The 115,343-nt window shown below is 49.9% G+C and carries 91 protein-coding genes (1 of these 91 only partly in view); 61 read left to right on the top strand and 30 right to left on the bottom strand.

Annotated features, from left to right (window positions below; all coding sequences use genetic code 11):
- The 6 genes from DEV76_RS01730 to DEV76_RS01705 form a co-directional block, all read left to right on the top strand.
- Window positions 1-375, top strand: partial view of a hypothetical protein gene (locus DEV76_RS01730; RefSeq protein ID WP_157962663.1) — the 3' portion only. Its footprint begins 204 nt before the window's first position; only the last 375 of its 579 coding nucleotides appear in the window; the start codon falls outside the window, past its left edge; its stop codon occupies window positions 373-375.
- 164 nt (window positions 376-539) lie between these two features.
- Window positions 540-2,192, top strand: a complete 1,653-nt coding sequence (locus tag DEV76_RS01725) for a DUF1800 domain-containing protein (RefSeq protein ID WP_109694475.1) — start codon at window positions 540-542, stop codon at window positions 2,190-2,192.
- A gap of 19 nt (window positions 2,193-2,211) precedes the next feature.
- Window positions 2,212-3,792: a DUF1501 domain-containing protein gene (locus DEV76_RS01720; protein ID WP_109694473.1), complete on the top strand. Its 1,581-nt coding sequence runs from the start codon at window positions 2,212-2,214 to the stop codon at window positions 3,790-3,792.
- Between the two features lie 60 nt (window positions 3,793-3,852).
- Window positions 3,853-4,188: a hypothetical protein gene (locus tag DEV76_RS25815; RefSeq protein ID WP_198651909.1), complete on the top strand. Its 336-nt coding sequence runs from the start codon at window positions 3,853-3,855 to the stop codon at window positions 4,186-4,188.
- Between the two features lie 73 nt (window positions 4,189-4,261).
- On the top strand, window positions 4,262-6,616 hold the full coding sequence (locus DEV76_RS01710) for a TonB-dependent receptor (protein ID WP_109694468.1): 2,355 nt from the start codon (window positions 4,262-4,264) through the stop codon (window positions 6,614-6,616).
- Between the two features lie 9 nt (window positions 6,617-6,625).
- Window positions 6,626-7,228, top strand: a complete 603-nt coding sequence (locus tag DEV76_RS01705; RefSeq protein ID WP_109694466.1) for a hypothetical protein — start codon at window positions 6,626-6,628, stop codon at window positions 7,226-7,228.
- Window positions 7,229-7,525: 297 nt separating this feature from the next.
- Here DEV76_RS01705 and DEV76_RS01700 read toward each other — a convergent pair whose 3' ends face one another.
- From DEV76_RS01700 to DEV76_RS01690, 3 genes are all read right to left on the bottom strand, one after another.
- A complete protein-coding gene (locus DEV76_RS01700; protein ID WP_109694464.1) occupies window positions 7,526-8,728 on the bottom strand; it encodes a YncE family protein in 1,203 nt (400 codons plus the stop codon).
- 327 nt (window positions 8,729-9,055) lie between these two features.
- On the bottom strand, window positions 9,056-9,493 hold the full coding sequence (locus tag DEV76_RS01695; protein ID WP_109694462.1) for a DUF983 domain-containing protein: 438 nt from the start codon (window positions 9,491-9,493) through the stop codon (window positions 9,056-9,058).
- Between the two features lie 50 nt (window positions 9,494-9,543).
- Window positions 9,544-11,340 carry an ABC transporter ATP-binding protein gene (locus DEV76_RS01690; protein WP_109694460.1) on the bottom strand — a complete coding sequence of 599 codons (1,797 nt, stop codon included), beginning with the start codon at window positions 11,338-11,340 and terminating at the stop codon, window positions 9,544-9,546.
- 213 nt (window positions 11,341-11,553) lie between these two features.
- Between DEV76_RS01690 and DEV76_RS01685 the strand changes: the two genes are divergently transcribed.
- Window positions 11,554-13,692: an elongation factor G gene (locus DEV76_RS01685; RefSeq protein ID WP_109694459.1), complete on the top strand. Its 2,139-nt coding sequence runs from the start codon at window positions 11,554-11,556 to the stop codon at window positions 13,690-13,692.
- Between the two features lie 55 nt (window positions 13,693-13,747).
- Here DEV76_RS01685 and DEV76_RS01680 read toward each other — a convergent pair whose 3' ends face one another.
- The 5 genes from DEV76_RS01680 to ubiE form a co-directional block, all read right to left on the bottom strand.
- Window positions 13,748-15,313, bottom strand: a complete 1,566-nt coding sequence (locus DEV76_RS01680) for a YifB family Mg chelatase-like AAA ATPase (protein ID WP_109694457.1) — start codon at window positions 15,311-15,313, stop codon at window positions 13,748-13,750.
- A 37-nt stretch (window positions 15,314-15,350) separates the two neighbouring features.
- Window positions 15,351-16,685 (bottom strand): MutS-related protein, encoded by a 1,335-nt coding sequence (locus DEV76_RS01675; RefSeq protein ID WP_109694455.1) that lies wholly within the window; start codon window positions 16,683-16,685, stop codon window positions 15,351-15,353.
- 126 nt (window positions 16,686-16,811) lie between these two features.
- Complete coding sequence (locus DEV76_RS01670; protein WP_109694454.1) at window positions 16,812-18,149, bottom strand: dihydroorotase; 1,338 nt, start codon at window positions 18,147-18,149, stop codon at window positions 16,812-16,814.
- Window positions 18,150-18,167: 18 nt separating this feature from the next.
- On the bottom strand, window positions 18,168-18,887 hold the full coding sequence (gene porT, locus DEV76_RS01665) for a type IX secretion/gliding motility protein PorT/SprT (RefSeq protein ID WP_109694452.1): 720 nt from the start codon (window positions 18,885-18,887) through the stop codon (window positions 18,168-18,170).
- Window positions 18,836-19,579 (bottom strand): bifunctional demethylmenaquinone methyltransferase/2-methoxy-6-polyprenyl-1,4-benzoquinol methylase UbiE, encoded by a 744-nt coding sequence (gene ubiE, locus DEV76_RS01660; protein ID WP_109694450.1) that lies wholly within the window; start codon window positions 19,577-19,579, stop codon window positions 18,836-18,838. Before ubiE ends, porT begins: the two co-directional genes overlap by 52 nt.
- 42 nt (window positions 19,580-19,621) lie before the next feature.
- Here ubiE and yihA point away from each other — a divergent pair, with 42 nt between their 5' ends.
- Window positions 19,622-20,230, top strand: a complete 609-nt coding sequence (gene yihA / locus DEV76_RS01655; protein WP_109694448.1) for a ribosome biogenesis GTP-binding protein YihA/YsxC — start codon at window positions 19,622-19,624, stop codon at window positions 20,228-20,230.
- Here the strand turns inward: yihA and DEV76_RS01650 are convergent.
- From DEV76_RS01650 to DEV76_RS01620, 8 genes are all read right to left on the bottom strand, one after another.
- A complete protein-coding gene (locus DEV76_RS01650; protein WP_109694446.1) occupies window positions 20,227-20,700 on the bottom strand; it encodes a ribonuclease H-like YkuK family protein in 474 nt (157 codons plus the stop codon). The two genes, yihA and DEV76_RS01650, sit on opposite strands and share 4 nt — an antisense overlap.
- A 181-nt stretch (window positions 20,701-20,881) precedes the next feature.
- A complete protein-coding gene (locus tag DEV76_RS01645; RefSeq protein WP_109694444.1) occupies window positions 20,882-21,250 on the bottom strand; it encodes a CoA-binding protein in 369 nt (122 codons plus the stop codon).
- A 69-nt stretch (window positions 21,251-21,319) separates the two neighbouring features.
- Window positions 21,320-21,880, bottom strand: a complete 561-nt coding sequence (locus DEV76_RS01640; protein WP_109694442.1) for a GNAT family N-acetyltransferase — start codon at window positions 21,878-21,880, stop codon at window positions 21,320-21,322.
- A 273-nt stretch (window positions 21,881-22,153) separates the two neighbouring features.
- Window positions 22,154-22,321: a hypothetical protein gene (locus DEV76_RS25810; protein WP_157962661.1), complete on the bottom strand. Its 168-nt coding sequence runs from the start codon at window positions 22,319-22,321 to the stop codon at window positions 22,154-22,156.
- A gap of 72 nt (window positions 22,322-22,393) precedes the next feature.
- Entirely contained in the window at window positions 22,394-22,900 is a 507-nt protein-coding gene (locus DEV76_RS01635; RefSeq protein ID WP_109694439.1) for a GbsR/MarR family transcriptional regulator, read from the bottom strand.
- Window positions 22,901-23,297: 397 nt separating this feature from the next.
- Window positions 23,298-24,950, bottom strand: a complete 1,653-nt coding sequence (locus DEV76_RS01630; RefSeq protein ID WP_109694436.1) for a pyruvate dehydrogenase complex dihydrolipoamide acetyltransferase — start codon at window positions 24,948-24,950, stop codon at window positions 23,298-23,300.
- A gap of 106 nt (window positions 24,951-25,056) precedes the next feature.
- Window positions 25,057-26,937, bottom strand: coding sequence for a DNA polymerase III subunit gamma/tau (locus DEV76_RS01625; protein ID WP_109694434.1), 1,881 nt, complete (start codon window positions 26,935-26,937; stop codon window positions 25,057-25,059).
- 99 nt (window positions 26,938-27,036) lie between these two features.
- A complete protein-coding gene (locus tag DEV76_RS01620; RefSeq protein WP_232826846.1) occupies window positions 27,037-28,209 on the bottom strand; it encodes a hypothetical protein in 1,173 nt (390 codons plus the stop codon).
- 278 nt (window positions 28,210-28,487) lie between these two features.
- On the opposite strand from DEV76_RS01620, the gene DEV76_RS01615 reads away from it, so the two are divergent.
- The 4 genes from DEV76_RS01615 (at window position 28,488) to DEV76_RS01600 (ending at window position 33,260) form a co-directional block, all read left to right on the top strand.
- A complete protein-coding gene (locus DEV76_RS01615; protein WP_109694432.1) occupies window positions 28,488-29,735 on the top strand; it encodes an efflux RND transporter periplasmic adaptor subunit in 1,248 nt (415 codons plus the stop codon).
- A gap of 20 nt (window positions 29,736-29,755) precedes the next feature.
- Complete coding sequence (locus DEV76_RS01610; RefSeq protein ID WP_109694430.1) at window positions 29,756-31,090, top strand: ABC transporter permease; 1,335 nt, start codon at window positions 29,756-29,758, stop codon at window positions 31,088-31,090.
- Between the two features lie 34 nt (window positions 31,091-31,124).
- A complete protein-coding gene (locus tag DEV76_RS01605; protein WP_109695347.1) occupies window positions 31,125-32,555 on the top strand; it encodes a TolC family protein in 1,431 nt (476 codons plus the stop codon).
- Window positions 32,556-32,648: 93 nt separating this feature from the next.
- Window positions 32,649-33,260, top strand: a complete 612-nt coding sequence (locus DEV76_RS01600) for a hypothetical protein (protein ID WP_109694428.1) — start codon at window positions 32,649-32,651, stop codon at window positions 33,258-33,260.
- A 70-nt stretch (window positions 33,261-33,330) separates the two neighbouring features.
- Here DEV76_RS01600 and DEV76_RS01595 read toward each other — a convergent pair whose 3' ends face one another.
- The gene (locus DEV76_RS01595) at window positions 33,331-34,569 is read right to left on the bottom strand and encodes an FN3 domain-containing metallophosphoesterase family protein (RefSeq protein WP_109694426.1); all 1,239 of its coding nucleotides are present in this window, start codon (window positions 34,567-34,569) and stop codon (window positions 33,331-33,333) included.
- Between the two features lie 219 nt (window positions 34,570-34,788).
- Between DEV76_RS01595 and atpD the strand changes: the two genes are divergently transcribed.
- Window positions 34,789-36,291 carry a F0F1 ATP synthase subunit beta gene (atpD, locus tag DEV76_RS01590; protein ID WP_109694424.1) on the top strand — a complete coding sequence of 501 codons (1,503 nt, stop codon included), beginning with the start codon at window positions 34,789-34,791 and terminating at the stop codon, window positions 36,289-36,291.
- A gap of 26 nt (window positions 36,292-36,317) precedes the next feature.
- Entirely contained in the window at window positions 36,318-36,569 is a 252-nt protein-coding gene (gene atpC / locus DEV76_RS01585) for an ATP synthase F1 subunit epsilon (RefSeq protein ID WP_109694422.1), read from the top strand.
- Between the two features lie 57 nt (window positions 36,570-36,626).
- On the opposite strand, the gene DEV76_RS01580 is transcribed toward atpC, so the two are convergent.
- Window positions 36,627-37,178 (bottom strand): YqgE/AlgH family protein, encoded by a 552-nt coding sequence (locus DEV76_RS01580; protein ID WP_109694420.1) that lies wholly within the window; start codon window positions 37,176-37,178, stop codon window positions 36,627-36,629.
- 180 nt (window positions 37,179-37,358) lie between these two features.
- On the opposite strand from DEV76_RS01580, the gene DEV76_RS01575 reads away from it, so the two are divergent.
- Window positions 37,359-37,910 carry an iron chaperone gene (locus tag DEV76_RS01575; protein WP_109694418.1) on the top strand — a complete coding sequence of 184 codons (552 nt, stop codon included), beginning with the start codon at window positions 37,359-37,361 and terminating at the stop codon, window positions 37,908-37,910.
- A 144-nt stretch (window positions 37,911-38,054) separates the two neighbouring features.
- Here the strand turns inward: DEV76_RS01575 and DEV76_RS01570 are convergent, their stop codons facing one another.
- Both DEV76_RS01570 and DEV76_RS01565 read right to left on the bottom strand, forming a co-directional pair.
- On the bottom strand, window positions 38,055-38,414 hold the full coding sequence (locus DEV76_RS01570) for a hypothetical protein (RefSeq protein WP_157962660.1): 360 nt from the start codon (window positions 38,412-38,414) through the stop codon (window positions 38,055-38,057).
- Window positions 38,415-38,501: 87 nt separating this feature from the next.
- Window positions 38,502-38,789 carry a hypothetical protein gene (locus DEV76_RS01565; RefSeq protein WP_157962659.1) on the bottom strand — a complete coding sequence of 96 codons (288 nt, stop codon included), beginning with the start codon at window positions 38,787-38,789 and terminating at the stop codon, window positions 38,502-38,504.
- 699 nt (window positions 38,790-39,488) lie between these two features.
- Here DEV76_RS01565 and DEV76_RS01560 point away from each other — a divergent pair.
- Genes DEV76_RS01560 through DEV76_RS01545 form a run of 4 tightly spaced genes read left to right on the top strand, consistent with a single transcriptional unit; the run spans window position 39,489 to window position 43,349 of the window.
- Window positions 39,489-40,856 (top strand): sensor histidine kinase, encoded by a 1,368-nt coding sequence (locus tag DEV76_RS01560; protein ID WP_109694412.1) that lies wholly within the window; start codon window positions 39,489-39,491, stop codon window positions 40,854-40,856.
- Between the two features lie 36 nt (window positions 40,857-40,892).
- Complete coding sequence (locus DEV76_RS01555; protein WP_109694410.1) at window positions 40,893-41,699, top strand: HesA/MoeB/ThiF family protein; 807 nt, start codon at window positions 40,893-40,895, stop codon at window positions 41,697-41,699.
- Between the two features lie 29 nt (window positions 41,700-41,728).
- Entirely contained in the window at window positions 41,729-42,508 is a 780-nt protein-coding gene (locus DEV76_RS01550; RefSeq protein WP_109694408.1) for an alpha/beta hydrolase, read from the top strand.
- 22 nt (window positions 42,509-42,530) lie between these two features.
- A complete protein-coding gene (locus tag DEV76_RS01545; protein WP_109694406.1) occupies window positions 42,531-43,349 on the top strand; it encodes an alpha/beta hydrolase in 819 nt (272 codons plus the stop codon).
- Between the two features lie 16 nt (window positions 43,350-43,365).
- Here the strand turns inward: DEV76_RS01545 and DEV76_RS01540 are convergent, their stop codons facing one another.
- The gene (locus DEV76_RS01540) at window positions 43,366-44,277 is read right to left on the bottom strand and encodes a S66 peptidase family protein (RefSeq protein WP_198651908.1); all 912 of its coding nucleotides are present in this window, start codon (window positions 44,275-44,277) and stop codon (window positions 43,366-43,368) included.
- A 109-nt stretch (window positions 44,278-44,386) separates the two neighbouring features.
- On the opposite strand from DEV76_RS01540, the gene metG reads away from it, so the two are divergent.
- The 7 genes from metG (at window position 44,387) to lpxB (ending at window position 52,966) form a co-directional block, all read left to right on the top strand.
- Complete coding sequence (gene metG / locus DEV76_RS01535; protein ID WP_109694404.1) at window positions 44,387-46,468, top strand: methionine--tRNA ligase; 2,082 nt, start codon at window positions 44,387-44,389, stop codon at window positions 46,466-46,468.
- Window positions 46,469-46,576: 108 nt separating this feature from the next.
- Window positions 46,577-48,976, top strand: coding sequence for a 3-hydroxyacyl-CoA dehydrogenase/enoyl-CoA hydratase family protein (locus DEV76_RS01530; RefSeq protein ID WP_109694402.1), 2,400 nt, complete (start codon window positions 46,577-46,579; stop codon window positions 48,974-48,976).
- 30 nt (window positions 48,977-49,006) lie between these two features.
- Complete coding sequence (locus DEV76_RS01525; RefSeq protein WP_232826844.1) at window positions 49,007-49,900, top strand: ABC transporter ATP-binding protein; 894 nt, start codon at window positions 49,007-49,009, stop codon at window positions 49,898-49,900.
- An 11-nt stretch (window positions 49,901-49,911) separates the two neighbouring features.
- Window positions 49,912-50,694 (top strand): ABC transporter permease, encoded by a 783-nt coding sequence (locus tag DEV76_RS01520; RefSeq protein ID WP_109694400.1) that lies wholly within the window; start codon window positions 49,912-49,914, stop codon window positions 50,692-50,694.
- 75 nt (window positions 50,695-50,769) lie between these two features.
- Window positions 50,770-51,540 (top strand): 5'/3'-nucleotidase SurE, encoded by a 771-nt coding sequence (gene surE, locus DEV76_RS01515; protein ID WP_109695341.1) that lies wholly within the window; start codon window positions 50,770-50,772, stop codon window positions 51,538-51,540.
- A 13-nt stretch (window positions 51,541-51,553) separates the two neighbouring features.
- Window positions 51,554-51,850 carry a hypothetical protein gene (locus tag DEV76_RS01510; RefSeq protein WP_157962658.1) on the top strand — a complete coding sequence of 99 codons (297 nt, stop codon included), beginning with the start codon at window positions 51,554-51,556 and terminating at the stop codon, window positions 51,848-51,850.
- A 9-nt stretch (window positions 51,851-51,859) separates the two neighbouring features.
- Window positions 51,860-52,966, top strand: a complete 1,107-nt coding sequence (gene lpxB / locus DEV76_RS01505; RefSeq protein WP_109694396.1) for a lipid-A-disaccharide synthase — start codon at window positions 51,860-51,862, stop codon at window positions 52,964-52,966.
- Here the strand turns inward: lpxB and DEV76_RS26065 are convergent.
- Window positions 52,953-53,120: a DUF6728 family protein gene (locus DEV76_RS26065; RefSeq protein ID WP_198651906.1), complete on the bottom strand. Its 168-nt coding sequence runs from the start codon at window positions 53,118-53,120 to the stop codon at window positions 52,953-52,955. The two genes, lpxB and DEV76_RS26065, sit on opposite strands and share 14 nt — an antisense overlap.
- 79 nt (window positions 53,121-53,199) lie before the next feature.
- On the opposite strand from DEV76_RS26065, the gene DEV76_RS01495 reads away from it, so the two are divergent.
- Together DEV76_RS01495 and DEV76_RS01490 are read left to right on the top strand one after the other, a co-directional pair.
- Window positions 53,200-55,746, top strand: coding sequence for a beta-mannosidase (locus DEV76_RS01495; RefSeq protein ID WP_109694392.1), 2,547 nt, complete (start codon window positions 53,200-53,202; stop codon window positions 55,744-55,746).
- A 16-nt stretch (window positions 55,747-55,762) separates the two neighbouring features.
- Window positions 55,763-57,184, top strand: coding sequence for an alpha-L-fucosidase (locus DEV76_RS01490; RefSeq protein WP_109694389.1), 1,422 nt, complete (start codon window positions 55,763-55,765; stop codon window positions 57,182-57,184).
- Between the two features lie 69 nt (window positions 57,185-57,253).
- On the opposite strand, the gene DEV76_RS01485 is transcribed toward DEV76_RS01490, so the two are convergent.
- Both DEV76_RS01485 and DEV76_RS01480 read right to left on the bottom strand, forming a co-directional pair.
- The gene (locus tag DEV76_RS01485; protein ID WP_109694387.1) at window positions 57,254-58,066 is read right to left on the bottom strand and encodes a hypothetical protein; all 813 of its coding nucleotides are present in this window, start codon (window positions 58,064-58,066) and stop codon (window positions 57,254-57,256) included.
- Window positions 58,067-58,119: 53 nt separating this feature from the next.
- Window positions 58,120-59,151 (bottom strand): LacI family DNA-binding transcriptional regulator, encoded by a 1,032-nt coding sequence (locus tag DEV76_RS01480; RefSeq protein ID WP_109694385.1) that lies wholly within the window; start codon window positions 59,149-59,151, stop codon window positions 58,120-58,122.
- A 63-nt stretch (window positions 59,152-59,214) separates the two neighbouring features.
- Between DEV76_RS01480 and DEV76_RS01475 the strand changes: the two genes are divergently transcribed.
- Complete coding sequence (locus tag DEV76_RS01475) at window positions 59,215-59,778, top strand: HPP family protein (protein WP_109694383.1); 564 nt, start codon at window positions 59,215-59,217, stop codon at window positions 59,776-59,778.
- A gap of 503 nt (window positions 59,779-60,281) precedes the next feature.
- Here DEV76_RS01475 and DEV76_RS01470 read toward each other — a convergent pair.
- Entirely contained in the window at window positions 60,282-62,843 is a 2,562-nt protein-coding gene (locus DEV76_RS01470; RefSeq protein ID WP_109694381.1) for a zinc-dependent metalloprotease, read from the bottom strand.
- Window positions 62,844-63,414: 571 nt separating this feature from the next.
- On the opposite strand from DEV76_RS01470, the gene DEV76_RS01465 reads away from it, so the two are divergent.
- From DEV76_RS01465 to mnmE, 5 genes are all read left to right on the top strand, one after another.
- Entirely contained in the window at window positions 63,415-64,269 is an 855-nt protein-coding gene (locus DEV76_RS01465) for a MotA/TolQ/ExbB proton channel family protein (RefSeq protein WP_109694379.1), read from the top strand.
- A 69-nt stretch (window positions 64,270-64,338) separates the two neighbouring features.
- Window positions 64,339-64,995, top strand: coding sequence for an ExbD/TolR family protein (locus DEV76_RS01460; RefSeq protein WP_109694377.1), 657 nt, complete (start codon window positions 64,339-64,341; stop codon window positions 64,993-64,995).
- Window positions 64,996-65,047: 52 nt separating this feature from the next.
- Window positions 65,048-65,638: an ExbD/TolR family protein gene (locus DEV76_RS01455; protein WP_109694375.1), complete on the top strand. Its 591-nt coding sequence runs from the start codon at window positions 65,048-65,050 to the stop codon at window positions 65,636-65,638.
- Between the two features lie 45 nt (window positions 65,639-65,683).
- The gene (locus tag DEV76_RS01450) at window positions 65,684-66,520 is read left to right on the top strand and encodes an energy transducer TonB (protein WP_109694373.1); all 837 of its coding nucleotides are present in this window, start codon (window positions 65,684-65,686) and stop codon (window positions 66,518-66,520) included.
- A gap of 115 nt (window positions 66,521-66,635) precedes the next feature.
- Window positions 66,636-68,018: a tRNA uridine-5-carboxymethylaminomethyl(34) synthesis GTPase MnmE gene (gene mnmE, locus DEV76_RS01445; RefSeq protein WP_109694371.1), complete on the top strand. Its 1,383-nt coding sequence runs from the start codon at window positions 66,636-66,638 to the stop codon at window positions 68,016-68,018.
- A 484-nt stretch (window positions 68,019-68,502) separates the two neighbouring features.
- Here the strand turns inward: mnmE and DEV76_RS01440 are convergent, their stop codons facing one another.
- Window positions 68,503-68,802 (bottom strand): helix-turn-helix domain-containing protein, encoded by a 300-nt coding sequence (locus DEV76_RS01440; protein WP_109694369.1) that lies wholly within the window; start codon window positions 68,800-68,802, stop codon window positions 68,503-68,505.
- 774 nt (window positions 68,803-69,576) lie between these two features.
- On the opposite strand from DEV76_RS01440, the gene DEV76_RS01435 reads away from it, so the two are divergent.
- The 4 genes from DEV76_RS01435 (at window position 69,577) to DEV76_RS01420 (ending at window position 75,422) form a co-directional block, all read left to right on the top strand.
- Entirely contained in the window at window positions 69,577-72,351 is a 2,775-nt protein-coding gene (locus DEV76_RS01435) for a hypothetical protein (RefSeq protein WP_109694367.1), read from the top strand.
- Window positions 72,352-72,730: 379 nt separating this feature from the next.
- The gene (locus DEV76_RS01430; protein WP_198651905.1) at window positions 72,731-73,963 is read left to right on the top strand and encodes a nucleotidyltransferase domain-containing protein; all 1,233 of its coding nucleotides are present in this window, start codon (window positions 72,731-72,733) and stop codon (window positions 73,961-73,963) included.
- Window positions 73,953-74,405, top strand: coding sequence for a hypothetical protein (locus DEV76_RS01425; protein WP_109694365.1), 453 nt, complete (start codon window positions 73,953-73,955; stop codon window positions 74,403-74,405). The genes DEV76_RS01430 and DEV76_RS01425 overlap by 11 nt, the downstream gene beginning before the upstream one ends.
- A 6-nt stretch (window positions 74,406-74,411) precedes the next feature.
- Window positions 74,412-75,422 carry a CBASS cGAMP-activated phospholipase gene (locus DEV76_RS01420; RefSeq protein WP_109694363.1) on the top strand — a complete coding sequence of 337 codons (1,011 nt, stop codon included), beginning with the start codon at window positions 74,412-74,414 and terminating at the stop codon, window positions 75,420-75,422.
- Window positions 75,423-75,715: 293 nt separating this feature from the next.
- Here DEV76_RS01420 and DEV76_RS01415 read toward each other — a convergent pair whose 3' ends face one another.
- Complete coding sequence (locus tag DEV76_RS01415) at window positions 75,716-77,224, bottom strand: hypothetical protein (RefSeq protein ID WP_109694361.1); 1,509 nt, start codon at window positions 77,222-77,224, stop codon at window positions 75,716-75,718.
- Between the two features lie 496 nt (window positions 77,225-77,720).
- Here DEV76_RS01415 and DEV76_RS01410 point away from each other — a divergent pair, with 496 nt between their 5' ends.
- The 6 genes from DEV76_RS01410 to DEV76_RS01385 all read left to right on the top strand — a co-directional run bounded on the left by DEV76_RS01410 (window position 77,721) and on the right by DEV76_RS01385 (window position 87,083).
- Entirely contained in the window at window positions 77,721-78,353 is a 633-nt protein-coding gene (locus DEV76_RS01410) for an RNA polymerase sigma factor (protein WP_109694359.1), read from the top strand.
- A 116-nt stretch (window positions 78,354-78,469) separates the two neighbouring features.
- Window positions 78,470-79,678, top strand: coding sequence for a FecR family protein (locus DEV76_RS01405; RefSeq protein WP_109694357.1), 1,209 nt, complete (start codon window positions 78,470-78,472; stop codon window positions 79,676-79,678).
- Between the two features lie 229 nt (window positions 79,679-79,907).
- Window positions 79,908-83,162, top strand: coding sequence for a TonB-dependent receptor (locus DEV76_RS01400; protein WP_198651904.1), 3,255 nt, complete (start codon window positions 79,908-79,910; stop codon window positions 83,160-83,162).
- 20 nt (window positions 83,163-83,182) lie between these two features.
- The gene (locus DEV76_RS01395; RefSeq protein WP_109694353.1) at window positions 83,183-84,820 is read left to right on the top strand and encodes a RagB/SusD family nutrient uptake outer membrane protein; all 1,638 of its coding nucleotides are present in this window, start codon (window positions 83,183-83,185) and stop codon (window positions 84,818-84,820) included.
- 102 nt (window positions 84,821-84,922) lie between these two features.
- Window positions 84,923-86,047 carry an aryl-sulfate sulfotransferase gene (locus DEV76_RS01390; protein ID WP_109694350.1) on the top strand — a complete coding sequence of 375 codons (1,125 nt, stop codon included), beginning with the start codon at window positions 84,923-84,925 and terminating at the stop codon, window positions 86,045-86,047.
- 28 nt (window positions 86,048-86,075) lie between these two features.
- Complete coding sequence (locus tag DEV76_RS01385) at window positions 86,076-87,083, top strand: c-type cytochrome (protein ID WP_109694348.1); 1,008 nt, start codon at window positions 86,076-86,078, stop codon at window positions 87,081-87,083.
- Window positions 87,084-87,145: 62 nt separating this feature from the next.
- Here the strand turns inward: DEV76_RS01385 and DEV76_RS01380 are convergent, their stop codons facing one another.
- Window positions 87,146-88,042, bottom strand: a complete 897-nt coding sequence (locus DEV76_RS01380) for an AraC family transcriptional regulator (protein ID WP_109694347.1) — start codon at window positions 88,040-88,042, stop codon at window positions 87,146-87,148.
- Window positions 88,043-88,236: 194 nt separating this feature from the next.
- Between DEV76_RS01380 and DEV76_RS01375 the strand changes: the two genes are divergently transcribed.
- The 8 genes from DEV76_RS01375 to DEV76_RS01340 all read left to right on the top strand — a co-directional run bounded on the left by DEV76_RS01375 (window position 88,237) and on the right by DEV76_RS01340 (window position 97,651).
- Window positions 88,237-89,121, top strand: a complete 885-nt coding sequence (locus DEV76_RS01375; RefSeq protein ID WP_109694345.1) for a sugar phosphate isomerase/epimerase family protein — start codon at window positions 88,237-88,239, stop codon at window positions 89,119-89,121.
- Between the two features lie 19 nt (window positions 89,122-89,140).
- On the top strand, window positions 89,141-90,307 hold the full coding sequence (locus DEV76_RS01370) for a mandelate racemase/muconate lactonizing enzyme family protein (RefSeq protein WP_109694343.1): 1,167 nt from the start codon (window positions 89,141-89,143) through the stop codon (window positions 90,305-90,307).
- A gap of 10 nt (window positions 90,308-90,317) precedes the next feature.
- Window positions 90,318-90,809 carry a VOC family protein gene (locus DEV76_RS01365; protein ID WP_109694341.1) on the top strand — a complete coding sequence of 164 codons (492 nt, stop codon included), beginning with the start codon at window positions 90,318-90,320 and terminating at the stop codon, window positions 90,807-90,809.
- On the top strand, window positions 90,806-91,756 hold the full coding sequence (locus DEV76_RS01360; RefSeq protein ID WP_109694339.1) for a 2-hydroxyacid dehydrogenase: 951 nt from the start codon (window positions 90,806-90,808) through the stop codon (window positions 91,754-91,756). Before DEV76_RS01365 ends, DEV76_RS01360 begins: the two co-directional genes overlap by 4 nt.
- 21 nt (window positions 91,757-91,777) lie before the next feature.
- Window positions 91,778-92,632 (top strand): ThuA domain-containing protein, encoded by an 855-nt coding sequence (locus tag DEV76_RS01355; protein WP_109694337.1) that lies wholly within the window; start codon window positions 91,778-91,780, stop codon window positions 92,630-92,632.
- 77 nt (window positions 92,633-92,709) lie between these two features.
- Window positions 92,710-95,859, top strand: coding sequence for a PVC-type heme-binding CxxCH protein (locus tag DEV76_RS01350; RefSeq protein WP_232826843.1), 3,150 nt, complete (start codon window positions 92,710-92,712; stop codon window positions 95,857-95,859).
- Window positions 95,860-95,890: 31 nt separating this feature from the next.
- Entirely contained in the window at window positions 95,891-97,111 is a 1,221-nt protein-coding gene (locus tag DEV76_RS01345; RefSeq protein WP_109694333.1) for an MFS transporter, read from the top strand.
- A gap of 135 nt (window positions 97,112-97,246) precedes the next feature.
- Window positions 97,247-97,651, top strand: a complete 405-nt coding sequence (locus DEV76_RS01340) for a hypothetical protein (RefSeq protein ID WP_157962656.1) — start codon at window positions 97,247-97,249, stop codon at window positions 97,649-97,651.
- Between the two features lie 115 nt (window positions 97,652-97,766).
- Here the strand turns inward: DEV76_RS01340 and DEV76_RS01335 are convergent, their stop codons facing one another.
- Together DEV76_RS01335 and DEV76_RS01330 are read right to left on the bottom strand one after the other, a co-directional pair.
- Complete coding sequence (locus DEV76_RS01335) at window positions 97,767-98,675, bottom strand: TlpA family protein disulfide reductase (RefSeq protein ID WP_157962655.1); 909 nt, start codon at window positions 98,673-98,675, stop codon at window positions 97,767-97,769.
- A gap of 99 nt (window positions 98,676-98,774) precedes the next feature.
- Window positions 98,775-100,034, bottom strand: a complete 1,260-nt coding sequence (locus tag DEV76_RS01330) for a thioredoxin family protein (protein ID WP_109694327.1) — start codon at window positions 100,032-100,034, stop codon at window positions 98,775-98,777.
- A 170-nt stretch (window positions 100,035-100,204) separates the two neighbouring features.
- On the opposite strand from DEV76_RS01330, the gene DEV76_RS01325 reads away from it, so the two are divergent.
- From DEV76_RS01325 to DEV76_RS01285, 9 genes are all read left to right on the top strand, one after another.
- On the top strand, window positions 100,205-102,274 hold the full coding sequence (locus DEV76_RS01325; RefSeq protein ID WP_109694324.1) for a S41 family peptidase: 2,070 nt from the start codon (window positions 100,205-100,207) through the stop codon (window positions 102,272-102,274).
- Window positions 102,275-102,343: 69 nt separating this feature from the next.
- Complete coding sequence (locus DEV76_RS01320; RefSeq protein ID WP_109694322.1) at window positions 102,344-102,892, top strand: RNA polymerase sigma-70 factor; 549 nt, start codon at window positions 102,344-102,346, stop codon at window positions 102,890-102,892.
- Between the two features lie 51 nt (window positions 102,893-102,943).
- Window positions 102,944-104,089: a FecR family protein gene (locus DEV76_RS01315; RefSeq protein WP_109694316.1), complete on the top strand. Its 1,146-nt coding sequence runs from the start codon at window positions 102,944-102,946 to the stop codon at window positions 104,087-104,089.
- Between the two features lie 87 nt (window positions 104,090-104,176).
- Window positions 104,177-107,770: a SusC/RagA family TonB-linked outer membrane protein gene (locus DEV76_RS01310; RefSeq protein WP_109694314.1), complete on the top strand. Its 3,594-nt coding sequence runs from the start codon at window positions 104,177-104,179 to the stop codon at window positions 107,768-107,770.
- Window positions 107,771-107,789: 19 nt separating this feature from the next.
- The gene (locus DEV76_RS01305) at window positions 107,790-109,253 is read left to right on the top strand and encodes a RagB/SusD family nutrient uptake outer membrane protein (protein WP_198651903.1); all 1,464 of its coding nucleotides are present in this window, start codon (window positions 107,790-107,792) and stop codon (window positions 109,251-109,253) included.
- A gap of 15 nt (window positions 109,254-109,268) precedes the next feature.
- Window positions 109,269-110,123, top strand: coding sequence for a hypothetical protein (locus tag DEV76_RS01300; RefSeq protein WP_109694311.1), 855 nt, complete (start codon window positions 109,269-109,271; stop codon window positions 110,121-110,123).
- Between the two features lie 68 nt (window positions 110,124-110,191).
- Window positions 110,192-111,607, top strand: a complete 1,416-nt coding sequence (locus tag DEV76_RS01295; RefSeq protein WP_157962654.1) for a TlpA family protein disulfide reductase — start codon at window positions 110,192-110,194, stop codon at window positions 111,605-111,607.
- Window positions 111,608-111,645: 38 nt separating this feature from the next.
- On the top strand, window positions 111,646-114,162 hold the full coding sequence (locus tag DEV76_RS01290; protein ID WP_109694306.1) for a M1 family aminopeptidase: 2,517 nt from the start codon (window positions 111,646-111,648) through the stop codon (window positions 114,160-114,162).
- A gap of 10 nt (window positions 114,163-114,172) precedes the next feature.
- Window positions 114,173-115,282, top strand: coding sequence for a redoxin domain-containing protein (locus tag DEV76_RS01285; protein WP_109694304.1), 1,110 nt, complete (start codon window positions 114,173-114,175; stop codon window positions 115,280-115,282).
- Window positions 115,283-115,343: the final 61 nt, after the last annotated feature.

Genomic DNA, 115,343 nt, shown 5'->3' with positions numbered 1-115,343 from the left:
CATCAGGCCGGCCAGATAGAATCTATCACTATCTGTATGCCTCTCCGGGATTGGGTTTCAGCACAAGGGCAACATTGGGTAAGTCTTCCTTTACTGGAAATTGAAAACCACATTCAGTATGGTAGCGATGCAATGGAAATATTGCGCTGCCGCATAGCCTGGTTATGTGAATCCGCAGAACAACAGGGACCTGGGATTGAGCGTGTATTGCAACGAATAGGCTGGCTCACGGTGCAGCGTAATACGGAGTATTTATTCATGGAATTTCCTGTCAGTCATAACGAGCATATGCTGGAGTTAGAAGTAATCCCCACAGATCCGTTGATCATACGGATGCATTCCCCTATTAAGAAGCGGGCGTATAAGTATGTATAGATTAGCACTTATTGCCTAAAATGGGCACCACGCAACGCAATAAACATATAAAATAATACAAATGAATTAAACTTTTTGTTAATTTGGATGCGGAATAGGCCTTTAGAGGAAGCTCCCTGAAGGCCGCAACGTAAAATTTGACCGCATATTTAACCGTATCCCCGATGGACCGCAGATCGTTCCTCACACTCAACTCCTCCCGCAAAGCCGCTCCTGTAAAAGCTGCCCGGACCTTCACCGGTATAGCCCCCTATACCGGAACCTGGGGCACCGCGCAGGTAGTGCATTTGCTGAAGCGTGCCATGTTTGGCGCCGCCCCGGCAGACGTGAAGCATTTTGCTGCCATGAGCATGAACCAGGCAGTAGATGCCCTCCTCGTGCCCATCGCAACCATGCCCGCGCCACCCGTTAACAGCTACCAGACAGGAGGCTATATAGATCCCACCGGCGTTACACCCGGCGCTCCATGGGTAACCGCTCCGGAAGGAGATGAAGATCTCAACGACGCACGCAGATATAGCTATAAAGCCTGGTGGACGGGCATCATGCTCAACCAGTCGCGCTCCATCCATGAAAAGATGGTCCTCTTCTGGCACAACCACTTCGCCACCGAAACGCAAACCATCGAGGATGCACGCTTTATGTACGCCCACAACGTCATGCTGCGTACACATGCATTGGGGAACTTTAAAGCCCTCACCAAAGCGGTCACCATCGATCCCGGTATGCTCGTTTACCTCAACGGGTACCTCAACGAAAAAACATCGGCAGATGAGAACTATGCCCGCGAACTGTTAGAACTCTTCACCTGCGGTAAAGGCCCCGAATCCCTCTACCAGGAAGAAGATGTGCGCGCCGCGGCTCATGTGCTCACCGGTTATAAAGTCGATAAAACGAACATCACCAGCTACTTCGACCCCACCAAGCACGATATCGAGAACAAACAGTTCTCCAGCTGGTTCTCTAACAAGAAGATCACCGGTAAAACCGGTATGGCAGGCGCTACGGAGCTGGATGATATGCTCAACATCATCTTCGTTCAGCAGGAAGTAGCGAAGTTCATCTGCCGCAAACTCTACCAGTTCTTCATCTACTACGATATTGATTCCGCAGCAGAAGCGGAAGTGATCACGCCGCTGGCAGATATTTTCCGCGCAGCCAATTACGACATCCGCCCCGTGCTGGCAGCGCTTTTCAAAAGCGAGCATTTCTACGATCCCCTGAATATGTCGTGCCTCATTAAAAGCCCGGTAGATTACACAGTGGGTATGTGCCGTGAGTTTGGTGTAAAGTTCGCTCCCGCTTCAGATTACATGAATGCATATGCGCAATGGCGCTCGCTGCAGGCTGCCGCCGGTAACCAGCAGCAGAATATAGGAGATCCGCCCGGTGTTTCCGGATGGGACGCATATTACCTGGCCCCCCAGTTCCACGAGCTTTGGATCAATACCGATACACTGCCTAAAAGGAACTTCCTCGCCGATCAGCTGATCACTACGGGGTACGTCTCTATGGGGCAAACACTCCGTATCGATCCGCTGGTATTTACTCAGCAACTGCCCGATCCCGCTAATCCGGTACTGCTTATCAACGATGCACTGGCCATCCTCTACCGCATGGATCTGTCAGACGCTATGAAGGCTTACCTCAAAAACGATATCCTCCTCAAGGGGCAACAACAGGATTATTACTGGACGCAGGTGTGGAATCTCTATATCTCCGACCCGTCAGACGCTATGAACAAAGCACTGGTTGTAGACATGCTGAAAGCCCTTTATAAAACCATCATGAACCTGTCAGAATATCACCTGGCCTGATCACGTTGAAAACCTAATTATGAAACGCAGAGATTTCCTCCGATATACCGCTCCGGCATCTATCCTGCCTACTTTTATCAACGGCTTTTCCATCAAGGCCTTTGCAGCGTCGCCTTTCCTTGCCGCCCTGGAGAAAACCGCACTCGACAATGATCACGTCCTGGTAATGATCCAGCTCAATGGTGGTAATGACGGGTTGAACATGGTGATCCCACTCGATCAATACAGCAAGTACCAGTCTGCCCGCTCCAATATCGCTATCCCTGAAGGGCGCGTGCTGAAGCTGGCCGGGCAAACGAAAACCGGTCTTCACCCTGCCATGACAGGCGTGAAGCAGCTGTACGACGAAGGACATGTGTCCATCATTCAATCGGTAGGTTATCCTTCCCCTAACTTTTCACACTTCCGCGCTACTGATATCTGGCTCACCGGCTCCGATGCCAATGTGGTGCTGGAAACAGGCTGGGGTGGGCGCTTCCTCGATACAGAATATGCAGGTTACCCGCAGGGTTATCCCAACGCGGAAATGCCTGATCCCCCTGCAATCCAAATCGGCTCCATCGTATCGCCCTCTTTTGTAGGCGCCGGAGGCAGCATGGGTATGGCTGTAACCAGTCCCACAGATTTCTACAACCTCCTCGAGAATATCGAAGAAAATACGCCGAACACCAAAGCCGGCAAAGAACTGAAATACATCCGCCAGATACAGAAGCAAACCAACCGTTATGCAGATGTAATTAAAGCGGCAGCAGCGAAGGTTACCAGCCAGGGCCCTTACCCTGCCAACAACCACCTGGCGGCACAACTGAAGATTGTGGCGCGCCTTGTAGCAGGAGGGCTTAAAACCCGTCTCTACATGGTGAGCATCGGCGGCTTCGATACCCACGCCAATCAGACCAATAGTGGCGATACTACCACGGGAGATCACGCGCATCTGCTCGGCAATGTGTCTTCCGCCATTAAAGCCTTTATGGACGACCTTACCATGCAAAAGAAATCGCAGCGCGTGGTGGGTATGACCTTCTCCGAATTCGGCAGAAGGATCAAGTCTAACGGCAGTATGGGAACAGACCATGGTAACTCCGCACCCATGATCATTTTCGGGGATTATGTAAACCAGCAGGTGCTGGGGAATAACCCAACCATGCCGGATGCCGCTTCGCCGGTAGATAATGTGCCGATGCAATACGACTTCCGTTCGGTATACGCCTCGCTGCTGGAACAGTGGTTCTGCGTGAAGTCTGCCGACCTGAATAAGATCATGCTGAACAACTACCAGAGCCTCCCGCTCGTTAACGGACTGGCCTGCAGCGTGGTAACCGGCATCCCCGGTGTAGGGGATAACGAAACCCTCATCTCCAACTATCCCAATCCTTTCACTACCAAAACGGTGCTGACGTATAAAACCCGTGGCGGGCATACCATGATCCAGGTGTTTGACACCATGGGGCGCTTGGTAGGCAAACCGGTAGACCGGCAGCATGCCGCCGGTACTTACACCCATCAGTTCGACGGGGAACATTTGCCAACGGGCACCTATTACGTCCGCTTCCAGAATGGAGCCGCCCAGCAGGTGCGCACCATGATGAAGATCCGATAGCGTGCAACTAAGTTGCAAATCCCGGAAATTGGTTATCTTTGCCCGTAATTAACCGGTGCAGTGAAACAACGTTTGCAACAAATAAGCGTCTTTTTGCTCCTGGGCGTCTTCAGTATCTACCTGGCGCCCCGGGAATATCTGCATCACTTTACCGGCCACGAGGATACGATAGACGAGCCTGTTTGTGCTGACGATTACGCCCACGGTCCTGCTATTTCCTCCGTTCACCAGCATTGCGACTGGCTGCATACTGCCATGGAGCTTTACCTCCCTGAGCATAGCGTGCGCCTGGCAGCAGTGCCTTTCATATTCGCGGAGCTGCCCCCTGTGCAGCCCGTTCCCGTTCCGGCATCCCCCGTGCCTTATTGCTCTCTCCGCGCGCCTCCGGTAGCATAACCCCATCCATCCCCCCAGCAAATCATTGATCACCGGCAGTATGCCCATACTGCCCCGGAAGTAATGTAACCAGATGAGACATTTGAGATTACGCACCCTGCTGTGCGGCCTCCTCGCATTGGCGTGGGCAGCCCCGGCAGCGGCGCAGTGTACCATCCGCATCGGCGGCGTGGTGACAGATAGTGAAACGAAGCTACCGCTGGCCGCGGCCACCATCGTACTGAAGGAAACAGGCCAAACCGTAAAGAGCGACGAAAAAGGAAATTATCATATAGACGGGCTTTGTCCTGGTAACTATACCCTGCATGTAAGCCACATTGGCTGCTTGCCGGTAGAGCTTGCCTGGCAGGTGAGTGGCGACGAGCGCCGCAACATAGCCCTGCCGCATAGCATTACCCAGTTGCAGGAAGTAGCAGTAACCGGCCATGCCGCCAAGGAAGTAACTACCGCGGCAGTGGAATCGCTCAGCGGCCGCGATCTGGACAGAACGCGGGGTCTCAACCTCGGCGAAGCCCTCAAACGGGTAAATGGTGTTACCGCCATGACTACCGGACCAAACGTGGCTAAGCCCGTTATTAACGGCCTGCACAGCAACCGGGTTATCATCCTCAATAACGGTATCCGCCAGGAAGGCCAGCAATGGGGTTCTGAGCACGCACCGGAAGTAGATCCGTTCCTCGCCAATAAAATGGTAGTAGTGAAAGGCGCCGGTGCCCTCCGTTATGGAGGCGATGCCATTGGCGGTGTAGTACTCGTGGAGCCACGCGCCCTGCCCGTTAAACCAGGTCTGGCGGGAGAGGTGAACCTCGCAGGTTTCTCTAACAACCGCCTTGGTGCCGTAAGCGCCATAATCGAACAGCAGGTGCCTGCCATCCCGGGCCTCAGCTGGCGGCTGCAGGGTACGCTCCGCAAAGGAGGTAATACCCGCACACCGGATTACTGGCTGGATAACACAGGAGTGGAAGAATACAACTTCTCCGCAGCCGCCGGTTATAAACGGAAGAACTATGGACTCGAATTGTTCTATTCCCAGTTCAATACCAACCTCGCGGTTTTTGAAGGTTCGCATATCGGTAACAGCACCGACCTCGATCAGGTGATCCAGCAGGGGAAGCCACTGCCGGAATATACAGAAGGGTTCAGTTACAAGATCCAGCGGCCGTCGCAGCACATCGAGCACGAGCTGTTTAAAATAAAGGCTTTCGTGAATACGGGCAATGCAGGTAAGCTGAACCTCGTGTTAGCACGGCAGTTCAATTACCGCGAAGAGCTGGATCATAATTCAGTACTGGCCGTTAACCGTATGGCGCTGAACCTTACCACCTGGAGCGGCGAACTGCTCTGGGATCACCGCTCCTGGAAAGGCCTCCGCGGTACTATCGGTGCCAGTGGCATGTACCAGGAAAACAGTTACAAGCACCGCCTCTTTATCCCCAATTATCAGCTCCGCCAATACGGATTGTTCTGGTCGGAGAAGTGGGAAAGCAGGGATAATAAATGGTTGCTGGAAGGCGGTGTGCGGTACGATAACAAAGCATATTCCAACATCAGCGACAATCCGGGCAATCTCCACTTTCCCGGTAGCGATAACAGCAGCTTCTCCGGATCACTGGGTGCGCAGTTCCGTATTACCGATAACTTCCACGCATCGCTCAATGCAGCGCGCGCCTGGAGGGCACCCGGTGTAAACGAACTCTACGCCCACGGCCTCCACCATGGTACGGCAATTATGGAGCAGGGAGATCCGAACCTGTTGCCCGAAGCGGCCAATAAGTTTAACCTGGCACTGCACTACGATCTCGGTGAAAAACTGGAAGCGGATGTGAACCTGTATTACAATCGTTTTTCCAACTTCATATTCCTGCAACCTACAGACAGCAATGTGGTATCTGCCCGCGGCTCCTTTCCATGGATGTATTACCGCCAGGCGGATGCTACTACCAAAGGCTTCGATGCACAGTTGCGCTACCGCTTTCTTCCTAAGTGGCAGCTCACTACCAAAGCATCAGTATTGCGTGCGTGGAATGAAAGTATTAACGACTGGCTGATCAACATGCCGTCTGACCGTTTCGAGCATGAGCTTAGTTTCTTCCCCGGTAATTTGAAAGGGCTGAAAGAAAACTACATCGCCCTCAGCCTGCAGAACGTAACGAAGCAAACACGCATCCCGGTAGATCCTGCTAATCCGAAAGATCCCAGCGGGCAAGACCGTATCCCGCCTCCCGATGCTTACAACCTCGTAAGCCTGGAAGCCGGCAGTACCGTGCATTTCGGCAGGCAGCCACTGTCTGTGATTATCGGTGCATCTAATCTTCTCAACACCCGCTACCGCGATTACATGAACCTCTTCAGGTATTATGCAGACGAGCCGGGAACCAACGTTTATCTTAAACTCAAACTGCCGCTGCAATTCGGCAAAAAATCCTAACACATCAACATGAAAAATATGATCACTTTCCATAAGTCCATCGCTTTCTTCGCCGCCGCCGCGGTACTTACTTTTTCTGCCTGCAAAAAGGAAAAGAATGAGCCCGATGATGATGCGCACGAACATGAAAATGAAGAAATCACTACCGTGAAGCTCACCTTTACCAACGCAGTTACACCGGCAGAAAAAGTAATTGCTACGTGGAAAGATATGGATGGCGCCGGCGGAGCGGTTCCCCAGATATCAAACATTGTACTGAAAGCAAATACCGCATACCTGCTCTCTACTGAACTGTTAGATGAACACAAGAACCCTGCGGATAATATCACGAACGAAATTCAGGAAGAAGGTGATGAGCACCGCGTGTTCCACCTGTTTTTTGCAAATGCCGATGCACCAGTGAAAGACTCGCTGACCACAGCCGCTACCGTAACGGCATTGGATAAGGATTCGAAGAACCTGCCTATAGGGTTACAGGTACATATGGCTACTAAAGGAGCATTCAAAGGTTACTTCCGCATGGTGGTACGCCACCAGGTAACGGGTAAAGACGGTACCTATGCTCCCGGCAGTACTGATGCGCAAACCGAATTCCCGATAGAGATTAAATAAAGATAGTCCTGACAGGCGAAAGAAGAAGGGCCGTTTCACTTTGGTGAGACGGCCCTTTCTGTTAAAATTGTATTGGTTAAGGTGGTTCCATCCTTCATCCACCCTTCATCGATCCTTCATCCATCCTTCATCCAGCTCCAGCAATGGTAAGGGTTTGATATAGGTTGGATGAAGGTTGGATGAAGGATGGTAGTTAAGTGTATTGATAATGAGTTAATTGTGTAACGCCCTTGTACGTAAGGGGTGTAACTGGTTTGATAGGAAATTAACTCTCTTCAGAACACTTGCAGAATGATGCTAATGATCCCCGGCTTCGAGGCCTTCCTGATCCCCGGCTACCAGTACTTTGAAAGGCTTACCGCCAACAGGGATGCTGGCAGTTTCCGTTAGTGCAGGGAGGCTCAGCATGCGGATGGCGCCCGTGGCCTGATCGGTAATATATACCGCCCTGCGGGACACTGCGAAGTAGGGCTTCTGCACCGCCGTAGCTCCGGTAGGGATAGCGGGGGCTACTTTACCTTCTTTCTTCAGCTGGGTGGTAACTGCATCAAAGATCTTCAGGGTACCATCCGTCAGCAGCACATACAGGTTCTTCCCTTCTTCATCGAGCATGTACTGATGAATGTTGTTATTGTTCTTCAATACCTCGGTGATCTGCCTGGTTACAGGATCGATCTTGAACAGTCCAAGTGCTACGTACCCGAAGAAGTGCGGGAGGGCTTTGTTGCCCAGTACGGTACCTATCCAGGCATCGCCGAAGGTGGCAGGATAGGGCACGAGGAACTGATCGCCGGTTTGAGAAACGATAAGGATACCGTCTTTACTTCCGAAAGCTGCCAGCTTGCCGTTGCCCGCATCGCCATGGATGCCCTGTGTGGCAATTTTCGTTTCATGCAGCGTTTTGCCAAAGCGGTCGATGATCTTCACTTTCTCGGGCAGGGTACCGGTCACGGTGCCGTCTTTCTGCGTTACCGCAATGGTATGATCATCAAAGATGACCATGGCACCGTGGTGGGGCTGGGCTACAGGAAGCACCTTTCCCGGCCCGTTTTCGAGCTCACTGTCTTTGAACAGGCTCAGTGTGCCTGTACCATCATTGAAGATGGCGTTGAGGCCCGCATGGGCATAAAAATGGGTAGGGCCGGCTTCGGTGAATGTAAAAGACGACATTTCCGCGTCATGCACGTGCAGGTGCCCGCCATGCTTCTCCACGCCCGTGTTGAAGAATTGAACCGTGTTGGCAGCACGGCTGATGATGGTACCGAATTGCCCCGTGCTGGTAGTGTACATGGAGGGCTGTGCGGCTTTCACAGGAAATACGGCAGACTGCTTCTTCAGCGGGTCTACTACTGAAATACGCGCCTGGTCTACATCGCTCACAATGAGGCGAAGGTAAGCGGCTTCCGTTTTGACAGGCTCAGGGTTCGCGGGCTTGTCGTCTTTCCGGCAGGCTGCCAGGAATAAACCGGCGAAAACTGCCGGTAACAGGATCTTTTTCATGTGCGGGTAGGTTTAATGTGCAACGAAGTTGCAAAACTACATAAATGCAGCTTAGTTGCAAATAATATCTTCCTTTTATTGGAATAGTGGATTGGCCTGATAAGCAAGCCGCGCTGGGGGCCGGTTACATGAAGGTGGCAGGAGAAAAAACAGGGAAGGAATGAAAATGAAAAGATATATTTGAAAACGGATGAATTTCCATCCGTCTTACACTGCAAATAACGTCATTTACCATACTAAAGATGATCTGACATACTGCTCAGATTTTGGATGAAAAGCAAAAAAGGGCCGTTTTCACGGCCCTTCTGTATTATGGGAATAATCTGATTAATGGGAATGATCATGCGCCGCGGGTGCATCCGGGAGCTGGGCGGTATCTTCATCGTAGTACACGAAGAAGTAGAGGTAGATAACGCGGGATATGCGCATAAGCCAGGGCTGCAGGGCAATAAGGATAATGCCGTTCACACCGAGCCACCAGAAGATGCTGTCATCTTTCCAGCTCATACCGAAAAAGAACCAGTACCACACCAGGTTGAAAACGGACAGGGCCACACCGAGGGCGTAACTCACGTACCCTGTACCAAACCAGAAACCGGTTTCCAGTTCGTACTTCTGCTGGCACACCGGGCATTTTTCGTACATGTCGAATATCTTCGAAAAACGTAACTGGAAAGGGTTTTTGTTTCGGAACATATCCCCACGCCGGCAATGCGGGCATTTCATTTTCAGGATACTGAGGAAGTAATTCGGTTTATTGCTCATGGTGGCGCAAAAATACAATTAATATCCGGCTGTACCGATGACGGTGGTCATCATGCAGGCTGGGCTTCCGTAGTTTTCCTTTCTCCGATCTGCTGGCGCCACATGGCATAATACAATCCTTTCTCTTCGAGCAGTGCATGGTGCCCGCCGGTTTCCACGATCCTGCCTTTTTCGAGCACGTAGATACGGTCGGCATGCATAATAGTAGAGAGGCGGTGAGCGATCATTACTGTGATATGCTCTTTGCTGGATGTTACGTTACGTACCGTTTGCGTGATCTCTTCTTCGGTAATGGAATCCAGCGCAGACGTTGCTTCGTCGAATACGAGCAGCCTCGGCTGGCGCAGCAGGGCCCTGGCAATAGAGAGGCGTTGCTTCTCCCCGCCTGAAATCTTAATACCGCCTTCACCAATCACCGTATCAATCCCCTTCTCGGCACGTGCCAGCAGGTTGTATGCGGATGCGCGTTGCAGGGCATTCATCATTTCTTCTTCCGTAGCCCTGGGGTTCACGAACTGCAGGTTCTCCCGGATGGTACCGGAAAACAGTTGCGTGTCCTGCGTAACAAAGCCCAGCTGGTGGCGCAGTTCTTCAATATCAATGGCATTGGAATCGATCCCGTTGTAGTTGATATGCCCTTCGCCGGGTTTATACAATCCTACCAGCAGCTTCACCAGCGTGGTTTTACCACTGCCGGAAGGGCCCACGAATGCGATGGTCTCACCCGTTTTTACCGTGAAGTTGATATCGTCGAGCGCTTTGTTTTTAGCAGTAATATGCTGGAAGCCCACATGGCGGAACGACAGTTCGTTTACCAGCGATAAGCGGGGAGGTGAAGCCGGGGTTACCTCTACCGGTGTGTTCAGTATCCGCTGGAAGTTCTCCAGAGACACCTGTGCCTCACGGTACGCCAGGATGATGTTGCCCAGCTCCTGCAGTGGTCCGAAGAGGAAGAAGGAATAAAGCTGCAGGGAGAAAAGCTGGCCGATAGACACCTGGTCGCCATACAGCAGGTACAGCAGCAAAAAGAGGATAGACGAGCGGAGGAGGTTCACGAAGGTACCCTGTACAAAGGCAATGCTGCGGACGCGCTTCACTTTGCTGAGCTCCAGCAGCAGGATCTTCATGGTGTTGGCATTGAGCCGGCGTATTTCCTGGTTGGTGAGGCCGAGGCTTTTCACCAGTTCAATGTTGCGGAGCGATTCCGTAGTGGCGCCTGCCAGCACGGTAGTTTCTTTCACAATGGTTTTCTGGATCGACTTGATGCGTTTGCTCAGCACATTCATGAGCCAGCCCAGCAGTATGGAGCCGCCGAAGTATACGAATACAAGTGACCAGTGTACTCGGAAAGCGAATATCATCACGAACACCACGCCTACGAGGGTGGTAAACAGGATGTTGATGAACTGGGAAATGAATTTCTCTGTATCCAGCCTTACCTTCTGCAGCACGGCCAGGGTTTCTCCTGAGCGCTGGTCTTCAAACTGCTGGTAAGGCAGCCGCAGAGAGTGGCGCAGCCCGTCTGTATACATTTGCGCCCCCAGGCGCTGGGTGATGGCGCTTACGAAATAATCCTGAAATGCCTTTGCGATCCGGGAGATCATGGCTACGCCGATGGAGGCCAGCAACAGCAGCATAACCCCGTAGAGGTATTCGTTTCCGGAACGGGGAACGGGAACGGCTGCATCTTTGGGAGTGAAAGTAGTGGGGTGGCTGGCAAACCGGTCAACGATCTCCCCGAAGATCCAGGGATCGAGGAGGGAGAAGACCTGGTTCACCGTAGCAAGGCCCAACGCGGCCACAACCAGCCATTTATAGTTTTTAAGGTATTGCAATAGTAATTTCATGGGGCAAAGGTACTGGAAATTGCTGCCCTAACGGTGTTGCGACACCGATTTTAAACTGTACTTATCACGGTATTTACCCTAAAAATTGCGTAATTTAATATCCGGCCGGGTCGGTCATCCACAAGCATGTTATGAGCCTCGCAATCTGATCCATTTCTCCCAGAACGGCAAACCCGCAAACCCCGGCGCTTCACCCGCTAAATCCATTGCCGTATGAAAACGTATGACGAAAAACACATTAAAAACGTTGTGCTCATTGGCGCTGCCAAGAGCGGCAAAACGACGCTGGCCGAGGACATGCTGTTCGAGGCCGGCATTATCCCAAAACGCGGCTCCGTGGAGGAGCGCAACACCGTGTCCGACTACCACGAGGTAGAACACGCACGCGGTAACTCCGTTTACGCCACCACAATGCACACCGAGTGGCGCGATTTTAAAATCAATATCATCGATACCCCCGGACTGGAAGACTTTATGGGCGAAGTAGCCTCCTCCATCCGCGTATGCGACACCGCTGTAATGGTGCTCCATGCCTACAACGGTGTGGAAGTTGGTACGGAACAGATCTGGGATTATGTAGACCGTTACAGCAAACCCACCATCCTTGCCGTTAACCAGCTCGATCATGAAAATGCCAACTTTCAGCAGGTACTGGAACAGGCCCGCCGCTTCTTCGGCTCCGCTGTTACCCTGATGCAGTACCCCGTTAACCAGGGCCCCGGTTTCAATGCCATTATCGACCTGCTGAAAATGACCATGTACCGCTTTCCTGAAGGTGGCGGTAAACCCGAAAAACTTCCCATCCCCGACAATGAAAAAGCACAGGCAGACGAGTGGCACAACGCCCTCGTGGAAAAGGCTGCCGAAAACGACGACGCCCTCATGGAACTGTACTTCGAAAAAGGCAGTTTGGATGAGGACGAGCTTCGGCAGGGCCTGAAAATTGGGATGATGAAGCACCAGGTATTTCCCGTTTTCTGCCTCAGCGCCCTCCGCAATATGGGCAGCGGCAGGATGATGGGCTTTATCGACAACGTAGCCCCTTCTGCGGTAGAAATGCCGCCGGAAGTTACGGAAGAAGGTCGCGAGGTACCATGCGACCCTGCAGGGCCTACCTGCCTATTCGTTTTTAAAACACTCCTTGAACCACACATCGGCAAACTCTCTTTTTTTAAAGTGATGAGCGGCGAAATAAAAGCGGGTCAGGAACTGTACAACGAAAAAGGCAATACCTCGGAGCGGCTGAACCAGCTCTTTATCGCCGATGGTAAAAACCGCCAGCAGGTAGACCGCCTCCGGTCGGGCGATATCGGCTGCACCCTCAAACTCAAAAACACTTTCACCAATCATACCCTCAACGATCCTAAGTTCACTTCCCAGATCGATCCCATCCACTTCCCGCCGCCAAAGGTGCGCACGGCTATCGTCGCCAAAAACAAGGCCGACGATGAAAAGCTCAGCGAAGTACTCAGCGAAATTCATATGGAAGACCCTACGCTGGAAATTGAGTATAACCGCGAACTCAAACAGGTAATACTCCACGGACAGGGGGAACTGCATCTTGCCATCACCAAATGGCGGCTGGAGCATGTCTACAACATGCAGGTGGATTACTTCCCTGCCCGCATTCCCTACCGCGAAACCATCCAGAAAGCAGCCCAGGCCACATACCGGCATAAGAAGCAATCCGGCGGGGCAGGGCAGTTCGGAGAGGTTTTTATCAAGATAGAACCCTGGTACGAAGGCATGCCTGCATTGAAGGAATGGCCCGTCCGCGATACCGAAGAGATAGCATTGAACTGGGGCGGTAAGCTGGTATTCAATAACTGCATCGTAGGTGGCGCCATCGATGCACGCTTTCTGCCTTCCATCCTTAAAGGTGTGATGGAAAAGATGAATGAAGGCCCGCTCACCGGTTCCTATGTACGGGATGTGCGCGTAAGCGTATACGATGGAAAGATGCACCCGGTAGACAGTAACGATATCTCTTTCAAGATAGCAGGCATGATGGCCTTCCGTGAAGCATTCCACCAGGCTGCGCCCCAGTTGCTGGAGCCGGTGTACGACCTGGAAGCTTCTGCCCCGGATGTGATGATGGGCGATATTATGAGTGAGCTGCAAAGCCACCGAAGCATCATTACGGGCATGGATTCCGGCAATGCACGGCAAATAATAAAAGCCCGCACGCCACAGGCCGAACTCGATCATTTGTTTGCTGCACTTCGTAATGTAACGCAGGGCAAAGCAAAAGTGAAGGCCAGCTTTGCGGAGTATGCACCCGTTCCGGCAGAAGTGCAGAAGAAATTGAGTGAGGATTATAAGAAAGTGGAACAACAAAACGGTCAGCACTAATCCTACCCTTTATGTATAGCGCAACCGCGATAGGCGGTTGCGCTTTTTTATGACTTTATGCTCCCCAGTTTTCCCGGTCAAGTGTACGGTATTGAATAGCGCCTGCGATATGGTGCGGGCTGATATGTTCTGCATCATCCAGATCGGCGATGGTACGCGCTACTTTAAGGATACGGTTATATGCCCGTGCACTAAGTTGCAGCCTGTTCATGGCAGCACTGAGTAGTTGGCGTGCTTCAGGGCCGAGGGCACAATATTTTTCCAGCTGCCCGCTGTTCATCTGTGCATTACAGAATGCATCAGGCTGCCGTTTTTTATCCGTTCGTATGATATCCATTCCTGCAATAGCGAACCGCTTCGATTGCTTTTCCCGCGCTGCCATTACACGGGCACGGATGTGAGTGCTGGGTTCAGGTGCAGGCGCATCTGCCATTGCATCCGGCCGAACGGGAGTAACTTCCACATGAAGGTCTATACGGTCGAGCAGTGGACCTGATATACGGTTGAGGTATTTGCGTACCATACCTGGGTGGCATGTACAGGGTTTCTCAGGATGGTTGAAATATCCGCAGGGGCATGGATTCATACTGGCTACCAGTTGAAACGTAGCGGGGAATTCCATCGCCTGACGTGCCCGCGATATACTCACACTCCTTTCTTCCATGGGCTGCCGTAATACTTCCAGCACAGACCGCCGGTATTCCGGCAATTCATCCAGGAATAGGATACCGTGCTGCGCGAGGGAGATCTCTCCGGGCTGCGGAATACTGCCTCCGCCTACCATGGCCATTTCACTGATGGTATGATGCGGGGACCGGAAAGGCCGGGTGGTAAGGATGCCATCAGCCGCGTTCAGTTTGCCTGCCACGGAATGGATGCGCGTAGTTTCAAGGGCTTCGGCTAATGTGAGTGGCGGCAGGATGGTAGGCAGCCTCCGCGCAAGCATCGTTTTACCTGCGCCTGGCGGCCCTACCAGCAGCATGTTATGCCCACCCGCAGCAGCAATCTCCATCGCCCGCTTAATGGTTTCCTGTCCTTTTACTTCGGAGAAATCCAGTCCTTCCGGAAAGCCGGGCTGGTAAGCACAAGGTGGGACGGGTGTAAAAACTTCCCTGCCTTCGAGGAAGTCCAGCACTTCCCGTACATGCGTCATGCCGTACACGCTGAGCCCTTCCACCATCGCAGCTTCCAGTGCGTTCTGCATGGGGAGGATCATGGCGGTAAACCCTTCCTGCCGGGCACGCATAGCCATAGGTAATGCACCACGTATCGGGCGCATCGTTCCATCCAGCCCCAGCTCCCCCATAATCACGAAAGATGCAATTGGTTGCTGAAACACAGCCTGCTCCGATGCAGCAAGGATACCAAGGGCAATGGGAAGATCATATGCTGCGCCTGCCTTACGGATATCCGCAGGCGCCATGTTCACCACCGTGCGTAAACGGGGCATCTTGTACCCGGTGTTTTTAATCACCGTTTCAATGCGGTACTCGCTTTCCTTCACGGCATTGTCGGGCAGGCCTACAAGGCAAAACCGTGTGCCCTGGCCTACATTGACTTCTATAGTAATGGTAATGGCATCCACGCCGTGTATGGCGCTGCCGAAAATTCTGACGAGCATGGGAACAAACAATGTTAGTGAAACATGAAGATAGGATTTAATCCTCTTTCATGTTGTTCAGCAGGTCTATCACTTTCTCTTTACGGAGAATGAGATAGCCGATCTTTTCTTTCGCTATACCATCGCGCAACTCGTAAGTGAAATGGAGATTGTCGTCAATTACTTCCGACTGAAAATACTTGAAAATGATCTTCGGCTCGCCCCGCAGTTCTTCTGCAATTTCATAGAGGTGGGTAGACAGGATGTAGAGGCAGCGACGGTTGTGGAGCAATCCACGGATAACGGCAAGCGAACAGTTTTTCGCATCTTCCACATTCGTGCCTTTAAACATTTCATCAATCAGTATAAGCCAGTTTTTGCCGTTACTGATTTTGATGATGGTGTTTTTAATACGCTGTACTTCGTTATAGAAATAGCTTTCTCCTTTGAAGATATTGTCTTTCACATCGATGTTGGAAAGGATGCCGTGGAAGAAGCTCAGTTCCATGGATTGTGCAGGTACGCCCATGCCAAGGTGTGCAAGGAATACAGAGATGCCTACTGCTTTGATGAATGTGGTTTTACCAGCCATGTTAGCACCGGTAAGGAAGATGAAACCTCTTTCAGGGTCCATGGCTACATCGTATGCCACGGGCTGCGGGAGAATGAGGTGGTATAATTGTTTGATTACAATATTGGGCTTTGTGTCTTCCAGGAAAGAAGGGAAGTGCAGGTTGAAATGACGGATAGCCTGCGCCATGCTCTGATATGCATCGAGGCGGGTGTACAGCTCCGTCAGCTCCCATAACACTTTCTTATGCTTCTTACGGATAAGCCGGTCGTACCGCAGGATCTCTATGAAGTTCAGTTCCCCGCTTTCGCTGAGGCGAACGATGTCGTGAAACTCCTGCTGGTTGATAAGTACCCGCGCTCTTTCAAGTAAAAGCCGCAGGTTAACCGGCGCACCGGGGATATCGATCTCTTCCGTCAGCAGCCGGAAACCATTGATGAGGTTGAGTAACTGGTCGAACGAGAATTTAATAAACCCGAAGTCTGGCGCATAGATGGTTTTAGTGACTACGGCATTGATGTAAAGGCCCAGCCCGCCTGCGCTGGAAACAGGTTCTATGTCCGCATTCAGATAATTTTCCACTACCACGATGGTGCCGTTGCTGATGGCTTTGGGCCACGCCTTTTCATTCTCCATCAGGTATTGCAGCATCTGCTGCCGGTTACGGATAGAAGTAATGTCTTTCAATGGCTGGCCAAACAGCGCACGCAGATACTCGCGGCCGCCTGCGGTGGTGGTAAAATCCAGTTTATGAAACAAAGAATATTCGTCTTCACGGTTGAAGATCGAGAGATCGAGGTAGGTTGTTTTGTCCAACTCCATGCACAGGCGTTTTCGTGAAATTACAATGAAACAGTCTAACGGGGAAGATGCGGGGTGTAGAATTTTCCATAAAAAAAGCGCCGCCGTTTCCGGGGCGCTTTATATGCAGAGCATATGAATTGCTGATTATGCGTTGAACAACAGCCGCTGGCCGCATTGTTGTTCGTTGAAAGTACCGTTCTCGTAAGCAAGGTGGCCGCTTACGAAAGTATGGGTAACTGCTGCGGGGAAGGCATGCCCCTCGAAGGGACTCCAGCCGCATTTGTAATAAATGTTTTCTTTGGTAACGGTGCTTTGTGCTTTGAGATCCACGATCACGGCATCGGCCCAGTACCCTTCGCGCAGGTAGCCTCTTTCACGGATGCGGAAGCATTCAGCGGGCGCATGGCTCATTTTTCGCACCATGTGTTCTATGGTGAAACGGCCTGCCTTCACCTGTTCCAGCATCATGAGCAGGCTGTGCTGTACCAGGGGTACGCCGGAGGGCGTCTGCAGGTAAGGATGTTGTTTTTCGTCCCAGGTATGGGGCGCATGGTCGGTGGCAATAATATCCAGGCGGTCGTCCAGCAGGCCTTTCCACAGCGCTTCGCGGTGGTGGGGTGCTTTAATGGCCGGGTTGCATTTGATGAGGTTGCCGTACTGCGCATAATCGTCTGCCGTAAACCAGAGGTGATGCACGCATACTTCGGAAGTAATGCGCTTCTCGCTCAGGGGCAGCATATTGCTGAACAGCTGTAATTCCTTTTCGGTGGAAATATGGAGGATGTGCAGGCGGGAGTTGTGCTTCTTGGCAAACTGGATCGCTACCAGAGATGATTCGAAGCAGGCTTCTTCGTTACGGATGAGCGGATGGTCTGCCGCAGTGAGCTGGTCGCCCTTTGCTTTTTTGAATTCCTCCATATTGGCACGGATGATCTTTTCGTCTTCACAATGCGTGGCAATGAGGAGTTCGGTGCCGCCGAAGATCTTTTCGAGGGTCAGGTAATTGTCTACCAGCATATTGCCGGTGGAAGAGCCCATGAATATTTTAACGCCGCAAACACGGTCTTTCTTCGCATTGGTTTTCAGTACTTCATCAGGATTGTCGTTGGCAACGCCCATAAAGAAGCTGTAATTGGCGAGGGAGGTGCGGGCGGCTATGTCGTATTTCTCTTCGAGGCGTTCCTGCGAGGTGGCTTCGGGTTTGGTATTGGGCATTTCCATGAAGGAGGTGGTGCCTCCTGCTACGGCTGCTCTGGCTTCGTGACGGATGTCTGCCTTATGGGTGAGGCCTGGTTCGCGGAAGTGAACCTGGTCATCGATTACACCGGGGAGGAGGTATTTGCCTTCGCCGTTGATCTCTTTACCGGTTTCACCGATCTGTGGCGCTATCTTTTGGATGCGGCCATCGCGGATGAGTACGTCGCCAACGGTGGTAGTACCTTCGTTAACGATGGATATATTCTTGATGATGGTGTTTTGCATGCCGCAAAGGTAAATATTTTACCCTTGCAGATGAATGGAAAACACGATGGTGCGGGTATTGAGCTGATCCAGTACGCGGGAATACCGAAGGTTGGGATCTTTCACATGTACGTTGTTCAGGCCATTGCTGATCTTGAACTCGGGGGTGAAGATGAAGGAGGGGAAATAGATCTCGAAACCGGTGCCTACTTCGTAGCCATAGGCGGTTTTGTTGATCTTCACGAGGTCTTCCGCGCGGCGGAGGCCTTTGTTGGAAGCAAGGTCATAATCCAGCTTCATGCCTGCTATCGTGTATACGCGGAGGTTGCCGATACGGTCAGATTTGAATTTGATCTGGAGGGGGAAGGAGGCGGTAATGGATTCCACTTTCTTCTCGGTGGCCCGTTCAGGGTAGTTTTCCTTGTAATAGAGGTTCTTATTGGCGAAAAACAGCTGCGGGTTGAAGCGGAGATCGAAACGGTGGTTGAAGCGGAGGTTGGCCAGCAAACCTACGTTAAAGCCCATGGTTTTGAGGGGTTCGGCTACCATGATAGAATCCTGTTGCAGGAAAATATCACTGTGCGTAAGGCGCAGATGGCTTTGGTTGACGGCCAGGGTGATGCCGAAATAGTAGGGCTTGCTATCGTGCTCTTCCATATTGAGCTGTGCACTCGAGGGGAGGGCCTGCAGCAGGAATACGGCCAGCGTTAGCGGGTGGCGCAATAAACGGAACAGATCCCGAAGGTGAGCGTTTTGCATGTAACGTCTTGAAAACCAACTTTTTTAAGGATATCGCACATCTCTTTGCCTTGCGGCATCTCTTTCACGGAACTGGGGAGGTAGGAGTAAGCAGCCTGGTTGCGGGCTACCATCTTACCGATCAGCGGTGTAATATAACGAAAATAAAAATTGTATAACTGTTTGACGGGGAAAGCCGTCGGGTTGGAGAATTCGAGGATAACCGCCATACCGCCGGGTTTAACCACCCTGCACATTTCACTAAGGCCCTTTTCCAGGTTCTCGAAGTTCCTTACGCCGAATGCCGCCGTTATCGCATCAAACGTTGCATCGGGAAAACTTATTGTCTCCGAGTCGCCCACATGAAGGGTGATCCTGTCGCTGAAGCCGGCTTTTTCCACTTTCTGCCTGCCAAGGGCCAGCATACCTTCAGAAATATCTATACCGGTAATTTTGTCGGGGTTGAGCATGCGCTGAGCCATAATAGCCACGTCGCCGGTGCCGGTAGCTACGTCCAGTATGGTTTTAGGGGCCAGGGGCTTCAGTTTCCGAAGGGCCACTTTACGCCACCAAACGTCCACGCCAAGGCTCATGAAATGGTTCATGAAGTCATATCGGCCGGCAATATCGTTGAACATGCTGGCCATCTGCTCCTTCTTGCTTAATTTTGACCCTTCAAAAGGAACCACTTTCTGTACGTCTTTGCTCGTCATAATGGGAGCAAAGGTAACAGAGGGGCCGCAAATGGAAAAATTATGGTGATCAAATCTGCAGAATACCTTATCAGCAATGTGGACTGGGAAAAATGCCCCCCGGCCGACAAACCCGAGTATGCCTTCATCGGCCGCTCCAATGTCGGCAAATCCAGCCTGATCAACTTGCTGACCAGCCGTGACAAGCTGGCTAAAACATCCGGTACACCGGGTAAAACGCAGCTGATCAACCACTTTCTTATCAATAACCAATGGTACCTGGTAGATTTGCCGGGCTACGGCTTCGCCAAGGTGTCGCAAAGCCAGCGCAAAAGCTGGGAACGGATGATAGAAGATTATCTCCGTAAAAGAGCCAACCTCATGAATGTGTTTGTGCTGGTAGACAGCCGGCATTCTCCCCAGAAGATAGATATTGATTTTGTGAACCAGCTCGGGGAATGGAACATACCGTTCCAGCTGGTGTTCACTAAGGCAGACAAGAGTACGCAGCTGGAAACCAGCCGTAATACGAAAGCATTTCTGAACAAGCTGCGTGAAACCTGGCAGTTCCTGCCCGCAAGCTATGTTACTTCAACGGTGAAAAAGACGGGGCGCGATCAGATACTGGCGTTTATCGACGAAATGAACGCGCGCTTCCAGGGCATCGCCTAATTCACGATTTTGTTGGCACACGAACTGCTGGCGAAGGCTTCCGGCTTGGCCTTGAAGGCGAAGCCCATGCCAAGGATGTAGCCCATGGCTTCCCGCAACGCCAGGTTGCTCTTAAACTGCGGATTGGTGTTAATGTCCGCATGCACTTCCATGTCCACATCATAATCGGTAAAGAGGTCGCACAGTTCATACGCGATCTCAATACTGCGCGCCACTTCCACGAGCATACGCTCTTTGATGGAATACACGTCGCGCGTTTTGTCGTTGTGGATGAACATGAATCCGCCGTGCCCTTCCCGGAGGAAAACGATCACGGTGGCAAACTCAGTTTCGAGGCCCTTCACCTGGGAATCGGTGCCGATACAAACTTTTAACCGGTGCCCACGACCGGTTTCCCGGACGATGGCACGCCGCACTTCCTCCTTAATGGGCAGGTGAATAGGTTCACCATTGAATCTTCTCCATTTCATACAGGAATGTTTTAACGGTAATGTTTAAACGATGTGCCTTGCTGATAGTCTTTGTGCCGGTCTCCAGGGGTTAACGGGATGTAATTGGAATTATCCGAATATACGAAATTAAACTGCAGCAGGGTTTGCTCCGGCAGGGGGCAGCGGAGTTTGGGGAAATCGTGTGGATTATGACAATCGGTTAAAACTGGCCGGTGCTCAGCAGCACAAGCGTACATGCTTCCTGCGCGAGGATGCCGTTTTCGCGTAAAAGCCCTTCCAGTTCAGGGTTCTCCGTTCCGGGATTGAAGATGACCCGCTTCGGTTTCAGGCTGAGGATGTAATCGTAATACGGTACCTGGTTCATGGGGTTGAGGTACAGTGTAATGGTGTCTACACCTTCAAGGGCAGGATGCTCTTCGATGATGGGCGTGTCTCCGATTTCGCCGGCACGTTTACCAATGGCCGTAACGGGGTGGCCATGCGAACGCAGCCTGTTTACTGCGAGGTATCCATACCGCTGGGGATTAGGCGAAGCACCGAGCACCACCGTATGTTTAGGTGTATCCATACTGTAAAGTTAAGGTTCCGGAAGATGGTGCACAAAAGTTATACCATCCCGCCAGAGCAGGCACAGATATTAAGATGACTCCACGGCATTGGAATAAAGTGTTAAGTCCAGAAACATTTGCCGTGTATCTTTACCCGCATCGTTTTCACTGAAATACTTAAATCCCCTTCTTTCGTAGAATCCCAAAGACTGCGCATAAGCATCGACTGTAACGAACTTACATGCGCATTCATCATTCAGCTTTAACGCAATGGCGATGATAAAATCTATGATGGTTTTACCAATACCGCTTTTTTGCGTTTGGGAACAAACCCCTAATCTGCCAATTTTGATCGCAGGAATATATTCCAGGTGCCGTTTTGGATAAGTAAGGAGCTGCCGCAGGAACTTCTTAAATGCACTTTTAGAAGCGAAATCCTTCTCCTGCACACGAACGCTATCGTTAAATATGCTAAAAAAGGCTATCGTTCTATCTTCATTTTCAAGAATATAGGTAACTGCTAATAACTCTTTCCGGTAATGTATTGCTTTCTGGGTTAAGAACTCATTCAAGTCCTGGTCTCCGCAATCAAAGGGTTTTAATGAGTATTCAGGATTAACTTTTCGCAGGGTAAACCCTGTTAAATCCATGTAACAATTTTAAGAGTTGGCTTTGCTTAATAAAGATTGTAATAGTTGCGCATTTTTTTGAAAAGCTGTAAAAGTCTGCTTATCAACTTTCTTACCCTTATTGGATTCGATTAAGTTGTGAAAGTTGATTGCATCCTTGCCTTTCAGTATTGGCGTTTTTTTAATGGGTTTAGCCATCAGGTGACATTTAAATCAAACAATGTTAAAATTTCTCTGATGCAAAAATAAGAATAATGGCGAATACAAAATAATGCGCAGACAGGAAATTCATTATCAGTTTGTTAATGCCATTGGGCTGCTGATAAGAATATTGCCATGCGCCGGGGGCGCCGGCTGTTGCCGGGTCAGTACTACGATGAAGTTGTTCGCTCCCCATTCCTCCACCAGTCCTTTCCCGATAAAACCGGCGCCGCCGGCGATGACAATATTCCTGCTTTTCATGTTATAGAGATTTCTGAAAGTTTTGAAATAAGAGGTTATAATGAACCCCTGCCGGTGACCGTCAAAAAATAATCAGCGGATCACCTTCATAAGGGTGCTGTAAAACCAGTTTTCTTCTGATTTGATGAACGCATTCAGTGCACTGTCTGTCTGATGCGCGAACTTCTGGATGTTCTGCATGGTTTCCCGGAATGCGCGTACCTGTTTATCTTTCGGGTCGCCCTCTACTTTATTCAGCTGGAGGAGGACTTTCAGGATGGGATCGAGTTCGCGTTTTTTCCGTTCCCGGGCAATGGCGGTGCCCACTTTCCAGATATCTTTCTCAGCGATGAAGAACTCTTTTCTTTCGCCGGGTACGAGTACTTTTTCCACGATTCCCCAGTTCATCAGTTCCCGCACGTTCATGTTAACGTTGCCGCGGGAAATGTCGAGGCCGCCCATAATGTCTTCCGCACTCAGTGGATCAGGCGCTATCAGCAGCAGCGCATGAATCTGGGCCATGGTCCGGTTCACACCCCATTGGGCGCCCAGTAATCCCCAGGTCTGGATGAACTGCGCTTTGGCTTCTGGCAATTTCATATTTCAAATGTAGGGAAGGTTTTTGAACTTTCAAAAGTTTTTGAAAATTAATTGTGGGAAGGGTAATGAGGTAGCGGTACATTGACAGCCGTTAAGGCACTCTGCCTGTACAGAAATCATATTTACTGTTTACTGCTGTCTTACTTATGGTTTACTGTGCCATAACTGAAAGTATACCTGTAGGTATATTCAGGGGTACAATATCGTATATAGTCCGCTACTGTACCGGGTTTCATCCTGTTTAAGTATGCTTTGAGTACCATTAAGTACCCTTTAACCCTTCTTTATATACGGAGTAACTACGTATTAACCCACTATTAATCTCCCGTTTCACCCATAAAACAAAAGCGCCTCCCGGGGTGGGGAGGCGCTGTATGGCAGTTAAGTTTGTATCTGGTTATACCAGCATGTTCACCGGGTTCTCGAGGAAGCTCTTCACGGTAACGAGGAAGCGGGCTCCTACAGCACCATCCACCGTACGGTGGTCGCAGCTGAGGGTTACTTTCATTACGTTGGTGGTTTTGAACTGTCCTTTTTCGGCGATCACGATCTCTTTGATGGCGCCAACTGCGAGGATGGCGGAATCGGGGGAGTTGATGATGGCGGTGAACTGCTCGATGCCCATCATACCCAGGTTAGATACCGTGAAGGTATTACCGGCGTAATCGTTAGGCTGGAGTTTTTTGTTCTTCGCTTTGTCGTTGAGGGTTTTGGTCTCAGCGGCGATCTGCGAGAAGCTTTTCTGGTCTGCGAAGCGGATAACGGGTACAATCAGGCCTTCTTCCACAGCTACGGCGGAGCCGATGTGGATGTGCTGGTTGTAACGGATCACGTCGCCTCTCCAGCTGCTGTTCACGTCAGGATGCTGGCGGAGGGCCATAGCACAGGCCTTGATCACCATATCGTTGAAGGAAACTTTAGCGGGGGAGATTTTATTGATGGCTTCGCGGGCTGCCATGGCATTGTCCATGTTAATTTCCATGGTCAGGTAGAAGTGCGGCGCCTGGAACTTGCTTTCGGTAAGGCGGCGGGCGATAGCCTTGCGCATCTGGCTTACAGGCACTTCATTGAAGCTTTCCTGGCCAACGGGGGCAAAGGCAGCTACCTGCGGAGCGGGAGCACCTGCTGCAGGAGCAGGGGCCGGAGCAGCGGCGGGTGCAGCTTTACCGGGTACGAAATTGTCCACATCGCGTTTAACGATACGGCCATTGTCGCCGGAACCGGGTACCTGGTTGATATCGATTCCTTTATCTTCAGCGAGTTTACGTGCGAGGGGAGAAGCTTTTACGCGGCCGTCGGCAGATGCGGCGGCAGCGGCAGGCTCAGCTGTTGCTGCGGCTGCTGCGGGGGCTGCTTCAGGTTGTGCTGCTGCGGGAGCTGCGGCGCCTCCTGAGGTTTCTGCGGCGAGGATGGCATCTACATTAGTGCCTTTCTTACCAACAATGGCGATGATGCCATTTACTTTGGCTACCTGGCCTTCGGGGATACCAACGTGCAGCAGGGTGCCGTCAGCATATCCGATCACTTCCATGGTTGCCTTATCGGTTTCCACTTCTGCGAGAACGTCATCAGATTTCACGGTGTCGCCCACTTTTTTATTCCATGCCACGATCTTTCCTTCGGTCATGGTATCGCTCAGGAGCGGCATGCGGATCACGGTTGCATCTTTGAGTGCGGCTTCCAGCGCGCCTTTGTCTACTGCAGGAGCTGCAGCAGCTGCGGGAGCGGCTTCGGCTTTAGGGGCGGGAGCAGCGGCAGCAGGAGCGGCTTTCGCACCTCCGTTACCGTCCAGGAGCGACTTAAAGTCTTCCCCGGGCTTACCCACAATGGCGATGATCTCATTCACCTTTGCGGCTTTGCCTTTTTCCACACCGATATATAAAATGGTGCCATCCACATAGGGCATAACCTCCATGGTGGCCTTGTCGGTTTCCACTTCAGCAATAACATCGTCCGATTTAACGGTATCGCCTACCTTTTTATGCCATTCCGCAATCACCCCTTCTGTCATCGTATCACTTAAAAGGGGCATTCTGATAACTTCTGCCATAGTGTTTCTTCGAAATTTTGCCCAAACCTACAAGTTTTTGCGCAGAAACGCAAAGGATGCAGTGTCCGGGAGTTTAAAAATAGTCGTTCCTGAATGGAATAATATATTAAAAATCGAGCTCCATGTTGAGCCGGTCTCTCAGATCCTTTACCAGCGGGTATTTTTCCATCATCCGTACAAATTGTTCTTTGCTGGAGAGGGGTACCGGGCCGGTATCTACCTCTGCCTGACGGGATTCGTCGAGCGCAAGGGTCAGCACCAGGTCTTTATTCCGGAATTTCTGTTTGAAGAACTCGGATATTTCGAGCTTCTCTTCTTCCATAAACCGGTACTGCACGATGTTCCTGCTGGTAATCCTGATTTCCTCAGGGCCCTGCAGCTCGGTTTGTGCCAGCTGGAGGTTACCTACCACGGTCATTTTATTGGCCTGGCGGAACCGGTCGATGAACTCGTCCCAGTAAACGGCTACTGCCCCTGCTGTAAGGGGGATGGATTCTTTGGGAACATCTGCCTTTTGCTGCTGTTTGGCCGCCAGGGCTTCCTTCATGGCGGCAAGGCCGGTCAATTTAGGAGTAGCGCCATTCCCTGCTGCAGGAGTTGCCGGCCTGGGTGAGCTCCCTGTATTACCTGCTGCCGGCATGGATGCCGTTTGAACAGGAGGAGGAACGGCGGCAGGCTTGGGCTGTGCCGGAGCGGGTGCGCTGGCCTGTGCAGGCTGGGGCGCACCGGATTCTATGGTAAGCCGCGGTTCGGGCGGCGTTATTGTTTTAGTGGTAGCGGGTTTGCCGTAGATCGGCGTGGGGAGGGGAACCCTCAGGCGTTGTGGCGTTCCTTCAGGAATCAAGTTTTTTTTTACCACTTCGCCCGTCTGCTCATTGCTGACAAGCGTTACCGCCTGCTGGAGGTAGCACAGCCGGATAAGGGCCATTTCCACATGGAGGCGCTTGTTGCGGGCCATGCGGTACCCGATCTCGGTATCATTCAGCAATTGCAGAGCCGTAACGAGGAAGGGTGCACTGAGGCGACCGCTCATTTGCCGGTAACGGTCTTTCAGATTGGTACTTACCTCCATGAGGTGAAGCACCTTATCGTCCTTGCAAACCAACAGGTTACGCAGGAACTCAGCGAGGCCGCCGAGGAAGTTATCACCTTCGAAGCCCTTCTGAAGTATTTCGTCGAATATGAGGAGGGAACCTGCTATATCCTGCACAAGTACGCCGTCCATGATCCGGAAGAAGTAGTCGTAATCGAGGATATTGAGGTGCTCAAGGGTATTTTGATAAGTCAGCTGTCCGCCCGTAAAGCTCACAATCTTATCGAGGGTGCTGAGGGAGTCGCGCATACACCCGTCGGTTTTCTGGGCGATGAGGTGCAGGGCATCCGGCTCGGCGGAGAGGTGCTCTTTGGAAACGATTCCCTGCAGGTGGTCTACCGTATCCTGGATAGTGATACGGCGGAAGTCGAAGATCTGGCACCGGGAAAGGATGGTGGGGAGGATCTTGTGTTTTTCGGTGGTAGCGAGGATGAAGATGGCATATGAAGGCGGTTCTTCCAGCGTTTTCAGGAACGCATTGAAGGCCGACGAGCTGAGCATGTGCACCTCATCTATGATATATATCTTGTATTTACCGGCCTGTGGGGCAAAGCGCACCTGGTCTACCAGGGTCCGGATATCGTCTACAGAGTTATTGGAAGCGGCATCCAGCTCGTGGATATTGAAGGAAGCGCCATCGTTGAAGGTACGGCAGGAGTCGCACTGGTCGCAGGCTTCCCCATCGGGCTGGAGGTTTTCGCAGTTGATGGTTTTAGCGAGGATCCTGGCGCAGGTAGTTTTACCCACCCCTCTGGGTCCGCAAAACAGGAATGCATGCGCCAGCTGGTTATTGCGGATGGCGTTTTTAAGGGTAGTGGTGATGTGGGCTTGCCCAACCACCGTAGAGAAGTTCTGCGGGCGGTATTTCCGGGCCGATACAATAAAATTTTCCATGATGGGAGTCGCTCCTTTCCAAAAGCCGAAAGTAACGCAAAAAATAAGAAGTAAAAAGTTGTAAAACGAAAACCGGCCATAGCGGCCGGTTTGAAAGAATTATGCTAGCGTCGGGTGCCTGTGGAATTCCCGCTGCCGGTCAAACAGATAGCGGTAAGTGGTGAGCTTCCGGCTATGGAAGCCTCCCAGGCTCTCGGCTACATTCAGCATTTTAGGGTTCCAGTCGCCTACCCATTGCATTTCGTAATGGTCGTACCGGCCAAGGGCCTGTATAACCTTGGCTCCTTCCACGATCATATAGGAATCTACCCCCTTACCCTGAAACTCGGGCACCACGCCAAACACGATACCTGTGAACTTGCGGCAGGAGCCTGTCATTTTCAACCATAAGAACTGCAGCTTTTGCAAAAGCCCGAATTTACCGTGCATATGCTTGAAATACTGGTTGAGGTCGGGCAGGTTGAGCCAGCAGGCAATAGGTTCATCGTTGTAATATACGAACCAGATCACCTGCTCATCAATTACCGGCTTCATTTTCTTAAAAAGTATAATGGCCTGTTCCTTACTCATCTCCTTATTCCCCCCGTGGCCTGCCCAGGCTTTGTTATAGACAGTCACAAAGTCGATGGCATACTTCTCCAGCTGGTCCTTTTTGAGGTGCCGGGCAGAGAAGGCGGGGTCTGCCGCTATGTTGCCATGGCGGATATGGAACTTATCCTTCAGAATTACATTAATGTGCAGCCCGAAACATATCTGATGGAAAAACGGCTTGAATCCGTAAGATTCGAAGAGGGTTTGGTAGAAGGGAGGATTGTAGTTCATCCCGAAGGGAGGCTCCACATATCCTTCTACCTGAAGGCCCCACCAGCGGTCCCGGTCTCCGAAATTAATGGGACCGTCCATCGCTTCCATTCCTTTTTCTGCCAGCCAGGCCCTGGCCGTGTCAAAGAGGAGGTTGGCAGCCTGCTGGTCGTTGATGCAGTCGAAAAAGCCACAGCCTCCCACGGGAAACTCGTCGCCCATCGTCTTATACCGCTTATTGACAAAAGCGGCGATACGGCCTGTTAACCTGCCGGATTCGTCTTGCATCACCCATCGGATGCATTCCCCGAAACGGAAGGTTTTATTCTTCTTCGGGTCGAAGACGTCTTCAATATCCTTGTCAAGCGGTTGTATCCAACCTTCCTTGTCCTGATTCAACAGTACGTGTACCTGAAGGAACGCCCGGGCTGTTTTTTCGTCGTTTACCGGAATAATTTTCATCTGGGCCATGGGTGCAAAAATAAAATATAATAGAATCCGTTATTCACCCGGACAAATTTTTGATGAGCAAACAGGAGAAAAAGGCATTCGTCCCATTCAATTTACCTTTAGAATTGCAAAGTATTCCCTTCACAACAATTAACTTTTCGTTTAGCTTTCCCCGATTATTTTTATGGAATAATTGAGCCCGTGCATCCCGTTATAGCCGCCACCCGGGCGGTTGCGCATTTGATACCTGAAACTATAGCTTTTTATATACCCTTGATTCATACCACACACGCACCGCTATGCTAAAGAAAAAATGGTGGCTATTTGCCGCACTGTTTATTGTTTGTGCCTTGATAGGCTTCTTTGTTTTCGGCAAAAAAGCCGAAGGCCCCGGCGCCCGTGCTTCCGTTAAAAAGGAGATGTTCCGGGATGTAGTGGCCAGTCCGGGTGAACTGATGGCCGAGAACACCGTATACATCCAGGCGCCGCCCCTGCAATCGAATCAGATATATGAAGAGGTGAAGATACAGGATATGGTGGCAGAAGGTATCACCGTGAAGGAAGGCGATTATATCGCCACCCTCGATCCTGCGGTGGTTAACAAAAAGATCGGTGACGTGCGTATGGAACTGGACAGGGCATTAACCACGCTGTCTCAAACCGCACTCGATACCACGCTGCAGCTCCGCGAATCGCGGGATGCCATTACCAACATGGTGTTTTCGCTGGAACAGAAGCAGATTGCCCTGCAGCTCAGCAAATATGAACCTCCGGCCACCATCCGCCAGGCAGAGCTGGATCTTGAAAAGGCGAAGCGCGACCTCGACCAGCTCGAAGAGAAGCACAAGATCAAAGAACGGCAAAGCATCGCCAGGATGGAACAGGCTAACCGCGATGTGGCTCGCCATCAGAATAACCTCAGTAACCTGGAAGATCTGAAAGGCAAGTTCACCATCAAAGCACCCAAAAACGGACTGCTGGTATATGTAAACGACTGGTCGCAGGGCGGAAAGAAGAAGTCCGGCTCCTCCATCCGCAGCTGGGATCCCAACCTCGCCATGCTGCCCGACCTTTCCAGCATGCTTTCCAAAACATACATCAACGAAGTAGATATCAGCAAGATCAAGAAAGGTCAAACCGTTGCCATGGGCCTGGATGCCTTCCCTGAAGTGAAGCTCTCCGGCATCGTTACCTCCGTTGCCAACATCGGCGAAAACAGACCGGGTTCCAATGCAAAGGTGTTTGAGGTCATGATAAAACTGGAGAAGGTAGACTCTATCCTCAAACCCGGCATGACCACATCCAATAACATCCTCATCAATCAGATCCCCGACAAGCTTACCATTCCGCTGGAAAGCGTGTTCAGCGAAAAGTCGCAAAGCTATGTTTACATCCGCCGCGGCAATACTATTGAGAAGCGTGAGGTGAAGCTGGGTAAGAGCAACGACGAAGTGGTGATCGTGGAAAAAGGACTTGCAGCAGGAGATGAAGTTTTCATGTCGGAGCCTGCATCTGCAAAAGATCACACTATCGTACCCATTAAATAACCCCATCAAATCCGCCACACATGCAGTCATTATGGGGTACCCGTAATTCAAATAACCTGCGCATAGCGCTCGACTCTCTCGTGGCCAACCGGCTGCGGTCTTTCCTCACCGCGTTAGGCATCATCTTCGGTGTTGGCGCAGTAATAGCCATGCTGGCTATAGGCCGGGGCGCCAAGGAAGAGATCATGAACCAGATGAAACTGGTAGGTGTAAACAACATCGTCATCAAACCCGTTACGGAGAAAAAAGAAGAGGAAGAAAAAGAAGGGACGGAACAGAAGAAAACGGGTGGACAGGAACAGAAAGCCAAATTCTCCAAAGGCCTCAGTCTGGCCGATGCGCATTCCATTCTGAAGATGGTGCCCACCGTGGAAGCCATCAGCGCAGAGATGATCCTCGACCAGGATGTGATCTATCAAAGCAAAAGTAAAAAACTGAAAACGGTAGGTGTGGAGCCTTCGTTCTTTTTACTCAATAACATCGGGCTGGCTGAAGGCCGCATGTTCAATGATATGCAACTCGCTACCGGCGATGGAGTGTGTATCATCGGCGCCGGTGTAAAGCGGAAATTCTTCCTCTCTGAAGACCCAATCGGCAAAGATATCAAGTGCGGGCAGCAATGGCTCCGGGTGATAGGGGTGACGGATGAAAAGCTCATCAGCAGCGCCACCAAAGAGAACCTGGGTATCCGCGATTACAATATGGATGTATACATTCCTATCCAGACAGCGCTGGTCCGTTACCGTAACCCTGCTTTCAAGATATCGGAAAACCAGTGGCAGCGCGATGATAATCCCGTGCCCACACATCAGCTGGATCAGTTGATCGTGAAGGTGCGTGATCCGGAGCAGCTCACGGAGTCTGCCGGTATCATCAGCCGCATGCTGAAGAGGAGGCACTCCGAAGTGGAGGATTTTGAAGTAACCATCCCGGAACAGCTCCTGAAGCAGCAGCAGAAAACCAAAGACGTGTTCAACATCGTACTGAGCGCCATCGCAGGCATCTCGCTGCTGGTTGGCGGTATCGGTATCATGAACATCATGCTGGCTTCCGTTCTGGAACGTACCAAAGAGATCGGTATCCGCATGGCACTGGGTGCACAGAAGAGCGATATTGTGATGCAGTTCCTCTTCGAAGCAGTTCTGATCAGCCTTTGCGGTGGTATTATCGGCATCCTGCTCGGTGTGGCCGGCGCTTATTTTGTGGATAAGGTGGCAGATATCAAAACCATCATTTCCGCTATTTCCATCCTCTTATCCTTTGTGCTGGCATCTTCCGTGGGACTGATCTTCGGGATCTCCCCCGCACGGAAGGCTGCCAATCAGAACCCTATAGAATGTTTACGCCATGCTTAGAAAGTCGATTCTGGCCGCAATAACTGCGGCCGCCATGATACCCAATACATCCCATGCCCAGCAAAAACTGAATCTGAAGGATGTGATTACGATGGCGCAGCGCAACTCGCCATCTTACTACCGCGCACAAAGCCGTGCCCTCAATTCCCTGTACGCTTACCGCTTTTTCCGGTCCGGACAAATGCCGCAGCTGGTATTGAACTTCACCAACAGCAGCAGTCCTTTCGGGGAAACCGTAGAGGTATTGCAGCCCGACGGGAAGATCGAATACATCCGCCGTAAAACATCCAATACCTCACTGGGACTGGGATTGCGGCAGAACGTTCCCTGGACGGGCGGTAACTTCTCCGTTCGTTCGGACCTCAACCGGTTCGATGTATTCGGAGACCTTTCTTCACAAAACTATCTGGCCACGCCGTTTTCCATTAACTATAACCAGCCGTCTATTGTCTTTAACCCGTACCGCTGGGAGCGTATGATCGCACCTATTGCGTATGATGAAAGCAAGCGGCAGTATGTGGAGGACCTCGAAGTAGTGGGGCTCGACGGGGCGTCTTATTTCTTCGCCGCCCTCAGTGCGCAGGTGCAGGTGAGAATTTATGAGCAAAACGTAGCCAATACCGATACTTTGTATAAAATCTCCAAAGGCCGCTTCGACCTTGGGAAGATCGCGGAGAACGAGCTGCTGCAGATAGAACTGAGCCTGCTGAACGCACGCAATACACTGGAACAGTATAACCTGCAGCAGGAGATAGCGTACCAGGAACTGAAGCGGTTTCTCAACATGCCCAAGGATGCCGATATTAAACTGGACCTGCCGGATGTGGTGCCCCAGTTTGATGTGCCGCTGGACAAAGCAGTTGCAGAAGCCAGCAGCAATCGCCAGAGCGTATTGGAATTCCGCCGCCGCCGGCTGGAGGCCAACCGTGATGTGGCGCAGGCAAAAGCATCCAGCGGATATGAATTTAACCTGCAGGCTCAATTAGGCCAGCGTAATAACGACGAGAAGCTGCGGAAGGCTTATGCAGGGGGAGAGGTACAACAGAACCTCAGTGTAGGTGTAGGTATACCCATTATGGACTGGGGCCGCGCCAAATACCGTGTGCGCCAGGCTAAAGCCAACCGCGATCTCATTGAGATAGACGTACAGCAGGAAGAAAGGAAGTTTGAGCAGGAAGTGTTCCTCCAGACCCAACAGTTCAATATTCAGAAGCGGGTACTGTCCAGCGCCGCCAAAGCGGATACCATTGCCGGGTTGCGCTATGAGATCACCAAGCAGCGTTACCTGATCGGCAAAATCAGTATCACGGATCTTAACCTTGCCCAGCAGGAGAAAGATCAGGCTACCCAATCGTTCATCAGCGCCCTGCGCAACTTCTGGAACAATTACTACACCGTGCGCCGCCTTACGCTGTATGATTTTGAGAAGCAGGAGAAGATCAGGTACGAATTCGACGAAAAGTAAAACGGAACCATACATTTACCCATGCCGGATTTTCGACAGTCGAAATCCGGCATTATTTTTTCTGTAAGAGGCGATATGCGCCCAAACTGGATTATGATCGCTGCTTTATCCGTGCTGGCCGTGGCTCTGGGTATCAAATCCTGCCACGACTATAACCGCTCCCGCCAATTACTGCGGGTGAATGCCGGGCTCATCCGCGAGAACAAAGAACTGAAAGACAGGCTGCAGCTTAGTAGCCGTACTACCCGGCAGATTGCCGACAGGAAAGATATGCAGCTGCAAATGCAGGCCACCTTCGTAGACCGCCGCGAGTATTTCCGGCGCAACTGGAAGCAATACATCACCCTGCACACGGGAGATTACAAAACCGGGTTCCTTGGAGGCATAAAGAACCTGGAGATTACCTTGCGGAACCAGACGGAATATCCCATAGACAATGCGGTGGTAGTGGTAGAATACCTCCGTGGCAACGGTGCGGTGTTCAAATCGGAGCCATACACCATCCATAATATCCCCGAAAAGGGCTCGCGAACCATTCAGGCCAGTAATTCCCGGAAGGGCACGAAAGTGAACATCCGCCTCATGAGTGTAACCAGTCAGCCCATGAACTTCTGCTGGTCTGTTGATAAACGGGCACTCCCGGGAGATGAAGATCCCTGGGCCTGTGTACCCAAGGCTAAACCGGCGGATACGCTGCAGAAATAATTATCCTTAAACATACATGAGAAAGGAGGCCCCATTTGGTGGCCTCCTTTTTTCTGTCATTTACTTTTAATCAGCGTTTGCTTTTCAGTTCCACTTTCCCGAATTCGGAGCCATCATCTTTCAGCATTACCAGCTTCAGGTCTTTCTCCGTGGCTTTTACTTTGATAAGGGTACGGTTGCCGTCTTTGGGCCCGCCACCGATCACGATCGGGTAGGAGTGCTGGCCTTTAACGGGCTGGTGGATACCCATTCTGTGAGTGTGCCCGGCAATGAAAAGGTCGATACCCGCTTTCTCGAAGGTGTCCCCGAACATTTCGCGGCAGTGCATGGGGCCGTGCCAGTCGCCCGAGTAATAATGCGGAATATGCATCATTACCACCCGGAACTTGGCTTTCTTAAAAGCAGGGGAGGCAACGATCCTTTTCAGGTTCTCGGCCTGTTCGCGGCGGTATTCATCGAAATTCACGATGCCGGCATAAACGGGGTGGTCGTCCGGTTTATCTTCCCCGGTATCGAGCACGGTGAAGTGAACGGGGCCCCAGGTACGGTCGAAAACATACTCGCCATCGAAGTAATTGGCCAGCTCCCGGCGGTATTTGCCACGGGTTTCGTGGTTGCCGCGGGTGAATATGAAGGGTTTGGTGGAAGCGAAGGCTTTACCTGCCGGGGCCAGGAGGTGGTCTATGATCTGCTTCTCATCTTCCTGGTAATCAAACACATCACCGTTAAAGAACACAAAGTCGTAAGGGTCTTTGTTCAGCCCGGTGAGGTGGGGGATGGATTCAGGGCGGTCGTGTATATCGTTCATTACCAGCCAGGACACTTCGGCGGGTTTAAGGGCCGGGGTGGTGAAGGTGAAGATGTCGGAAGTGATAGTGTCGCCATAGGTGAGTTTATACGGCCTGAACTCCGCGATCTCCTTAGAATGAACCCGGTAATGATAGGTGGTACCGGGTTTAAGTCCGGAGAGGCGTATGCGGTGGAGGTTGTTGTAGGAGTCTACGATACCGGCGCTGGCGTGGCGGGCGGTGGAGCCGAGGGCTGCTGTTTCCCCGTATTCCACCCAGCTGTAGGTGGGCTTGTTGCTGAGCCACATTACGGTCATGCCGTTGGGCATGGGGTGCTGGAGGTAGGGTTGGCAGAGGAAGGCGTGTTCCCCCGGGGCGGGGGCTTCATCTGCCGGATTGGCGGCAATGGCAGTTGCGGCGGTGAGGGCGCCGGGCGTAAGGGCGGCTGCGCCGAACAGGCCGGCTTTTGTCAGATTGCCGAGGAATTTCCTGCGTGGAAGGGTAGGCTTATCGTTATGCATGCTTAAAGAGTATTATGGCCTTAAAAATAAGTTGCACCTTTGGGAAATGCCAACTTATTGAGTGTAATTAATATATATTTGTTTCCTCCGCGTGAAAACTGACGAAAATCAGCCTAAATCAAATTCCCGGAATTTTGGGTTTTCAGGCTTCAATGATTACCTTTGCGCGAAATTTTGCATTAGCACATTTTACTTGCGTACTATAAACAACTAACAAATATGCCTAATACAGGTAAGATCAAACAAATCATCGGTCCCGTTGTGGACGTGCATTTTGAAGGAAAATTGCCGGAAATTTACAACGCGCTTGAGCTCACCCGTGAAAACGGCCAGAAGGTGATTCTGGAGGTTCAGCAGCACCTGGGTGAAGACAGCGTTCGCACCGTAGCCATGGATTCCACTGAGGGTCTGGTACGCGGTATGGCAGTGTCTGACAAAGGTGCTCCTATCAAGATGCCTACCGGTGATGCCATTAAAGGCCGTTTGTTCAACGTGGTGGGCGAGGCTATCGATGGTCTCGGCCAGCTGGACGCTACCAATGGCGCCCCGATCCACCGGATGCCTCCCCGTTTCGAGGACCTGGCAACCGACACCGAAGTGCTGTTTACCGGTATCAAGGTAATTGACCTGATCGAGCCTTATGCAAAAGGTGGTAAAATTGGTCTGTTCGGCGGTGCGGGTGTAGGTAAAACCGTACTGATCCAGGAGCTGATCAACAACATCGCGAAAGGCCACGCCGGTCTCTCCGTATTTGCCGGTGTAGGTGAGCGTACCCGTGAAGGGAACGATCTGATGCGTGAGATGATCGAAGCCAACATCGTTCGCTACGGTGATAAATTTAAAGAATCTATGGAACACGGCGGCTGGGACCTCTCCGCTGTAGACCAGAATGAACTGAAGAACTCACAGGCTACCTTCGTGTTCGGTCAGATGAACGAACCTCCCGGAGCCCGTGCCCGTGTAGCCCTCTCCGGCCTCACCATGGCGGAATACTTCCGTGATGGCGACGGTACTGCAGGCAGCGGCCGCGACATCCTGTTCTTCGTAGATAACATCTTCCGTTTCACCCAGGCAGGTTCCGAAGTATCCGCTCTGCTGGGCCGTATGCCCTCTGCAGTAGGTTACCAGCCTACCCTGGCCACTGAAATGGGTCTGATGCAGGAACGTATCACATCCACCAAAAACGGTTCAATTACCTCCGTACAGGCGGTATATGTACCTGCGGATGACCTGACTGACCCTGCTCCGGCTACTACCTTCTCCCACCTTGACGCTACTACGGTACTTTCCCGTAAGATCGCGGATAAGGGTATCTATCCTGCTGTGGATCCCCTGGATTCTACCAGCCGTATCCTTTCCCCTTCAATCGTGGGTGATTCTCACTACAATACCGCACAACGTGTGAAAATGATCCTCCAGCGCTATAAGGAGCTGCAGGACATCATCGCGATCCTGGGTATGGACGAGCTGAGCGACGATGACAAGCTGACCGTATCCCGCGCACGCCGTGTGGAACGTTTCCTTTCCCAGCCCTTCCACGTAGCAGAGCAGTTCACCGGTCTGAAAGGCGTACTGGTTCCCATCGAGGAAACCATCCGCGGCTTCAATATGATCATGGACGGCGAAGTGGATGAGTATCCGGAAGCTGCCTTTAACCTGGTAGGTACGATCGACGATGCCATCGAAAAAGGCAAGAAACTGCTTGCGGCTGCTACTAAATAAGTGCCGACATCACTAAACCGATTAACATGTTATTGGAAATATTAACACCGGAAAAAAAGCTGTACACAGGAGAAGTATACGGCATCCAGCTGCCGGGCGTAGACGGGTCTTTCGAAGTACTGGACCGCCACGCTCCACTGATTGCTGCCCTGGGTAAAGGCAAAATGAAGGTGCTGAAAGATAAGAGCCATGCGGATCACTACTCCATCGAGGGCGGGTTCGTAGAAGTGCTGAATAACAAGGCGACGGTGCTGGTAGAAGGCGCCACCGCCCAGTAATTCTCAAAGGCTATACATTATAAAGCCGGGCAGTGATGCCCGGCTTTTTTTATGGAATCAGTTGAGTGAGGGATCGATCGGGAAGTTGGCCATCAGTGCGAAGTTGTTACCCAGCTTCTGGAGAGACTGTTTCCAGATCTCCTCTTCATTGCCATTGAAAAGGAGGGGAGGGGTGATGCGGGAGAGTATCCAGCTCTTCTCGTTCAGCTCACCTTCCAGCTGGCCGCTGGCCCATCCGGAGTAGCCGATGAAGAATTTGATCTTCTGCATATCCAGCTCTCCGCGGTTAATGAGTTCCACCACGGTGGCAAAGTCGCCTCCCCAGTAAAGTCCGGGGAAAACCTCGAATCCGCCTTCTATAAGGTCGGGTAGCTGGTGAATGAAGTGAACGGTGTCGAGTTGAACGGGGCCGCCGAAAAAGACGGGTATATTGGGTGTTACCACGGCGGGGATGAGCTCATCCAGTTTATGATCGAACGGGCGGTTTACCACGAAGCCAAAGCTGCCTTCTTCCTGATGTTCACATAGTAAAATCACCGTTCTGGCGAAATTCGGATCTTTCAGGAAGGGGTCCGCAATCAGCAATATTCCAGGCGCAAGTTGTTCCATACCTTATTCCTTAAGCTCTAACCAAATTTAACCAACTCCGGCCAACTATCGGCAATTGGCAGCCTGTTTTTTAGGGGAAAGTATTGCCTGCGACGCAATATGCCCGTTTTTTGTCGCGTCTGCCATTCCTGCATTCCATTGCAGGGAGGTATTTTTGAGATAACAAAACCCGCAATACCCATGGCAAAAACAAACTTTCAATCCGTAGATGAATACATTGCTACTTTTAGCGCAGAAGATCAGGCTGCATTGACGAAAATCCGTAAAGCTATCCAAAAGGCAGCACCCAATGCGGAAGAAGTGATCAGTTACCAGATACCTGCTTACAAGGAAATTGGATATGTGATCTATTTTTCCGGTTTTAAGGAGCATTATTCCCTCGCCTTCCCGCCCCCTTTCACGGTATTTACCGCATTCGCCAAAGAACTGGCCGGATACCAGCAATCTAAAAGCGTGGTGCAGCTGCCTAAAAGCGAACCACTCCCGCTGGAGCTGATAGGCCGTATGGTGAAGTTCCGTTTGGATGAGCAAAAGGCAGCCCCACAGAAAGCTAAGCCTGCAAATAAAGCTGCGGCTAAAGAAAAGGCAACTGGAAAGCCTGCTGCTAAAGCAAAGGCTGCCACAAAAGGGAACGATTCTGCGAAGCCTGCTGCCAATGCAAAGACTGTCACAAAAGGAAAAGCTCCAGCTGCTAAAGCAACTGCGCCCGCTAAGAAGGCCGGGGCTAAATAGAAAGCTCCTGCATAGCATATTACAAATACTGAGGCTGTACATAAAGGGAAGCTGAAGGTGCAGCTAAAACAAAGCGCCTGTAGTGTAACTGCATATCCCAAAAAATCTCCTGCAAGGCTGCTGTATATAGAAAGCCTGAAGCTATCAGTCATCATTCTCGGGATTACTGTGCCCGGTATGCTCCGACGGCTTACGAAGTGCTTTCTGTAACATGGCGTGATGATATTCAATCACACTCCTGTCTGCGTCAGTTTGCCTGCGTTGGAGATAAGCGGCGTGTGCCTTACTAATGTTTTCACGGCTGGCAGAAATCGATATGTTATTATCTACCAGGGCTTTTCGCTTCCTGATCTTCCGGGAAGTAATATATTCATCCAGCCGGATGAGCAAGTAGTAGCAGCACGACTTCAATAATACTGAGCAGGTAGGTGACAGGTATAACAGCCATATTGGGGGAACAGTGCCGGATGCTTCCTGCTCCTGATAATAGTATAGCAAGGACATTCCGCTGAAAATGCCGCCTATTGTAGCTGCCAGCCTCAATTTCAAAGCATTGGGTGGCTGAGGGTTAAAAAACAATGGTCAATGGGTTTAGTGTTTCTGTAATCTTTTCAGGTGATAAGCGTGGTATTGAATGTGGATCTCATGCTGGATTTCCTTCGCTTTCTCAATCCATTCCGGAGGGTTTTCCCGGTGCACATAAAGCCTGACCTTTTTACCGGAGTAGGGCCCGGTGAATTCCTGCATGCTATCCGGATGGCGGTGTGCTATGGCATAGTATACATCACCGTATAGCAGCTCTGCAGATAGTATCAGAATGTAACTCCACATACAATACACGTAGATAAGTGCCCCGGTTACGAAAAATAATGAGTCCATAAGTGGTTTTTTGATTTCGGGTTCAATTTAAAGCCGAAATCAATGCAAAAAATACCACCTCCGAATTCCGGAGATTCCTTTGCTCTAGTTTTGATACTGTTCAACAGGTATATATACCCGAAAGCCTCCAGTGGCCTTCACTCTTCTTTATTATTTATGAATCACATAATCTCCGGAAATCGGGGATATTCTCACCCTGGGCTACGGCAGTTTTTCCACAGTTTCCACAATTCGGTAATATGAAAGGCAATAGGATGTCTTCATCCTGCGTTATGAGTTCCGGCAGCACAAAAAGGGGGGCACGGAATCGTAAGGATTCCATACTGCTGTTTTACAATAAGTTATATTGGGAAGTTGAAGCAATAAAAAAAGGGACCTAGACAGATCCCTTACCATTTTATCAACCAAAATCTAAATCGCTTATGGAACGAATCCACGTCGATGTATGTAGAAAGTTTATTCGCTTCTTTGTATTGTAATCCAGTAGCAAATTTGGTACCAGATCACAGAACAAAGGTATGTAAAGTACACTTAATAACCGCGCAATTTCCCCGTTAAAATTACGTTAAAGTGATGTTTTTTAACAGCAGTGCCCCCCATTGTACTATATACCCCTATAATTTTGTATCACAGTTGCTATAGCAATTACCGTTATAAGGGAGTTTTTTCCCTATATTTATCGTTTCATAGCTTTTCAGAATGTTGCCGTTAAAAAAGATATTTCCTGTCATAATTTCCCTGATTACTCTCTCTCTTCTGGGTATCATCTACATACAGTTTAGCTGGATTCGTAATGCTGCCCACATCAGGAAAGAAGAGAAAGAACAGAAGATGACTGAAGCCGTCCTCGCCGCAGGTAATGAGCTCCTGAGCCGTTCTCTCACTCCCGTTACACGTATTCAGATTGACAGGAATAAAGACGGCGTAGCTTCCGGCAGACTGTCGCTGGATCCTCTCTCCGATAACTTCATCAAACCGCTTATTCCCATCTCCGCACAGGTAGATGTAAATGAAGTTTCTTCCGTACTCCGCAAAGCGATGAAAGAACGGAAACTGGATACCCTCTTCGAGTTCGGTATCGAATCAGGGATTGAAACAGGCACACAGTACAGAACCAGCATCCAGCTTGCATCCCGCCACTTTGTAGAACGCCTCCGCCGCCGGGAAATGGACTCTGCATTATACCAGGAAATCATTGTGCCGCTAGCAGAAAACTTCGCTTCCCCCACCATGGAAGTGCTCCACGTTTTTGTACCGCAAAGCAGCCTCACCGTATTCAAATCCCTCGGGTGGATGATCTTCGGCAGCATCCTGTTCACTATCATCATCGTAACGGCTTTCGCACTCACCATACGCACTATGCTCGGGCAGAAAAAACTCTCTGAAATCAAAAGCGATTTCATCAACAACATGACCCACGAACTCAAAACACCGCTGGCCACTATCTCTCTCGCAATAGACGCCATCGGTAACGAACGTGTCATGGAAAACAAAGAGAAAATCCGCTACTTCTCAGGCATCATCAAGGATGAAAATAAGCGTATGAACAAGCAGGTGGAATCCATCCTCCAATCCGCCCTCATGGAAAAGGAAGAGCTTTCCCCCAACCTGCAGCCTATCGACGTTCACCAGCTCATCACACATACCATCGATAACCTCCGCCTCCAGCTCGACGGCAAAAACGGGCGGGTGGATCTTCAGCTGAATGCCATCCAGCCTATCCTTAAAGCAGACGAAGTGCATTTCTCCAACCTGATCTTCAATCTGCTCGATAATGCTATCAAGTATTCGAAAGACAATCTGGAGATCCGCATCACCACCTCCAACACACGCAAGCATCTCGTCATCTCCATCGCTGATAACGGTATAGGGATGACGCGTGATACCGTATCCCGCATCTTCGAGAAATTCTACCGTGCACACACCGGCAACGTTCACAACGTAAAAGGCTTCGGTCTTGGGCTTAGCTATGTAAAAGCCATCGTGGATGCGCATAAGGGTAAAATTCGCGTGGAAAGCGTTTTAGGAAAGGGGAGCCGTTTTACAATGGAGTTTCCGCAAGAGTAGGTTATCTTTGCGTTGGAAATCAGACCGTAGCAGATCATGTTGTCAGAAAAAGAATTGCACAGATATAAGCATCCGATCGCAGTGCCCGGCATGGGCGTGCAGATGCAGGAGCAACTGAAGAAAGCACGCATCCTCATCATTGGGGCGGGCGGATTGGGAAGCCCCATTGCCCAATACCTCAGCGCTGCCGGCGTGGGAGTGATCGGAATTGCAGATTATGGTGTGGTGCTGGAAGAAGACTTCCACCGTCAGCCACTGTTCAACATGCAGGACCTGCGCAAGCACAAAGCTAAAATGGCTGCCAGCCGCCTCTTCTCCCTCAACCCCTGGAACAAACACTACCCCTTACTGATACAGGTACGCCCCGATAATGCCCTGCAGGTAATTCAGGGATTCGACCTGGTGGTGGACTGCTCACAGCACCGGCCTACCCACCTCGTGGTGAATGATGCGTGTATGCTGGAGGGTAAGCCCTTTGTAATGGGAGAAGTACATAACTGGACGGCCTGGTGGGGCGGGTTCAATATGCTGCCGGTAAATGGCGGGCCTGCTGCCTCTTATCGCTGCAACGAGTTCCTGGTAGATGATTTCCGCAATTTCGATGCCGGTGCCATGGGCGCTACCCATGGTGCAACAGCCCTCCTGATGGTCAATGAGATCATCAAATACCTGGCGGGTGTACCCGGACTAGCAGGGAAATTACATACCTTCAACTACCTGCATCATCAGTTCGAAGTGCGCGACCTCCATTCCGATCCGGCCAAGATACAGGGCGTGAAGGATAACGGATTGCTCTCTGCCGACGATTACGGCCTGGAGATCGTTCCGGATGTGGAAGACTGACCCGTTTTTACCCAATACCCCGGTCCTGTATGGTTTATTACATCCTCGCCGGTTATATCATTGTCATCGTACTGGTTTTCATTATCCAGGACCGCTTCATCTGGAAGCCGGAAAAACTACGCCCCGATTTCATCTTCCGTTACGACCAGCCTTTCGAAGAGCTCTTTTTCGATCCCGAACCCGGAGTAAGGCTGAATGGACTGCATTTTACCGTGGAAGCGCCGCGGGGGCTGCTCCTTTACTTCCATGGCAATACCCGCAGCATCAAAGGTTGGGGGAAGTATGCCCGCGATTATACCCGCCACGGGTATGATGTATTAATGGTGGATTACAGGGGCTTCGGGAAAAGTACCGGCAGGCGCACGGAGTCTCAGCTGCTGAAAGATGCCCAGTTTGTATACGATGCCCAGCTGGCAAAGTACCCGGAAAGCCATATGCTCGTTTACGGGCGGAGCATGGGAAGCGGCTTTGCAGTGAAGCTGGCCTGCGATAACCGGCCCCGTTACTGCATCCTTCACGCACCATATTACAGTTTTACCCGCGTCGTCAAACGTTTTTTGCCTATTTTACCGGTAACATGGGTGTTGAAGTACCACCTCCGCGCCGATCAATGGATCCGCAAGGTGAACTGTCATACCTACATCCTGCACGGAACGAAAGACAGGCTGATCCCTATCCGGCACAGTGAAAGCCTCCGCGATCTGAATCCCGGAAAGGTGACGCTGATACGCATTAAAGGAGGAGGGCACAACAATCTTTCGTCTTTCCCGGAATACCATACGTTCATCCGCGACATCCTGCAGGAGTAGCCACCCCTTTAAAAACAAACCAATGCCGCAGCTGACCGCCATACTTAAGCATCTCAAAACCATCGCCATCTGGGCTATCGCCGTGTACCTGGCAGCAGGTATCGGACTGTATTTTGTACAGGACAGGCTGCTGTTTCATCCGGAAGTGCTGCCGGCCAATTACCAGTATAAGTTCGATGTACCCTTCCAGGAGATGCTGATCCCGGTGAATAAGAAAGTGAAGCTGAGTGCGGTATTGTTCAAAGCGGAGCGGCCAAGGGGGATGGTGCTGTATTTCCATGGGAATTCAGCCAATATTAACCGGTATGCGAAGTATATGCCCAATTTTACCCGGAACGGGTATGATGTGCTGATTATGGATTACCGGGAATTCGGGAAAAGCACGGGCCGGCTTACGGAAGAAGCCATGTATGAAGATGCGCTCCTCATGTACAAAGTGGCCCGTACCCGCTTTGCACCTCACCAGATCGTGATATACGGGAAATCTCTCGGAACGGGGATCGCCACCCAGCTGGCATCGGTCCGCGATTGCCGCCGCCTTATACTGGAAACACCCTATTATAATATAGGAGATGTAGCTGCCGAAGCAGCGCCCATCTACCCCTATAGCCTTCTGCTGAAGTTTAAGCTGCCTACCAACGAATACCTCCCTAAAGTAACCGCTCCCGTTGCCATCTTCCATGGTACGGAAGACGAAACGGTGCCCTATGCCTCCGGCATAAAGCTGAAAGCCCACTTCAAACGGGGCGATACCCTGTTTACCATTAAAGACGGGGAGCATAATAACCTGAGCGACTACCCATTCTTCCACCAGAAACTTGATTCCCTGCTGCAGTTATAGCAGCTTTACTGCGTGTTTAGCGCACTTCCGTTAGGGAAACACCGCGGGGGGAAACCTTCAGCTCATGGGGAACACCCATTTTGAGCGCGTAGTTCTCGTCCTGATGCCCTACGGGGAAGTTGTAGCATACGGGGTAATCGTATTCCGCTACCAGGTTCCTGATGATCTCGAACTCCGTTTGCCCGAAGGGGGTATCGGTTTCGCGCGGGTCGGCGAAGGAGCCTACCACGAGACCGGCCAGCTCATCGAGCCATCCTGCCCGTTTGAGGTTATACATCATACGGTCGATATTATAGCGGTATTCGCCGATATCTTCCAGTACGAGAATCCTGCCTTTGGTTTTGGGCTGTGAAGGCGTGCCTGAAACATTGGAAAGGAGGGTGAGGTTACCACCTACAAGGGCTCCGGTGGCTTTGCCGGAACGGTTCATGTCATGCGCGGCTGTGGAATAGCGGCTTCGTTTGCCGGAAAGTGCGTCTCTCAGGCTGGCTACATAGTCATTATCCTTTGTGGAGGAGGAGATGCCGCTGCACATAAGGGTATGCAGGCTGGCGGTTTTATGCTGTTCGAGGAGGTGGGTGTGCAGTACGGTGATGTCGCTGTATCCGCAAAGCCATTTGGGATGCTTGCGGAAGCGGGAAAAGTTGATCCGGTCGAGGATACAAACCATGCCGTATCCGCCACGGCCGAAAAGGATGGCTTTTATCTCTTTATCGTCCAGCATATCCTGGAGTTCTTCGAGCCGGAGCTCGTCCGGAGCGGAGAAATTATGGAAACTGGTACCTACCGTGATACCGAGATGAACCCGGTAGCCCCAGGACCGCAGTACTTCTGCCGCATATTCAGCCGCCTGGAGCTCCATTTTACTACTGGGGCACATAATGCCTATAAGGTCGCCTTTTTTCAGATATGGCGGAATTTTGATCATTCTACAGCGCTTTAGTTTACCTTTGCAGATTAGTAATAAATTCACAAATAACCTGCAATGGGGAACCAAAGTAAGTGTTATTTTCAATTTTTTAACGGAGAATACGCCAATGGAAAAATTTAACAGATACCTGGTGACGGCAGCTTTACCCTATGCCAACGGACCGGTGCACATAGGGCACCTGGCCGGATGCTACCTGCCGTCAGATATTTACGTGCGGTATCTCAGAGCCAGAAAAATGGACGTGAAATTCGTCTGCGGAACCGATGAACATGGTGTGCCTATCACCATCAAGGCGATGCAGGAAAACGTCTCCCCGCAAGATATTGTAGACAAGTACTACGCCGTGATCCGCGACAGCTTCGCGGCCATGGGTATTTCTTTCGATATATTCTCCCGCACCTCCCGCCAGATCCATCACGAAACGGCAGCGGATTTCTTCAAAGTGATGTACGATAAAGGACTGTTCGAAGAAAGAGAGTCCGAGCAATATTTTGATGAAATCAAACAGGTGTTCCTGGCCGACCGCTATATCATCGGTACCTGCCCCAAATGTGGGAACGACCGTGCTTATGGCGACCAGTGCGAGCGCTGCGGCAGTTCGCTCAGTCCGGATGAGCTCATTAACCCCCGCTCCGCCCTCAGCGACGCGGTGCCTGTGAAGCGCAAAACCAAACACTGGTACATGCCGCTGCAGCAGTACGAGCCCTGGCTGAAACAATGGATCCTCGAAGAGCATAAAGAATGGAAGAATAACGTATTCGGCCAATGTAAAAGCTGGCTGGATAACGGGCTGCAAAGCCGTGCCATGACGCGCGACAGTAACTGGGGTATTAAAGTGCCCCTGCCCGATGCAGAAGGTAAAGTACTCTACGTTTGGTTCGACGCGCCTATCGGGTATATTTCCGCCACCAAGGAACTGACCGATAACTGGGCAGATTACTGGTGTAAAGAAGATACACGCCTCGTGCACTTCATCGGGAAAGATAATATCGTGTTCCACTGCATCATCTTCCCGGCGATGCTGAAAGGGCATGGTAACTTCATTGTTCCTGATAACGTACCTGCCAACGAATTCCTCAATATCGAAGGTGAAAAGGTATCTACCTCCCGTAACTGGGCAGTATGGGTACACGATTATATCCAGGATTTCCCCGACCAGCAGGACGTGCTCCGTTACGTACTTTGCTCCACGGCGCCTGAAACCAAAGACAATGACTTTACCTGGAAAGATTTCCAGGACCGCAATAACAACGAGCTGGTAGCTAACCTCGGCAACTTCGTAAACCGTACGATGGTGCTCATGCACAAGCTCTGTGGTGGTAAGGTGCCCCCGATGCATGCTGCTGTGAAAGATGCGGCAGACGATGCCATATTCGCCATGCTGCAGGATGCCAAGCTGAAGATTTCAGAGAACCTGGAAACCTACCGCTTCCGCGATGCACTGTCTGAAGTGATGAACGTGGCACGTGAAGGCAACCGCTATCTGCAGGAAAAACAACCCTGGATTCTGGCTAAAACACCAGAGCTGCAACAGCAGAACCAGCAAGCGATCGACAACTGCCTGCACGTGTGCCTGCAGCTGACGGCTAACCTGGCCATTTTCCTCAATCCCTTCCTGCCGTTTACGGCGCAGAAGATCTGCCATATGCTCAAAGTGGTGGATAAGATGCTGGACTGGGAGAACGCAGGCAGCATGAAGCTGGTAAGCGTTGGTTATTCCCTGCGTCCGCCCGAACTGTTGTTCAAAAAGGTGGAAGACGAACAGGTGGCTGCACAGGTAGAGAAACTGCATGCCGGTCTGAAGAAGTCTGCCGCCGCCGCTGCAACTGCAGCAGCTCCTGTACCCGAAGCAAAGCCTGCCAAGGCGGAGATCCAGTACGATGATTTCGCGAAGCTGGACCTGCGTGCCGGTACCATTACCCATGCAGAAAAGGTGCCTAAAGCTGATAAACTGCTGAAACTCACGGTAGACCTCGGAAGCGAGCAGCGTACTGTAGTATCAGGCATCGCGGAGCACTTTGCGCCGGAAGCCATTATAGGCAGGCAGGTAACGCTGGTGGCCAACCTGGCCCCCCGCAAAATGCGCGGTATCGAAAGCCAGGGCATGATCCTGATGGCAGAAGATAACGGTAAGCTCGTGTTCGTAAACCCCGATGCCCCTGTGGCTCCGGGAAGCGGCATCAGCTGATCCTCAGAAAATAATGTTAAAAGGCCGGCGGATTCGCCGGCCTTTTTCGTTTCAGGCAAGTTTTCAACCGTAAAAAATGCTAAATTCATTGCTCTAAAGCTGGAAATTATGCAAAGAAGGATCAATAAAGTTGCTGTGCTGGGTTCAGGAGTAATGGGTTCGCGGATTGCGTGCCACTTTGCCGGTGTAGGCGTAAAAGTTTTACTGCTGGATATTGTACCGAAAGAACCAAATGATAAGGAGAAAGCCAAAGGCCAGACCCTCGAAAGCCCGGCAGTTCGTAACCGCATCGTGAATGATGCATTGCAGGCCGCCATCAAATCCAATCCTTCCCCGCTTTATACCAAAGAAGCAGCCAAACACATCACTACCGGTAACTTCGACGACGATATGAAATCCATCGCAGGATGCGACTGGATCATTGAAGTAGTGGTGGAAAATCTCGATATCAAAAAGAAAGTGTTCGAACAGGTAGAGAAATACCGCACACCGGGCACACTCATCACCTCCAATACTTCCGGCATTCCCATCCACCTCATGGCGGAAGGGCGCAGTGCCGACTTCCAAAAGCATTTCTGCGGAACACACTTCTTCAACCCGCCCCGCTATCTCCGTTTACTGGAGATCATTCCCACGCCGCATACCGACCCTGCGGTAACGGAATTCCTCATGCACTACGGCGACCTTTTTCTTGGTAAAACCACCGTACTGTGTAAAGACACACCGGCGTTCATCGCTAACCGTGTTGGTGTTTTCTCCATCATGGCTATTTTCCACATCATGCAGGAAATGGGGCTGGGGATTGATGAAGTGGATTCACTGACAGGCCCCATCATTGGCCGGCCTAAATCCGCTACTTTCCGTACTGCCGACGTAGTGGGTATCGATACACTCGTGAAAGTGGCCAAAGGCGTGGCAGACAATGCGCCGAACGATGAAGCACGTGCTATCATGGAAATACCTCCCTTCCTGCAAAAGGTAGTGGAGAATAACTGGCTGGGCGATAAAACCGGTCAGGGCTTTTACAAGAAAACAAAAGGAGAAGGCGGAAAGGAAATCCTTACGCTTAATCTCCAGACCATGGAATACGGCCCCAGGCAGCGCGCGAAGTTTGCATCTATCGATGCCGCAAAGCCTGTGGAGGATCTGAAGCAACGTATTAAAATGCTGGCCAACGCCGGCGATAAAGCGGGAGAGTTTTACAAGAACTTCCACGCCTACCTTTTCTCCTACATTTCCCACCGCATTCCCGAAATCGCCGACGACCTGTATAAGGTAGACGATGCCATGAAAGCAGGCTTCGGATGGGAGATAGGCGCATTCGAAACCTGGGATCTGCTGGGTGTGGAAAATGGTATCAAAACCATTAAGGACAAAGGCCGTACCGTGGCCCCCTGGGTGGAAGAAATGCTGGCAGCCGGTGTGAAAAGCTTTTACAAAGTAGAAAACGGGAAGAAGTTCTATTACGACCTCGCTTCCAAAGCATACAAAGCGGTTCCGGGGGCAGATGCATTCATCATCCTCGAAAACCTCTCCAATAACATCGTTTGGAAGAACAGCGCCTGTAATCTGTACGACCTGGGCGATGGCATCCTTTCCCTCGAATGGAAAACGAAGATGAATACCATCGGGGGCGAAGTGCTGGAAGGCGTGCATAAATCAATCGACCGTGCTGAGAAAGACTTCCGTGGTCTGGTACTGGCTAATGATGCCGCCAACTTTTCTGCAGGTGCCAATGTGGGAATGATCTTCATGTTTGCTGCCGAGCAGGAGTACGATGAACTGGATATGGCAGTACGCCTTTTCCAGCGGAGTACCATGCGTTTGCGGTATTCCAACATCCCGGTGGTGGTAGCGCCTCACGGCCTTACGCTGGGTGGCGGTTGTGAAATGAGCCTTCACGCCGATGCTGTTCAGGCAGGAGCGGAATCCTATATCGGACTGGTGGAACTGGGCGTAGGCCTGATCCCCGGTGGCGGCGGTACGAAAGAATTTGCGCTGCGCGCGTCCGACGAATATAAGGAAGGGCAGATCGAGAACCCCATTCTGCAGGATCGTTTCCTGACCATTGCACAGGCTAAGGTAGCCACCTCTGCGCAGGAAGCATTTGAGCTGGGCATTCTCCGCCATGGAATTGATGCTGTGAGTCTTAACCACAGCCGTATCATTGCCGATGCGAAGCAAAAAGCAATAGAACTGGCCGATGCGGGATATGTGCGCCCCATTGAGCGGACGGACGTTAAAGTGATGGGCCGTGGCGCACTGGGAGCCATGCTCACAGGGATCAATGCCATGAAATTTGCCCGCTACATTTCAGAACATGATGCAAAGATTGCAGGGAAGCTGGCGTACGTTATGTGCGGCGGCGACCTGTCTGAACCGGCACTCGTGAGTGAGCAGTATCTGCTGGATCTGGAAAGGGAAGCATTCCTCAGCCTCTGTGGTGAAAGGAAAACCCTGGAAAGATTGCAGAGCGTGCTGAAAACAGGTAAGCCAGTTCGCAACTAAAGTATATTTTCGCCATTCAAATCTGTCAACTTGGAACACACAAAAATCCTATCCCTACACCAGCTCTCCAAGCGCTATGGCCCTGTGCAGGCGCTTAACGGCGTGTCTTTCGACGTACCTGCCGGTAGCGTATTCGGCGTGCTGGGCCCTAACGGGAGCGGTAAAACAACACTGCTGGCAATTGTGATGGACGTGCTGAAGGCCAATTCCGGTACCTATACCTGGTTTGGCCAGCCTGCGCATCACTCACTCCGCCGCCGCATCGGAACCCTGCTGGAAACACCCAACTTCTACCACTATTATTCCGCAGTCCGCAATCTTGAAATAGCTGCAGCCATCAAACAACATGGGCACGATGATATCGAGCGCGTGTTGAAACTTGCCGGGCTGTGGGAAAGGAAAGATTCAAAATTCAGCACCTTCTCACTCGGTATGAAGCAGCGCCTCGCCATTGCCAGCGCTCTACTGGGTAATCCGGAAGTATTACTGCTCGATGAACCTACCAACGGCCTCGACCCCGCCGGTATCGCAGAGATCCGGGATATGATCCGGGAACTGGGTAAGCAGGGTACTACCGTTATCATGGCCAGCCACTTACTCGATGAAGTGGAGAAGGTCTGCACCCACGTTGCTATCATGAAAAAGGGAGTATTGCTCACCTGCGGGCATGTAGATGAAGTGCTGTCCAGCGAAGATATGATCGAAGTAAGTGCCCCTGATGCAGGAAAACTGGAACAGGCATTAAACGCCTTGCCGGGCCTCCGCTCTCTGCGCCGTCACAACGGTGGTTTCCAGATTGTAATGGAAAACGGGCAAACTGCCGATCAGGTAAACGCTTACTGTTTCGAACAGGGCATCACCCTCAACTATCTCGCCCTGCGCCGTAAGAGCCTGGAAGCGCGTTTCATTGAACTGACCAATTAATCTCCCCCGTCATGACCGATCTCTTAAAAATAGAATGGCTGAAAGTAAAGGCATACCGCACTTTCTGGATCCTTTCCGGCCTCTTCCTCATAGGTGTTCCCCTGATTTGCTGGGCGTATGAAAGCATCCTGCTGAATGCGAACCAGATGATCTCGGCATACCTCTCTTCCTTCAGCTTCCCCAAAGTATGGGAAACAGCCGCCTGGCTGGGTAGCTGGATGTCGCCTGTTATGGGCATCCTGCTGATTATTTCGCTGACGAATGAGAACAACTTCCGCACTGTACGCCAGAACATTATCGACGGCTGGAGCAGGGAGCAGTTCTTTTTCGCCAAATACGGTACCATGGTATCGGCCGCCATCTTCATGACCGCTGTAATGGCACTCACTTCCCTGTTTTTCGGATTGAAGTCAGGCCGTGGCAGTGTGGGTGATGGAACCGAGTTTATCTGGTACGCTTTCGTGCAGAATATGACTTACCTGTCGCTGGCGTTTTTCCTCGGCATTTATATGCGCCGGGCGGGAATAGCCATCGCCATTTATGTGATGTATGCCTATATCGGGGAAATGGCACTGATGGGATTACTCGAATTCAAGGTAAAGTTCCATAGCAGCGTGTTCCTCCCGCTGGAATGTACAGACCGCCTTATCCCCGGCGATTCCGGGATCGTAAGGAACCTGGTTCGCGAAGGCGGTGCTCCTCCGTCTAAAGCAACGCTGCAGCTGATCGCCTTTGGGTGGATCATCCTCTTCGGATTGCTCGGATGGCGTAAAATGAAGAAGTCTGATATCTGATTTCCGGGGTTAAAAAATTAACAACCGCAGGATTTGTGCGCCGGTGCATGTACATTTGTTGATAAAAGTAACAAGGTGAAGCAGGAAAAATTGATACTGGTAACAAACGACGACGGGATAACCGCTCCGGGCATCCGCAACCTCATTGAGGCCGTGCGCCCCCTGGGGCAGGTGGTAGTGGTAGCACCCGATAGTCCGCAGTCCGGTAAAGGCCATGCCATCACGCTTGGGTTCCCGCTCCGGCTCAATACCGTCGATATCTTCGAAGGGATCGAAGCCTGGCAGTGTTCCGGTACACCGGTAGACTGTGTGAAACTGGCCCGCGACAAGATACTGCACCGCGCGCCCGATGTTTGCGTGAGCGGTATTAACCACGGCGCCAATCATTCCATCAATATCATTTATTCCGGCACTATGTCTGCCGCTATGGAAGCAGCTATTGAAGGGATTCCCTCAGTAGGGTTTTCGTTCCTTAACTATGCTTACGATGCAGACTTTACTTCCAGCCGTAAGGTGGCACATGAAGTAACGCGCCGTATGCTGGAAACTCCGCTACCGGCACACACCCTGTTTAACGTTAATATCCCTGACGTTCCGGCGAAAGATTATAAAGGCATCCGCATCTGCCGCCAGGCCAATGCCAAATGGCAGGAAGAATTCGATGAAAGGAGAGACCCTCACGGCAAAAAGTACTACTGGCTCACCGGCGCTTTCAAAAACCAGGACACCGGCGACGACACTGATGTATGGGCGCTGGAAAACGGGTATACATCCCTTGTGCCGGTGCAGTACGACCTTACCAACTACCGCCTGAAAAAACAACTCGAAGCCGAATGGCAATTCTGATAATCCTATGAACATGTTAAAACAAGACAAACTATCACTGGGCATTTTACTCGGCTTCCTTACGCCGTTGATAGCCTTCCTGTTATATTACCTGATCGCTATTTATCCCAAGAATCTGGGCCTGGGCGAGTTCCTGAAAATGCTCAGCAACAACCGTTACCTCATTCCGAAAATCATCAGCATCTGCCTGCTGGCAAATGGTGTGGTGTTTTATCTCTATACCCGCAAACGCCGCGACCTTACGGCCCGTGGCATATTCCTGGTCACATTGTTATACGCAATCGTTATCTTGCTGCTTAAAATCATCTAAGAACGGGGCATGAAGTATTACATCATTGCGGGAGAAGCCTCCGGCGATCTGCACGGAAGCAACCTGATCCTTCAACTTAAACAACAGGACCCTTCGGCAAACATCCGTTGCTGGGGAGGCGATCTCATGCAACAGGCGGGTGCTACCGTAGTGAAGCACTACAAGGAGCTTGCTTTCATGGGCTTTGCAGAAGTGATCATGAACCTCCGCACAATTCTTAAAAACCTCGATTATTGTAAACAGGACATCACTGCCTGGAAGCCCGATGTGCTCATCCTCATCGACTATCCCGGGTTTAACCTCCGCATTGCCGAATGGGCAAAGCAGCAGGGGATTAAAGTGATTTATTATATCAGCCCGCAGGTATGGGCCTGGAAAGAAGGCCGTGTGAAAAAGATCCGTGAAGTAGTAGATAAAATGCTGGTGATCCTGCCTTTTGAGCAGGACTTCTACAAGAAATGGAACTTTGAAGTAACGTATGTGGGGCATCCCCTCATCGAAGCGGTGAAAGCAGCGCAGCAGGCGCCGCCGTTACCGCCGTTCTCCGATAAGCCTATTATTGCCCTGCTCCCCGGGAGCAGAAAGCAGGAGGTAACCAAGAAGCTGCCGGTAATGCTTTCCGTTGCCAAGTACTTCCCCGAATATCAGTTCATCGTAGCCCAGGCCCCCAGCCTGGACGATTCGTTCCTCCGTCAGTATACAGACGCATATCCCAACGTATCTACCGTGAAGGGGCAAACTTACCCGCTCCTTATCCAGGCTACTGCCGCACTGGTTACCAGCGGTACCGCCACCCTGGAAACTGCGCTCTTTGGCGTACCGGAAGTGGTATGCTACAAGGGTAGCCCCATTTCCTACTTCTTCGCCAAAAGGCTCATCAAAGTGAAGTACATTTCGCTGGTAAACCTCATTATGGATAAGCTGGTGGTGAAAGAGCTCATCCAGCACGATCTTACGGAGGAAAACCTGCTGAAGGAACTCACGCTTATCCTGAAGGATACGGCCCGTCATCAGCAGATGAAAGCCGATTACGCCACGCTCTGGACACTCCTGGGCGATGGTACCGCTTCACAGAAAGCCGCCTCCGAAATTGTACGGATGGTTAGCGGAAAATAAGCTTATACAGGAGAATCAATATCGCTATCAGGAATAACAGGATGGAAATCCGGTTCATGCCGTGCATGAGCTTCGTGTTGGTGTTCAGCGGTTCGGATTTATCGCGCTTGCGGATGTAGAGGTATTGCAGGATCTGCTGCCAGATGCTTTTCATGCCCCAAATATCCGAAATGCGGGCCGATTCTTCATAATCAGTTATTTTTACCCGGTATTTAACCATTTACAGACAGTTTATGAGGAGATTAATCGTGGCCCTGGGGCTGGCGGCAGCCACCATCCCGGCCAGGGCGCAGCAATTAAAGGAACTGAACAGCGGATGGGAATTCCGGAGGGCAGACGAAAACATCTGGCGGAAAGCCACCGTACCCGGCACCGTACATACCGACCTGCTCGCACACAAACTCATCCCCGACCCCTTTGCCGGCGCCAACGAAAAAGGCCTGCAATGGATCGATAAGAAAGACTGGGAATACCGCACCACTTTCGATATCCCGGCAGCAATGTTCGCAAACGATGCAATAGCACTCGACTTCACCGGACTGGATACTTACGCCGACGTTTATTTCAACGACTCACTGATACTCCGCGCACAGAATATGTTTGTGGGCAAAGAGGTCTACGTAAAAGCCATTGCCCGCCAGCATGGCAATACCTTGCGCATTCTCTTCCACAGCCCCATCATGCATGATATGCCCAAATTCATGCAGGACAGGCTGGTGTACCCTGCCGGCAACGATGCCAGCGATATTCCGCTGAGTGTGCATGCCCGTAAGGCACCATACCATTACGGATGGGACTGGGGCCCGCGCTATGTAACCAGCGGCATCTGGCGCCCTGTATACCTCCGCGCCTGGAATAAAGTACAGCTTCAGGACGCCTGGATCAAACAGCAGCAATTGACAGATGCATCCGCCAGCCTCGAAGCCTCACTTACAGTAGACGTTCAGCAGGCAGGTTCCTATACCGCCGTAGTACACAGCGGTAATAAAGCTTTTGCTTCACAGAAGCTCCCGGTCACATTACAGGCGGGCAAACAATCGGTCAACATCCCTTTCAATATCCGACAGCCCAAACGCTGGTGGCCTAACGGACTGGGCGAGGCATACCTCTACCCGGTTACCATTTCCATTCTTCATGGTAAAGACACCCTGCAGCAGCTGACGCGCCGCATTGGCCTGCGTACCGTGGAAGTGGTGAATGCTCCCGATAATGAAGGCACCTCCTTTTACCTGAAAGTAAACGGCAAGCCGGTGTTCATGAAAGGGACCAACTACATCCCTTCCGACAACTTCCTGCCACGCGTTACCGACGACCGCTACCGTAAAATGTTCCACGACATGGCTATCAGCCATTTCAACATGGTACGTATCTGGGGAGGCGGTATTTATGAGAACGATATTTTCTATGATCTGGCCGATGAGAAAGGCATCCTTGTATGGCAGTATTTTATGTTCGCCTGCACGCTTTATCCTTCTGACCCTGCCTTCCTGGCGCAGGTGAAGGAAGAAACCGCTTATAACATCCGCCGCCTTCGCAACCACCCCTCACTCGCACTCTGGTGCGGTAATAACGAAATTGCCGTGGCCATCAAGAACTGGGGCTGGAAGGATGGATACGCCTATACCGATGCACAATGGGCATCGCTCCTCAAAGGCTATGAAACCCTTTTCCAGGAATTGCTGCGCGATGAGGTGAAAGCGCACGATCCTTCGCGGTTTTATCTTCCTTCATCTCCCATCAGCAACTGGGGCCGTCCGGAAGATTTCCGCAATGGCGATAACCACTACTGGGGTGTATGGCATGGTATGGAGTGGTTCGAAGCCTTTACCACCCACGTTCCCCGCTTCATGAGCGAATTCGGTTTCCAGTCGTTCCCCGATATTCATACCGTACGCCGCTTTGCAGATACCACACAGTGGGATATCCATTCTTTTGTGATGCAGTCGCACCAGAAGTCGTTTACCCGTGGTAATGCCGCAATTCAGACGTATATGGATCATTACTACCACCGTCCGAAGAACTTCCCTGCGTTTCTCTATATGAGCCAGGTATTGCAGGCGGAAGGGATGAAAATAGGGATGGAAGCACACCGCCGCAATATGCCTTTCTGCATGGGTACCTTGTACTGGCAGTTTAATGATACCTGGCCGGGAGCTTCCTGGAGCGGTATCGATTACTACGGCCGCTGGAAAGCACTGCAATACTTTGTGCAGAAAGCGTACGTACCGGTGCTGGTAAGCATCGCTGCCGAAGAAGGACAGGTAAGGGCATATGTGGTGAATGACCTGATGAAAGATGAGAAGGCCCGGCTGGAACTGACGCTGATGGACCTCGAAGGGAAAGTGAACAAACGCATCGAAGAGAAAGTACTGGCAAAATCCAATACTTCTCACATTGCATGGAAGATGGATAAGGATGCTATTTTACAGGGAGCCGATCCCCGGAAGGTAATTTTGTATGCCAAACTGGTAAACGAAAATCAAACCCTCTCTGAGAATGTATTTTACTTTGTTGCACCCCGCGAACTGGACCTGCCTGTGGCGGATATCCGGTTAGAAGTAAACGAATCGGGCGGGAAGAAGCTGGTGACGGTTAGCTCCGCGAAGCTGGCCAAAAACATCTGGCTGCTGCTGGACAAAGACGACAAGTCTCATTTCTCCGATAATTACTTCGACCTGTTGCCTGGCATGAGTCGTACGGTGGAGCTGGAAACCAGCATGAGCCTGGAAGCCGTGAAATCGGAATTGAAAGCCTGGGATGTGAAGGGCGTTACCCAATAAATAAACAGTGAACTACATGAAAAAGATGAAACATTTGATTTTGGCAGGCTGTATGCTGGCGGGCGTTTCAGCCCACGCGCAAAACGAGCCTTATGTGAAGGAAAAGGATCCGCTGGTACTCGATAAACTCGAACAGTGGCAGGATTGGAAGTTTGGACTGATGATGCACTGGGGTACTTATTCCCAATGGGGTATCGTGGAGTCGTGGAGCCTTTGCCCTGAAGATGAAGGCTGGACGCAGCGGCAGCCCGCAGGCATTCCATACTACGAATACGTTCAGAAGTATGAAGCCCTTCCCAATACATTCAATCCCGTAAAGTTCGATCCCGCCAAATGGGCTACCGCCGCTAAAAAGGCCGGGATGAAATACATGGTTTTTACCACCAAGCATCACGACGGTTTCAATATGTTCGATACCAAACAGTCGGACTACAAGATCACTGCCCCCAACGTGCCTTTCAGCAAAGATCCCCGGGCGGATGTTACCAAAGAAGTGTTTAACGCTTTCCGTAACGAAGGCATCCATATCGGTGCTTACTTTTCTAAACCCGACTGGCACGTGGATTCTTACTGGTGGGATTACTTCCCCCCGAAAGACCGTAACCCGAGCTACGAACTGGCTAAATACCCCGAGCGCTGGAATTCTTTCAAGAAATTCACGTTTAACCAGATTCAGGAACTGATGACCGGTTATGGTAAGGTAGACATTCTGTGGCTCGATGGCGGCTGGGTTCGTCCACTGAACATGCACACCAAAGAATCCCTGTCGTGGAATAAAACGCCCGCGCAGGATCAGGATATCGATATGCCCGGTATCACCGCCATGGCGCGTAAGCACCAGCCCGGCCTGATCGTGGTAGACCGCAGTGTACATGGCGCCTACGAGAACTATCGCACTCCCGAGCAAACGATCCCCGACAAGCCGCTGGATTACCCCTGGGAAACCTGTATGACGATGGGCGGCTCCTGGAGCTATGTTCCCAACGATCAGTACAAGCCCACCAATACGATCATTCATAACCTGGTAGATATTGTGGCGAAAGGTGGTAACTACCTGCTGAATATTGGCCCCGGCCCCGATGGTACCTGGCACGAAGAAGCATACCGCAAGCTCGACAGCATCGGCAGCTGGATGCAGCTGAACGGGGATGCGATTTATGGAACACGTTCCGTAGCGCCTTACAAAGATGGTAAAGTGTGTTTCACACAGAAGCGCGATGGAAGTGTATATGCTATTTATCTGCTGGGCGAAGGGGAGCAACTCCCTTCCGTGATCCGCTTCAGCGGAATTGCCCCTAAGAAAGGAGCAAAGCTGCAGCTGCTGGGTTACAAAGGCAAAGTATCGTGGAAACAAAGTGGAGACGCTGTGGAGATACAGGTGCCTGCCGGTGCTCAGAAGCAAGGCCTGAAACATGCAGTAGCGATCAAACTGGGATAATCCGGTTGAAGCATGATATAAAAAAAAGCGCCCCGTTTATTGCGGGGCGCTTTTTTTTATATGCTTATGTTATTTTCCTTCCTTCAGCCAGTTGCCGAAGTTTACAGATATACCGGTGTTGAAGGAGAATGGCTGGAAGTAGTTATTTAAGGTAGGGCCGGCTTCCGGTCCGTCGTTACGCAGCGGAACGGATGCGCGCAGCTGCCAGAACCATTTTACGTGTTTATAGCCTACACGCACAGTAGCAGCAGGTTCCATGAAGGGGATCAGCTTGCCGTCCAGCTCCTGGAAATCCATCCGTGCAAACTGGTCGCCGTCCCAGGCGAGGCGGCCGCTGGATACATTATTGAATTTTACGAGAGAGAAGCGTGTGGAAACTGCTACTTCCACAACCTTGTGAGACAGGCCGAAGGAAGGCTGGATGAAGAACTTATGGAGTTTGGTGCGCAGTTTATAATCATCATAACCCCGGATAGAATCCGGCTTCATCAGATAGGCAGATTCATAAGTGTGGAACCCGCCGAAACCATATCCGCCATATACTTCGAATACAGCCTTCTTGCTTACACCCAGCGATTTCGTATAACCGGCGCCCACTTCAAAGATACCTCCACGGGTATTGGGGTCTACGATCGGATCATCATATTCATCATCATCCTCTAAACTAATAAGGCGGGAAACATACTGGCCGTTGGTCATAATGGCGAAGTTGTCGGTGATAGCATATGCAGCCTGCCAGTCAGACAGCGATACCGAAGCTTTTACTTCGCCTTTTTCTTTCAGCAGGGGAACATTCACCTGGTTAGGGACATAAACGTTTCTGTTACAGGCAGTAAATGCAAGCGCAGGAACAGCAAGCAGAAACAGGTAGCATTTCTTCATACTAAAGTTGTTGTAGGTTGATCGGATGTAGAACGGTCAATATACCGTACAGGTTACAGCGATGATGATTCACGCTGTATTAATTCCACTTCGAACACGTAATTCTTGACTATTTTGATTTTTTCTTCTTTGTTGATAAGCTGTACCAGCGTTTCCACTGCCTTTTCCCCCATTTTATACCCCGATTGCTCGATGGTGGTAAGGGAAGGACTGATAATCCGGGAAGAGAGGTCGTTGGAATACCCCACTACCTTCAGCTTTTCAGGAATGGGGATACCCATTTTTTTGGCCTCCTGTATAAATGCTACGGCAGAACTGTCGTTGGCGGCAAAAAGCCCGTCGGGCAGGTCTTTCCCGGCAAGGATCTGCCTTGCTGCTTCAGCCCCTGCATCCAGCGTAAGGTTATGGACGTAGATGAGCGACTCATCGAAGGGGAGTTTATATTTTGCCAGTGCAGCTTTATAGCCTTCGAGGCGTTGCTGGTAAAGATTACAGGTCAGCTGGCCGGAGAAATGCGCGATTTTCTTACACCCCTGTTTGATGAGGTGTTCCGTGGCAAGGTATCCGCCCTTGTAATCATCGCCGGTAATAGTGTACCCGGGAAAGTCCAGCGGTACGCGGTCGTAGAATACAAGCGGGATGTTATTCTTGATAAAAGGGGAGAAATGGTCGATGTTGGTGGTGAACATGGAGGAAGATGCCAGCAACCCGTCTACCCTCAGGGAAAAGAAGGTATGGGCCAGCTCTTTTTCCATGGCCACGGTTTCGTCTGACTGTCCGATCACGATGCTGAAGCCGTATTTATGTGCTTCGTGCTGGATGCCGCTGATGGCAGTACTCTGGAAGTACATGCTGGTGCGGGGGACGATGAGTCCCAGGATGTTAGACCGCTTTTTGCGCAGGCTGGAGGCTATCCAGTTAGGTACATAACCCATATTGGCAGCCGTATCCTGCACTTTGGTGCGGGTATCTTCGTTGATCAGCGGGTTGTTTTGCAATGCGCGCGATACCGTGGAAGCACTCAGCCCCAACGCCTGAGCGATGTCGTATATCGTGATCTTATTGGTGTTAGGTCGTTCTTTCACGGGGTGACAGTCTATTTAAGGCGATATTAAGAAATTTTATTGATAGGTGTATTTTTGCACTCCATGAAGAGAAGGATGAAACGAACATACCGTATTGCCAAATACGTGATTTACCGGGAAACGCTGATTGATGGGAAGGATATGGTCTGGTCATTCCTCGGGGCATTCCTCGGGGTTGGGCTTATTGGCATGATCAATCATTTCTACCTGCCCGCGCGGGATAACCTGTTTGTACTGGGCTCCTTTGGCGCTTCAGCTGTGCTGATTTACGGGCATACCCAGAGCCCGCTTGCCCAGCCACGCAATGTGCTTGGCGGGCATGTACTGAGTGCCATCACCGGCGTAACCCTCTGCTATCTCATCCCCTGGCCTGAATGGGAATGGCTGGCCGGTGCGCTGGCCGTTGCCTGCTCCATTGTGGTAATGCAGATGACCAAAACGATACACCCTCCCGGTGGGGCTACGGCATTATTAGCCGTTGCCGGCAGCGCCAAGATCCGCGCCCTGGGATACTTATATGTATTGACTCCCGTGGCTTCCGGCGTGGTTTTACTGCTGCTGGTGGCATGGATGGTCAATAACATCCCCGGCAACCGCAGTTATCCCGCCCGTGGGAAATGGTGGTAGATTATCCGCTACGCAGATACACTGCATACCGCTAACATAACTTTGACCCTGTACTTTTATTAGTATAGGGAAAATGACAGGACCGCCTACTCATGGGCGGTCCTTTTTTTATATCATCCCTTTCTTACCGTAGTCTAACCTGCTTCTTACTGCCTGCCAGATCTCTGAATACCTGAGGTATATCTAGCATTTACCCGGAGTATAACAAGGGTATATTTAGGGTATGTCTAGCCCCTTATAAGGGCTAAACATACCCTAAATATAGGCTAGATATACCCTAGACATAGGCTAGATATATATGCCTGATCCTCCTGCCGGGATAAGGGTTAGAAGGTGTTTACAGTAGGTTTGTAAGGCAATTAGCCCTGAATTCCGGGGCTTAACTGACGGTTATTTGTCCCGAAGAGGGAGGAGGGGAGGTAAAAGTGTCGTGCCTGAATAAAGAAAGCCGCATCCGGTGAAGGATGCGGCTTTGCTACTTATCAATTTTTAATCCGTAAGGATCAGGATTTCGGGTTCAGCGCCTGGCCGATCCGCTCTGCAAGGTCCTGCAGGTGGAAGCGGGTCATGCTGTCTGGTGCTCCTGCGGCGGCAGTGCGTACTTCTGAACGCAGGGCGGTCAGTTGTGCACGGGCAATGCTCGCAGCATCGGAAGTAAGCGGGTTAGGTCCGCCCATACCCATCATCATGGCAGCCTGAGAATTGTCAGGAGCAGCAATCAGCTTCGACAGCTGGGCTACGTATGCTTTCTGCAGGTTACGGCGGTAGATGTCTACTGATTTGTGGGAATACAACTCAGCGAAGATGCCTTTTTTCAGGTCGGTTGCGTAATCCACAGCTTTGTAAGCTGCAGGGTTAACCGCTTCATTGTTCAGCAGCTTCACAAAAGTGTTGGTGCTGAGCAGGCGGCCCAGCACCCTGTCCTGCTGGGAAATAATGATAGCAGGAGCGTTACCGCCTACGCGGGCAAGCACTTCTTTATCCAGCAGCCAGGTAGGTGTGGTGAACAGGTTCGTCTGCAGGAATTTAAGGGCTTCCTGCTGGGTAGCTTTGGAAACGTGCTCATATACAGCACCGGATTGTTCAACGGTTTTAGGCGTTTCGTAGATACCGGCGATGTTTTTAGCAACGTGACCGTTATAACGTCCAAACTGGTCGAGCAGCTCTTTATAGATGGCGTTTGCGTTAGCATAGCCTTCGTTTTCGGTGCGGGTCCAGGTGAGGATGTTGGGGAGGATGCGCTGAAGGTTTTTGATACCGTATTCGCTGGCCTTCATGGCGTTGTCGCCAAGGTCTTCGTTCTGGCTGCGGGGATCGTCGGGGTTGGTTTCAGTACCGAACCAGTAACGTTTATCCTGCAGGCGGTTGATCACCCATTTGTTGAGGGTAGCCTTTTCGGTATCGGCATTGGTGCCGGGGATAGCTTTGTAACCCCATTCGATCGCCCATTTGTCGTAATAGTTGATGCGGGGGTAGAGGTCTGCACCGGTGATGCCGTCGCCGGGCTGTGCTACGTAGTTGAAACGTGCATAGTCCATGATGGAAGCGGCGTGGCCGTGTTCTTTCACCCAGTTTTTGTCGCGCAGCTTATCTACAGGGTAGGTGGAGCTGGAACCGAAGTTATGGCGGAGGCCCAGTGTGTGGCCAACCTCGTGGCTGGAAACGAAGCGGATGAGTTCGCCCATCAGCTGGTCGTCGAATTCCATTTTACGGGCGCGGTCATCGTTAGGCGAAGCCTGGATGAGGTACCAGTTGCGCAGGAGGCTCATTACGTTGTGATACCAGTTGATGTGGCTTTCCAGGATCTCGCCGGAGCGGGGATCGTGTACGTGAGGACCGGAGGCGTTGGGAACATCGGAAGGTTTGTAAACGATGGCGCTAAACCGTGCGTCTTCGAGGCTCCAGGTAGAGTCTTCGGCGCGGGTAGGGGCCATGCGGGCATAGATGGCGTTTTTAAAGCCAGCCTGTTCGAAGGCGCCCTGCCAGTCGTTAACACCTTGGATGAGGTATTTACGCCATTTTTCCGGCGTAGCGGGGTCGATGTAGAAGATGATAGGCTTCTTAGGTTCAACGAGTTCGCCACGGCGGAATTTCTCCATGTCTTCAGCCTTAGGCTCCAGGCGCCAGCGGGTGATCATGGAGAGTCTTTTTACACCCTGCGGGTCAGCATCAAAATCGGTGAGGCTGGTGGCGAAGTAGCCAACGCGGGGATCGAAATAACGGGGCTCCATGGGTACTGCGGGAAGCAGCACGAGGGAGCTGTTGATTTCAACGGTAGCATTACCGCCGCCAACGGGAGGCATACCCGGCATAGGGGAGGAGCCTTGTTTGGAGTAGGTTTTTACCGTTTTGATCTCGATGTTTTCGGGGTACGACCGTACATCATCGATGTAGGATTTGTCGCCCTGGGGAGCACCGAGTTTGAGGGCTGATTTCACGCTGCCGTCGAAGAACAGGATGTCGCTGTCGGAGTTGATGTAATCGGTAAGATCTACCACGGAGCCTTTTCCGTTTTTGGAGAATGCTTTCACATCGAAGGAGGCCGCGATGGGTTGCACGTTGGAGTTCATTACGGAGATGAACATAGGCTGGGTGGAATCTTTCGAGCGCTCGGAGAAGGAGATGTTCTTGAGGAAGATGCGGTTGTTGGGACCTTTTTCGAAGCGGATAACGGTTTCGTTGATCTGGTCACCTGCGAATCCCATCATGCGGGCGCGGAGGCCGGCGGCAGATTTGGAGAGGCGGCTAACGACGAGGATATCGCGGCCCAGGAGGGCATCGGGGATCTCGGCGAAGAAGCGGTCGTCCTGTTTGTAGATGTTAAAGAGGCCGGAGTCGGCAACGGCGGAAGCGTTGATGACTTCAGCGAATTTCTTAGGCTGCGGTTTGGGCGGTCCTGAGGGGCGCGGGCCATTAGGCCGGGCAGTAGTGTCTTTGGCCGGGGATGCGGCGGCAGGAGTTTTGTCGTCTTTCTTCCTGCGCTGAGCGTTGGTGGCGGACGGTAGCAGCAGGGCTGTACACAGTACGCCGGTTACGGCAGCGGCAATAGTGCGCTGTAGTTGCATGTGCGTGGTGATTGGTTTTTGTGTAGTAAATAATAAGCGGGACAAAAGAAAGGTAAGAAAGTCATAATTAATCGTTAAAATCCATAAAAGACGAAAATTGCATTAAGAGTGGAAAATAAAAATCTGTAAATTGCCCGGAGGCATACCAATGAATGTAATAGTTACTGCGGTTGGGGTGCAGGGAGACCATGAAAATTGAATCAGAAGGATTTAAAATTTCTGTTGGAACATTTGGAAATTTTCTTAAATTGTGCGTCCAACTTTGAAAAATTATCAATCGATTCCTGAAGTGTCGGAGAACTAAGTTGGGAGAGGACAGATGACATTATTTATTTTTTCTATCTAAGTGTTTGCTCAATTAATGTGAAGGGGATTGGAATGCCCTCTGGTAGGGGATTTGAGGCGCCAGGTTAAATTTTTTGGGTGACACTTGTTTTTTTGAGTAAGGCTTATAACTTTGCGAATCACTGATTATAAGCCGGTTATCCGTGCGAAATGTGAAAAAAGCGATCTAAAATTTTAATTACTTACAAACAAACAGTTTAATTTTTAACACTAAAATTCAATCAACATGGCTGAGACTAAAACAACTGTGACTGCAGCTGCTGCCAAAACGACTTCTCACCAAGCCAAAAAATCGTCTAATTTATTTGCGATTCTGGCTGTACCCATCTCTATTGCCATTGCTTACATCTTTTACATTTTCGTATTAGGTAATCCCGCCAACTTCCAGGGAGGCAATCCTGACAATCACCCTGTAGAAGCTGGTATTGGCAAATGGTTTGGTACCGTACACAAAGGTGGCGCCATCGTTCCCATTCTGATCTCTACCCTGTTGATCTGCGTGACTTTCGTAATCGAGCGTTTCCTGTATCTGGCAAAAGCCAAAGGCAAGTTCAGCGGTTCCGAACTGGTTCGTAAAGTTCAGTATCACCTGGCTAACAAGAATGTAGACGCAGCGCTGGCTGAGTGCGACAAACAGAAAGGTTCCGTAGGTAACGTACTGAAGGCCGGTCTGAAAAAGTACAAGGAAATGATCAACAACACTGAGCTGGACACAGATCAGAAGATCCTGACCATCAAGAACGAAATCGAAGAAACTACTGCTCTGGAACTGCCTATGATGGAAAAGAACCTGGTGTTCCTGTCCACTATCGCTTCCGTAGCTACCCTCCTCGGTCTGTTCGGAACAGTACTCGGGATGATCAAGGCGTTCTCTGCAATGTCTTCCAGCGGTGCTCCCGACTCTTCCGCACTGGCACTTGGTATCTCTGAGGCCCTGATCAACACGGCTCTGGGTATCGGTACTTCCGCTATCGCGATCATCATGTACAACTACTTCACTACCAATATCGACAGCATCACTTACGCTATCGACGAATCTGGCTTTACTTTGACACAGTCTTTCGCCGCTAACCACAAATAATTCGTAAATTATTGTGGAATTCCGTGCGAATTGAATCTAATTAAGTGAACCAAACAAAAGGAGTGTAAGATGCCAAAGGTAAAAATGCCAAGGAAAAGTACCCTCATCGACATGACTGCGATGTGTGACGTGGCTTTCCTGCTGCTGACCTTCTTCATGCTCGCCACCAAGTTTAAACCGGACGAACCGGTTGCGGTGGTGACTCCCTCCTCCATCAATACCGCTCTGTTGCCGGACGCCGATGTGATCCTGCTGACAGTGGATAAAGACGGAAGAGTGTTCTTTAGCATGGATGGTCAGCCCAAAAGAAAACAACTCATTGAAGATCTGAATACTAACTTCAAGCTTGGCTTGGATGCGAAGGATATCAAGAACTTCATGATTGGTTCCAGCGTAGGTACTGATTTCAAGAACCTGAAACAGGTATTGAATCTGACTCCGGACCAGCGTAAGAACGGTAATGTTGAAAAGGGTATCCCTATGGATTCCACTAACAACGAACTGGCTATCTGGATCGAGTATGCCCGTGCCGCGCAAGGGAACAACAACAAGCTGAAATACTGCATCAAGGCCGACAACGAAACGCCGTATCCCGTGATCAAGCGGGTACTGGACACCTTCAAGGAAAAGAAAATCCAGAAACTGAATCTGGTGACCAACCTGGAGTCCAAACCGGCCGGATCTGCTGCTGCCCTTTATGAAGAACAGCAACAGGATAAGCACTAGCTGACTTAGCCTGACAGTAAACAACATTCAATCATCAAAAAATATTGCTACCATGGCTGAAATGGATACCAGTAGTTCTGGCGGTGGTAAGAAGAAACATGGGGTCACGAAGTCTAAAAAGCTTTCAACCCGTGTGGACATGACTCCGATGGTGGATTTAGGGTTTCTCCTGATCACCTTCTTCATGCTCACCACCACCATGTCGAAGCCCAAGACCATGGACCTGATCATGCCCAAGGATACAGAGAAGGAAGAAGAGCAGAATAAGGTGAAAGAAAGCACCGCTCTTACCATCCTGTTGGGCAAAAAGAACCAGGTTTATTACTACGCAGGTTTAGCACAGGATCCGAACGCTTCCAGCAACCCGGACTTCTTTAAAGCTACCAGCTTCGCAAACACCGGCGGCATCCGCGATATCATCATCCAGAAAAGAGATGAAGTAGCCCGCCTCCGGAACCACAAAGGTGAACCTGAAGATGTGGTTGTCATCATCAAAGCTGACGATGGCGCTACATATCAGAACTTTGTAGATTTATTGGATGAAATGGCCATCAATCGTATCCAGCGTTATGCTACGGTGGATATCAGCGACCAGGACAAGCAATGGATCAAAGCTACTGAAACGTCTAACAACATTCAGTAGTATGGAAAACAAACATTTTTTGCATCCATCAATAAACGTGTAACAATGGATTCAGCTAAAATTCTCAAGTCCGACTTTCTTGACATCCTGTTTGAAGACAGGAACAAGAACTACGGTGCTTACGAGCTTCGCAAGAAGTACGACAAGCGCGTTCGGAACTCTGTCCTGGGAACGGCTGCGCTGGCGTTACTGATTGTCGGCAGTTATTTCATTTATTTGAATCTGAAAGCTGACAATTCAGACAAAAACACCAAGCCCGTAATCGAGGATATCAAACTGGAGGATGTGAAGTTGCCGGATGATCCGAAAACTCCCCCTCCGCCTCCTCCGCCACCCGCTCCACCCCCGCCGGTGAAGCCGTCAGTTCAGTTCACCCCTCCGGTGATCAAGAAAGACGAAGAGGTGAAAGCCGAGGAAGAACTGGTGAAACTTGACGAAATCAAAGACAAGGCCGTTTCTACCAAAACCGTAGAAGGCGACCCCAATGGTATCGACCCGGGTTTGATCAACGACTCTAAAGGTACAGGTGTAGTTGACGCACCTCCGCCCCCTCCGAAAGAAGAGATCTTCACTTTCGTGGAGCAACCTCCAACCTTCCCCGGTGGTGACGATGCACTCAACAAATTCCTCAGCAACAACATCCGTTATCCTCACCTGGCCACCGAAAACGGCATCCAGGGTACCGTGTTCGTATCATTCGTGGTAGACTCGGAAGGTAACATCAAGGATGTGAAAACTGTCGGCCAGGCCAAAGGCGGCGGTCTCGAAGAAGAGGCTATCCGCGTGGTGAAGAAAATGCCGAAATGGAAACCCGGTAAGCAGAACGGACGCCAGGTATCTGTGCAGTTCAACCTGCCCATCCGCTTCACACTCCAGGAGTAGTATTTAGTCTCAAGCTAGTAGTACATACGAATCCCCCCGGCTCAACCGGGGGGATTTTTTATTTACCCCAATTCCCGCACCCGCCAGTCAGACGGAATTTCTTTAATTTCGGGCCATGATAGGAAAACTTGGAGGACATAACGATACCATTGTAGCCATTGCAACCGCCCCCGGCGTTGGTGCCATTGCCGTTATTAGGCTCAGCGGCATACAGGCCGTTGCCATTACCGACCGGCTATTCCCCTCAAAGCAGCTTGCAGAACAGCCTACGCATACCCTTCACTTCGGCGGCCTCCATTTCCAGGGCCGGCTGATCGATGAAGTAGTGGTATCCCTCTACCGCGCTCCGCGCTCCTACACAGGCGAAGAAGTAGTGGAAATTTCCTGCCATGGTTCTCCCTTCATCCAGCAACAGATCGTGGAAGCATGCATCGCCGAAGGGGCACGCCTCGCCAAACCGGGAGAATTTACCCAAAGAGCCTTCCTCAATGGCAAACTCGACCTCACCCAGGCAGAATCCGTTGCCGACCTTATCGCCAGTAACACCGCCGCCTCTCACCAAACCGCCCTGCAGCAAATGCGTGGGGGCTTTTCAAAAGAACTATTCGCCCTTCGCGAACAACTCATAAAATTCTCCGCCCTCATAGAACTGGAACTCGACTTCAGTCAGGAAGACGTAGAGTTCGCCGACCGCACCGCCTTTTATGAACTGGTGAATGCATCCCTCTCCGAAGTATCGCGCCTGATCACCTCCTTCAAAGTAGGTAACGTAATCAAGAACGGGGTCAATACTGCTATCATCGGTAAACCCAACGCCGGTAAATCTACCCTCCTCAATACGCTCCTCAACGAGAACCGCGCAATCGTTAGCGACATCGCCGGTACCACGCGCGACACTATCGAGGAAATCCTCAACATAGGGGGCATTCTCTTCCGCCTAATTGACACCGCGGGTATCCGTGAGAGTAATGATGCCATTGAAAGCATCGGCGTTCAGAAATCGCTAGAAAAGATGCGCGAAGCAGGTATCGTAGTTTACCTGTTCGATGTATCGGAACTTTCTGTAGATGATCTCCTCGAACAAATCAGGATCTTCGATCACGAAGGCATCTCTTACCTGTTAGTAGGCAATAAAACCGATGTGCTCGGTGCGGAAGAAGCACGTGCTAAATTCAGCTTCATCCCCGGCATCATATTCATCTCCGCCCGCGATCACTCCCAGATCACTGAACTCAAAGATCAGCTGGTACACAAAGTAATGGGAGGTGCCATCAACACCGAAAACACGATCATCACAAACGTGCGCCATTACGCGGCGCTGCAGGAAGTGCAGTCGTCACTGTTAGATGTGAAAGCCGGTATGGATAACAATCTGCCGGGCGACCTGCTCGCTCTTGATGTGAGGAGATCGCTTTTTTTCCTGGCGGATATAGCTGGTGAGGTGACGAATGAGGACAGGTTGGATTATATTTTTTCGAAGTTTTGTATCGGGAAATAACCCCTTTCTTCTATTTACATTAGATTGCCTATCCTTTCCACTGTTATTTTTTGTTGGCTTCCTAAGTGCTAGTTTAGGACTAAGATAACGTGGTACAAAATTGACACTAGAAAACGAGATATAAATATAAGCAGTCTATGACTGCAACAGGCGCTCGGTGACAGTTTTGAACCTGCGGAATTCCCCCGTGAAAACAAAGCACACGCTTACAAGCGTAAATAAAGTCTTCTTTTCGTTGAGAAGCTACAGCCATCACAAACGTCAGTTGACTACATCCCAGAATGGAAACAAACACTTCAACCGTCTTAACCTCTCCGGTTGCCGGATCGACCAGTTGCAATTTTTTGCCCGTAAAATTGAATAACATTTGTCTCCTGCCTAGTGAGGAATTCGCGCGGAGGGCTTTACCAAGCCAATATGTTTATTAAGTAACTCTAAAAAATTGGCGTGTTTATAGCCATCCGGGCACTGGCAGAGATATTCTTCATATACTTTTCCTTTGGTCATACCAGCGCTTGCGCAACTGCTGGCAGAGCTCAGGAAGCAGGCCTTGAAGTCGCTCATTACGCTGTGGGTTGGGTAATACAGTGGGCTTTTCTACGCACACAATAACCGACAGCTGAGCATCACTTAACTTTTGGGCCTCACTTATAAGCAATCCGCTGCGAACAAAGATTAACTGGTACTTTTTCACTGTGTTACGCGCAACTCCTGTCACCTTTGCGATTAACTTACTGCCATGGCCCTCGCCATATAAACGTAAAACTTCTATGGTCTTAAACATGCAAATCAGTTTATTGGATTCTGGTTATAGGTTCAGACATATAACTGACGATTTTTAATCGGACAACCAATTGTTTTTTATGCTTCTACTAGAGGAGTAATTTGAAGTGGGATCAGGGATTAATTTGGAGCAGGATAAATGGGCACTTTACAATGACCGGAGGGGGCAATTTTAAGTGGGGATTCCACTCTTGCTACGGCAGCGGCGCAAAACCGCCCCTGAAAACCCCCACATTTAAGCAACCGGATTGTTTGGCACCCAGACACCGTATATATGGATAACACTCTACAGGATTACGAAAGAATTGTGCTGCTCACCTCTGAGCGGAGCGAGTTCTCTATACTATAAACATGGAACTCCACCGGATGAAACGAGCAAAACCATTGAATACGAAGCTTTCCCTTTACTTACCGAAAGCAATCAACTGCCCGCGTGAAAAAAAACACGGCAGCGGATTACAATGAGCTGAGCATACAGAGCCGTCCTTTCATTTTGGTGTCCCAATCCAGGCTCTCTTTAGTTAACGGTGAGGCCCACTAGTAGTGTGCGCTGTAATGCTTTATTCCCAAAAAGACGAGAAGTGAGTTCATCTCTTCACATATCTTCATAATCTAAAAATGCTAATAGGTTTAGTAAGGCTGTACTATAACTATATAAATTATAATAAATCAATTTATTATGTGTTATGAAAAAATATATTTTAATTTTGACGATAAATTAATCGTTAGCGTTTTGGCGATAAAGGAATTGTCACTACCTTTGTGAGGTAATTTTATGATGATGAGAAGGGACTATGATATATTATTGAAAAATAATTCGGGAGCCAAATCAAAACATGGTTTGGTACAGGGTTTTGTAGTTCGACACAAAGAATACAACCAACTAATTGAGGAAGCAAAGCGTTCCTCGATCACAGGTATACCATTTAACTTTCTCATAATAGGTCCTAAAGGGGCAGGTAAAACCACGTTATTACATCGTTTGAAGTATGGTTTTGAAGATGAAGGGCTAACAAACTCGCTTCTGCCAGTTATATTCAAAGAGGAGCAATATAATATCGTTGACTCACTCACCCTATGGCTGCGTGTGATCGAATACTGCGACGATTTTTTTGGTTGGCATTCAGTAAACGCAGAAGCTGACGCACTTCGTCGCAGGGAAAAAGTGAACGCAGACAGCATCCTTTCCCTCATTAAAAATGAATTGATAAACAACCAGCACCGTTTGATCATCTTCATTGAGAACATTAATGATTTGTTTAAGAAGCTCGGGGCCGACGGCCAACAGCAAATAGGTGGCCTGGCTCAAGAAGGCTTGATCAACTTTTTGGGGTCCAGCACTTCTTATACAGACGGTAACATCGATTTTACCGATCAAAAGTATCACTACTTTCAAAAACTGGAACTGGGTGGGCTAAACAAGGACGAGTGTGAAACATTGTTAGTGCGCATTGGCAGAGAATTTGGCAAAGAACAGGAAATGGAAAAAATAATCAGAAACCATCCTGGTCGCGTAGAAGCTCTCCGCCGTCTTACAGGAGGGATACCCCGTATCATCGTTTATTTATTTCAAATCTTTTTAGATAACGCTACCGGGAAAGCAATGCGTGATCTTTATCAGTTGGTAGATCATTTAACTGACTTGTACAAAGGAGAGCTAAACAGACTATCAACACAACAATTGCAAGTAGTAGATGTACTAGCAAAAAATTGGGATGCCATAGCCGTAAAAGACATTGCTTCGGAAACAATGTTGGAAAGTAAAAACATCTCCTCCGTATTAGGTGCTCTTGAGAAAATTTCCGTTGTAGAGCGGGTCAAAATGGAAGGCAAAAATAACTTATACCGGATTAAAGACCGGTTCCTTAATATTTGGTATTTGATGCGCCATGGCCGACGGACGGAAAAGGAAAATGTTAAATGGTTAGTCAGATTCTTTGATTTGTGGTGCGATGAAGAAGAGCTACTCGTAAGAGTACAAGAGCATTTGGCAGCACTTAAAGACGGCAGCATGGATACTGATACTGCAATTGACATGGGCAACACCTATCTGTCTTGCAAAAAACTACCATCAGCTGTCAAGTATTCGTTGTATGAAGAATCTCAGAAGCTTTTGCCAGAACGTGTGGCCAAAACGCTGCGCATTTCCAAATTTGATTTATATGAGGCCATTGAAACGCTGATTAAACAAAATAAAGGTGATGAGGCTATAAAAAAACTGGAAATATTTGATAAAAAAGATGCTACTTATTTCGGTTTTGAAGGATATGTTCACATAAAATTGGGCAAGCCTGAACAAGCGGCTGAATCTTTCGAAAAAGTGCTGGCACTAAAGCCCTCTGACGGCCAGGCAGCTATAACACTGGCACTCATTTATTGCGATTTTTTACATGACACCACCAAAGCTGAAGGATATTTTCTTGCAGCACTCAAAGCTAAGCACTATTATGCAGCTGTCCGACTTGGAGACATCGCATATTATGTTCATAGTGACAGTCGTCAGGCAGAAAAATACCACAAGCTGGCTATTCGCAAAAAGTTCAAAGAATCTTATGCACTACTGTGGAGAATCTACAACAATGAAGATGACTACGAGAAGGCGCTGGAACTTAGTCTTGAAGAAGTAGAGAGGGGGATTGCAGGCGCATTTGTCAGATTGGGAAGAACCTATCTCAATCTTCAAATGGAGACAGAAGCGCAAAGGGCACTTGAAATGGCTGTCGAGCGGGGCGAAAAAGGTTCATTCTTGCATCTCGCTTCGCTGCATGTCAATAAACAGGCACCGGATCTGGATATCGCCGAAAGCTTGTTTAGAAAGGCGGTGGATAATAAAGATAGCGACAGTTATTTCAACCTAGGTAAATTCTTTATCCATGCCAAAAACGACAAGGCTGCTGCTGAACAGATTTGGAAGGAGGGTACTAGTGCAGGCGAGGCCATGTCAGCGCATCGAATTGGGCATTACTATGATGAGGCTGGGGATTATGAAAAAGCGGATTGGTATTTCCTGGAAGCACTTCGATTGGGTCATCAAGGATCGATCTTCTGCATGACATCGGCTGTCTACCGTCGTCGCCGCTCCGATAAGAAAGCAATTGCACTACAACTTCTACAAGATCATCAAGAGGTGGTTAATGACGCTTTACCGCAGGGCAGTATTCTGTACGCGAATATTTTGTTGTGGAACAACCTTCCGAAGCAAGCGCTCGAACGATTTAGGCTTGCCTATCCAAAAATTAAAGAAATACTCGATGAGGATGATTCGGATGAGCGAGAAGAAGAGCTTGCTGTAGTTGCACAGGAGTTGGCTGAATTCCTTATCCATTTGATGGCGCGCCGCATGCACAACGAATGCGTCGTCCTTTTTGAAGATAACAACGATGGCATTGATCTAAAGGCAATTGTCAAGCCGGTTTACTTTACTCTAATGACGGAATTGAAAGATAAATTCCCCAACGAGTATCTGAAAGCCGGTGCCGAACTACAAGACACCATTGTGGAAATACAACAAAAGATTACGGATTTAAAACAAGCACTGAACTATAACTAAAAAAATGGAGACCTTGACATGGGTCTCCATCAACCGAAAATTTTATTCTGCTTGGGGAAGCGAAAACGATGGGCTGTTCTCCCATTTGAAATTAAGGTTGTTCTGGTCAAACTTACAAATAAAATCTGATTGACCAACCATGTTCGGCAAATTCTAGCTCCGACAGACAATCGCTGGACAAACCAAATCAACAGCAATGCCAAGGTAACACTTCCATTACTTCCTACTACAGCAATCTATCCTTTGCCATTTTCTATGGTTTCTGCCTTAGATTCAGGATGCTTTTGCTTACACTCAAGTGTTAAACGTGTGTTTAAATAGATTTTTGCGGCAATCCGGTTGTCGCAGTGGGGATTTTTTCACAAAACGTATATCAGAAATGATAATAAATAAAGAACAAGAAAGACAAATTTCCGCCGTATTAAACGGCTTAGGTGAGGGATTGGATATTTCACCAACTGAGTATGAAAGAGCAGTTGAGAGCTATGAGGCAGTTGGTGGTTGGCTGGCAGCCGAGGGCTCACCCTTGACTATTCTCCGACCTGAAATTCAGCCTCAAGGCTCCTTCCTTTTGGGTACTATGATTAAGCCGGTGAACGAAACGGATGATCTGGATATCGATCTGGTATGCCGGCTTTCCGGAGTAATGGATGGATGGACGCAAGCAAACCTCAAAGCTGCAATAGGTAACCGCTTACGCGATCATAAGCTTTATGCAAAATTACTTCGACCTGAAGGAAGAAGAAATTGGACGCTTAAATATGTAGAGGGCCGTGGTTTCCACTTGGATATTCTTCCTTCCGTTGTAGGGCAGGGATTTTTTCAGCTTTTGGAAAAAAGTATGGACGACGGGGACATGGCTAATGCTCAGGCGATGGCCATCCGGATCACCGATACTCTTCATCCATACTACAAAACAAGCAGCGATATCCTCAATTGGCCATCAAGCAACATGTTCGGGTTTGCTGCCTGGTTTAAGTATCGCTCGCAAATTACTACCCTTCGTAAGTCATTGGTGCTTTATGAAGCTATTCAGCCGGTTCCAAAGCAACAGCACAAAAAGCTTCCCCTACAGCGCGTTGTTCAAATCCTGAAACGACACCGTGACATAATGTTTAAAAAGGCGGATAATAAACCCATTTCTATTATTATCACTACGCTGGCTGCCTGGGCTTATAATGGAGAGGATGATGTACTGTCGGCTCTTAAGAACGTTGTAGCTCAAATGGAGCGATATATAGAAAAAAAATACGATGTGGTGAACCAGCACTACTACTACTGGATTGGCAATCCGGTAAACCCAATGGAAAACTTTGCAGACAAATGGCCCACCTGCCATGAAAAAGAAGAAAATTTCTGGAAGTGGATGCGTCAGGTAAAGAAAGATATTGCGCTCATTGCAGAACAGGATACCATCTTCGGACTTAAAGAGGCAATAGAAAAGCCGTTTGGAGAGAGTCTAGTAAAGTCTGTATTCGCTAATATGGGCAACGAAACTAGGACTCTTCGCGAAAATGGTGGTCTGTATATGGCTGCAGGTACTGGTATTCTGGGTACATCTGGCAGAACCTCTGTCCCAGATCATAAATTCCACGGAAGTAATGAGCTATAGAATTAGTTTAATGCACCAAGCTGGCGCACTGCGTTCCTATTTTCCGGGCAGCACGGTGACGCGAAGCGGTGAGCAAGGATTGGCATGGGAGGGGTGGGTTCAGCCAACCTCTCTCAGTCCCCTTTATAAACTCCGCTTGACCTACAGTCGAAAGACAGGGGTTGGTGTCTTTGTGATTTCTCCGAAGCTAAAACTAGCGAAAGGAAAGACAAAACTTCCACATGTTTACAGTACGCCGAATCAGAAGCTCTGCCTATACTATCCGGTAGAACGGGAATGGGATCCGAGTATGTTTTTCGTAAAAACCATCCTACCATGGGCCACGGATTGGTTGTATTACTACGAACATTGGCTACTTACTGATGGCGAATGGCTCGGTGGAGGCATTGAACACGACGATCCTGAACAGGAAGGCACTAATGAAGGTGATCACTTAACTTAACAGGAAATGAGCAATAAGAATACATTTAGAATTTTGAGCATTGATGGCGGAGGAATACGAGGTGTGTTTCCAGCCAAATATTTAATGGAGTTAGAAGCAGTGCTTCCTACATACTTCCCTGACAAGCCGCATCTATACCAGCACTTTGATTTAATAACCGGGACCTCGACTGGAGGTATCATTGCGCTCAGTGTTGCGTTGGGTATTCCTGCAGCACAGATTCACAAACTCTACCGTGAGAACGCATCAACTATATTCAGCAGACCATGGTGGCCTCTTCGGCAGATTTTTCAAGCCAAATACAAACGGACAAATCTGGAAAAATTAGTGCGTCAGACTTATCAGGCCAATTTTAATGGCCAGGACCCGAGGTTGGCCGACGTAAAAACGAATGTTTGCATTCCCATTTACGACTTAATGGAAGGCCGTCCGTCTATACTCAAAAATCAATACCATCCAATTTTTGTAAGGGATTACCACATCCCTGCTTACATTGCAGCAATGGCAACAGGTGCAGCACCGACATTCTTTAACCCCTACAGCGCGACATACGCCGATCTTAATGGAAATGAACAGTCATTCAATCATAAGATTGACGGTGGGGTATTCTCAAATAATCCAACCGTGATCGCAATCGAGGAGGCGCAAAAGGCATTCGGTCGTTCGCTAAGCGATCTGAAGATACTAAGCATTGGAACAGGTCATCATAAATTTGCTGATGGTTGTTCAAGGTCATGCTGGGGCTTGGGTTACTGGCTTCGGAAAAAACGTATCATAGATGTTTTTATGCAAGGGCAGTCGCAACAGGTAGAAAATCTAATAAGCCTAAAACACCAAGGAATTGGTAAACTGGAAGGTGAAAATTTTGATTATATACGTGTAAATACCGCGTTGGATAAAACTTGTCTGGTAGCCTTGGATGAGACTAACTTGATTAAACTCGACAAACTAAGCGAAAAGGCACTACAGGTTTTCCAGCATAACAATCACCACGTGATCAAGGAAATTTTAGAGTGATCCGGCGCATTTAGGATATTGGGGCTAATTAGCCAGACTACTCCTCTCACCAGCATATGTAAATTTTATTTATTATTTACATATGCTGGTTGTTTATCGTTTCTCATCTGAGAAGAAAGAGAGCTATCTGTCAATTAAGGTGCGCTAAATAAAGTATGCAAGTGCATGTTTTTTACTGATATCTATGGACTAACAAGATGTCAAAAACTTGCTCGCAATGTGTACCTTTTCGTTACATGTATATAATAATCAATTAAATGTACTTATTGCATCAGGAAATGTAAGTAACCATCTTATTCTTTTTTATCCATCCGAATGATTCTGTATATTTCGGATTTCCCATCATAGTAACCGTAATAGCGGTTAGAACCTAAATTAAATTGAATAGTGGTATGTGTTTTCTTGAGGTTGAGACTCTCCTGAAAATCTTTGATCTGATCAGATATGGGCAGCGTTGTCTTTCCGGGCTTAAACTGGAAATTGGCCGGATCTACCAGTAACCGGAATCGGGTTGTGGTATAATGCTTTGCATTATTAGAGGAATACGCAGGACTGCCGGGGTTATAGTACATCACCGCTCCGGGAGCATCAGGGGCGCCACCGACTTTTGTGCTATTAAAGCCAGATGGGGTAGTTGAGTAACCACTACCTGCGCCTCCTCCGGAAGGAACCGGAATGTATTCAAACGATCCAATGGTTAAGGTGTACAGTCCATCCTTTGTTTCCTGTGTTACCATGAGGCCACCGTCATGCTTATGCAATTCCTTCATGAGGGCTGCAAAGCTGCCTACCTCTTTTTCACTGATACGTTTTCCTTTTCTCGTTTCAGTAACAGCCGGTTCCGTCACCAATGATGAATAGTTAGCTGCATTGATCTGTTTGTTACCCAGCAGTTTCCCGCTTTCAGCATCGAACATCACAATGCGGATATCATCACGGCCAAGTACTACGGAAAACACGTTGTTGTTTGCTACAAATGAATTGATACGGGTTTCTTTACCTATCCACTCCTCGTGGGGGAAAGTTTGCTCCTTCAAATTAAACGTTTCTGTATCGATCGTTAACAGGTGAGGGGGCAGGTCGCCGCCGTTAACTATAAGGCGTATTTTTCCGGGAGATGTGAATAGTTTCGAACCACCGCTGGCCTGAGAGAAGTCTGCTGCATCATCATGGTGTATAACAGTAGTTCTTTTCAGGTAGCCGGAAAGTTTCCTCCTTTTCTTTTCCTGTCCATCCGGTACCCGCACCCGGATTCTTTTAGTGGTTACTTTGCCTTTTTCATTCATCCGACGGATTACCAGCTCGCTGCTTTCATTAAGGGCGGTTATGGCATAAAACCTATTTTCACTGCTGAAGAAACACACATCTTCTTCCTCATTAGGGATCTCAAATGCAGTCCTACGCGTTACTTTCTTTTTTTCAAAATCGACTATCTCCAGTTTAAAAACACGGGTTTTGTTAAACGTAGCCTTGAATCCATTTGTATAGATAAAATTATAGTTATTACCATCAACAGTTCCGCCCACATAGGTATCCCCATGGCCATTGAAAAACTTTTTGTCCGTGTCCGTTTTGAAAGTGTCTAGAATTTTAAACGTATTATCCACCTGCATATAACCGGAGGTCCTGATGTCACGCATAACAAGAGAGAAACGGTCCTGCGTCTTATTCTTTTGAAAATAGATGTCGTAGAAGCCGTGGTTGAGCATCACGGTATAGAATTGTTGGGGAAACTCCATAACCGGTTGTTGGGCAAAGCCGGACAGGCTGGTGAAGCATAGCGCCAGTAGGAACTTATTCATAGCTTATAGGGGATCTTTGAAAACGGAAGATATAACGAATCTTTAAAAGTTGGATGTTACTGAATTTTAAAACTCCTGCACCTGATAAATTTAATAAGTACCAGGTTCTTCCACTCTCCGGTTTGCCCCATAAATGAAAGTATATTGATACATACATATCAGCCAGAATGTTCTTTTGCTTTACGGAGCTTTATTCTGTACACAAATTCGATTGGCAACAATCATAAGTACTGAGCCTTACCCATTTCCCCATTAAAACAGGAACGATCAAAAAAAAAAGTATCTTGGCAATCAATAAACTCGGCCGACCGTCTATATACAGTTAGCAACCAAAATAACAACACTTTCACGGGTATGATAAACGTTTTGAAAATCAAGTATTTGAAGCGGTTTTTTCCGCGCGGTAAGCATGCCTCCGCCTATATCCTTCCACACCGATTTACGGTTGATTGAAGCTTCCAATTCCCGGTTACTTACAAGAAATTGATGATTACTGATGAACGGTGAGCGACCAATTCAATCCCACGAATCACTGAATACCGGCGCCGGACAACAAAACGGTGCTGTAGAGGTATTATTATGGAACCGTATGCGCCTTGGTGAGCAGGAGGCGCTGGTTGGTCTATACGAACAACTTTACTTTTACCTGCTGAACTACGGCATCCGCACATGTGGCGATTCCGAACGTACACGCGATGCTATTAATGATGTTTTCCTCGAATTGTGGGACCGCCGCCTCCAGCTACCGGAAGTCGCCAATATAAGATCGTACCTGCTCACTTACCTGCGCCGGAGGATATTTTCAGACATCCGGGAAGACCGCAAGCGTACCGAGGCAGCTGGCAACCTGTTTCACAGTACAGAAGGATTTGAGCTTTCTTATGAAGAATGTATTGTGGCGATGCAGGCTTCCGATGAAGTAAAGGAAAAGGTGAGGCGTGCCATGGCAACGCTCACTCCGCGGCAGAAAGAACTGGTACAGCTGCGTTTTTTTGACGGGCTGAGCATGGAAGAAGTGGGGAGAAAAGCCGGTATTACCACCAAAACCGCCTACAATACACTGGCTGCGGCATTAAAGAGCCTGTCTGACGGCCTCCTTGTATTATTGTTTTACCTGCTTTTGCGGTAGCTCCCGTTACCCGAAGAGCCGCTATTGCTCCCGGCTCCAAAAAAAATCTGAAAATAGTTCCGTTTTCTTTGGGAATAAATGCCCTTTTCTTACACAATAGCATACTAATCGTAACAATGGCACAACAATTCAACATAGCCGAAGATTTCCTGCTGGATGATTCTTTCCTGCGTTACCGTATGGGGGCCGATGTGGAAGCTGTGCGGTATTGGGAAGCCTGGCTGGCTGCCAATCCGGAGAAAAGAATCCCCTTCGAAGAAGCCTGCCGGTTGTTTGATGTGCTGAACGCCAGCCAGGGAAGGCTGGATGCAGAGGTGGCGCATTTCCGTGGCCTGCTGCAGTCGCATGTTGCACAACAGGAAAATACAAAGCCGGTTGTACGGCGTATGGGCTGGTGGCGTGTAGCAGCAGCTGCGGTTTTAGTATTGGCAGTGTCGGTTGCAGGCTGGAAGCTGTTATATAATGATGAAAATACAGCCCCGGAAAAGGCGGTTGCAACCACGCACGGGAATGATGTACAACCCGGCAGCACCAGGGCACAGCTGTTAATGGGAGACGGCACAGCCATTAACCTGGACGAACTGAGTGAACAGGGGTTGGAGGAAAAAGACGGAACGCGGATCGGTAAGAATAAAGGCCAGCTGGTATACAATGCCGCTGATGGAGCAGGAAAGGAGTTGATTTTTAATACCCTCACCACCCCGCGCGGCGGAGAATATAAAGTGACATTGCCGGATGGTTCCCGCGTTTGGATGAATGCGGGCTCCTCCCTTCGATTCCCCACCCGGTTCAATGGCAGTGACAGAACTGTTTACCTTACCGGGGAAGCTTATTTTGAAGTGGCGCAAAATCCCACCCAGCCATTCCTCGTGCAAATGCCGAACGGGTTAAAAGTAGCTGTACTGGGTACAGGTTTTAACATCATGGCATATGAGGATGAAAGTGCTCTCAATACCACGCTGGTAACAGGAAAGGTGAAAGTGATTTCACCGGATGGAAAGGATGTGGTGCTGTTGCCATCGCAGCAGGCTGTTCTTTCCAGGAAGAACGGGCAGATGAAAGTAGAGGAGGCGGATGTAGACAAGGTAATTGCCTGGAAAGGAGGCATGTTTGAGTTTGATGATGATGATTTATCCACCGTAATGCGGCAATTATCGCGCTGGTACGATGTGGATGTTAAATACTCTGGTCCTATACCGGATAAGCATTATACGGGTTCTATACGCAAGCTGTCCACGTTATCACAGGCTTTGCGCATTTTGAAAACCGCCGGCATCAGGTTTACGATTGATGGCAGGCAGATAATTGTCGATGTTCAGGAATAAAAAAATATCAACTAAAAGAGGATAAAACAACCAGAATTTCCACGGATTGTGTCCAGGTAAAATGAAACCGGGAACGAGGCAACGTTCCCGGCAGAATTTGTCTGGCTGGCACATTTGCGTGTATTGACGTAAACAGCTCAATGCTCACCCTAAACTTTTCAAATTTATGCTATTTAGAGATGCTGGCAAACACCTCCATGATCCGGTGTTTGCAAAAACGCTGAAAGTTATGAAACTGACTGCCTTTTTGCTATTGGTGTTGGTCATGCAGGTAAGTGCCACGGCTTACTCGCAGAAACTGACCCTCAACATGCGCAATGCGCCGCTAACAAAGGTGTTTAAGGAGATCCGGAAACAAACCGGGTATACTTTTTTCTACAATACTGAAATGCTGGAAGATGCCAGCAGGGTATCCCTGTCGGTGGAACAGATGGAATTAAAAGAGGTATTGGATATATGCCTGCAGAACAAAGGTGTTAACTACAGCATTGTGGATAATACGATCATCCTTTCCGTAAAATCGAAAGAGCAGGCTGCGGAAAAACCTGCTGCCGTGGTTAATATCCAGGTATTCGGAAAGGTAACGGATGCTGTAACGAATGAGCCGCTGATAGGCGCCACCGTGATGCTGAAAGGTACTTCACAGGGCACCAGTACGGATGCCAAAGGCAATTACACGTTTCAGCTGCCGGACAACGGCGGGGTGCTGGTGATTTCCTACGTAGGATATGAAGTGGCGGAAAAAAGCGTGTCGCAGGCAGGGGCGCTGAATGTGGCCCTGAAGCCCAAAACAGTATTGACGGAAGAATTGGTGGTGGTTGGATATGGCACCCAGAAAAGGAAAGATATTACAGGCGCCGTTTCTTCGGTACGCGTAAGTGAGATCAGCCCTAACGTATCGAAGAATATCAGTTCTGCCATTCAGGGCCGTGTTCCCGGTGTATCAGTGGAATCGGCCAGCGGGGCACCTGGCTCAGGTATGGTCATCACCATCCGCGGTATGAGTACCCTGGGGAACAACGCCCCCCTCTTTATAGTGGATGGGGTGTTCGTAAGTGGTATTGATGGTGTGAGCCCCAACGATGTGGAGTCTATCGAAGTGTTGAAAGACGCCGCAACAGCAAGCATCTATGGCTCCCGTGCTGCAAACGGAGTGGTGATCGTTACCACCAAAACAGGCAGGAAAGAAGCTCCACCCCGGCTGGAAGTAGACAGCTGGGTAGGTGTGCAGTCTATCCCAAGGAGAATGAGCATGCTGAACGGTGAACAGTGGACCACGCTGATGAGTAAATATGTGCCCGGGATCCCGGCTTATAACGGGATCAATACCAACTGGCAGGAAGAAATCTTCAGGCAGGCCATGCTGGCACGTACCAACATTAATTTCAGCGGCGGCTCGAAAAACTTTACCTATAACCTGTCTGGCGGCTATCTCAAAGAAAACGGCACGATCCTGAATACTCATTATTCGGCTGCCAATTTCAGGGTGAAAACGGAATATGAAAAAGGCCGTATCCGTGTGGGGGAAACCGTTATCATCAAACGCGGTATTACCCGGAACAACCCCGGCGGCGGAGACCAGTCGCATAGTATCGTAGGCAGCTCCCTGATGCTTCCGCCCACGGTGCCGGTATATGATCCTTCCCAGGATATGGGCGGGTTCGGCAGAAGACCTACGTATATGAAGAATCTTTCCAATCCCATCGCCCGGCTGGAAAGAATCGACAACACTTCAAAAGACCTCTCCATTCTGGCCAATGCATTTGTAGAAGTGAAGCTGATCGAAGGCCTGAAGTATAAATTCAATGTGGGGCTGACGGAAGCCCATGGCAGTAATCGTTTTTACACCGGTATTTACCATGATGGTAACGCCGGAAACGCCATCCCGGATCTGAGCGAAGGTACTTCCACAAGTAATTCCTGGCTGGTGGAAAACACGCTGGGATACAATAAGAAATTAGGCCGGCATAACATCGACGCGCTATTGGGATATACGGCGCAGAAGAACATTTACAACGGTTTTAATGCTCAGCGCGACGACCTTCCCGATGGTACTTTTGTACTCGGTGCAGGTACTGCTTCATCACAAAAGAATGGTGGCAGCGCCAGTGTGAATACCATTGTTTCGCGTTTTGCCCGTGTCATGTACTCTTACGATTCCCGTTACCTGTTCACCGCTTCCGTTCGGCGCGATGGATCATCCCGTTTCGCAACGGATTACCAGTACGGATCTTTCCCTTCTTTTTCTCTCGGCTGGAATGTGCATAACGAAGCCTTTTTCGCCGGTGCAAGGAAATGGATCAATTCCCTGAAGCTGCGCGGCAGCTGGGGCGTGCTGGGCAACCAGGAAATCGGGAACTATCTGACGCAGAACAGCATCACCAGCGGGCTAAACTACGTACAGGGCGGTCAGCTATGGCCGGGTGCCACCGCCAGCGGCTATGCTTCTCCGCTTGACCTCTCGTGGGAAGAGACTAAAATTACAAACATCGGTGCCGACTTCGGTTTCCTGGAAAATAAACTCCTCCTGATCTTCGATGTGTTCAATAAAAGAACCGAAGGCGTTCTGCTGAATGTACCTTTCCCGCCATCTGTAGGGAAAACCGGCTCGCCTACCTTAAATGCGGGTGTTATTGATAATAAAGGATACGAAGCCACTATTGAATACGCTGATAGAAGCGGCAGCCTGAACTACCGGCTTGGATTGAACTTCTCCCATGTTTCCAATAAAATGGACGCCATTAATATCGGTTCGGGAAGACAGGAGTTCGGTTCCATTTCACGGGCGGTAGTAGGGTATCCTATCGGCGGATTCTGGCTGATTGAAACGGATGGCATCTTCCAGTCTCAGGAAGAAGTACAGGCTCACAATAAAGGCGGCGCACCTATTCAGCCCGGTGCCCAACCCGGTGATATCCGGTTTGTAGACTTCAATAAAGATGGTATCATCGATAATAAGGACGAGCAGTATATGGGCAGCCCTTTCCCCAGTATTACCATGGGCTTTTCCGCCAACATGTCCTGGAAGGGATTGGATCTGAACCTGTTCCTGGAAGGATTAAGAGGTAACAAAATCTACAACGCCCGGAAGAAGTGGATGGAGAAAATGAATGAAGTCACCAATTATTCCACCAGCGTACTCAACGCCTGGACACCGGAGAACAAAAGCGACTTCCCGCGATTCATATTGGCCGACCCTAACAACAATAATCGCAGCAATATTGACCGCTGGCTGGAAGACGGTTCCTATATGCGTTTGAAAAGGGTGGAGTTGGGCTACAGCCTTCCGTCGCGCATCATCTCAAAGTATGGCATTGAAAAAGTGAGGGTATTTGCCTCCGGTGAAAATCTTTTCACCATCACAAAATACAAAGGTTATAACCCGGATATCGGCGGTGGCGCATTGGTACGTGGTGTTGATGATTCGTGGGATGCTTATCCGCTGGCCCGTACCTTTTTGTTTGGCCTGAACCTTACTTTTTAACTGACTAATTGATCCGAACCATGAAAAGAAAATATCAATATATAGCAACATTAACGCTGCTGCTCTCCGCCATGAGCTGCAATGAAAAGGATTTCCTTACCCAGAACGATCCTAATAAAGTAACCGAGACGATGTTCTGGAAAGATGAGAACAGCGTATTGTCTGCACTGGCTGCCACATACAGTCCGCTTCGCCCTTCCCTGTACGGGTACTGGGGCGCCTTTACGGGTATTCAGGATATCAACTCGCTGGGAGATGATGTGTTTACCATTCCGGGTGGAGAGCCTGCCACCTGGGGCGTTGCCAGCTTCACCAATGATGAGAACAACAGTGATCTCAATGATATTTTTAACAACCTGTATAAGGTAGTTCACCGGGCAAACCTGCTGCTGTCTAAGATAGACGGTGTTGGAATGGACGGTGCTAAAAAAGCACAGTATACTGCCGAGACTAAATTCCTCCGCGGCCTTGCATATTTCATCCTTGCGGCCAACTGGGGAGGCGTACCGCTCAGAACCGCTCCGGTAGAAACTACTGACGGGTATGCAGCCCCCTGCGCAACGAGGGAAGATGTATGGAAACTTGTTATCAGCGATCTCTCTGAAGCAGCAGGAGTATTACCTCCTGTGCGCGATGCTAAGGAGAAGGGCCGTGCCACCAGTGGTGCCGCGCTGGCTTACCTGGGAAAAGCCTATATGTTTACAGAAGATTATGTAAAGGCAGAAAACACCCTCGACCTGCTGAATGCCGCACCCTATGCGTATGATCTGGTGCCTGATTTTGAGGATAATTTCACGGATAAGAATGAGTTTAATGTGGAATCCGTTTTCGAATGGACCTTTGCCCCAATAGGTGACCAATATGGCGCCTGGAGCGTGGAGTCTGCCAACTCTCCCATGTACAATTATCTGCCGCAATTCATCGGTCCGCCATCGGCAGGCGGTTGGTTCAAATATGTACCATCGAATTATATGGTCCGTGAATTTGTGAAAGAGCCGCGCCCCGCAGGGTCTGATACCAAATACGATAAACGGATGTACGCCTCCATGATGTGGAAACGCTCGGTGCTTGGCGAACCGGATGCCACTTTCTACGATAACCAGTCCTTTGACAGGATGTGGACTTCTGCCATCTCCACCATCGTGCGCCTGCATCCCGGTACCAAATTAGATACTGTAACCTACGGCCGCTTCCTGATTAAAAAAGGAACCAATGCATGGCGCAATGTGAAGGATGCGGATAATTACTGGGGCGCTACTCCCTCTACCGCCAACTTCAGAGCATTCCGTTTTGCGGAAGTGCTGCTGTTGCGTGCAGAAGCCGCTGTGCAGAACGGGCACAACGGTAAGGCGATAAACGATATCAACCGCATCCGCAGAAGAGCCGGACTGCCCGATAAAACTGCCGGCGAACTGCCGGGCAAGCCTGAAATAATGAAGGAAATCGATCACCAGAAGCTGCTGGAACTGTTTTTTGAACAGAACCGCGTATACGACCTCAGAAGATGGCATAAAACTGCCGGTGAGCTGGCGCCGGTATTGCAGTCCCGCGAGAAGCAGGGCGCAAACGTATTCGGTGCGAAGCATTACTTCTTCCCGATTCCGGCAAGTGAACTGAAATCTAACCCCAAAGCAGACCAGCATAGTTTGTGGAAATAACAGCTATGCAATATGAGTAACTGATAGCGGCTGTGGCCTGTTTGGCGAAATGCCGGGCAGGCTGCAGTTTGCCGGTTATATCGGGGTTTTAATAAAGCGTATATGAAATTATATCCCTGCCTGTTATGGGCGGTTTTATGCCTGGCTTGCCAGCAACGGACCAAAGTTCTACTCCCTTCCCGGGCTCAGGAAGGTTTTCTGCTGGATAGTGCGCACATGGACCAGGTGCCCGCAGTTTTCAGGAGCGGTTACATCCTGCTCAGCCGGCGCGATGAGCCCGGTGCACTGTATCTGCTGAACGCACAGGGTAAGGTGGTATGGTATCATGAAGTAAAAGGCACAGGCTTTAAAACCGCGCATTTTACGGATAAAAGAACCTTTCTCTGCATATTGGGAAGTAAGGAATATGCCACCAGTTACGGTAACCAGGTGCTGGAAGTTTCGCTGGAAGGGGACACCCTGCTGCATCTGCAAAAAGGGCAGGGCGATTTTACCGCTAATGCCCATCATGAAGTATTGTTGAGTCCGGACGATAACATCGTTATGCTGAGCACGGTGGAAAGAACATTTGATCTGCGTGCGAAAGGAGGAGGTATGGCCGATACCGTGAAAAGCGACGGCATCCTGGTATTAGACCGTAAAGGAAAGAAAGTATGGGAGTGGACAGTGTTTGACGCATTGGATCCGTTAGATGATTCCCTGATACTGGATACCCGCAAAGACTGGATGCACGCCAATAGCCTGAGCTTTGATAAAGACGGGCATTACCTGATCTCCTTCTACAATAATGGCCAGATATGGAAGCTGGATGCCCGTACAGGCGCCGTTATCTGGAAGTTCGGGCGGGAGGGTGATTTCAGTTTCCCCGATTCTGCCGCCTTTGATATGGGGCATGCAGTACACCGGAATGAATCCGGAGATCTGATGTTGTTCGATAACGGCGTGTCGAAAGAGCAATCTCAAACGCTGACATTTCAATTGAATGAAAGTGCCCGCACTGCAACACCGGTTATCCGTTCGCCCATTCCGGCATACCTGTTTAACGACCGGATGGGCAGTGCATACCTCGCCGGGCCGCAGCATATTCTGCAATGCAGTTCCAAGAAGAATACGGTATTGCTGACCAACCTGCAGGGAGTACCGCTTTGGAGCCTCCGCTGTGCTTTTATCCCATACCGGGCTGAATTCATTCCTAAATCAGCATTACCTGATTTTATCACAGATTGATTATTGATGTTTAATTAAAGAATTATTCATGAACCGATATGCATCCCGGATTGTCTGGAGTTGTTTTCTGGCAGCCACCTCTATCGTCATCATTTATTCCTGTCAAACGAACCTGAACGGTAAGAACACCCCGGAAGATAAAGCCGTAGCCGTGGCAACCTTACTGAAGGTAGACAGCGCGGCGATCCCCGGTGATAAATATGGGGAGGCCGTCAGATATGGACAGGAACTGATGTACAGAACTGCTTATTACATTGGTCCGGAAGGCGTCAACGGCCGGTATCTCGGTAACAGGATGAACTGTACCAATTGCCATCAGAATGGCGGAACCAAACCCTACTCATTTAACCTGATGCTTTCGCATGAGCAGTACCCGCAGTACCGCGCACGGGAAGGGAAGGTGCTCACCATGGCAGAACGGGTGAATAATTGTATCAACCGCCCGCACAGCGGCAAATCCTTACCGCTGGATAGTAAGGAGATGGTGGCGTTCCTTGCTTACTTCAGGTGGATCAATAGTTTTGTTCCCAAAGGCCAGCCTCACAAAGGCGGCAAAAATCTCGAGATCGTACTGCCGGATGTACCTGCCAGTCCGGACAGGGGAGAAGTATTGTATGCGCAGCATTGTGCGCATTGCCATGGTAAAAACGGTGAAGGCATCCTTAAAGAGGATAAGGCGACATATGTGTATCCGCCATTATGGGGGCCGGAAGGCTACCAGCCGGGTTCCAGTATGCACCGAATAATAAAACAGGCGCAATGGCTGAAAGCTAATATGCCATTCGATAAAGCCACATGGGAGAAACCTTTCCTCTCAGATATGGAAGCGCTGGATCTTGCTGCATTTGTAAATGACGACACCCGGCATAGCCGGCCCAATCCCAAAACATTCGATTATCCGAATATATCCGAGAAAGCCCTTGACTATGGTAAAGGCCCTTTTGCTGACACTTTTTCAACTGAAGCACATAAATACGGCCCCTATCAGCCGATGATTGATTACTGGAAAAGTAAAGGTCAGAAGGTGACCTACTGATTGATTAGCAACAAAATCGCCTGTCCATCCGGACGGGCGATTTATCTTCCGGCCGTAGCACTCTACGCATGCCTGAGCAAAGGCGTTCCCGCATTACTCACAATAAACACCTTCCGGTACTCCCTTGGCGTGATCCCCTGATGGATCTTGAATTGCCGGTTGAAGTAAGACACGTTATCGAACCCGCAGGCATAACAGATGTCTGTAATACTGTCTTCTTTCCCGATCAGTAACCGGGTGGCGTGGCTGATCCTTATTTCATTGACGAATTGGGAGAAGGTTTTGTGGGTATTCCTTTTGAAGTAACGGCAGAAGGCCGCTTCACTCATACAGGCCAGCGATGCGGCGGTTTGTATATCTACTCCCTGGTGGTAATTGTCAAAAACATAATTGAAGATAGATGCCAGTTTTTCCGCATCACTTTCTTTGTATTGAATCTTCCTGCTGTCGTCCGTAATAATTACACCATCTTCATTATTACGCTGGCTTAACCCTTCCAGGATCTGCAGTAGCACAATGAGGTTCTTCATTTGCTGGTTAGGCTGGAACCGGGAAAACAGCTCATTAAGGGCCGGGTGGTTATTGCCGAACACAATACCATACGCAGAGCGTTGCATGAGTGTTTTGACCCCTCTCAGCTCCAGTGTGTCGAAAAAGCCCTTACCCATGAAATCTGCATCAAACTGCACTACGATGGCATGCACATTTTCCCCTTTACCGGCAGATATGTGATTGTTGGAGAAACAATGCACCAGGCCGGGCCCAAACATAAATATCTCTCCCTCATTATAATTCAGCATCTTGTTGCCCACATACACCTGGCCGGAGCTCTTAACGATAAGGGTCACTTCGTACCCACTGTGAAAATGGAACGTATTGGTGAAATGCGGCTGGCAGAACTCCTTGATGGCGAAGCTGGCATCTTCCGAGGTGGATATATGCCGGTAAGAGACTCTCATGCGGTCATTTTTAGTACAATAATTGTTTTTAAGAGGCTAAAAATGCGATATATGTAAATATAGTATCGAAAATCGGCAAATGGGGTACTTTTATTTCAACGGTAACCTGAATAAGTTTGTAACATCAGCTGCACGTCAGGAAGTTTTCCTGTTCACCGACCAAACAATCAATATCACTTTATATACAACCCGATATGGAACTCGCGATACACAATTGGATGCGCTCCGAAACAGTTACAACAACAATACGGAGAATTGCTGCACAGGGGTACACCCGGTTTGAAATTGCCGGTAGCCCGGAACAATACAATACCGCCGAAGTACGGAAAACACTGAAGGAACACGGAGTTCAATGCTGGGGATCAGTAACCCTGATGCTTGGAGAAAGGAACCTGCTCGCCAAAAACGAAGCCCAGCGCGCCGCATCTGTTCAATACGTAAAAGATGTAGTGAAAATGGTGAAGGAGTTAGACGGGCATATGGTTTCCGTAGTGCCCGGTACTGTGGGTAAACTGGTGCCGGATGGCCGGCCGGATGAGGAATGGCAATGGGCAGTGGATGCCATGAAAGAAATTTATGCCTATAGCGAAGCCGCCGGTATTGTACTGGGTATAGAACCCATCAACAGGTTTGAAACGTATTTTATCAACCGGGCAGATCAGGCGCTGGCACTTGCCGAAGCGGTAGGGCCTAACTGTGGTGTATGCCTCGATACCTTTCACATGAATATCGAGGAAACGGATATGTTTGCGGCCATCCGCAGAGCGGGCGATAAACTGGCCGGCTTCCATGTGGCAGACAATAACAGGATGGCTCCGGGAATGGGGAACCTTAACTGGAAAAAGATCATCGATACCCTCCGGGAAGTTAACTACGACAAGGTATTGTCGGTAGAATTCTGCTCTCCGCTGGACCGTACCCCTGCCAATCCTTACCCCGGCTCCATTGATGAAATGCCGGAAAACCTTTCACCTGAACAGGAAAAGTTCCTGATAGACCATGGCAGTTCTTCTGTTACGGAAGAATTCTATTCCATGCTCACCCGGGAGTCTTATAACACTTTATCGAAACTTATTTAAAAAGCGTCAAATCCAATTAATGAAAATTTCGAACGTAGAAGCGTTTTGGTTACGCTGCCCCATTCCGAAAGAAAAACAGCATGCTTCGGATTACGGATTGCTGACGCATTTTGATATGACGTTGGTGGTAATTACAACAGACAGTGGCCTCCAGGGATTTGGAGAAGCGAAAGCGGCGGTAGGCTCTTCCGGTGTATGTGCTTCCATTGTAAATTGTATCGAGAATGAGCTGAAGCCCATGCTGGTAGGGAAGTCTGTCAGCAACATCACCCGTCTTTGGGAAGAAATGTACAACGGTACCCGCGACCATTACGCCTTATCCAGAGGCCGGAAGTTTCCTGTACTCGGCAGGCGTGGTTTAACCATCTCCGCCATGAGCGGGATCGATACTGCCCTGTGGGACCTGAAAGGTAAAATGCTGAACGTACCTGTGCTGGACCTCCTCGGTGGTGCCTGCCGGGAGCAGATGCCGGCATACGCCAGCGGCGGATGGGCGGATGTAAATAATATCGGTGCCCAGCTGAAAGGGTATGTAGATAAAGGTTTCAGAGGCGTTAAAATGCGCGTGGGTGTAATGGATGACAGTGTGCAGAAAAGCATCGACCGGGTAAAAGCGGCACGCGCGGCACTGGAACCAGATGTTAAGCTGATGGTAGATGCACACGGAACATTCAGTGTTCCCGAAGCCAAGCAGTTCTGCCGCGGTGTGGAAGATTGTAATATCTATTGGTTCGAAGAACCCATTAGTCCGGATAACAAACAGGGGACTGCTGAAGTAAGGGCATCTACCTTTATCCCAATTGCAGCAGGCGAAAGCGAGTTTACCAGCTTCGATATACACGATCTTTTACAGCTCAGGGCGGTAGATGTGATTCAGCCGGATGCGGCTATTATAGGCGGTATTTCGGAAGCTATGCGTGCAGGGCATCTGGCCTGTGCCCACCAGGTGGAAATGGCGCCGCATTGCTGGGGTTCTGCATTTTCCTTTATGGCAGGATTAACGGTGGCATTTGCATCACCTTCCGCCACCATCATCGAATTCTCACTGGGAGGCAATCCCATGATGTATGATCTTGTAAAAGAAAAGATCACCGTAACTAACGGAATGATCGCTGCACCAATAGCGCCGGGATTAGGAATGACGCCGGACTGGGATTTTGTTAAGGAATTTAAACAAGGTGTTTAAAACAAATTGTATGGCTAAAGCACTTAAAATTAACCACGTTACACTCATAGTGGACAACCTCGAAAAAGCGGGTGAATTCTATAAAAATGAACTCGGCCTTGAGATGCTTCCCGCTTTCCGTTTCGATTATCCGGTGATGTTTTTCCGGTTTAACGCCGAACAGCAATTGCACCTCTCGGAATGGGACGACCGTACTTCTTTCCGCGGGCACATCTGTGTGCAGGTAGATGATTTCAACAGTATATTTTTCCGGATGAAAGCTCTCGGCGTAATCGATACCGCGCCCTGGGGTAAGGTCCGCAAGCTGCCTGATGGTGCTATGCAGATGTTTGTCAGGGACCCGGCAGGTAATCTTGTGGAGATGTCGTCTGCCCCCGGTGCTGAAATAGATCCCCGGATATTTGAAGACGAACTGTACGAAGAAGGCTTGTATGTTTCCGGCCGCAACGACTTCCGGGGAGACCGCTCCGATGACGCCACTTTATACCACAGTAATTCATGAGAAAGAACGTAATGCTGCTTGAAACCATTGCCGATGAGGCATTGGCCATACTCCGGGAGCACGTGAATGTATTTACCGGGTATGATAAAGCCAGCCAGGAAGTTGTTTTGGCAAAGGAGGAGATCCATGCCGTAATAACGAGGGGTAAAATGCGGGTAGATGAGGCCCTTATGGTATCCTGTCCGCAGCTTCAGGTAGTAGCCCGGTGTGGTGTTGGGCTGGATAATGTGGATGTAAAAACTGCTTCGGCAAGAAAGATCCGGGTGATCAACGCGCCGGGCAGTAATGCGGGTACTATTGCGGAACACACGCTAGCCCTCATGCTGATGCTGATGCGGGATATGTACACATCGGTAGAGCGGGTGAAGCAGGAAGAATGGAATTGGCGTAATCAATATGGTGGTGATGAGCTGAACGGCAAAACGCTTGGCATCCTTGGCATGGGAAACATCGGTAAGCGGGTAGCCCGTCTTGCAAGTGCTTTCGGTATGGAAGTGGTGTACTGGAGCCGTTCTGCACAGGATTTACCTTACAGGCGGCTTTCATTGGAGGAAGTGCTGCAGCAGTCAGATATTGTAAGCCTGCACCTGCCGTTAGAGAAGGGAATGGAGAACATGATCGGAAAAGCACAATTGGGTTTAATGAAGCCACAGGCCTTCCTCATTAATACAGCCAGAGGCGCACTCATCGATCATGCTGCCTTGCTGGAAGCGTTGAATGAAGGAAGCATTGCGGGATTTGCTGCAGACGTACTGCCCGATGAACCGCCCGTGCAGAGCCTCGGGGTGGTAAAGCACTCCCGCGTACTGGTAACACCACATTCCGCCAGCTTAACTGCAACCACCTATCGTAAGATGTGTGTGTATACCATAAAGAATGTAGTGGCACTGCTTACAGGCCACGAACCGGATAAGGAGAGCGTTTATAACCGCGATTCGTTTGTATGATAATTCTAAATTCCTGTTAAGATGAACACTTTTTGTTTTGGGTTATTATTGACACTGGGAGGTTTGTTCTGTACCCAGCCTCCTCAAAAGGCTAAAAAGCCGCTGGTTGTTTTTGTGTGTGGAGACCATGAATACAGCGGGGAAGAAACCCTGCCCATCGTGGCTGCAGAACTTGAAAAGAATTATGGCATGAGAACGATCGTGCTCAAATCTTCCCCGGATCACAACAGCGAAGAAAATATTCCCGGGCTGGAAGCTTTAAAGGATGCCGACCTGGCGGTTTTTTATCTCCGCTGGAGAAGGCTCCCTGCCGATCAGCTTGCGCATATTGATGCATACCTGAAATCCGGTAAACCCGTTATGGGCTTCCGCACTACCACCCACGCATTTAATTTCCCTGCCGGCCATGCCAGCGAAAAGTGGAATGCTTTCGGGGAATTTGCATTGAATGCCCCTCCGGGATGGGGTGGTAAAGCCAAACATACACACTATGGTCACAGCAGCAGTACCGATGTGAGCGTGATTGCTTCCGAAGCTAAGAACCCTATCCTTACAGGCGTGGAGAAAAACTGGCACGTACGTTCCTGGTTGTACCATGTTGTGCCTGATTACCCTGCCAAAGGATCCGTTTCATTGCTGTCGGGCAAAGCGGTTAATCCGGAAAGAGCGGCTGTGGAAAACCCTGTAGCCTGGACGGGTACGAACGCCTTCGGTGGCAAAGTATTTATGACTACGCTTGGCCATCCTGAAGATTTCCGCGTAGAATCTTTCCAGCGCCTCGTGATCAATGCGATCCACTATGAACTGGGCCTGCCCGTACCGAAGAAATGGAAAGGTAAGATGGACATCAATGTTCCTTACCGTGTTGCTAAATAGATAAATTCCCGGAGACCATGAGAATTACCAGGATCAGCGTTCTGTTAATATTGACAGTTGTGCCTGCAACAATAATATTGAACGCATTCAGATACAAACAGCCACCGCCGCTGACGCTTACCAAAGGATCGCGCATTGCGATGATTGGTAATAACCTGGGTGCGAGAATGATCCATTATGATAACCTTGAAACGGAACTGCAACTCCGATTCCCTACGCATGAACTGTTCATCCGCAATATGTGTGATGCGGGAGAAACACCGGGTTTCCGGCCGCATTCAGGACGTACCTCGCCCTGGGCTTTCCCCGGTGCAGATAAGTTCCAGATAGAAAGGGCCAACCTTACCAGGAGTAAAACCGATCCCGCAAAGCTGATGCTGGAAGAAGATAACCCCGGAGAAGGGTTTTTTGAAACGCCGGACGAATGGCTTACACGGCTGAAAACGGATGTGATCATTTCATTCTTCGGATATAATGAATCCTTCTCAGGAGAAGCGGGGCTTGCCAACTTCAAAGCTGAATTGAGTGCTTTTATTAAATGGACGCTGAAGCAACAATACAATGGTGTATCAGCACCACAGCTCGTGATCGTTTCCCCCATAGCATTTGAAAATCTGTCAGATACCCGCGACCTGCCCGATGGCCGTAAAGAGAACCGGAACCTTGCACTGTATGCAAACGCCATGAAGGAAATTGCAGCGCAGCATAAAGTACTGTTTGTAGATGCATTCAATCCTTCCCAGAAATGGTACAACGAGTCCGATGCTCCTTTAACTATCGATGGTTCACAATTGAACGAGGAAGGATACAGGAAGCTGAGCGTATTACTGGCCGATCAGATATTCGGTTATGGCGCACCAATGGCGCAAACCGACAGGAAGCTGGTGAACGATGCCGTGCTGGAGAAGAACTGGATGTGGCTGTATGATTACAAAGTGCCGAACGGTGTACACGTGTATGGCCGCAGGTATAAGCCTTACGGACCGGATAATTTTCCGGCGGAAATACAAAAGACCCGCGAGCTGACCGCTATCCGGGACACCGCTATCTGGCTTGCCGCATCGAAAGGTGAAAAAATGGATCTGGCGGAAGCGGATAAGCATACCACCGTACTGCCCGAAATTAAAACCAACTACACGCCCAGCAATAAGAACGGAAATCTTAAGTATCTCTATGGTGAAGATGCCATAAGCAGCCTGAAGTTACCGCCCGGTTATAAAGCAGAACTGTTTGCTTCGGAGACTGAATTCAATGAACTGGCGAAGCCGGTGCAGCTGTCGTTCGATAATAAGGGGCGTTTATGGGTGGCCACCATGCCTACTTACCCGCAATACAAGCCGGGGGATCCAAAGCCCAATGACAAAATTATTATCCTAGAAGATACTGACAACGATGGTAAGGCCGACAAGCAAACGGTTTTTGCAGACGGCTTGCATTTGCCCTTAGGGTTCGAGATCGCGCCGGAAGGCGTGTACGTAGGACAGGGATCTCACCTCGTACTGTTAAAAGATACGGATGGCGATGGTAAGGCTGATAAGAAAGAGATATTGCTGAGCGGGTTCGATGATCACGATTCGCACCACGGCAACCATGCATTTACGGCCGACGGATCCGGAGCTATTTATTCGGGCGAAGGGGTATTCCTGAGCACCAATGTAGAAACATCTTACGGGCCCATTTATGCCACTAACGGAGGGTTTTACCGTTTTGATACACGCCGTATGAAGCTGGAGCGTACCGCGCAGCTCAATATCCCTAATCCATGGGGTATAACCTTCGACGATTGGGGGCAGCCCTTTTTTGCCGAAACATCCTCTCCGGATGTACGCTGGATGCTTCCCGGTACCATTTTGCCCCGTTATGGGCGTGCTACCCACAAATCTGAACAGCTGATAGAGGAAAAGCACCTGGTGCGTCCTACTTCCGGTATTGAATTCGTTTCCAGCCGCCACTTCCCGGATGAGGTACAGGGCGATTTGCTGATCAACAATACCATCGGTTTCCTGGGGATCAAACAGCATACTATGAAAGATGATGGAACCGGTTATAAAAGCCGTTTCCATATGGACCTGCTGAAGAGCGATGATCCTAATTTCCGCCCGGTAGACCTCGAGTTTGCGCCCGACGGGTCTTTATATGTGGTAGACTGGCATAACGTCCTTATCGGGCACATGCAGCACAATGCCCGCGATCCGCTGCGCGACCATTCGCATGGCAGGATCTATCGCATCACCTATCCTTCCCGCCCCCTCGTAAAGCCGGCCAATATTCAAAATGCCGGTATTGATGAACTGTTTGAGAATCTGAAACTGCCCGAATACAGGACCCGTTACAGAACACGCAGGGAATTGAGAGGGCTGGATGTAAATACCGTGCAGGGTAAACTCGCAGCCTGGGTTGCCGCCCTCGATACCAGCGACCCCAGGTTTGAACACCACTTACTGGAAGGGCTATGGGTAAGCCAGGGTACAGGTAAGGTGAATCAGCCGCTTTTGAAGCGTGCCCTGAAAGCCAAAGATTATCATGTAAGGGCTGCGGCGGTTCAGGTACTCCGGTATACGGGCTACCAGGTACCCGATCAGGCGGCGCTGATGATGGCTGCGGCAAGGGATAAAAACAGCCGCGTAAGGCTGACGGCCATCGTGGCTGCTTCCTGGATGAGCAAAGAAGCAGGGGGAGCAGTATTGGCTGCAGCTGGTAAGTTCCCGATGGACAAATGGACCACCCATGCCTATAAAACTGCCGTAGCGCATTTGAAAGGGCAGAATGTGGTGGAAGAGGCAGAGAAGAACAAGAAAACGACGCTGCAGGGGGCCGAGCTGGCATTATTCAACAAGGGTAAACTCATTTACAATAAAGAGGGGTACTGCAAAACCTGTCACCAGGCCGATGGTAAAGGGCTTACGGCTTCGGGGTTCCCTCCGCTTTCCGGTACAGCCTGGGTAAATGGCAGTGACGAGCGGCTGATTAAGCTGGTGCTGAAAGGCCTGGTGGGGCCTATTGAAGTAAATGGTAAGAAATACCCGGGCCAGGTTCCTATGACGCCTTTCGGTGGTTTACTGAAAGATGAAGAGGTGGCTGCGGTAATAACTTATGTCAGAAATTCGTTTGGAAATAACGGCGCCCCGGTGTCTGCAGAGAAGGTGAAAAAAATTAGGAAGGCCACAGATGGCAAAAAAGATTTATATTCCGCAGAACAATTATTGAAAGAACACCCTATGAAATAACGGGTACGTCTACATTTAAAAATTCAGCGTTATGAACAACAAACTAAGATTGTTTTATGGCAGTTGTTTCGCCCTTATTACAACTGCATTTTCATTTAGCATCAGGGCGGGCATTCTTCCGCAGCTGGCGGAAACTTTCCAGCTGAATGCCACGCAGCTGGGATTTATCAACTCCATGTGGTTCCTGGGCTTCCCGATCTCCATGGTGATCGGCGGGCTGTTTTACTACCAGATCGGGCCTAAGCGGATAATGATCTTCGCATTCTTTGCGCATACGCTGGGCATTCTGCTGACGATCTATTCGGGTGGTTATACCGGGCTTTTGATTTCCACATTGCTATTGGGGCTGGGGAACGGCTGTACCGAGGCGGCCTGTAATCCTATGATTGCAGACAGTTATTCCGGTAAGCAGATGAACACCCTGTTAAACCGCTTCCACATGTGGTTCCCGGGTGGTATTGTGATAGGCAGCCTCGTATCGCTGGGGATGACGCAGCTGAAACTGGGCTGGGAGGCACAGATCTGGATCATCCTGCTACCTACATTAGTGTACGCGTTTTTGTTCTATAAGCAGCAATTTCCGGAGCCCCAGCACAAAGAGAGCGTATCCGTTGTGGAGAACCTGAAAGCCATGATTACCCCACTGTTTATATTTATCGCCGCTTGCATGTCTCTTACTGCCATCAGTGAATTCGGGCCGCAACAGTGGACCGGCATCATCATGGCGGCCAGTGGCGCAGAACCCATGGTGGTACTGGCGCTGGTGACGGGCTTAATGGCAGTAGGCAGGTATTTTGGCGGAGAAATCGTTGGGAAGTTTGACCAGACGGGCGTATTGCTGGGTTCCGCCGTATTTGCAACCATCGGTATTTACCTGTTCAGCACCCAAACCGGGGGGATGGTATATGTTGCCGCAATCTTCTTTGCGATAGGCGTATGTTACTTCTGGCCCAATATGATCGGTTTCGTTGCGGAGAAAATACCTAAAAGCGGGGCTTTTGGTATGTCTGTAGTAGGAGCGGTGGGTATGTTTTCCACCTCCATCTGGAATCCCGTTATCGGCAGGTGGATTGATGAAGGCCGGGTTCGTGCCGCGGCAAATGGATTAACCGGCTCTGAACTGGAGCTGGCTGCCGGTCAGGAAACCATGAAGTTCATGATAATTTTCCCCGGTGTATTAATCATTCTGTTTGCAATTCTCTGGTTCTGGGTTAGAAAGACCCGCCCCGGAGTTGTAAGGGCAGCACATTAATATTTAAGACGATCCGCAGGGGCTATTGCTTCAAAAGGTTGATTATTTCGGCTATAAACGGTGCCTAAACGCCTGGTTTTCATACCCGGCAGATTTTCCGGTACACCTTTTGTATTTGATATTAAAATTACCCTTATGAAGAAATGGCCCCTGCTTTTAGCACTTCTCAGCATTTTCCTGGTAGCGTCGTCCTGTAAGAAGGAATACATTACGAACGAAAACATTCCCAATTTCACCGTTGTTCATACCGTAGCAATAGCTGACTGGAAACTCAATCAGCAGGATGGTACTTATACGGCTGTCATCAACATGCCGGAAATAGACAACGTTTCATTTACTAACGACGGCGTAGTTGTTGCGGCGATGTTTGACGGTACTAACTACGAGGCTTTGCCGCAGGTATACGATAACCTGAGCTATACCTTCTTTTATTCACCGGGCTTCCTGACCCTTTCCATTCAGGGAGCCAATGGTGGACAGGGGGCCAGGCCAACCGGTCCTGTTAAGTTTAAAATCGTTCTGATCCCATCTGAGCAATAGCGTTTGAAGTGCAGGATTGCTAAGAATTAGCAGAAGGTTTCTGCTGATATTGACCTGTATTATCCACCGGATAGTACAGGTTTCTTTTTATAAGGAAGTCCCAAGGGGTATGATATTACGCCTGTTGTAGTTGTAACAAACGCTGAAGCAATCTCTTCACCGCTCCTTTGTTATCTTCCAGCACCTTGCCATTACTGTCTACTACAATGTAATGCGGGATACCTGAAATGCCGAGTTGCTTAAGTATTCCCGCCTCGAATCCACCATTCAGTAAAAGCGCGTTTCTTTCGCCGGGTGCTTCCTTTTCATGTGCAATCCATTTCTCCCGCTTAGTGTCTATGGAGAGATAGATAATTTTATACTTCAGTTGGTTCTTACCTGCAGTGGCTCTTTCGATAACTTTATCGTTGTGCCGGCATGGGCTGCACCAGGATGCCCCGAATACAAGAATATATTCTTCCTTACCGTCTTTCAGCAAATCAGAAACGGATAGTTTTTTCCCCTCAAGGGTAGTGCCCTTCGTGGAAGTCAGCAGCGGCAGAATATTCTTCCCCTTGTTCTGACCTGCGCGTGCCAGCAGTGCTGCTTCAATTTCTTTACCTCTTTCACTTTTGCGAAGGCTTGCGGGGAATTTCCGGAACATCCCTTCCAGCCGGCTGTTTTCAAAGTCGAACGAAATACGTGTGATAAAATAAAGGTTACTTAAAGTTAATGCATTCTGTGGCTGGCGTTGCAGATTGTTGAAAAGCACAATCGCGTATTCTTCCTGCATTTGCCACATCAGGCTGTCGCGAAGGAAAACATAGTCAGCATTGTTGGGCATTTTCTTAAACCATGCATAGAATACAGAGTCTTTTTTATTCTTCTGCAGGCTAAGTTCTTTAAGATTGGTATATATCCGGGAGGTATCCCAGCTGATGACTTCACGTGGGGGTAAAACGGGCTTTTGTTGCTGTGGTAATGGTGCGGGGTAGTTTCCGGCAAGCGCGAGAGCGCTCCAAATGAGGTAGTGGCTTATCAACATGGGTTTCAGGTTATCAGGGTAATAAATAGCTGTGCAGGATGCCTGCACATAATAAATTTACCCCAATAACCTGAAATATCCCGGCAAATTAAAGTTGCATTAGAGATTGGTCAGCACGAGTTCGGAAAGGTCTTTACCATCGGCCATCCAGGCGCGCATAGCGCGGAACATCTGTTCGGGGAACGATTCCGCCCTGGCTATAGCCTGATCCATGTAAGTGAGCGATTCCTGCCGGCGGCCAAGTGCATAGAGCAGAACGGATTCTGCATAGGGGTGCATTTTATCTCCCTGCGCATGAAGCGTTGGTTTGTTCCATAACAATGCTTTCTCCAGCCTGTACTTGTCTTTGTATATCGTAGCCGCAGTAATCGCGAGGTTGGAGCGTTCTTCATACGAAATCTCATTACCGTATTGCTGCAGGTAAGCTTCGGTCAATGGGAAAAGTGTGGCGGAGTCCATTTTTTCATTCGCTGCCCGCATCCTGGAGTAGGCAATGATTTGCTTTGCTTTTTCAGGATAGCGTTGCTGCAGGAATTTGCCTGATGCATCCGATACTTCTGATGAGAGCCCTGGAGGCTGGAGCTTTTGCAGGAGAATGTTGAACGCAACCTGCTGCGCTATTCCGGGGCCAAGGAGGGCATTTACTTTGGCGGGTTCCTCCATCATGAGCCGGAAGCCTTTATCAGCCGTATCTTTTGTAAACTGCTGCGCTATCGTAAGGTAGGGGAGGCTGAATACATTTTTTTCAAGGTGTAAATACTGTGTGGCAACTGTATCGGCTTCCCGGTCTCCCGCTGCCCGTGCTGCCAGGGCGTAGGCGCGGAGAATTTTGGGATCACGGTTGCCGGCGCGGTAACGGCGTTGCAGTGCATCATACCCGGAGTCTTGCTGGCGGCCCAGCTTCCCGCCATGGATGAATGGTTGGGAGTCGAAAGAACCCATCATTTTATGTTTGGGGGAACCGTCGGCTTCGAGGAACACCATGGTAGGGTAGCTTTTTACCTTATAGCGCGCAGCCAACTCCAGGGTTTCCTTCCGCCAGCGGCGCACTTCAGGAGCGTCTCCTGCCGTACTGTCTACCTGCATCTTGATGCTGATATAATGTTTGTTCATGTATTCACCCACATCATCCCGGGAAAATATAAACCGGGTCATGTGTTTGCATGGCCCGCACCAGGTGGTGAAGAAGTCGATGAAGATTCCTTTCCCTTCCTGTTTGGCCAGCTGCTGCACGGCTTTCCAGTCGAGGTCGTTACGGAATTTAATACCCTGTGCGGAAAGGAGGTTTGGCAGAAGGAGGCAGGTGAGCAGTACCGGAAGCAGCCGTGAATGCCGGAAGGAGGAACGCGTTTCGTGCATGTCTGATGTTTATTGAGTATGAGAATTGAAAATCCGGGCAAAGACTTGCCTCGTCATTTAATAAGGCAAACGGACCGGCATTTTAGGGTGAAGGGGCGGTGCCGGGATACGGATGATTGTTTTCCCGGAGGTGGTTCACCCGATTTTGGAGTTCAGTTGCCTAAAAGGATATGAAGTATATTTCCCTCCCTTTCGCCAAACTCCGTCATACGCTGCCGGCCATCGTTATCGGATGGCTGGCATTTGCCGGCCGGCCGGCAGACGATACGGATACTTACCGGATCAATACGATCAGGCAGGTTATGAAACGCGTAACTGCGGAACATTTCCAGCCTCCGGTGCTGGATGACGCGTTTTCTGCTTCCGTATGGAAGAAATACATAGAAAGCCAGGATATCAATAAAGGCGTTTTTCTCCGTGAAGATATTGAGCGGCTGAAAACCTGGGAGCGGCAGCTCGACGATGAACTGCGCGAGCCTACCCTTGCCTTTTTTAAGGCTTACAGCGAAACCCTTACCCGCCGTATCCGGGAAATCATGCCGCTGTACCGCCGAATACTGTCTGGCCCGATGGACCTCTCCCGCAACGAATACCTCGATGAATCCCAAAAGGAATATGCAGTAACTGCTGCTGAACGGGAACGCATCTGGGAGAAACGGATGAAGCTGACGGTGCTGAAGAAAATAGCAGAGCTGCGCAAAGCTGATCCTAAACTGACCTTTGCTGAAGCAGAAAAGCAAGCCAGGCGTAAAGTGCTGGTGTGGCTGGATGCTGCTTACAACAATCTTACCGGAATTACTTCCGACGACGATCGTTTTTCCATGTTGCTGAACACGGTACTAATGGAAATAGATCCGCATACGAACTTCTATGCTCCGGCCGACAGCCGCGACCGTGATGCCCAGATGGCCCAGCGTTACTTTGGTGTGGGGCTGGAACTGCTGACCGAAGAAGGAGAGATTCGGATAGGAAAGATACTGCCGGGCGGTTCGGCAGACCGTAGCGGCCTCCTGCGGCTGAACGACCATGTGGTGGGCGTAACCGACCCGAAAGGGGCTATGGTGCGGGTGAGCGGTCTTTCCGCGCTCGACGTTACCCGTATGGTGCGCGGCGATTCGGGCACCGTGCTAAGGATGCTGGTAAGCCGGGCCGGTGTGGAAAAGGAAGTAAGCCTTACACGTGGCGAAATAAAAGATAATACCAGCGCAGCGAAATGCGCGGTGATTGAGCAGGATGGTAAGAAGTATGGGTACATCCAGCTGCCATCGTTTTACCGGGACTTTTCCCGGGCAGACGGGGCCGCCTGTTCAGCAGATGTGGCACGGGCCATTATTAAGCTGAAAGAAGCAGCCATAACCGGGCTTATCATTGACCTGCGGGGTAACCTGGGCGGGTCGCTGGAAGAGGTGCAGAAGATGGCGGGTTTATTTCTGCCGGAAGGCCCTGTGGCACAGGGTCGCTTTAAAGCAGAGAAGAAGCGCTTCGACATGGTCAGATATCAGGAAATGTTATATGACGGGCCGCTTACAGTGATGGTGGATGAAAGCAGTGCTTCCGCTTCCGAAATGTTTTCCGCAGCCATGCAGGATTACGGCAGGGCGGTAGTAGTAGGGAGTGCCTCATCTTTTGGTAAGGGCACGATGCAGGAAACGAGGCTGATGGGGAAGATGGGGAGTAAAACCCTGGGTACTCCGAACATCCGGTATGGCTCTATAGCCCTTACATTGGGCCGTTTTTACCGTATTACCGGTGTGCCTACGCAACTCATCGGGGTAACGCCCGACGTGGTGTTTCCCACCAAAGGCGAATGGAGCGCCCTTCGCGAGAAGAGCTATGCTACCGCGCTGCGGCCGGATTCTATGGAAGCGGCCTACTTTACGAAATCAAAGCACGAGGGTTCGGTTGCTGCAGCAATTGTGGCGGCCAGGGCAAGGGCGGAGCAGGATACAGGGTTTGCCGGTGTACGGCAGTCGGTAGCCTGGCTGAAAGCCCATGCGGCAGACAAAAAGCCCCTCAGCTACAAGGCTTATCAGCAATCGGCCGATGTACAGGCGGCACAGGAGCAGCGCCTCGAAGCCGGCGGGCAGTTACCTGCGGCAGCACGGCTCCAGCTGCGCCAGCCGGATGCCACGCCCATGGAGGATTATGAAGTGGCCCGGTACCAGGAATGGCTCCGTATCCGGACTTCTGACAGATACATATACCATGCAACCGGCATCCTCCGGGACCTCGCAAAATGAAAAAGCTGAACGGAATCCTATTTATTAATTATTTTACAAAGGATTAATGATGAGCGCATTTATAGGGGTATGTATCAACCAAATTCACGAGATCCGGACTCTTTCGAGACTTTGTTCCGGTCGCATTATGGGGCATTATGCCGGATAGCATTCCAGGTAGTGGAGAATGAGGAAACTGCGCGTGATATAGTACAGGATTTCTTTTTGTACTGCTGGCGCAGGCGGGAAGAGCTGGTCATCACCACTGGTTTTACCCAGTATGCCGCACGAGCGGTAAAAAACGCCTCCCTCAACTACATCAAGCGTGCCGGGCGTATTGTTTTCGAAGAACCGATGGTTCTGGCGGCCTCCGCCGGAGAAATACCGGATGAAAAAGACGAGTCAGACGATATACGTAATGCCGCCCTATGGGCGGCTATTGCGCGTTTACCCATGCAGCGCCGCAAAGTATTCCTCCTCAGTAACCGCGACGGCCTCCGGTATGCGGATATCGCCGAACAGCTGGATATATCTGTCAATACCGTCAAAACACACATTAAACTGGCCTATCAGTTTCTCCGGAAAGAATGCAGCTGGATGGTGCGCCTGATCGGTTTTATATTTTTTTTGACAAATTAATCACCCGCCTTCACCCGAAAGGAAAAGTCGGTTGCCATTCATATAGTTCAAATGGAATACCCGGACAAAAATATCAATTGGGATAAGCTGTTGCCGAAGCTCGAAAATCTGCAGAACAGTGCTACACCGGATGCGGATGATAGCGCGGAAGAAACGGAGCAACTGCAAATGGCGCATGACATGAGCCGTATGCTGAAGGCTGGTGAAGAAGATGGCCGTTTTCCGGCAGAAGAAGGTTGGAAGCGGTTCCGGAAGGAACTGGAGGAAGAACAGGCTGTGCGCAGGCCCCGGGTAAGGAAGCTGTATTGGGCGGTAGCGGCCGCAGCAGCGGTGGGGGTTGCGTTTATAGGCATCCGTCAGGCTACGAAGCCGGTTGCCGGTCCATCGAAGCAGGATCAGGTAGCCTCCGTACATATTTCCAGTAAAGTAGAGATCAAATCTTCCGGGAAAAGCATCTTGCTGGGAGATTCCACACAAAAGCTGCAATGGCAGAACGGCGCCTCCCTGAGCGCGAGCGATGAAGATATCGTTTATGCAACGGGAGATGCGCAGTCCGCCACCATCGATACATTGATCGTACCCAGAGGGCACCGCCTCCGCATAGCGCTGGCAGACGGGTCGAAGGTATGGGTAAACGCCGGTTCACGGCTGGTATACCCTTCGGCCTTTACAGGAGATACCCGGGAAGTGGAAGTTGACGGCGAGGCCTATTTTGATGTGGCCACCGATCCCGGCAAACCTTTTTCGGTACGCGCCAAAGGGATGACGGTGGAAGTGCTGGGTACCCGCTTCAACGTTAATACCTACACAGCCATCACGCTTGCTACACTGGAAAGCGGGAAGGTAAGAACCTCCGCCGCAGGAAAACAGGAAGTGTTGAAACCGGGAGAGCAGGCCGCATTCGATGCCGCTGCCGGAACGCTTACCAGCATAGAAGTGGATGTGAGGATACACACAGCCTGGAAAGACGGGCAGTTGTATTTCGAAGAAGCCACACTCGAAAATATTACGCATACATTAGGCAGAATATACGATTATAGTTTCCGCTTTAAAGACGAGGGGCTCCGCAATCTCAGCTTTACGCTGGATATGCCGCAGCCCGATAACCTCCTGGCGGTATTGGAACAGATCAGAAGAACAACAGGGGACGTACAATTCAAAATAGAAGACAGAACAGTTTATTTGTATCGGGACTAAAGGGGGACGCCCTGGCAGCTTGCCATTAATGCAATTAAGAACGGACCATCGGGAGAACCGGTGGTAAAGCCAAACCATTTTATCAACATGAGCATGAAAACTGGAACGCCTTTTCAGGGAAAGGCATGGCATTCCCTTGCCTTATTCAGTCTGCTGTTTGCCTGGCTGCTATGCGCGCCCGGCGAAGTAAAGTCGCAGACTCCATCCGTACTGGATATCCGCGTAACGTACAAGGCGGACAAAACGCCGCTGGCTAAAGCGCTGAAAGATATCCGGACATTATCGAACGTACGGTTTACCTACAACGCAGACATTATCCGCCGGCAGCCGCCCGTAACGGTGGATATGAAGCATGTTACACTGGAAAACCTCCTGAAGCAGGTGTTGCAGAACACCAAACTACAGTTTGCGGTGGACCTGGGCGGTATCATCATTTACCCTGACGAAGATCCCGGAGGCAGTACAAAGCCCGGCAAAGTGGGGTTCCTGCTGCAGGGGCAGGTATTGAGTGAACAGGGGCCGCAACTGGCCGGTGTTTCTATCCGTGCACTGGAATCTAACATGGGCACGGTAACCGGCGACGACGGTTTGTTTTCGCTGGTAGTAACCGATGGCGAACAACTCCGCTTTTCTGCAGTAGGCCTTACGCCTGTTACATTGCGTGCAAAGAACCATGGCGAAGGACTGATGATCGTGAAGCTGAAACCTGCAACGGAAGAAATCAAAGAGGTGGTGGTAAACGGTTACCAGCGCATTGAAGCAAGGATGTCTACCGCAGCCACTTTTAAACTGGATGCGGCACAGATCCTGCAGCCCGGCGCTCCCTCGATCGATAAAATGCTGCAGGGTAAAGTTCCCGGCCTCATGATCCTGAACACTTCAGGTAGTGTGAATGCTGCGCCGGTGATCCGCATGCGCGGTACCTCCACATTCATAGGCAACCCCTCGCCTTTGTGGGTGATCGATGGAATGATCCGCCCTGACCCTGTTCCTATTTCTTCTTCTGATGTTAATAACGTGGTGAACGGGAACTATTCCCTGATCGGCAGCGCTGTGAGCGGGCTGAACCCATACGATGTAGAAAGCATTACTTTCCTCCGCGATGCTGCGGCTACCGCCATTTACGGTACGCGCGCTGCTAATGGCGTTATCGTTATCCAGACGAAAAAGGGAAAGTCTGGCCCGCTGACGGTGAATTACAACACCGATATGTCTTTCGTGGCGCGGCCTTCTTATAAAAGTATGCAACTCATGAATTCTGAGGAGCGTATGAACCTGTCCCGTGAGATTATTGCTGACGGACTGGTTCGCAATGTTCTAACACGAGGTTTTGTTCCTGCATCCACGTATGAGGGCCTGCGGGCAAAGCTGATTTCGAGGGAACTGACGGAAGATCAGTATAAGCTGGCTGTGCAGGAAATGTCTGCCCGTAATACGGATTGGTTTAATATCCTGTTCCGTAATTCTTTTAGCATGAGCCACTCTCTCAGTCTGAGTGGTGGTACGGATAAGGCCAGCTGGTATTCATCGCTGAGCTATACCAAAGGCTATGGTTCCGCGAAGGAAGATGGCCGGGACCGGTATACTGCCGATGTGAGGCTGAATGCCAATGTTACAAAAAGGATGCGGGTAGATATGCATGTGATGGCATCCTATATGAAGATGAATGGATATTACGGCGGAGTTTCTCCGCTTACGTATGCGATCCGTACCAACCGCTCCATAGATCCAAATGAGCATTACGACTGGAGGATGGCTACTATTGATGCTTCCGGATTCCGTCCGTCTACCCTTCAGTACAATATGCTGCATGAACTGGAAACTACCAGTAACACGAATAGTGTCCGTAGTGCCAGCGCCAATTTCAACCTGAGCTACGACCTCGGCTGGGGCATCCGTTTCCAGCACTCTTCCAGTGCCATGATCGATGCATCTGATGCCTTTATGGCTTATGACGAAACGAGCGCTGTTGCTGCAGTTGCAAGAGGGTATAAACTGGGAGACCCTGTACCGGATAATGCTAAAGCCATATCGCAACTTCCCAAGGGAGGGCTGGCTAACCTCAGTAATATGAATTCGCTGGTACTCAATACCCGTAACGGTTTAACATTCACCCGGCAGCTTTTTGACAAGCGGGACCAGTTTGATGTAACGGTTGGTACCGAGGTAATGTCCCGCAATATTCAGGGTGTACTGTCTCAGCAGCCGGGTTATTTCCCGGACCGTGGCCGTACGTTTGATGCGAACGATTTCTCCCGCCGTTCACTGGGTAAAACGGAAATCAGGGATGTACAGGAAAACCAACTGGGCTTATACCTGAACTCTGCCTATAACCTTATGAATAAATACATCGTTGGGGTTACAGTCCGGTCAGACGGGTCTAACCGCTTCGGCCAGTATTCCAACGCTAAGTTTTTGCCCAACTATGGCGTATCATTCCGCTGGGATGTATCTCAGGAGAAATGGGCGCAGGGCTGGAAAGCACTGGACCGCCTCTCTTTCCGCTCCAGCCTCGGTACACAGGGTAACGTAGTAACGGAAGTGGGGCCGAACCTGATTGTGTCGTTTAAGCCCGGCCTTGCTGAAAGCTTTAATATAAATGACCGGCCCCGTGTGATTGTAAAAAGCCTTGCCTATCCCGACCTGCGTTGGGAGAAAACATGGCAGGTGAATTTTGGTGCAGATGTATCATTTCTGGGCGGAAGGATTAACCTGATGGCTGATTATTACATCAAGAAGGGGCGGGATCTGCTTTCCGGTCGCGCAGTGCCATTAGAGAACGGTGTGGACGAAATACTGGTGAATGCGGGATCGATGAATAACAGGGGGCTGGAATTAGTGTTAAATGTTGTGCCGGTACAGCGGAGGGATTGGAATGTTTCCATCTCTTTTGTGAACAGCCTGAATAAAAATGAAGTAGTGGATCAGGGGTATCGTAATACTTATAATGATTTCATTAATGGTACCGCCAGTGTTCCCGGAATGCCGGTAGGGGCCTTTTATTCCTATGCCTTTAAAGGGTTAAGTGCCGATAAAGGATTGCCTCTTTTCTATAATATGGAGAATAAGGGCCGTGCCGTTGATCCCCGCGAAGTATTAGTGTATTCCGGGAAGCAGATCCCCAGCTTCTTCGGTACCGTGATGCCTGAAGTACGTTATAAGCAATTTTCGTTTGGGGCTAACTTCTATTACAGTTTGGGTACCCACAAGCGTATGAACCCATTGTATGATAAGATGGTGATTGCATATGGTATCCCTGAACCTGTTAATAATGCCAGCCGTGAAATGATGAACCGGTGGCGTAAACCCGGAGACGAGCGTTATACCAATATCCCTGCAACAAGAGATATTACGATACCGGAATATCAGCTCATTCCCCAGATCGAAGGCTCAGCTTCTGCATTTTCCATTCCGCAGTATGAGATGTTCGACAAATCGGACCTGCGTGTTGCCAATAGCAGCTTCCTACGTTGTACCCAGATGAACCTTCGTTACATAGTGCCCCGGAAAGTACTCGGTACATCCGGTATTAAAGGGCTGCAATGTTCATTTAATGTCAGCAATCCTTTTACCATCGCTTCAGGTAAACTTCGCGGGCAGGACCCGGAAATAGAAGGAGTAGGAACCACTGCTCTTCCGATCACACGTCAGTATGCATGGTCTATCCAGGCAACTTTTTAACATTATCAACCGCATTGACATGAAGAAATTGCTCTTTATCACCATATTGGCCGCTGCCGGACTTACTTCCTGCAAGAAGTTCCTGGAAGAGCGTTCCCTGTCGGATATGACACCGACTAAAGTGACGGATTTCGGGGATATCCTGCATACAGAAGCCTACCCCGCCTCCTCCGGTAATGATCCGCTCTTCCCGATGCTTTACCTGATGGATGATGATGTGGAAACTTATCCGTCAGAAGACCCTAACGTTGTAGCACAATACATCGGTAATGCCCCGGCATTTACCTGGCAGGCTGATTTTATCGAAGCCTGCAAACTCGCCAGCAGCAATAGCGTGGCTATATTCAATGTGTACACCTCCTCTTACGTTCGCCTTTTGAAAGTGAATGTTGTGCTTCAGGGAATCGACAAGGCAACCGGTGATCCCAATGAGCGCGACTGGATCAAAGGGCAGGCTTACGGACTGCGGGCTTATTATTATTTCAATCTTGTAAATCTTTACAGTCTTCCTTACAAAAACGCACTGGCTGCTCCCGATAAAGCGTTGGGTGTACCCCTGAGGCTGGATGGTAATGTGATTGAGGAAGAGATTCCCCGTGGTACGGTGAAAGAAGTGTTTGCACAGATCAGGAAAGACCTTGATTCTTCTATCCGGCTCCTTGAAAAAGAGAAACGCCAGCGCAACAATTTCTTCTTTACTGACGTATGTGCACATTTCCTTGCTTCAAGAGTGGCATTGTATATGGAGGATTGGGGAGCAGCTGCAGCGCATGCCAGCTATGTGATTGATGCACATCCGCAACTGATGGATTTACCTGCTGCAAACGGTGCGCCCCTTGTAAGCAGAAACAGCGTGGAAAGTATCTGGGTATCTGCCAGCCAGAGGGAGGTAGATAACACAGGCTTCCTGGCATATTTCGACGTGTCTCACAGCCTGTATAATGCTTTTGAACCAACAGATCAGCGTTTGCAGCAATTCATCATGGTAACGCCGCCGGAACTGAAGTGGTTTATTCCTTCTGACTTTATACAGTCAAAACTCCTTGACAATACGGATTTCCTTTGCTTTAGAAGTGCAGAAGCATACCTGAATCGTGCGGAAGCCAATATTCAGTTGTATAAGAATGGCGATGGTGCTGCTGCACAGAAAGCACTGGAAGATCTTAATACCCTCCGGGCCAAACGTTTTAGTGCGGCCGACTTCCAGCCCTGGGCAATCCAGCCTGCAGATCAGATGCTCAAAGCATGCCGTGAGGAACGCCGGAGGGAGCTCTTTTTTGAAGGGCACCGCTGGTTCGACCTTCGCAGATATGGTATGCCGCCTATACAGCACATACTCAGGCGCGCACCGGGAATGGCGGAGATATACGAACTGAAGGAAAACGATCCGCAATACGTACTTCCTATCCCGCGTGATGTGATGGAGAGGAACCGTGCCCTTGTACAGAATCCACAGATTACCTCGTTACGTTTACCGAAATAATTTAAACGATCCGTTATGCAAATTGTATTCTCCAGATATATCCCCCTTACCGTAATAGCCGCCGGCTTTACCCTGCTGCTATCCTGCGGAAAGGAGTCAAAACTGAATCCGCCACTGTTGCCTGACGAGTATTCGCTGCCACAGGGCAACCAGCCGATTGATGATACTATCGTATCGTTTAAAAAGCGTTACGGAACCTATATCCTTTATAAATTCTCGCACCGCGACTTCGCTTATTCGTCCGGCGCTATGCTGACGGATACCGCTGCGCCTGGAGATCCGGCGCACATAGCTGAGTTGTACATTTACTTCCGGGATAATTGCCTCAGCTGGTATCCGGAATCTTTCCGGCGGAAGGCGCTTCCCTTTAAACTGTTATTTTCTTCTGCGGTGGGAAGTCCTTTACCGGGAGGTGCCATTGCACCCGGCCGTGGCTTCGTCTCCACCCGCGAAATGCTGGCTATAGGCTGGGCTAATGATAAACTGGCCGGCCTTGGGCCTGTAGAGAGGAAAGCCCTTACGGCCAGAATGCACCGCTACTTCATGACCCGTGCCTTACAGGGACGTTCCATCCCCGTACCAGTGGAATACCTCGCGCTTTACCCGATAAGCTTTGATGGGATTGGAGAATCTAATAAGTACGATAGAGGCATCATTGAAGTACAGAACAGTACAACTCATAATGTTGCCACTGATATAGGAAGCTTCGTTGAAGCCATCGCCGGTAAAACAACCGCCGAACTGGAAGCCGGGATATTAAGCCCGCAGTCAGACCGTAAAGGACTGATACGCCGCAAATACAACATACTCGTACGAGTGTTTATGGATCAGTATGGTGTAGATCTTGTTGCTATCGGCAACAAGCCCTGATTATTCATGCAGGATTCACCCGAATCACTTAACCGATTGCCTTTAAAGTAATGACCAATTTAATCACTATGAAGAAGTTCCTCGCAATATGCCTGGCTGCCGGTGGCAGCTTAACTGCAGCCGCTGCGGGCCCGGGTAGCCCTGGTGCCCTGCAGGTTAGCATCCGTCCGAATGCCCAGCTTTCTACTCTTATAGATTTTAGTTATCTGAGCAATAACGGTACCTACGTGGTAAGCAGTCGTATAGCACATAATGAACGGGTGACGAAGAATGTACGCTATCCGCTGGCACCCAAAGCTCAGATTGTTTATCTGAATAACGAAGAATACCTGGTAGGTGCGGGTGAGACACTCATCCTTGAAATGGCACTGGAGAATATTATACAGTCTGGTAAAGAGCGTTGGGGTGGTGTTGGTCAGATAGCAGGGAAAACGAAAGCGAAAGCAATGAAGCATATGCTGCCCCGTATGATCGATTCTGCCTATAATATCGTAGATGCGGCTGTGCCGTTGGAAACATTCGACCGGGATATGGCAGCTGTCCGCAGTTTCTTTAATGCATCTGTAGAGGCCGCAGGCCTTTCTGCTGATGAGCGTGCACTGATAATTGCCTATGAGTCCGGCCGCAGGCTGATGCACAAGCAGTCGTATGTACGCAGCCATCCCGAAGCGGGAAAAATGGAAGGATTTTCCAAATGGTACTACGATGAGTTCGATATCGCTAATCCTCATTTTGACGGAATCGCACATAACATTGTTCTGAAACAAATCGTGGATGCCTGGTGGGTTGGCCGTAAAATGGAAGATCCAAAACTGGCCGACGAATTTGAGATGGTTGATCTGATGCGTTTCGCTAAAGCAGAACTGATGAAGCAGGAGGCTGCTAAAGTCTGGTTGTATTCCGAAACGCGTTACCGTCAGTTTTCGACTGCGGTAAAGAATGTTTACCCGGTTTTAAATGGTACTCTTAAACCCTATCCTCAGAAGAAGTACATCGACTCTCTGTATAAAAGTTATGCTGTTATGGACCGCGGTCTTCCCATGCCGCAGTTCTCAACTAAGAATGCCGCGGGCAAAACGGTAAAACTGTCAGACTTTAAAGGGAAGATGGTTGTGATGGACTTCTGGGCCAACTGGTGCACCGGATGTATTGCTAACCTGCCCAAATTCAAAGCCATTGAAGAAAAGTATAAAGGTAAAGAGGACATTGTTTTCCTCACCATTGCCTGGGAAGAACCCGGCTTCGATGAGCTTTGGAGAGAGTTATCCGCCAAGCATAAGATCGAAGGAGAGCATAACCTGATCCTTACCATCAACCGGGAAAGCAAAGAATACCAGAATTTCTTCAAAGTCATTTCCCTGACAGGTGTACCCCGTTACATTGTACTGGATAAAGAAGGGAATTACCTCGATAACTCACTGAGTATTTTGCTTGGTGAAAAAGTAGAACAGCAGATCCTCGATTTTTATAACGAACAGCAATAAATAAATTGGTCAACCTGCAACTCAGAAAGGCGCTGCTAATGGCAGCGCTTGCCTGCTCCATGTCTGTGAAGGCGCAACAGTCGCCTCCTAAAGGATATGATCCGGTAGCAGCCTTCGCACCTATCAGCTATGCTCCTGTGAGCCAGCTGCGCACAGCAGCAGGTACTCCCGGAGCAGGGTACTGGCAGAACAATGCTGATTATTCAGTAGCGATAACCCTCGATACCCTTACGCGGGGCGTGAAAGGGAGTGTTGCCATAAAGTATGCGAATAACAGTCCGGATACATTGTCGTACCTGTGGGTGCTGGCCGGGCAAAACCGTTTCCGTGCAGATTCCAGGGAAACACAGCTTACACCGCCTACCGGCAGCCGCTTTGGAATCACGGAATATACAGAAGGCTGTGTCATTGAATCGCTGATGGCAGATAAGCGGCCTGCCACATATGAGGTGAACGGTAAGTTTATCCGTATTGGGCTGGCTTCACCACTGGCGCCGGGTAAAACTATTCGTTTGGATATTGGGTACCATTTCATCCTGCCGGCAAAAGGCGGGGATTTTATGGGTGTGCTGGAAACGAAGCATGGCGGTGTGTATCAGTATTCAAGTGTGTTCCCCCGGATGTGTGTGTATGATGATCAGACTGGTTGGAATACCCATGCATCCCAATACTATGTGGAAACCGGAAGTATAGATATGCGGATTACCGTGCCTGCCAATATGATTGTACAGGGAACGGGTTTGCTGGAGAATCCTGAAGACTTACTGAGCCCTGCTGTATTACGCCGTTACAAACAGGCTGCAGGCAGCGATACCGCGATCCGTGTCCGCACTGCGGGAGAGCCTCTAAATGCAAAGGGCAACGGTATGCTTACCTGGCATTTCCGGGAGCCCCGCGCGGGTGATGGCATTTGGGCGGCTTCGGCGGCCTTTAACTGGGATGCGCTCAGTACCAAATTACCCGACGGGCGCAGCATTCCCGTGATGGCGCTTTACCCTCCCGGCAGCCATGCGGAGTGGGATACCAGCGCCACAGCCATGCGCCGCATCCTTCAGGCTTATTGCCAGCAATGGCCTTCCTATCCCTATTCCAGCTGTGTTAACATCGCCGGGTCTATTACCGGCGTGGCCTCCCCGGGCGTGTCTGTTCTACATTACAAGGAAAGCAGCTCGGGCGCTACCGTCTGGCTGAAAACCAATCACGAGCTCGGGCACGCCTGGTTTAACCTGATGGTGGCTGCAGACAGCCGCCATGGCTGGATGTGTGAAGGGCAAAACGTATTGATCAATCACCTGAATTCTACCATCCTGGGTTGTGAACCTCCCTTTGAAATAGAAAAAGCATCGGAGGTATTCGGGAAAGGCATGAGCCGGGTGCCGGTGAGCACCCGCTTCGGCAGTATGCCACAGCGGGATATGGGTGTGCTGATTTATATGAAGCCTGCTTATGCTTTACTGCTGCTGCGTAATACGGTACTTGGTCCTGCCCGGTTCGATGACGCCTTCCGCCGATACATTGCCTCATGGTCGTTCCGCCACCCTGTGCCGGATGATTTCTACCGTGCCATGGAAAACGCGGCAGGGGAAGATTTATCGTGGTTCTGGCGCGCATGGTTTATGACAGATGCACAGCTTGATCAGGGGATATTGCAGGCGCAATATGCCGGTCAGAAGCCTGCCAACGGTATTCTCATTACTCTCGTGAATAAAAGAGAAATGCCCATGCCGGTAGATTTGCTCGTGCGTGAATTCAACGGTAAAACACACCGCGTGAAATTACCCGTACAGGTATGGGAATGGAATGATAAGCATCAGCTGAAAGTAGCCACTACTTCACCAGTACAATACATCCTGCTCGATCCCGATAATCAGTTGCCGGATACCGACCGTTCCAATAATATCTGGACCGGCAGCGGAACAAGCCCGCTTAATAAAGCGGTTAGCGGAGCCAATGAAGTGGTAGACCGGTATCTGAATGCCATTGGCGGGAAAGCAAAGATCGCGGGTGTTAAATCTGTAGAGATGGAATACACCGGCGGGCAGCAAAACTCCCTGGTATGGCGGCACCGCTACCGGGACGGAGGCGAAGGCTCCTGGCGTGTAGGGCTGGAAACAAAGGCTGTCAGGCTTACGCTTAAGCAAATTGATGTGGCAGACAGTATTCAGTTTCAGCAGTTGGGGCAGCCCGTACCTGTTTCCGCTGCCGTGGCCGATGAGATCCGACGTTCTACCGAAGCCTTTCCTGAACTGAGGTTCTTTGATAAAGGTAACCGGGTGAAGCTTTCTGACTCACTGCATTTCGTACACGGTATGGAAACTTACCAGATCACCGTAACAACCCCTGCAGGCAACAACTGGCGCTACTATTACGACCGTACCACAGGGTTAAAAGTGCGGGAAGAGTTTGCCGGGCGCGATGTTCCACAGGTATATGTCATGAGGGTTTTCTCCGGATATGAAATGACAGGTGGTATCCTGTGGCCCAAACAAGTTTACCTGCAGGAAGAAGGCGGGAAAACTGATTTATTCGAACGTACACATTTTTCAACGCTATAAATCTATTCGCATGAAACAAATAATGACCGGGATGGCACTGCTGGCCTCCATGAATTGCCTGGCCCAGGATAAACTGGAAATCAATGCCCGGATAGACGGGTTGCCGGAAGGAGAAAAAGTTTATTTCTGGCGCCCGCTGGGAAGCAAAACAGATTCCGTGTATGTGAAGAATGGTGGTTTTACCGCTACGCTCGATATGAAAGAGGGAGGATCTACCTACGTTGTTTTTGTAGGAAACGGAGGTGATGAATCGCATGGCACTTTCCTCTACCTCGAAGGCGGTAAGCTGAACATTAAAGGTAAAGGCCCGTATTTCAAGGATGCGGAATATACCGGCAGCAAGTTTGTGCAGGATTGGAAGATGATTGAGCAGGACGTGCTGAAGAAAGATCTGAAAGAAGATGAGCTTACCAAACTCGAAGCGGAAATGAATACCGCCACGCAGGTAGGTGACCATGATGCGCTCCAGGAACTGTCTGCCAAAGCGGCGGAGCTGAAAAAGGATCAGATTAAACTTGCAATGGATTGGGTGAATAAGCATCCTGATGTCAGCGCGGCATCTTACCTGATGAACGCTTACCTGGGAAATCTTCCGAAACAGGAATTCATGGCAATGGTGGATAAGCTGGGTCCCAATGTTAAAAATACTTTTACCATTAAGTATATGATGGAACAGCGGACCGGTGTGAGCGCTGATTTCATGACGAGGGTTGGTAAGGCTGCCCCTGCTGTTGAAGTGAAGGATAACACAGGAAAAACGGTTACACTGAACAATTTCAAAGGTAAAGTAGTGTTGCTGGACTTCTGGGCAAGCTGGTGCAAACCCTGCCGTGAGCAAAACCCTCACCTCATTAAAGTGTACGAAAAATATAAAGCGAAAGGCTTCGAAATCCTGTCTGTTTCTCTGGACGAAGACAAGGATAAATGGCTGAAAGCTATAGCCGAAGATAAACTGACCTGGACGCAGGTTGTAGGCGATAAAGGGGGTGAAAGCAAGATCGCCAAAGACTATAAAGTATTTGCACTGCCTTCTACCATTGTAATTGACCGGGAAGGTAATATCCTGAAAATTGGTATCACCCCGGCAGATCTTGAGCAGTTACTCGAAAAAACACTGTAAGTACTCCCCATATATTTCATCCGTTCATGATTGCAAATGCCCCTCCGGTACTATCCGGAGG

This window comes from Chitinophaga deserti (genome assembly GCF_003149455.1).
Classification (GTDB): domain Bacteria; phylum Bacteroidota; class Bacteroidia; order Chitinophagales; family Chitinophagaceae; genus Chitinophaga; species Chitinophaga deserti.
This window is presented reverse-complemented; position numbering and strand designations above follow the sequence as displayed.

Bases quoted from the DNA above. Each gene is read 5' to 3' on its own strand.
- DEV76_RS01725 (WP_109694475.1), top strand. From the start codon at position 540: ATGGACCGCAGATCGTTCCTCACACTCAACTCCTCCCGCAAAGCCGCT.
- DEV76_RS01720 (WP_109694473.1), top strand. From the start codon at position 2,212: ATGAAACGCAGAGATTTCCTCCGATATACCGCTCCGGCATCTATCCTG.
- DEV76_RS01710 (WP_109694468.1), top strand. From the start codon at position 4,262: ATGAGACATTTGAGATTACGCACCCTGCTGTGCGGCCTCCTCGCATTG.
- DEV76_RS01705 (WP_109694466.1), top strand. From the start codon at position 6,626: ATGAAAAATATGATCACTTTCCATAAGTCCATCGCTTTCTTCGCCGCC.
- DEV76_RS01700 (WP_109694464.1), bottom strand. From the start codon at position 8,728: ATGAAAAAGATCCTGTTACCGGCAGTTTTCGCCGGTTTATTCCTGGCA.
- DEV76_RS01695 (WP_109694462.1), bottom strand. From the start codon at position 9,493: ATGAGCAATAAACCGAATTACTTCCTCAGTATCCTGAAAATGAAATGC.
- DEV76_RS01690 (WP_109694460.1), bottom strand. From the start codon at position 11,340: ATGAAATTACTATTGCAATACCTTAAAAACTATAAATGGCTGGTTGTG.
- DEV76_RS01685 (WP_109694459.1), top strand. From the start codon at position 11,554: ATGAAAACGTATGACGAAAAACACATTAAAAACGTTGTGCTCATTGGC.
- DEV76_RS01680 (WP_109694457.1), bottom strand. From the start codon at position 15,313: ATGCTCGTCAGAATTTTCGGCAGCGCCATACACGGCGTGGATGCCATT.
- DEV76_RS01675 (WP_109694455.1), bottom strand. From the start codon at position 16,685: ATGGAGTTGGACAAAACAACCTACCTCGATCTCTCGATCTTCAACCGT.
- DEV76_RS01670 (WP_109694454.1), bottom strand. From the start codon at position 18,149: ATGCAAAACACCATCATCAAGAATATATCCATCGTTAACGAAGGTACT.
- porT (WP_109694452.1), bottom strand. From the start codon at position 18,887: ATGCAAAACGCTCACCTTCGGGATCTGTTCCGTTTATTGCGCCACCCG.
- ubiE (WP_109694450.1), bottom strand. From the start codon at position 19,579: ATGACGAGCAAAGACGTACAGAAAGTGGTTCCTTTTGAAGGGTCAAAA.
- yihA (WP_109694448.1), top strand. From the start codon at position 19,622: ATGGTGATCAAATCTGCAGAATACCTTATCAGCAATGTGGACTGGGAA.
- DEV76_RS01650 (WP_109694446.1), bottom strand. From the start codon at position 20,700: ATGAAATGGAGAAGATTCAATGGTGAACCTATTCACCTGCCCATTAAG.
- DEV76_RS01645 (WP_109694444.1), bottom strand. From the start codon at position 21,250: ATGGATACACCTAAACATACGGTGGTGCTCGGTGCTTCGCCTAATCCC.
- DEV76_RS01640 (WP_109694442.1), bottom strand. From the start codon at position 21,880: ATGGATTTAACAGGGTTTACCCTGCGAAAAGTTAATCCTGAATACTCA.
- DEV76_RS25810 (WP_157962661.1), bottom strand. From the start codon at position 22,321: ATGAAAAGCAGGAATATTGTCATCGCCGGCGGCGCCGGTTTTATCGGG.
- DEV76_RS01635 (WP_109694439.1), bottom strand. From the start codon at position 22,900: ATGAAATTGCCAGAAGCCAAAGCGCAGTTCATCCAGACCTGGGGATTA.
- DEV76_RS01630 (WP_109694436.1), bottom strand. From the start codon at position 24,950: ATGGCAGAAGTTATCAGAATGCCCCTTTTAAGTGATACGATGACAGAA.
- DEV76_RS01625 (WP_109694434.1), bottom strand. From the start codon at position 26,937: ATGGAAAATTTTATTGTATCGGCCCGGAAATACCGCCCGCAGAACTTC.
- DEV76_RS01620 (WP_232826846.1), bottom strand. From the start codon at position 28,209: ATGGCCCAGATGAAAATTATTCCGGTAAACGACGAAAAAACAGCCCGG.
- DEV76_RS01615 (WP_109694432.1), top strand. From the start codon at position 28,488: ATGCTAAAGAAAAAATGGTGGCTATTTGCCGCACTGTTTATTGTTTGT.
- DEV76_RS01610 (WP_109694430.1), top strand. From the start codon at position 29,756: ATGCAGTCATTATGGGGTACCCGTAATTCAAATAACCTGCGCATAGCG.
- DEV76_RS01605 (WP_109695347.1), top strand. From the start codon at position 31,125: ATGATACCCAATACATCCCATGCCCAGCAAAAACTGAATCTGAAGGAT.
- DEV76_RS01600 (WP_109694428.1), top strand. From the start codon at position 32,649: ATGATCGCTGCTTTATCCGTGCTGGCCGTGGCTCTGGGTATCAAATCC.
- DEV76_RS01595 (WP_109694426.1), bottom strand. From the start codon at position 34,569: ATGCATAACGATAAGCCTACCCTTCCACGCAGGAAATTCCTCGGCAAT.
- atpD (WP_109694424.1), top strand. From the start codon at position 34,789: ATGCCTAATACAGGTAAGATCAAACAAATCATCGGTCCCGTTGTGGAC.
- atpC (WP_109694422.1), top strand. From the start codon at position 36,318: ATGTTATTGGAAATATTAACACCGGAAAAAAAGCTGTACACAGGAGAA.
- DEV76_RS01580 (WP_109694420.1), bottom strand. From the start codon at position 37,178: ATGGAACAACTTGCGCCTGGAATATTGCTGATTGCGGACCCCTTCCTG.
- DEV76_RS01575 (WP_109694418.1), top strand. From the start codon at position 37,359: ATGGCAAAAACAAACTTTCAATCCGTAGATGAATACATTGCTACTTTT.
- DEV76_RS01570 (WP_157962660.1), bottom strand. From the start codon at position 38,414: ATGTCCTTGCTATACTATTATCAGGAGCAGGAAGCATCCGGCACTGTT.
- DEV76_RS01565 (WP_157962659.1), bottom strand. From the start codon at position 38,789: ATGGACTCATTATTTTTCGTAACCGGGGCACTTATCTACGTGTATTGT.
- DEV76_RS01560 (WP_109694412.1), top strand. From the start codon at position 39,489: ATGTTGCCGTTAAAAAAGATATTTCCTGTCATAATTTCCCTGATTACT.
- DEV76_RS01555 (WP_109694410.1), top strand. From the start codon at position 40,893: ATGTTGTCAGAAAAAGAATTGCACAGATATAAGCATCCGATCGCAGTG.
- DEV76_RS01550 (WP_109694408.1), top strand. From the start codon at position 41,729: ATGGTTTATTACATCCTCGCCGGTTATATCATTGTCATCGTACTGGTT.
- DEV76_RS01545 (WP_109694406.1), top strand. From the start codon at position 42,531: ATGCCGCAGCTGACCGCCATACTTAAGCATCTCAAAACCATCGCCATC.
- DEV76_RS01540 (WP_198651908.1), bottom strand. From the start codon at position 44,277: ATGATCAAAATTCCGCCATATCTGAAAAAAGGCGACCTTATAGGCATT.
- metG (WP_109694404.1), top strand. From the start codon at position 44,387: ATGGAAAAATTTAACAGATACCTGGTGACGGCAGCTTTACCCTATGCC.
- DEV76_RS01530 (WP_109694402.1), top strand. From the start codon at position 46,577: ATGCAAAGAAGGATCAATAAAGTTGCTGTGCTGGGTTCAGGAGTAATG.
- DEV76_RS01520 (WP_109694400.1), top strand. From the start codon at position 49,912: ATGACCGATCTCTTAAAAATAGAATGGCTGAAAGTAAAGGCATACCGC.
- DEV76_RS01510 (WP_157962658.1), top strand. From the start codon at position 51,554: ATGTTAAAACAAGACAAACTATCACTGGGCATTTTACTCGGCTTCCTT.
- lpxB (WP_109694396.1), top strand. From the start codon at position 51,860: ATGAAGTATTACATCATTGCGGGAGAAGCCTCCGGCGATCTGCACGGA.
- DEV76_RS26065 (WP_198651906.1), bottom strand. From the start codon at position 53,120: ATGAAAAGCATCTGGCAGCAGATCCTGCAATACCTCTACATCCGCAAG.
- DEV76_RS01495 (WP_109694392.1), top strand. From the start codon at position 53,200: ATGAGGAGATTAATCGTGGCCCTGGGGCTGGCGGCAGCCACCATCCCG.
- DEV76_RS01490 (WP_109694389.1), top strand. From the start codon at position 55,763: ATGAAAAAGATGAAACATTTGATTTTGGCAGGCTGTATGCTGGCGGGC.
- DEV76_RS01485 (WP_109694387.1), bottom strand. From the start codon at position 58,066: ATGAAGAAATGCTACCTGTTTCTGCTTGCTGTTCCTGCGCTTGCATTT.
- DEV76_RS01475 (WP_109694383.1), top strand. From the start codon at position 59,215: ATGAAGAGAAGGATGAAACGAACATACCGTATTGCCAAATACGTGATT.
- DEV76_RS01470 (WP_109694381.1), bottom strand. From the start codon at position 62,843: ATGCAACTACAGCGCACTATTGCCGCTGCCGTAACCGGCGTACTGTGT.
- DEV76_RS01465 (WP_109694379.1), top strand. From the start codon at position 63,415: ATGGCTGAGACTAAAACAACTGTGACTGCAGCTGCTGCCAAAACGACT.
- DEV76_RS01460 (WP_109694377.1), top strand. From the start codon at position 64,339: ATGCCAAAGGTAAAAATGCCAAGGAAAAGTACCCTCATCGACATGACT.
- DEV76_RS01455 (WP_109694375.1), top strand. From the start codon at position 65,048: ATGGCTGAAATGGATACCAGTAGTTCTGGCGGTGGTAAGAAGAAACAT.
- DEV76_RS01450 (WP_109694373.1), top strand. From the start codon at position 65,684: ATGGATTCAGCTAAAATTCTCAAGTCCGACTTTCTTGACATCCTGTTT.
- mnmE (WP_109694371.1), top strand. From the start codon at position 66,636: ATGATAGGAAAACTTGGAGGACATAACGATACCATTGTAGCCATTGCA.
- DEV76_RS01440 (WP_109694369.1), bottom strand. From the start codon at position 68,802: ATGTTTAAGACCATAGAAGTTTTACGTTTATATGGCGAGGGCCATGGC.
- DEV76_RS01435 (WP_109694367.1), top strand. From the start codon at position 69,577: ATGATGATGAGAAGGGACTATGATATATTATTGAAAAATAATTCGGGA.
- DEV76_RS01430 (WP_198651905.1), top strand. From the start codon at position 72,731: ATGATAATAAATAAAGAACAAGAAAGACAAATTTCCGCCGTATTAAAC.
- DEV76_RS01425 (WP_109694365.1), top strand. From the start codon at position 73,953: ATGAGCTATAGAATTAGTTTAATGCACCAAGCTGGCGCACTGCGTTCC.
- DEV76_RS01420 (WP_109694363.1), top strand. From the start codon at position 74,412: ATGAGCAATAAGAATACATTTAGAATTTTGAGCATTGATGGCGGAGGA.
- DEV76_RS01415 (WP_109694361.1), bottom strand. From the start codon at position 77,224: ATGAATAAGTTCCTACTGGCGCTATGCTTCACCAGCCTGTCCGGCTTT.
- DEV76_RS01410 (WP_109694359.1), top strand. From the start codon at position 77,721: ATGAACGGTGAGCGACCAATTCAATCCCACGAATCACTGAATACCGGC.
- DEV76_RS01405 (WP_109694357.1), top strand. From the start codon at position 78,470: ATGGCACAACAATTCAACATAGCCGAAGATTTCCTGCTGGATGATTCT.
- DEV76_RS01400 (WP_198651904.1), top strand. From the start codon at position 79,908: ATGAAACTGACTGCCTTTTTGCTATTGGTGTTGGTCATGCAGGTAAGT.
- DEV76_RS01395 (WP_109694353.1), top strand. From the start codon at position 83,183: ATGAAAAGAAAATATCAATATATAGCAACATTAACGCTGCTGCTCTCC.
- DEV76_RS01390 (WP_109694350.1), top strand. From the start codon at position 84,923: ATGAAATTATATCCCTGCCTGTTATGGGCGGTTTTATGCCTGGCTTGC.
- DEV76_RS01385 (WP_109694348.1), top strand. From the start codon at position 86,076: ATGAACCGATATGCATCCCGGATTGTCTGGAGTTGTTTTCTGGCAGCC.
- DEV76_RS01380 (WP_109694347.1), bottom strand. From the start codon at position 88,042: ATGAGAGTCTCTTACCGGCATATATCCACCTCGGAAGATGCCAGCTTC.
- DEV76_RS01375 (WP_109694345.1), top strand. From the start codon at position 88,237: ATGGAACTCGCGATACACAATTGGATGCGCTCCGAAACAGTTACAACA.
- DEV76_RS01370 (WP_109694343.1), top strand. From the start codon at position 89,141: ATGAAAATTTCGAACGTAGAAGCGTTTTGGTTACGCTGCCCCATTCCG.
- DEV76_RS01365 (WP_109694341.1), top strand. From the start codon at position 90,318: ATGGCTAAAGCACTTAAAATTAACCACGTTACACTCATAGTGGACAAC.
- DEV76_RS01360 (WP_109694339.1), top strand. From the start codon at position 90,806: ATGAGAAAGAACGTAATGCTGCTTGAAACCATTGCCGATGAGGCATTG.
- DEV76_RS01355 (WP_109694337.1), top strand. From the start codon at position 91,778: ATGAACACTTTTTGTTTTGGGTTATTATTGACACTGGGAGGTTTGTTC.
- DEV76_RS01345 (WP_109694333.1), top strand. From the start codon at position 95,891: ATGAACAACAAACTAAGATTGTTTTATGGCAGTTGTTTCGCCCTTATT.
- DEV76_RS01340 (WP_157962656.1), top strand. From the start codon at position 97,247: ATGAAGAAATGGCCCCTGCTTTTAGCACTTCTCAGCATTTTCCTGGTA.
- DEV76_RS01335 (WP_157962655.1), bottom strand. From the start codon at position 98,675: ATGTTGATAAGCCACTACCTCATTTGGAGCGCTCTCGCGCTTGCCGGA.
- DEV76_RS01330 (WP_109694327.1), bottom strand. From the start codon at position 100,034: ATGCACGAAACGCGTTCCTCCTTCCGGCATTCACGGCTGCTTCCGGTA.
- DEV76_RS01325 (WP_109694324.1), top strand. From the start codon at position 100,205: ATGAAGTATATTTCCCTCCCTTTCGCCAAACTCCGTCATACGCTGCCG.
- DEV76_RS01320 (WP_109694322.1), top strand. From the start codon at position 102,344: ATGTATCAACCAAATTCACGAGATCCGGACTCTTTCGAGACTTTGTTC.
- DEV76_RS01315 (WP_109694316.1), top strand. From the start codon at position 102,944: ATGGAATACCCGGACAAAAATATCAATTGGGATAAGCTGTTGCCGAAG.
- DEV76_RS01310 (WP_109694314.1), top strand. From the start codon at position 104,177: ATGAGCATGAAAACTGGAACGCCTTTTCAGGGAAAGGCATGGCATTCC.
- DEV76_RS01305 (WP_198651903.1), top strand. From the start codon at position 107,790: ATGAAGAAATTGCTCTTTATCACCATATTGGCCGCTGCCGGACTTACT.
- DEV76_RS01300 (WP_109694311.1), top strand. From the start codon at position 109,269: ATGCAAATTGTATTCTCCAGATATATCCCCCTTACCGTAATAGCCGCC.
- DEV76_RS01295 (WP_157962654.1), top strand. From the start codon at position 110,192: ATGAAGAAGTTCCTCGCAATATGCCTGGCTGCCGGTGGCAGCTTAACT.
- DEV76_RS01290 (WP_109694306.1), top strand. From the start codon at position 111,646: ATGGCAGCGCTTGCCTGCTCCATGTCTGTGAAGGCGCAACAGTCGCCT.
- DEV76_RS01285 (WP_109694304.1), top strand. From the start codon at position 114,173: ATGAAACAAATAATGACCGGGATGGCACTGCTGGCCTCCATGAATTGC.